We start from the raw sequence: 108,808 nt of genomic DNA on the forward strand, positions 1-108,808 counted from the left end.
GCCTTGCAGGGCCACGAGCCCGGAGCCCGTGTGCAACTGCAGGTCGAGCCCGAACAGGGCTTCGGCGACTTCAACGACCAGCTGCTCTTCCTGGAGCCGCGCTCGCTGTTTCCCGAGGGCACGGAAGAAGGCATGACCTTCGACGGCTCGGCGCTGCCCAAGGGTGTGAGCGACGCCATCCCCAAGGATGCGATCTACACCGTGGCCGAGGTCTATCCCGACCACCTGGTGCTCGACGGCAACCATCCGCTGGCCGGCATCGCGATCCGCCTGGACATCACCGTGCGCTCGGTGCGCGAGGCGACGGAAGAAGAAGTCGGCCGCGGCACGGCCGGTACGGCCTTCTTCAAGGTGCCGCCGATGGCCCCGGGCAACCAGATGCTGCACTGAGGACTGCAGACGTCAAAAAGCCGGGCGGTGCCCGGCTTTTTTGCTTGTGCCCGCAGGGGCAGCCTACATGCGCGAAATCTGGCCGTTGTCGATGCGCACGCGGTCGCCGATGCGCAGGTCGCCCGGGCTTTGCACGTCAAAGGCCCGGAAACCGCCGCGGTCGGTCTGCACCGACACGCGATAGCTTTCGTAGGCACGCGGCCCGTTCTGCTGCGCTTCGATGGTGTTGCCCAGCAGGGCACCGCCCACGATGCCCAGCGCGGTGGCCGCCGCGCGGCCGTTGCCGCGCCCGAACTGGTTGCCGACCACGCCGCCGATGACGCCACCTGCGACAGCACCGCCGCCGGAGGTGCCGGTGCCGGCCGTTTCGCTGCGCAGCACCTCGATGTTGGCCACGTGGCCGTACTCGACATAGGCGGCCTCGCGGTACTGGATGGCCTGCGGCGGTGCCTGGTACGGGTAGCGCGAGGTCTGGTAAATCGGCGCCGGTGCAACGCAGGCAGTGAGCGTGGCCAGGGCCAGCACGGAGGCGGTGACGGATACGAAGCGCATTGAGATCTTCATGTTGAGAGGCTCCTCGAATAAAACTGCGCGAGAAAAGTGCGCTGCCTGTGAATAACGCCACAGCTTTCGCCGCGATGACGCAAGACACATGCTGAAACTTTCGAGAACGCCATGTCAGCCGGGTTCCGCTCTTTACCCCTCGCTTACCTCGCGGTTACTCAGGTTCGCTTCAGCTTGGGCGCTCAGTGCTTGCCCGTGGAGCCGTAGCCGCCCTCGCCGCGCTGCGAGGCCTCGAACTCCGTGACCACCCGGAACTGGGCCTGCACGACCGGCACGATCACCAGTTGGGCGAGGCGCTCCATCGGCTGCAGCACGAAGGGCGTGTCGCTGCGGTTCCAGGCGCTGATCTTGAGCTCGCCCTGGTAATCGCTGTCGATCAGGCCGACCAGGTTGCCCAGCACGATGCCATGCTTGTGGCCCAGGCCCGAGCGCGGCAGGATCAACGCCGCGAACGCCGGGTCCGCCAAGTGGATCGCGATGCCGGTGCCCACCAGCTGCCAGCCATTGGGCTCCAGCGTGATCGGGGCGTCGAGGCAGGCCCGCAGGTCGAGGCCGGCGCTTCCGGGGGTGGCATACGCGGGCAATTGATCCACCATGCGCGGATCGAGGATACGAACGTCGACTTTCACTTGTTTACTTGCCTTGCTTTTGTTGCTGTTCTCTTTGCCTGCGGGCGGCCTCTTCGAGCACCTGCTGCCACTTGGCCACGCCCGGCGTCAGCTTCAGCCCCTTGAAGAAACTCTTGCCGAGCCAGAGCGCCGCGCCGACCGCCAGGACCAGCACGAAGAACGGCACGCCGGCCGCCCAGAGCACCAGGAACAGCAGCGCACCCACGCCGCCGAACACCTTGAGCATGGTGGGCCCGATCAGGGGCTTGGCCCCTTCGCCGTTCGACGACTCGCGCCGCTGGGCGGCCGTGGCCGCGGTGCCTTGGGCGCCGGGGCCTGGCGTCATGCCGACGTCCAGTCCGTGCTCGCCCGATTGCGCCACGCGCCCCGGCTGCGCGGCCCGTGCCGAGAGCTGCTCCACGTAGCGGGCAAAGTCGCCATTGGGCGGTGTGTTCGATTCGGTGTTCATCAGACGCTCCAGTCGGGAAGTCGCGCGGCGATCTCGGTCATCAGTTCACGCGCCAGCGTGAGCTTGGATGCGCGGGGAAGCTCGCGCACGCCCTGGGCGTCCACGAGCAGCAGTGCGTTGTCGTCCTGACCGAAGGTCAGCGGTCCGATGTTGCCGACCAGGAGCGGAATGCCCTTGCGCTCGCGCTTGGCCTTGGCGTGCTCGACGAGGTTCTCGCTCTCGGCCGCGAAGCCGACGCAGAACAGCTTCTTCGCCTGCGCCCGCTCGCTCTTGGCAACGGTGAGCAGGATGTCGGCGTTCTCGACGAAATCGAGCACCGGCGTCTTGCCGCTGCCGTCCTTCTTGATCTTCTGGTCGCTGTGCGTGGCCGGGCGCCAGTCGGCGACGGCGGCCGTCGCTACAAAAATGCTAGCGCTCTGCGCCGCACGGACGGTCGCCTCGAGCATGTCCTGTGCGGACAGCACATCGACGCGGGTCACGCCGCGCGGGGTGGCCAGGTGCACCGGGCCGGCCACCAGCGTGACCTCGGCGCCGGCTTCGCGCGCCGCCCGTGCGATGGCAAAGCCCATCTTCCCGGACGAGTGGTTGGTGATGCCGCGAATCGGATCGAGCGCCTCGAAGGTCGGCCCCGCGGTGACCAGCACCTTCTGCCCTGCCAGCAGCTTGGGCTGGAAGAAGGCGGTGATGTCCTCGAGCAGCTGCGCCGGCTCGAGCATGCGCCCGTCGCCGGTCTCGCCGCAGGCCTGCCAGCCGCTGCCCACGCCCAGCACGGTCGCGCCATCGGCCGAGACCTGCATCAGGTTGCGCTGGGTGGCCGGGTGGGCCCACATCTCGCGGTTCATGGCCGGGGCGATCAGGAGGGGAATGCGGTCCATGGGACGCGCGAGGCACATGAGGCTCAGCAGGTCGTCGGAGCGGCCCTGCACCAGCCGCGCGATGAAGTCGGCACTGCACGGCGCCAGCACGATCGCATCGGCCTCGCGGCTGAGGTTGATGTGCGGCATGTTGTTGGGCTCGCGCGTGTCCCACTGCGAGGTGTAGACGGTGCGGCCCGACAGCGCCTGCATCGTCACCGGCGTGATGAACTGCTCGGCCGCCTCGGTCATCACGACCTGGACCGTGGCGCCCGCCTTCACGAACAGCCGGCACAGCTCGGCCGACTTGTAGCAGGCGATGCCGCCCGTGAGGCCCAGGACGATGTGTTTTCCGGCGAGATCTTGCATGGGCCGTATTGTTGCTCATGGGCCGTCGAACCAATGCGAACAAGCCTATGGCGGCCGGTGTCGCAAAGGGCACACCTATAATCGGAATTTCCCACTGCCCGGATTGCAAAGTCCGGAACTGGCATGACCAAATTTGTCTTCGTCACCGGTGGTGTCGTATCTTCCCTTGGCAAGGGAATCGCCTCCGCCTCGCTCGCCGCGATCCTCGAATCGCGCGGCCTCCAAGTCACCCTCATCAAACTCGATCCGTACATCAATGTCGACCCCGGCACGATGTCGCCCTTCCAGCACGGCGAGGTGTTCGTCACCGATGACGGCGCGGAAACCGACCTCGACCTCGGCCACTACGAGCGCTTCATCAACACGCGCATGCGCAAGGCCAACAACTTCACGACCGGCCAGATCTACAAGACCGTGCTCGAGAAGGAACGCCGCGGCGACTACCTGGGCAAGACGGTGCAGGTGATCCCGCACATCACCAACGAGATCCAGGAATACATCAAGCGCGGCGCCGGCATCGGCACCTCGCACGAGGTCGACGTGGCCATCGTCGAGATCGGCGGCACCGTGGGCGACATCGAATCGCTGCCCTTCCTGGAGGCCGTGCGCCAGATGAGCCTGCGCAACGGCCCGAACAATTCGGCCTTCGTGCACCTCTCCTACGTGCCCTGGATCGCCGCCGCCGGCGAGCTCAAGACCAAGCCCACCCAGCACACCGCCAAGGAACTGCGCGCCATCGGCATCCAGGCCGATGTGCTCCTGTGCCGCGCCGACCGCCCGATTCCCGACGACGAGCGCGCGAAGATCTCGCTCTTCTCCAACGTGCCCGAATGGGGCGTCATCTCGATGTGGGACGTGGACACCATCTACAAGGTGCCCCGCATGCTGCACGAGCAGGGCCTGGATGGCCTCATCTGCGACAAGCTGCGCATCAACACCCCGCCCGCCAAGCTGCAGCGCTGGGACGACCTGGTCTACGAAGTCGAGCATCCGCAGCAGGAAGTCTCGATCGCCATGGTCGGCAAGTACGTGGACCTCTCGGACAGCTACAAGTCGCTCAACGAGGCGCTGCGCCACGCCGGCATGAAGAACCATGCGCGCGTGAAGATCGACTACATCGACTCGGAAACCATCTCCGCGCAGGACGTCTCGCGCCTGGCGAAGTACGACGCCATCCTCGTGCCCGGCGGCTTCGGCCAGCGCGGCGTGGAGGGCAAGATCTCCGCCGCCCGCTTCGCCCGCGAAGGCAAGGTGCCCTACCTGGGCATCTGCCTCGGGATGCAGGTGGCCACCATCGAATATGCGCGCCACGTGGCGGGCCTGAAGAACGCCAACAGCACCGAGTTCGACCCCGAGACGCCCACCCCCGTGATCGCGCTGATCACCGAGTGGAAGGACAGCGACGGCACCGTGAAGACGCGCGACGCGAAGTCCGACCTCGGCGGCACCATGCGCCTGGGCGCGCAGAGCTCCGACGTCTCGCCCGGAACGCTGGCCCACAGCATCTACGGCGACGTGGTCACCGAGCGCCACCGCCACCGCTACGAAGCCAACGTCAACTACCTCGATGAGCTGCGCGCCGCCGGCCTCGTGATCTCGGCGCTCACGCAGCGCGAGCACCTGACCGAAATCGTCGAGCTGCCGCAGGACGTGCACCCCTGGTTCATGGGCGTGCAGTTCCACCCCGAGTTCAAGTCGACGCCGTGGGGCGGCCACCCGCTCTTCAACGCGTTCATCAAGGCGGCGCTGGATCACAAGGCCCAGAGCGCGGGCGGCGCGAAAAGCCTGAAGGCCGTGGCATGAAACTCTGCGGATTCGACATTGGCCTGGACCAGCCCTTCTTCCTGATCGCAGGCCCCTGCGTGGTCGAATCCGAACAGCTGCAGATGGACACCGCCGGCACGCTGAAGGAAATCACCTCGGCGCTGGGTATTCCGTTCATCTTCAAGAGCAGCTTCGACAAGGCCAACCGCTCCTCGGGCACGAGCTTTCGCGGCCCGGGCCGCGACAAGGGCCTGGAGATCCTGGCCAAGGTCAAGCGCGAACTCGGCCTGCCGGTGCTCACCGACGTGCACACCACCGAAGACATCGCCGAGGCCGCCAAGGTGGTCGACGTGCTGCAGACGCCCGCGTTCCTCTGCCGCCAGACCGACTTCATCCACGCCGCGGCGCAGTCGGGCAAGCCGGTCAACATCAAGAAGGGCCAGTTCCTCGCGCCGCACGACATGAAGAACGTGATCGACAAGGCGCGCGCGGCGGCCAAGGAAGCGGGCCTGGACGAAGACAGCTTCATGGCGTGCGAGCGCGGCGCGAGCTTCGGCTACAACAACCTCGTCTCGGACATGCGCTCGCTCGCGATCATGCGCGAGACGAAGGCGCCCGTGGTGTTCGACGCCACCCACTCGGTGCAGCTGCCCGGCGGCCAGGGCACGACCTCGGGCGGCCAGCGCGAGATGGTGCCCGTGCTCTCGCGCGCGGCCGTGGCCGTGGGCGTGGCGGGTCTCTTCATGGAGACGCACCCCGATCCGGCCAAGGCCCTGAGCGACGGCCCCAACGCCGTGCCGCTCAAGCACATGAAGGCCCTGCTCGAGACGCTCCTGGCGCTCGACCGGGTCACCAAGAAAAACGCTTTCCTCGAGGACATCTTTCAGCAATGAGCAGCGCCTACATCATCGCCAACATCGAAGTGACCAACCCCGCGCAGTACGAGGACTACAAGAAGTGGTCCACCGAAGCCATGAAGGCGCACGGCGCCGAGGTGTGCGTGCGCGGCGGCAAGATCGAAGTGCTCGAAGGCGACTGGGAACCCCAGCGCATCGTTGTCCTCAAGTTCCCGAGCGTGGAAGCCGCCAAAAAATTCAATGAATCGCCCGAATACGGCAAGGCGCGCGCCTCGCGCCAGGGCGCCGCGATCATGCGCATGATCGTTGTCGAAGGTCTGTGATCCGTTTTATTTGAGAAAGACAAAAGATGAGTGCAATCGTTGACATCGTCGGCCGCGAAATTCTCGACAGCCGAGGCAACCCCACCGTCGAGTGCGACGTGCTGCTCGAGTCGGGCACCATGGGCCGCGCGGCCGTGCCCTCGGGCGCATCGACCGGTTCGCGCGAAGCCATCGAGCTGCGCGACGGCGACAAGAGCCGCTATCTGGGCAAGGGCGTGCTCAAGGCGGTAGAGAACATCAACACCGAGATCTCCGAAGCCGTGCTCGGCCTGGACGCCAGCGAACAGGCCTTCCTCGATCGCACGATGATCGACCTGGACGGCACCGACAACAAGGCCCGCCTGGGCGCCAACGCCACCCTGGCCGTCTCGATGGCCGTGGCCCGCGCCGCGGCCGAAGAGTCGGGCCTGCCGCTGTACCGCTACTTCGGCGGCATGGGCGGCATGCAACTGCCGGTGCCGATGATGAACGTCATCAACGGCGGCGCGCACGCCAACAACAGCCTGGACCTGCAGGAATTCATGATCATCCCCGTGGGCGCCAAGAGCTTCCGCGAGGCCGTGCGCTACGGCGCCGAAGTGTTCCATGCCCTGAAGAAGATCCTGGGAGACCGCGGCATCAGCACGGCGGTGGGCGACGAAGGCGGCTTCGCTCCCAGCGTCGAGAGCCATGAAGCAGCCATCCAGCTGATCCTGGAAGCGATCGACAAGGCCGGCTACACCGCGGGCGAGCAGATCGCCCTGGGCCTGGACTGCGCGGCGAGCGAGTTCTACAAGGACGGCAACTACGTGCTGTCGGGCGAGAACCTCACGCTGTCGGCCGGCAACTGGGCCGACATGCTGGCCACCTGGGTCGACAAGTACCCGATCATCAGCATCGAGGACGGCATGCACGAAGGCGACTGGGACGGCTGGAAGCTGCTCACCGACCGCCTGGGCAAGCGCGTGCAGCTGGTGGGCGACGACCTGTTCGTCACCAACACCAAGATCCTGCAAGAGGGCATCGACAAGGGCATCGCCAACTCGATCCTGATCAAGATCAACCAGATCGGCACGCTCACCGAGACCTTCGCCGCCATCGAGATGGCCAAGCGCGCGGGCTACACCGCCGTCATTTCGCACCGCTCGGGCGAAACCGAGGACAGCACCATCGCCGACATCGCCGTGGGCACCAACGCCGGCCAGATCAAGACCGGCTCGCTCTCGCGTTCGGACCGCATCGCCAAGTACAACCAGCTGCTGCGCATCGAAGAAGACCTCGGCGACATCGCCAGCTACCCGGGCCGCGGCGCGTTCTACAACCTCAAGTGATGCCAGCCACCCGGCTCGCCAGGCCGCGCACTTCGCCGCTCCTTCCGGAACGGCAGCGCGGCGGCTTCGGCGTGCGGGTGGCGTAGAGACAGACGCCCATGCGCGCGCGCTTCGTTCCCCCCATCGTCCTGCTGCTGCTGCTGGCCGTTCTTCAATGGCAGTTGTGGAACGGGCGCGGCAGCGTGCGCGACGTCACGCAACTGCAGACCAAGCTGACCGACCAGAAGGAAGCGAACGCCAAGGCCACGATCACCAACGAGCGCCTGGCCTCCGAGGTCAACGACCTCAAGGACGGGCTCGAAATGGTCGAAGAACGCGCCCGCGCGGAACTCGGCATGGTCAAGCCGAACGAAGTGTTCGTGCAGATCGCGCACTGACCTTCCACCATCCCGCCCGCTGATGTCCGAGCTTCTCTCGGCCCCCGCTTTTGCGCTCTGGGGCTCTCCTGTCAGCTGGCTCGAACTGGTGGCCGCCGTCCTCGCGCTCGCGATGGTCGGCTGCAACATGCGCGAGATCCATTGGGGCTGGCCGCTGGCCATCGCCAGTTCGCTGCTCTACGTCGTGGTCTTCGCCAAGGCGCGCATCTACGGCGATGCGTCGCTGCAGGTGTTCTTCGCCTTCGTGGCGCTCTGGGGCTGGTCCCAGTGGCTGCGCGGCCATCGCAGCGATGGCAGCGCGCTGCACGTGAGCCGGCTCTCGCAGCGCGGCATCACGCTCACCATTGCGGCTTGCGCCATTGCGTGGCCCGCGATCGCCCTCTTCCTTCACCGTTTCACCGACACCGACGTGCCGTGGTGGGACGGTTTCTCCACGGGCCTGAGCCTCGTCGGCCAGTTCCTGCTCGGGCGCAAGTTCATCGAGAACTGGCTCGTCTGGCTGGCCGTGAACGTCGTGAGCGTGGGCCTGTTCATCCACAAGGGCCTGTGGCTCACCGTCGGCCTGTACGCGGTGTTCGCGGTGCTCAGCGTGGCCGGCTACCTGGCGTGGCGCCAGCGCCTGCCCGCGGCGGAGCGCGCATGACACCGGTGCTGCCCAGCGGCTGCGTCATCGCCGTGCTCGGCGCCGAGAGCACGGGCAAGACCGAGCTGGCGCGCGCCATCGCGCAGCGCCTGCAGGAGCGCGGCATTCCGGCGACGCTGGTGGACGAGTACCTGCGCGAATGGTGCGACCGCGAAGGCCGCACGCCGCGCCCCGAGGAGCAACAGGCCATCGCCGACGAACAGACGCGCCGCATCGACGCCGCCGCCGCGGCAGGCGTGGTGATCGCCGACACCACCGCGCTCATGACCGCGGTCTACAGCGAGCAGCTCTTCGACGACCGTTCGCTCTACGCCGATGCCCTCGCGGCCCAGCGGCGCTGCGCCATCACGCTGCTCACCGCGCTCGACATCCCCTGGGTCGGCGACCACCTGCGCGACGGCCCCCATGCGCGCCAGCCGACCGACACGCTCGTGCGCGCCGCGCTGACGGGCGCGAAGCTCTCGTTCACCGTCGTGCACGGCACCGGCGGCGAGCGCCTGGCCAACGCATGGAACGCCATCAACTCGATCGCCAGCGGCGAAGACCGCGAACGCCGCACACGCGCGCGCGGCAAGGCCGACGCAAAGCCCGCCGCGTGGACATGGCCTTGCGAGAAATGCTCCGACCCGGAATGCGAACATCGCCTTTTCACAGACCTGATCGGGCGGCGCGAATAAGCAAGCCGCCGTTCTTCACGGAGATTCACGGAGACCTGATGCCCCTGCACTTAACCCCGCGCACCGCCTCCCTCCTGCCCCTCTTGCCTCTCTTCGTCGCCGCGCTGCTGTCGGCTGGCCCGGCCCTCGCGGCCCCCGTCGCCGCCACCGTCGAGAACGGCACCACGACCACCGCCTGCGCCGAGGAGGACAACGTCTCCATGGTGCTGCGCGGCGAGGGCATCCGCCACCTGCGCATCGAGGCGCTGCAGCCCGACTACCTCGACAAGATCGGCAACGACGTCACCGCGCCCGATTTTTCGGGCTGCAATTTCGACGGCGGCGCGCACCCCACCGACCCGGCACACCGCTTCAAGAAGCGCACGGTGGTGCTGCTGGACAACGCCGATTGGCGCATCGTCGGCATGACGCTGCCGACCTTCTGGCGGCCGCAGCGCGTGCCGGTGCAGGTGGGTGCGCGCAGCGACCGCGGCTTTCACCTGCTGCAGGTGTTCAAGAAGGAAAACGGCAAGGCGCTCGAGGCCATCGTGCTGTACCCCTCCGACGGCTACTGGCGCCTGAAGCCGCTGCCCGAGGCGCGCTTCGGCGATGGTGTGTACGGCTCGTCGTTCCTGCTCGGCCCGGTCGAGCAGGCCGGGCGGCCGGTGGTGAACATCGCGTCGATCCGCGTGGTGCCCAAGCCGCTCGCGATCCACCTGCGCTTCACGAACGGCGGCAGCGCCGTCGCGCGCGTGGACGAAATCAGCCGCAAGCGCACGGCGCTGGACGTCACCCTGTCCAAGCCCACCGCGAGCGCGCAACCGTTCGCGGTGCTGCGCTCGATGTACGTCGCGGCCGACAACGCCGACATGAGCGAAGTGCGCTGGCAGGCATCGCCGGAGGCCACACCGCAAGCCATGCCCTTGCCCGAGGTGAAGTCGCTCGACGCCACGCAGGTGCGCTTCGGCCGCAGCCTGCCCTCGAAGCACAACACAAGCGCGCCCGACATCGAATTCAGCGGCTTCGACGACGAAGCCCGCTAGGCGCGGCGCGCCTTACTGGACGATCGGGCTGCCCGGAATCTGGTCCGTCGGCGGCCTGAAGATCTGCGCCGCATCGATCGCGTCGAAGCGGTACTGCTTGCCGCAGAAGTCGCAGCCCACCTCGATGTCGCCGCGCTCGGCGAGGATCTCTTCGGCCTCTTCGACGCCCAATCCGCGGATCATCTGCGCCACGCGCTCGCGGCCGCAGGTGCACGCGAAATGCGGGCCGAGCAAGCCCGCCTGCGGCTCGAAGCGCAGCAGCTTTTCTTCCCAGAAGAGGCGCCGAAGAATGGTCTCGATGTCCAGCGTGAGCAGCTCGTCGCGCGTGAGGCTCGAGGCCAGGATCGAGATGCGGTTGTAGTCCTCGTTGCGGCCGATCTGGTCTTCGTTGGCCTGGTCGCGATCCTTGTCGGATGTGCCTTCGAGGTTGCCCTCGCCCTTCACCGGCAGGCGCTGGATCAGCAGGCCCGCCGCCACCTTGTCGTCGGCCGCGAGCACCAGCGTGGTGTCGAGTTGCTCGCTCTGCAGCATGTAGTGCTGCAGCACGTCGCTCAACTTGCCCAGCTTCTCGCCGTCGTCGCCGAAGAGCGGCACGACGCCCTGGTACGGCGTGGCGCCCGGGAGCTTGTCCTTCGGGTCGAGCGTGATCGCGCAGCGGCCCTTGTTGCTCACGTTGACCATGTCGGGCAGGCGCGCATCGGCCGGCAGGTCGCCGATCACCTTGGCGGTGGCACGCAGGCTCAGGTCGGGCTTGGCCTCGGCCACGGCCACCTTCACGGGGCCGTCGCCGAAGATCTGCAGGATCAGCGCGCCGTTGAACTTGATGTTGGCCTGCATCAGCGTGGCCGCAGCGGTCATCTCGCCGAGCAGCTCGGCAACGGGCGGCGGGTAGGCGCCGGTGGCGGTGTTGGAGGCGCGCCGCGCGAGGATCTCCTGCCACGCATCTGTCAGGCGCACGATCATGCCGCGCACCGGCAGGCCATCGAACAGGAATTTGTGCAGCTCGCTCAAAACGGATTCTTCTTTCGCTGTGTTGGGCCTGCGCGGGGTCAGGCGATTTTCTTCAGGCCCTTCGCGTAGCGAACGGCATTTTCGACGTAGTGGTCGGAACCATGACGCAGGCGCGCAGCGTCTTCGTCGCTGATCGTGCGCATCACCTTGGCGGGCGAGCCGAAGATGAGGGAGTTGTCGGGAAACTCCTTGCCCTCGGTCACCACGCTGCCGGCACCAACGATCGAATTGCGGCCGATCTTCGCGTTATTCAAGACCACCGCCTGGATGCCGATGAGCGAGTTGTCGCCGATGGTGCAGCCGTGCAGCATGACCTGGTGGCCGATGGTGACGTTTTCGCCCACGGTGAGCGGGCTGCCGGGGTCCGAATGGAGCATCGACATGTCCTGCACGTTGCTGTTGCGGCCGATGGTCATCGTCTCGTTGTCGCCGCGCAGCACGGCGCCGAACCAGATGCTCGCGTTCTCGCCCAGCTTCACGTTGCCGATCACCTCGGCGCTGTCGGCCACCCAGGCGCCGGGGGCGAGTTGCGGCGCAATGCCGTCGAGTTCGTAGAGGGCCATCGCAGGAGTCTCCGGGGCAAAAACTAGAATTGTAGGGATGCACCCCCGATTGAGCGCGCTGGCCGCGCTGCGACTGACCGATCCTGAACAAAAGGTGGCGGCAACGCACGCCACCGCGGCGCTGGCCGCTACCGATTCCATAGCAACCGACCCGATCCGCACCGAAGGCGACGACCAGGGCGTGCCCGGCCGGCCCGAGCGGCCGGTGCGCGTCTCGGCCACCGCGGTGCAAAAGCGCTCGCCTTTCACGCCTGAGGGGCGCGCCTCGCTGATCCATTCGATCTGCCACATCGAGTTCAACGCGATCAACCTCGCGCTCGATGCGGTCTGGCGCTACGACGGCATGCCCGAGGCCTACTACCGCGACTGGCTGCGCGTGGCCGACGAGGAGGCGCTGCACTTCACGCTGCTGCACGCGCACCTGCAGGACATGGGCTGGCACTACGGCGATTTCCCCGGCCACAATGGCCTCTGGAACATGTGCGAGAAAACGAAAGACGACGTGCTCGCCCGCATGGCGCTGGTGCCCCGCACGCTGGAGGCGCGCGGCCTGGACGCCACGCCGCTGATCCAGGCCAAGCTCAGGCGCGTCAACACGCCCGATGCGCTGCGCGCGGTGGAAATCCTGGACATCATCCTGCGCGACGAGGTGGGCCACGTCGCCATCGGCAACCACTGGTACCGCTGGCTTTGCGAGCGCGCGGGGCTCGACGCCAAAGCGAACTACCCGGCGCTCGTGGCGCGCTACGACGCGCCGCGCATCCGGCCGCCCTTCAACATCGAGGCCCGCCAACGCGCCGGCTTCACCGCCGAAGAACTGCGCATGCTGGCGGCCGGCTCCGACACACCGACATGACCCCCACCGCCTTCGTGATTTCCGACCAGACCTGGTCCCGCGCCGACCTGCTCGCCTGCCTGCAAGAGCGCGACGCTCCCGTGCATTTCGAGCGCTGCAATTTCGACGAAGCGGACCTCTCCCGGCTCGACCTGCGCGGCGCGCAGTTCACGCTGTGCCAGTTCGCCGAAGCCTCGTTCGAACGGGCGCTGCTGTCGGACACCCGCTGGGCCGGATGCCGGGCACGCCAAGCCGACTTCGGCCTCGCCGACCTCACGAATGCGCGCTTCCAGGACTGCGACCTCAACAACACCCAGTGGACGCGCGCCAAGCTGGCCTCCGCACACTTCGCGGGCGTGAAGCTCACGGGCGCGCACTTCGCCGAAGTCTCGGCGCTGGGCATCGTCTTCAAGGACTCGCTGCTGGTCGATGCGCACCTGCGCAGCCTGTCGTTCCGGAAGCAAACGCTCGCGCAGCTGGACTTTTCCGAAGCCGACCTCTCGGGCTGCGATTTCCGCGAGGCCGTGTTCGAAGGCGGGAGCCTGCACAACGCGCACCTGAAGCTCGCGCGCTTCGAGGGCGCGGACCTGCGCGATGCCGACCTGGGCGGCCTGCGCCTGGCGAACGCCGCGCAGTTCAAGGGCGCGACCATCTCGCACCGGCAGGCCGCGTCGCTGGTCGAGGAGCTGGGCCTGCGCGTGGTCTGAGGTTCAGGCCCCGGGACCCTGGCGATCAGCCCGGCACGGACCGGCTGTGCACCACCAGCTTCGGCGTGAAGTACTGGACCACCTCGCCACGCTGGTTGCGCGTCTGGCAGCGCATGGTCACCATCGCGCGGCCGGGCTTGGAGCGCGAGGGCGTGATGTCGAGCACCTCGCTCACCACATGCAGCACGTCGCCGGGGCGCGTGGGCTTGGGCCACTGCAGCTCGCCGCCCGAGCCGATGATGCCGTCGGCCAACGGCACGCCGCTTTCCACCAGCAGCTTCATCGTGAGGGCGGCCGTGTGCCAGCCGCTCGCCGCGAGGCCGCCGAAGAAGGTGTTCTTCGCGGCCTCTTCGTCGGTGTGAAATGGCTGCGGATCGAACTGCAGCGCGAAGGCCTTGATCTGCGCCACGTCCAGCGTGTGCTCGCCGCTCTGGAAGCGGTCGCCGACCGACAGGTCTTCGAGGTACAGCGCGCGCCTGGCGCCGGTGTCAGTGGGTGCGGTCATGGGGTCTCCTTGTGGTGGGTTCGCGCATGAGCGCATTCTCGAACTTTGCTTGGGTCAGACGCGCTCCAGGATGGTCGCGATGCCCTGCCCGCCGCCGATGCACTGCGTGGCCAGTGCGTAGCGGCCCTTCTCGCGCACCAGCAGCGACGCCGCCTTGCCCGTGATGCGCGCGCCGGTCGCGCCCAGCGGATGGCCGATCGAAAGACCGCCGCCGTCCAGGTTGATCTTCGCCGGGTCGAGCCCCAGGTCGCGGATGCACGCGAGCGCCTGCGACGAGAAGGCTTCGTTGATCTCGATCACGTCGAGGTCCGCCGCGGTCAGCCCGGCACGTGCCAGCGCCTTGCGCGTCGCGGGAATCGGCCCGATGCCCATGATGGCCGGGTCCACGCCCACGGTCGCGAACGACTTGATGCGCGCGAGCATCTGCAGGCCGTGCTTCGCAGCGAAAGCGTCGCTGGTCACGAGCACCACGGCCGCGCCATCGGTGAGCGGCGACGAGGTGCCGGCCGTCACCACGCCATCGGGGCGGAACGCGGGCTTGAGGTTGGCCAGCGCTTCGGCCGAGGTGCTCGGGCGGATGCAGCCGTCCGCATCGACGATGTCGCCCGAGGCCAGGCGCACCGGCACGATCTCGCCCGCCAGGCGCCCTTCCGCGCGCGCAGCCGCGGCCTTGCGGTGCGAATCGACCGCAAACGCCTCCTGGTCGGCGCGGCTCACGTTCCAGCGCTGCGCGACGTTCTCGGCCGTCTCGCCCATCGAGATATAGGCATCCGTGTTCGCCAGCAGCTCGGGGCTGGGCGAGAAGTTGAAGCCGCCCTGCGGCACCATCGTCATCGACTCCACGCCCACGCAGAGGAACGCATCGCCCATGCCCGCCTCGATCTGCGCCGCGGCGATGTGCACCGCCTGCATCGACGAGCCGCAGAAGCGGTTCACCGTCATGCCGCCCACCTCGTGCGGCAGGCCTGCCAGCAGGCCGACGATGCGCGCGACGTTGTTGCCCTGCGAGGCCTCGGGGTAGGCACAGCCGAGGATGATGTCTTCGAGCAGCGCGGGGTCCAGGTCGGTGCGCTGCAGCAGGCCTTTCACCACGCCGGCGGCCAGCGTGTCGGGGCGCACTTCGGCGAGCGCGCCCTTCTTGGCGAAGTGGAACGGTGAGCGGGCGTAGGCGGAAATGACGGCTTTCATGAGATGCTCCTTGAGGCAAAACCTACCATCCAATCGGTAGGCTATCGGGTCGAAAAATAAGCACGCCGATGCGTGCCTGCGATGCCGCCCGGCCGTCAGCCGGGCAATGAACTCCTGAGTTGCGCGATGGCTTCGTCGAAGTCTTCCACGCGCCCCGTCATGCGCGAGGCGAGCAGTGCACCCTGGCACACCGAGAACACGTAGCTGGCCTGCGAGGCAACCGATGCGCCCTTCTTGCGCGCGCCCACAGGCGACAGCGCGCCCAGCACGCCGGTGAGCCACAGCACCTGCGTGTGGCGCAGCTCCTGCACGGCCTGGCGCAACTCGTCGTTGATGCAATCCCAGCCCGGCGCCAGCGAGCCCGCGGGGCACATGCCCGAGCCGGCCCTCAGCGTGTTGCGGTACATGCGGAAATACGAGTCGAGCGCGTCCTTGGGCTTGCGCTCGCGGGCCGCATCCCAGTCCTTGAAATACTGGGTGGCCCGCCGGATCACCGCGATGCCCAGCGCTTCCTTGGTCGGAAAGTGGTGGTACAGGCTCGCCTTGCGGATGCCGACCGCGTCGGCCACATCCTGGAAGCTGAAGCCCAGGTACGAGCGCGTTTCGATCAGGCCGCGCGCCACCCCGAGGATCTGGTCCCGGGTGCTGCCGGCAGCGAGTGCGGCAGGGGTGGCGGTGGCGTTGGTCATCTACCTACTATAAGGTAGGGAAAATCGAACCGCAAGCCGAAGGGTCAATCATCAATCGGCCTTGATGTTCGCGGCCTTCACGATGCGCCCGTTGCTCTCGAACTCCGAGGCGATCTCCTTGGCGAAGGCCGCGGACGTGCCGCCCGTGGGCACGTTGTCGGTGGCCGTGAGCTTGGCGCGCAGCTCGGGGCTGGCCAGGGCCTTGTTGATCTCGGCGTTGTATTTCGCGACCAGCGCGGGCGGCGTGGCGGCCGGCGCGAACACGCCGAACAGCGAGTTGATGTTTGCCGCGTTGTAGCCCAGCTCGCCCAGCGTGGGCACCTGCGGCAGGCTCTCCAGCCGCGCCGGCGCGCCCACCGCGAGCGGACGCAACTTGCCCGACTGGATGTGCGAGGTGAGCGTCGGGCTCGCGTTGGTCGAGAGGATCTCGAACTGCCCGCCCAGCGCATCGTTGAGCTGCTGGCCGCCGCCCTTGTAGGGCACGTGCGTGATGTCCACGCCCGTCGCCGCCCTCACCTGCTCCAGCACGATGTGCCCGAGCGACGCCGGCCCCGAGGTGGCCCAGCGCACCGCACCGGGCTGCGCCTTGGCATCGGCCAGCAGCGCGCGGAAATCCTTCGCCTTGCTCGCCGGCGTGGCGATCAGCAGCACCGGCGAATACATCACGCTCGCGACCGGCGCGATGTCCTTCAGCGGATCGAACGGCAGCTTGCCCAGGTGCGGGCTCAGCACCAGCGGGCTGATGGCCGAGAAGCCCAGCGTCGCGCCGTCGGGCGCGGCCTTGGCCACGGCATCCATGCCGATGGCGCCGCTCGCGCCGGCGCGGTTGTCGACGACCACCGTCGCGCCCAGCTGCGCGGCGAGCCGGTCGCCGAGCGCGCGCGCGACGACGTCGCTCACGCCGCCGGCGGGGTACGCCACGATGAGGCGGATGGTCTTGGGAACGGGCTGTGCCTGCGCGCCGGCAGCGGCGCAGAGCGCAGCCGCGGCCGCAGCAGCAGCAGCGATGTGCCACGACGGCTTGAACTTGAAATGCATGTCTGTCATGAGAAAGGAATCGGTCGAGGATCAGTCCAGTTGCAGCTTGCGCTCGCGAATGAGCCTGGACCACTTCTCATTGTCGGCCTTCACGAAGGCCGCGAACTCGGCCGGCCCGAGCGGATGCACCTCGGCGCCCGCGGTCGCGAACTTGGCCTTGATGTCGGGCTGCGCGAGCGCGCGGGCCAGCTCGTTCGAGAGCCGGTCGACCACCTCCTTGGGCATGTTGGCCGGCCCCACCAGCCCCTGGAAACCGACCGATTCCATGCCCGCGAGGCCCAGCTCCTTCACCGTCGGCACGTCGGGCAGTTGCGGATCGCGCACCGGCCCGGTCACCGCCAGCGCCTTGAGCTTGCCGCCCTTGACCTGCGGCAGCAGCACGCTGCCCGCGTCGATGAGGATCTGCGTCTGCCCGCCCAGCAGGTCCTGCACCGCGGGCGCGCTGCCCTTGTAGGGCACATGGGTCATGTCCAGCCCCGTCACCTGGTTCATCAGTTCGCCGTTCAGGTGCGTGGAGGTGCCGTTGCCGCCCGAGGCGAAATTGACCTTGCCCGGCTGCCCCTTGGCCCAGGCGACGAACTCCTTGAGGTTCCTGGCCGGATGGTCGGGCCGCGTCACCGCGATGTAGCTGCCCTGGCTGATCTGCCCGATGTAGGTGAACTGCTTGATGGGGTCGTACGGCGGCTTGCTCTGCAGGTACGGCGCGATCGCGAAAGGCCCCGTGTTGGCCAGCAGCAGCGTGTAGCCGTCGGCCGGCTGGCGCGTGAGCTCGGTGGCCGCGATCATGCCGCTCGCGCCGGGCTTGTAGTCGACCACCAGTTGCTGCTTGAGCGCCTCCTGCAGCGGCACCTGCACCGTGCGCGCCGCGAAGTCGATGCCGCCGCCGGGCGGATAGCCGACGATCAGGCGGATCGGCTTGGCAGTGGGAAAGCCTTGCGCCGCGGCGAATCCCGCGGCGGTCGCCAGCGCAATGCCGGCACAGAGTCGGTGGAAGTTCATGGTGTTTGTCTCCTCGAATGAATCAGCGATTCTGAAGCAGCCGCGCCAGGGTCATCGCGTTGCCGACCGCCTCGCCGCCCGCCGTGTTGTCCAGGATGCACCAGCACGCGGCGCCCTCCTCGCGCGCCAGGTGCAGGCGCGATGCGAGCCGTGCGAGCAGCGCGTCGTCGTAGGCCGACCAGTAGCGGCGCGGCGACCCGTGCAATCGCAGATAGACGAGACCGGGCCACCCGCCGGGCGCCGCCGCTTCATCGAACAGCACCGGATCGGCCAGCACGCGCCCGACCTGGAAGCGCGACAGCAGCGATTCGGCCGCAGGCAAGAACCAGCTGCGATGCCTTGGTTCCAGTGCCACAGGACCGGCGTGCCTCTTGCGCACATCGGCGAGAAAACGCCGGACCACGGGCGCGTCGAAGGCAAGGCTCGGCGGCAATTGCACGACCAGGCACCCGAGCCTGTCGCCCAGCCCCGCCACCTGCGCAAGAAATTCATCGAAAGCCGGCATCGCAGCGACGAGCCGCAGTTCGTGCGTGACGGTCTTCGGCAGCTTGACCGCGAAGCGGAAGCCCTCGGGCGTGCTCGCGGCCCATCGCTCATAGGTCTCGCGCCGGTGCGGCCGGTAGAACGAGGTATCGATCTCGACCGCATCGAAGCGCTGCGCATAGCGCGCGAGGTGAGAGCCTTCGGCCGGAAACGCAGGCCACAAGGCACGCGGCAGGCTCCAGCCCGCGCACCCGATGCGCGGCATTGCGGGAATGATCGGCGTCATTCCCGCATCGTAAGCACTGCGTCGGGCTCAGCCCCAGGGCATCGTGAAGGTCTTGCCGTTGGTGAACGACTTGATGGCCTCCTGCACCCCTTCCTTGTAGCCCAGCCCCGAGTCCTTGATGCCGCCGAAGGGCGTGAGCTCGATGCGGTAGCCGGGCACCTCCCACACGTTGACCGTGCCCACCTTCAGCTCGTTGGCGAAGCGCGTGGCGTAGTCCATGCGATCGGTGCAGATGCCCGACGAGAGGCCGTAGGCCGTGCCGTTCGAGATGGCGATCGCCTCGTCGATGCTGCCGAAGCGGATGATCGGCGAGACGGGGCCGAAGGTCTCCTCGCGCACCACCGTCATCTCGGGGCGCACGTTGTCCAGCACGGTCGGCGAATAGAGCGCGCCTTCGCGCCGGTTGCCTGCGAGCAGGCGCGCGCCCTGCGCCACGGCCTCGTCCACCAGCAGTTCGAAGCGGCGCGCGGCGGCCTCGTCGATCACCGTGCCCATGTCGTTGTTCGCATCGGCCGGATCGCCGTGCTTCCAGCGCTTCGTCTTCTCGACCACGCGCTCGGTGAATTCGCTCGCCACGTCCTTGTGCACCAGCATGCGCTTGACCGCCGTGCAGCGCTGGCCCGAATTCTTGTACGAGCCCTGCACCGCGAGGTCGGAGGCGCGGTCCAGGTCGGCGTCTTCCATCACGATCAGCGGATCGTTGCCGCCCAGCTCCAGCACGATGCGCCGGTAGCCCGCCTTCGCGGCGATGTACTTGCCGATGGCCACGCCGCCGGTGAAGGTGACCAGGTCCACCTGCGCGTTCGTGATGAGCTCGTCGGCGATCTCGCGCGGGTCGCCCGTCAGCACCTGGAACATCTCGGGCGGCAGCCCCGCTTCGTAGAGGATGTCGGCCAGGTAGAAGGCCGAGAGCGGCACCTTCTCCGAGGGCTTGAGCACCATGCGGTTGTTGGTCGCGATGCTGGGCACCACCTTGTGCGCGACCTGGTTCATCGGGTGGTTGAACGGCGTGATTGCGGTGATCACGCCCAGCAGCGGCTCGCGCAGCGTGATGACCTTGCGCTTCTTGCCGTGCGCCGTGAGGTCGCACGAGAACACCTGCCCGTCGTCGCGCAGCGCCTCGGTCGCGCCGAAGGTCAGCACGTCGGCGACGCGGCCGATTTCATACAGCGCGTCTTTCTTGCACAGGCCCGATTCCATCGTGATGATCGCGGCGCCCTCCTCGGCGCGTGCGCGCAAGAGCGCGCAGGCCCGCTGCAGGATGCTCGCGCGCTCGTAGCGCGAGAGCGTCGAGTGGTACGCATGGCCGATGCGAAAGGCCTCGCGCACATCCTGAACCGAGGCGAGCGGCACCGTGCCCACGCGCTCGTTGCTGTACGGGTTGAACACGTCGAGCGTGCGCTCGCGCCGCACGCGCTCGCCGCCGATGCGAAGGGCTTCGGCGCGAAAGCCGGTGCTGTCGCGGTGGGGTGTCGAAACGTTCGTCATGCCTGGTTCTCCGCGAGGTCGTTGCCGATGAAGTTCTTGCCGCGCGCGCCGCCCTGCGCGTGCCGCAGCATCTCGCGGGCTTCGTCGTCGCCCACGCCGTAGTCGGCGAAGCGCGTCTTCACGCCCAGCGATTCGATGAAGGCCGCCAGTTGCTGCGGAGCCTCCGCGAGCGGCATGCCGAGCGCTTCGCGCAGCACCGCGTCGCGGTCGGCGCGCCGGCCGATGGCGCGCTCCAGCACCATCGGCAGCAGGAACGAACAGGCGATGCCGTGCGGCAGGCCGTAGCGCAACGTCATCTCATACGAGATGGAATGCGCGAGCGCCGTCTTGGTGTTGGAGAACGCCATGCCGGCCTTCAGCGCCGCAAGCGCCATGCGGCCCCGCAGCTCGACGTTGTCGAGCTGGCCCATCAACTGCGGCAGCACTTCGAGCGTGTCGCGCACGGCCGAGACGGCGAAGGTGTCCGAGAGCGGATTCGCATTGACGTTCCAGATCGCCTCCAGCGCATGCGAGAGCGCATCGAGCCCGCTCTGCAGCGTGACGGCCGCGGGCAGCGAGAGCATCAGCTCAGGGTCGACCACCGCGTAGCGCGGCCAGGTCTCGGGCAGGTGCAGCGAATACTTCTTCTGGCGCTCGCGGTCCCACACCGTGGCCCAGGGCGTGACCTCGCTGCCGGTGCCCGCGGTGGTGGGCACGGCGATCAGCATCTTGCTGCGCGTGGGCACGAAGGGCCGCTCGCCGGCAAGGCCCGCCACGAGGTCGGCAAAGCTCGCCGCATCGTTCGCCACCATGAGCGCCTTCGCGGTGTCGATGGCGCTGCCGCCGCCGACCGCGATGAGCACTTCCACATCCGCGTGCTCCTTCCAGAACCATTCGTAGAGGCCGGCCAGTTCGGCCACGTCGGGGTTGGGCCGCGTCTGGTCGATGGTGCAGGCCAGCGCGCCCTGCAGCACCGACTCCAGCCGGCCCAGCAGGCCGATGGCGCGGGCCTCCGGAAAGGTCACCAGACCAGCGCGGCGGCCGTCGAGCAGTTTCGGCAGGGACGACAGGGCCCCTGCCCCGTACACGCTCTGTACGGGGTTGTGATAGTTGGCGCTCATGGGTTTCTCGTCAGGTGGCGGCGGGTGCCGCAGGGACAGCGTGGTTCAGCGCCAGGTCGAAGATGTCGAAGTTGCGCAATCGCCGCTTCGGATCGACGCCCTGCAGCCGCCGGTTGAACAAGAGCGGCACCTTCTGCTCGGAGAGCCCGCCGTGCGAACGCAGCGGCACCGTGAGGCCGCTCAGGTCGTGCTCGGAGGCGCGCGTGCCGATCACGGCCAGGTGGTCGGACACCACCACGAGATCGCCGATGCGGTCGGGCGGCAGCTCGAAGCGCTTGGCCGCTTCTTCGCGCGTGAGCACCTCTTCGATGCCGTCGGTTTCCCGCAGCGCTTCGACCAGCGCGGGCACATCCACACCCGGCTGCAGGTACACGGTCGCGAACGAACCGAGCGCGCCGTGATGCACCACGTAAGGATCGGTGATCGGCAGGATCACCCGGCCGCGCTCCGCGCCCAGGCGCGCATCGAGCACTTCCTGCAGGAACACGATGCGCGGGTTGCCGGCCGCATCGGTCTTGGGGCTCATGCCGTGGTCGGCGGTGAGCGCGATGGTCGCGCCCAGCGCGTCGAGCTGCGCGAGGTAGCCGTCCATCATTGCGTAGAAGTCGTTGGCGCCGGCCGTGCCGGGCGCGCACTTGTGCTGCACGTAGTCGGTGGTCGAGAGGTACATCAGGTCGGGCCGCTGCGTCTCCATCAACTTGACGCCCGCGGCGAACACGAATTCGCTCAGATCCGCGCTGTAGACCGAGGGCACAGGCTTGCCGACCAGCGCCAGCACATCGTCGATGCCGCCGTTGGCGCGCGTCGCCTGGTCGGCCTTCTCGGCCGAGAAGCAGATGCCTTCCATGCGGTGGCCCAGCAGCGTGCGCAGCTTGTCCTTGGCAGTGACCACCGCGACCTTCGCGCCCGCCTTGGAGAACACCGCCAGCAGCGTCTCGGCGCGCAGGTAGGCGGGGTCGTTCATCATCACTTCCTTGCCTTGCGCGGTGTCCAGGAAGTAGTTGCCGCAGATGCCGTGCACCGAGGGCGGCGCGCCGGTCACGATCGAGAGGTTGTTCGGGTTCGTGAAGCTGGGCACCACGCAATCGCCCACCAGCGAGGTGCCCGAACTGCCCGCGGCCAGCATCTTCTTCATGAAGGGCGCGACACCGGCCTGGATCGCCTGCGTGATGTAGTCGGGCTCGCAGCCATCGACGCACACCACGACGACGGGCTGCGTGGGCGACCTGTAGGTGCGGCCGTTCACCGCGATGCCCGGGAGGGTCGGCTTGTCTGTCATTGATGCGCTCCTTGTTGAATCCATGCGCGCAACTTGGTCGACAGGTAGTCGGCCGTCATCACCATGACGACGATCACCAGGATGCAGGTCGCGGTGTCCTGGTACTGGAAGAGCTTCATGCTCCCCACCAGCTCGAAACCGATGCCGCCCGCCCCCACCATGCCCAGCACCGTGGCCTGGCGCAGGTTGGTCTCGAAGCGGTAGACGATGACGCCGATCCACGCGGTCACGACCTGCGGGATCACGCCGAAGATGATGGTCTGTATGGGCCCCGCGCCGGTGGCGCGCAATGCCTCGAGCGGGCCCTGGTCGATCTCCTCGATCGATTCGGCGAAGAACTTGCCGAGCATGCCCGCGCCGTGCAGCGCCAGGGCCAGCACGCCGGGGAATGGCCCCAGGCCCACGGCCGCCACGAAGATCAGCGCGAGGATGATCTCGTTGATGCCGCGCGTGATGTTCAGCACCTGCCGCATCGCATGGAACACCGCGAGGTTCGGCGAGATGTTGCGCGCCGCGAAGAAGCACAGCGGCACCGCGAGAATCACCGACAGCAGCGTGCCCCAGAGCGCGATCTGCACCGTCTCGATGGCGGGCTTCACGAGCCGCTGCATGAACTCCCAGTTGGGCGGCAGCATGCGGCCGAGGAAATCGGCGATCCATGGCATGCCCTTGACCAGTTCGCTGAAGCTGACCTGGCTGCCGATGGCGGCCCACCACATCACCGACAGCAGCGCCAGCGCGGCAAGCGCGTACTTCCACCAGCCCGGATTGCCGCCGCTCTTGGCGACCAGCAGGTTGTAGCGTCCGATGGCGATCATGATTGCTCCATGGCGAGTTGCTGGACGGGACGCACCGTGGCCGAGGGGACGGCGGCTTGCGATGCGACGGGTGCGGGCGCTTCGATCGGGCCGTCTTCCAGGCCGCCCGGGTAGATGCGTTGCAGCACCTCTTCGGTCAGCTCGTCGGGCCGGCCTTCGAACACCACGCGGCCGGCCGCGACGCCGATCACGCGCTGCGCGAATTCGCGCGCGTAGTCCACCTGGTGCAGGTTGCAGATGACGGTGATGCCCGCTTCGCTGCTGGCCTGCTTCAGGTAGTTGAGCACCTTGCGCGAGGTCTTCGGATCGAGGCTCGCGACGGGCTCGTCGGCCAGGATCACCTTGGGCTGCTGCGCGAGCGCACGGGCGATGCCCACGCGCTGCTTCTGGCCACCCGAGAGCGTGTCGGTGCGCAGGTCCGCCTTGTGGTCCAGCTCCACGCGGCGCAGGCACTCGCGGGCAATGGCGATGTCCTTGGCGGGAAAGACCTGGAACCACGAGGCGATCGCCGGCATCGAGCCCAGGCGCCCCGTCAGCACGTTCTTGAGCACCGACAGACGCGGCACCACGTTGTAGTGCTGGAAGATCATCGCCACGTCGCGGCGCACCTTGCGAAGGCCGCTGCGGTCGCCGCGCGAACGCTCGCCGTCCACATGGATCTCGCCCTCGCTCGGCTCGGCCAGGTGGTTGATGCAGCGAAGCAAGGTCGATTTGCCCGCACCCGATGCGCCCAGGATGACGACGAACTCGCCCTTGGCGACCGTGAGGTCCACGCGGTGCAGTGCGGTGAAGTCGCCGTAGCGCTTGCACAGGCCTCTGATTTCGATCATTTCATCTTCCTCAGGTCCAGGTTCAGCACCTTGGCCGTGTCGCGGATGATGTTGTAGGCCGCGTCGTTGGTCGGGTGGAAACCGTTGAGCTCGCCCTGGTCGGACCAGGGAATGTCCTTCACCTGCAGGAAGGCCGCCTGCACGCGCGTCTTCAGGTCCGCGGAGAGGTCCTTGCGCCACACGGTGGGCGACTCGGGAATCGGGTCCGACTTCCACACCTCGACCAGGTCTTCGCGCTTGACGAGCCCCTTGGCCACGGCGGCATCCAGGATGCGGTCGGCGACGGCCGCGGCGTCCACCTTCTTGTTCTGCACCGCGATCGCGCTGGAGTCGTGCGAGCCCGAGAAGATCACGCGGCCGAAGTCCTTGTCGGTGTTGAAGCCCAGCTTCATGAGCCCGGCCTTGGGGAACAGGTGGCCCGAGGTCGAGCTCGGATCGACGAACGCGAAGGTCTTGCCCTTCAGGTCGGCCACCGTCTTGATGCCGGTGTCCTTGTGCGTGACGATCTGGCTGTAATAGAAGGTGCGCCCGGCCTTCTTGGTCTCGGCGACCGCGAAGGCCTCGATGTCGGCCACCGTCGCGCCCAGCACGTACGAGAACGGTCCGAGGTAGGCCACGTCCAGCCGCTTGGAACGCAGCGCCTCGATCACGCCGTTGTAGTCGGCCGCCACGAAGGGCTTGACCGCGAATCCGAGGGCCTTGGACAGCATGTCCATCATGGCCTGGCTGTTGGCGATCATGGCGCGCGAATCCTCGGAAGGAATCAGCCCGACAGTGAGAACCTGCTGTGCCCGTGCCATCGGCACGAAGGCGGACGCTGTGACGGCGGCAGTGCCGAGCAGCAACTTTCTGCGCTTCATCATGGTTGTCTCCAGTGGTCTGTGTTGCATGAATTCTTCGGTGCCGCCCAGGGTCGCGGCGGCTGGAAGATTCGGGACGTCCGGCGTTTTCTGTCGCTGCCTGGTCCGTCTTGAAGCGAAGTAAATCATTGCGCCAGGTATCGAACAAATTCAATTTTTTTCGATAATCTATATGCTGAACCTATAGATTCAAAGGGTCTTCCCTATGCGCCTCACACAGCTGCGATCCTTTTATGCCGTGGCCCGCGAGGGCAGCTTCACCAAGGCTGCCGAGCACCTGCACGTGAGCCAGCCCACCATCACCACGCAGGTGCGGTTTCTCGAAGAGGCGTACCAGGTGGAGCTCTTCCACCGGCGCGGCCGGCGCGTGCAGCTCACCGAAATCGGCGAGCAGCTGATGCAGCTCGCGCAGCAGATCTTCAGCCTCGAAGGCGATGCGGTTGCGCTGCTCGGCGATGCCGGCACGCTGCGCACCGGCCACCTGCGCGTGGCGGCCGTGGGCCCGTACCACGTGACCAAGATGCTGGTCGATTTCAGCCTGCGCTACCCCGGCGTGAAAGTGACGGTGAGCACCGGCAATTCGCAGGACGTGCTCGACAGCCTGTTGGACTACAGCGCCGACGTCGGCGTGCTCGCACAGATAGTGCGCGACGATCGCTTTCTCTCGGTGCCGTTCAGCCAGCACCCGGTCGTGATGTTCGTGCCATCGACGCACCGCTTCGCGCGGCGGCGCAACATCCGCCTGGCGGAGCTGCAGGGCGAGCGGCTCATCATGCGAGAAGAGGGATCGACCACGCGCAAGGCGCTCGAACTCGCGCTCGCCAGGGCGAAGGTCGAGGTCGATGTGGTGATGGAGATCAGCAGCCGCGAGGTGATCCGCGAAGCCGTGGCGCAGGGCCTGGGCATCGCGGCGGTGTCGAGCGTGGAGTTCGTGCCGAGCCCCGACTTGCGCACGGTCGGCTTCAGCGACACCGAGATCTTCACGTACGCGCACGTCTTGTGCCTGGCCGAGCGGCGCGAGATGCGCATGGTCAGCGCCTTCTTCGACACGCTGGTGCCGGCCATCGAGGCGCGCAAGCGCAAGGGCTGATCGACGGCAGCTCGGCCGCGAGGTCAGCCGCGCGGATGGTGCGCCGCGTGCAGCTGCTTCAGCCGCTCGCGCGCCACGTGCGTGTAGATGGTGGTCGTCGAAATGTCGGCATGGCCCAGCAGCAACTGCACCGCACGCAGGTCCACGCCGTGGTTCAACAGGTGCGTGGCGAAGGCATGGCGCAGCGTGTGCGGCGACAGCGGCACGTGGATGCCGGCCGCTGCGGCCTGCTTCTTCACGATGATCCAGAACATCACGCGCGTCATGCCCGCGCCGCGCGCGGTCACGAAGAGGTCGGGCGTCTGCTGGCCGTCGAGGATCGCGGGGCGCGACTCATCGAGGTAGCGCTCGATCCATCGCCGCGCCTCGCCGCCGAACGGCACGAGCCGCTCCTTGTTGCCCTTGCCCAGCACGCGCAGCACGCCGTCGTTCAGGCTCATGTCGATGACCTTGAGCGCCACCAGCTCGCTCACGCGCAGGCCGCTGGCATACATCACCTCGAGCATCGCGCGGTCGCGCAGGCCCAGCGGCGATTCGACGTCGGGTGCGGCCAGGAGGTCGTCCACCTGCTTTTCCGAGAGCGTCTTGATGGCGCGCGGCATCTGCCTTGCGGGCGCGAGCCGGATCGTCGGATCGGCCGTGATGCGGCGCTCGCGCAGCGCCCAGCGGTAGTAGCGCTTGAACACCGTGAGCCGCCGGTTGGCCGAGGTGGCCTTGCCCTTGGTCGAGAGGCGCACGCCCATGTAGGCCTGCACGTCGGACTCCTGTGCGCTGTCGAGCGCGACGCCGCTGCGCTGTTTTCCGAGCCACTGCGAGAACAGCGCGAGGTCGCGGCGGTAGGCGGCCAGCGTGTTCTTCGAGAGGCCGTCCTCGAGCCAGAGGGCGTCGATGAACTCGTCGATTTCGGGGGTGGGTGCGGCGGCGGCCTCGGTCATGCGGTGCAAGATAACAAAAAGAAAAAGCCGCCCGGGGTGCGGGCGGCTTTCGGGGGATGGAGGCGGATCAGTCCAGCTTCAGGTTCTGCTTCTTCACGACCTGCTTGTAGACCTCGTACTCGGCCTTGATCTGCGCTGCGAACTGCTCGGGCGTGTTGGCCACGATCAGCGAGCCGGTGTCTTCGATGCGCTTCTTGACGGCCGGATCTTCCACCGCCTTCTTCACGCCGGCCGCGACCTTGTCGACCACGTCCTTGGGCAGGCCCTTGGGGCCGAGGATGCCGTAGTAGGCCATGCGGTTGACCGGCTCCAGGCCCACTTCCTTGAACGTCGGCACGTTGGGCAGCGCCGCCAGGCGCTGGGGCGCCGACACCACGATCGGGATCAGCCGGCCGCTGGTGATGAAGGGCATGGCCGAGGGGATGTTGTCGAACATGATCGGCACCTGGCCGGCCACCACGTCGTTCAGGGCCGGGCCCGCGCCGCGGTAGGGGATGTGCGTGACGAAGGTGTTGGTCAGGCTCTTGTAGAGCTCCATCAGGAGGTGGCCGATGCCGCCCGTGCCCGACGAGGCGTACGAGTACTTGCCGGGGTTCTTCTTCAGCTCGGCGACGAACTCGGCGTAGTTCTTGGCCGGGAAGCTCGGGTTCACCGCGATGATGTTCGGCGTGGCCGCGATGTTGGTGATCGGCGTGAAGTCGTTGATCGGGTCGTACGGCGTCTTCGGGTTGATGGCCGGGTTGGCCGCCGTGCTCGATACGGTGGCCACACCGAGCTTGTAGCCGTCGGGCGTGGCGCGTGCGGTTTCGGCCGCGCCGACGATGCCACCGCCACCGGCGCGGTTGATCACCACCACCGGCTGGCCCAGGATCTTGCCCAGCGGATCGGAGATCACGCGCGCCACGATGTCCGTCGTGCCGCCCGGAGCGAACGGCACGCTCAGTTCGACCGGCTTGGTGGGATAGCCCTGTGCAAAGCTCTGGCCCGCGACTGCGGCCAGCGCGACTGCCCCCATCAGGGCGCTCCATTGACGACGTTGCATCGAATAACTCCTTGATTGGATGGACTCCGCCCGGCGGATGTCGAAAAAAAGCGAAGCCCGGATGCTAGCGGCTCCGGCCGCCGCCCCATGCTCTGGATTACCCATGGTCCGTGCGGTTTATGCTCGAAACGGTGAACTACGCGCAGCTGCTCTTCCCCGACTTCTCCCTCATCGCCATCGGCTGGCTCCTGTGCCGCTACACCGCGCTCGACCGCCGCGTGTGGGACCAGGTCGAGAGCCTGGTCTACTACTTTCTCTTTCCGGTGCTGCTGTTCCATTCGATCGTGCGCAGCCCGCTCGATTTCGGTGCCACCTCCAGCCTGCTGACCGCGGGCGTGGGCATCGGCCTGTGCGGCATCGCGCTGGCCTACGCCCTGCCCTATGTGCCGGGCATCGGCCCGCACATCGACCGGCGCGACCATGCCGCGAGCGCGCAGGTCGCGTTCCGCTTCAACTCCTTCATCTGTCTCGCGCTGGCCGACCGGCTCGCGGGGCCCGAGGGCCTCCTGCTCATCGCGGTGCTGATCGGCGTGTGCGTGCCGATGTTCAACATCGCGGCCGTGTGGCCGATGACGCGCCATGCGCAGACCGGCTTCGTGCGGCAGCTGGTGCGCAACCCGCTGATCGTGGCCACGGTGGCCGGGCTGCTGGCGAACGTGCTCGGCCTCACGGTGCCGAACTGGCTCACGCCCACGCTCACGCGCATCGGCGCCGCCTCGCTCGCGCTGGGCCTCCTGGCCGCGGGCGCGGGCATGCAGTTCGCGACGCTCGGGCGAGGCAAGGTGCTGGCGGCATCGGTGCTGGCGATACGGCACCTGATCCTTCCGCTGGTTGCATGGGGGCTGGCGCGCGCGCTGCGCCTGGACGGCGTGCAGGCGTCGGTGCTGATGGCGTTCTCGGCGGTGCCGACGGCCTCGAGCGCCTATGTGCTCGCGGCGCGCATGGGCTACAACGGGCCGTATGTGGCGGGGCTGGTGACGCTGTCGACCGTGCTGGGGGTGGCGAGCCTGCCGTTCGCGCTGGCGTTGCCGCGATAGCCTGACGGGGCGGCGGCGCCCCTCGCCCTGATCTGCAAACTACTTCGCACTCTTGCCGGCTTTGTCCGGCCAAGGGCGCCGTGCGACCATTGTTTGCAATGGTGCTGGGCACGCAGGCCTCAGACTTTTTGGAAGGTCATTCCTCAAGGTCCATCGCGTGTCTTTTTCTTCCCTCTTCAGCGCCTCGCGCACCGTCCGCGTCGACAGCCCCGACATGCCCAGCCTGCTGGGCAGCCCCGCACTGGAATTCAAGTCGCTCGAGGGCACCGAGGCGCTGGGCGAACTCTTCGAATACACCGTCCGCCTGCAGACCCCCGACAGCCCGATGCTCACCGGGTACGTCACGGCCAACGTGCCGGTCAAGCAGCTCGTGGGCAAGGAGTTCGGCATCCGCATCGAACTCGACGGCAAGGGCTTCGGCCCCACGGCGCGCACGGGCGCCGGCACCCGCGAGATCAACGGCCTGGTCACCAGCGCGCGCTTCGTGCAGCACGAGAACCGCCGGGGCCTCTACGAGATCGTGCTGCGGCCCTGGCTGATCCTTGCGACCCGCACCAGCGACCACCGGATCTTCCAGAACAGGACCCCGCTGGAGATCATCGAAGAGGTGCTCGCCGACTACAGCTTTCCGACGGAAAAGCGCGTCACCCACCGCTACCCCCAGCGCGTGTTCCAGGTCCAGTACGGCGAGACCGACTTCGAATTCATCACGCGGCTGATGCAGGAGTTCGGCATCTACTACTTCTTCGAGCACAAGGACGGCGCTCACCGGCTGGTGCTGGTGGACGACGCGGGGGCCCACCGCAAGTTCGAGAGCCAGGCGTACCACGCCATCAGCTACTACCCGCCGGGCCACAGGATCGACGAGGAGCACTGCAGCCATTTCCAGAGCATCGAGAACCTGGAGTCGGGCCGATGGGTCACCGACGATTTCGACTTCACGAAGCCCCGCGCCAGGCTCCGGCAGACGGCCAGCATGCCGCGCAACACCGGCCACAACACGCAGGAGATGTACCAGTGGCCGGGCGACTACAGCGACCCCGACGAAGGCCGCGACCTGGCGCGCACCCGCATGGAAGCCGTCGGCGCACCCGGCAGCCGCGGCCGGGGCAGCGGCAACCTGCGCGCGGTGGTGACGGGCTGCACCTTCTCGCTGGTCAACTACCCGCAGGACGCGGCGAACCTCGAATACCTCGTCATCGCCAGCACGCTGCGGCTGCACGAGAGCGGTCAAGCGAGTGGCCAGGCCAGTGGCGAGGAAGACTACGCGTGCCACACCGACTTCGAGGTCCAGCCCGCCAGCAAGATCTTTCGCTCGCCGCAGACCCAACCCAAGCCCCGCACCACCGGACCGCAGACGGCGATCGTCACGGGCCCTGCCAATCAGGAAATCTGGACCGACGAATATGGCCGCATCAAGGTCAGCTTCCACTGGAACCGGTACTGCACGAAGGACGAGAACGCCTCCTGCTGGATTCGCGTGGCCTCGCCGTGGGCTGGCTCGCAGTTCGGCGGCATGCAGGTGCCGCGCATCGGCCAGGAGGTGATCGTCGACTTCGAGAGCGGCGACCCCGACCGGCCGATCGTCACCGGCCGCGTCTACAACCGGCTGAACATGCCGCCGCGGCAACTGCCCGGGCAGAGGAATCTGTCGGGCTTTCGCAGCAGGGAGCTGAGCGCGGATGGCAGCGGGCTCGGGGCGCGCGGCAACCATCTCGAACTGGACGACCACCCCGGCAAGATCCAGGCGCAGCTCAAGAGCGACCACCTGAGCAGCAGCTTGAGCCTCGGGCACATCGGACGCATCGAGGACACGGCGGGCCGTAAGGACGACCGCGGCCAGGGCGTGGAGTTGCGCACCGACGGGCATGGCGCTGTCCGCGCGGCCAAGGGTTTGCTGGTCACCACCGAGGGCCGGCCCAATGCGCAGGCGCACATCACCGACCTGGGAGAGACCGTCGCGCGGCTGACAGCCGCGCGCGATTTGCATGAACGGCTGAGCCAGACCGCGCAGGAGGCGAAGGCGCATGAAGCGGGCGACCAGGATGCCGTCACGAGCGACCTCAAGGCGCAGAACGATGCCATCAAGGGCAAGCGCGGCGCCGGGCAAACCGGCGGATTTCCGGAACTCGAGGAACCGCACCTGGTGATCGCCAGCGCGGCGGGCATTCACAGCACCGCCGCCGCCTCCACGCACATCGCGAGCATCGCGCACAACGCGCTCAGCAGCGGCGGGCACGCCAGCATCAGCGCGGGCAAGAGCTTCCTGGTCAGCGTCAAGGAAGCCGTGCGCATGTTCGCCTACAAGGCCATTCGCCTGACGGCTGCGACCGCGGGGATCGACATCGTCGCGCTGCAGGACAGCATCAACCTCATGGCCAAGCTCGACATCAAGCTGGAGGCCAACCGGATCAGCATCACCGCCAAGGAAGAGATCGTCGTCAACGGCGGGAGCAGCTACACGCGATGGAATGCAGCGGGGATCGAGCATGGGACCAACGGTGTGTGGCGCGAGCATGCGGCCTCACATTCGCTGGTCGGGCCGATGAACATGGACAAGCTGCTCCGGATGAAGGGCGTGAGCCACGACGACAAATACAGCGTGCGCTTCGCGCCGCTCGGCAGCGACGACGTCTTCAAGCACACGGGAATGGCCGGGCAGCCCTACAGGATTCTGGACGAGCGGCAGGCCGTCAAGGCCGAGGGCGTCATACCGGCAAGCGGACGACTTCCAAGAATCACGTTCGAGACGCCCGATGAAGCGACGCTGATCGTGGGCGAGGAGGCCTGGGCCTGGCATTCGGTGCCGACCACCCGGGAAGCCCATCGCTCCCCAGATGCCCTCGCAACAGGATTCGAAGACATCGGGGACGAAGCGCCGGACGACAGCTCGGCGGTCATCGAGAACTCGAAATACGCCCCATCGGCGAGTGGATTCGGAGCGAATCACTTTCTTTCGGAGTCCTCGGTGAAAAACTATCTTGACGGGCTGATTTGACTGCGAAATAGAAAATGCCAAAACTGATATCTGCCACCTACCATCCCAACATCGAAGTCGCGGAATTCATCTGCGACGACGGGCGGCATCTGCTCCGGCACGGAGGAACACTGCCATGGCGAATCAATAACCCAGGAGATTTGACGGCCCTGCTGGTGGATGGAGCACCTGCTCCGAAGAAAGCCAAAGGCTATATTGGCTTTGCCAGCACCCGATCGGGAAGAATATTTCTTATTTTCCCGGATGAAGACGCGGGACGTGCGGAATTGAAAGCCAATTTGAAACGCAGACACGGGGAAAAAACCATTCCCGGGGCCATCCCGAGCTACGCGCCAAGCCGCGAGAACGATACAGAAAAATATATCGCCGATCTGCTCAGAACAAGCGGCGTGCCGGCCGATAAAAAAATCAATGAGTGCAGTGATGCCGAAATTGAAAAGATCATTGACAGCATTTCGGAAATCGAGGGATATCACGCGAACCCGGAAACCCGCAAGGAAACGTGGGCGGTGGTAAGCACCATCAAAGCCACCAATGGCAGCCAACCCCTGCCCGATACAGAAATCATTCTGCAAACCGGGAGCAAAGAAGAGAAGATCAAATCCGATGCGACCGGGCGTTTTCCGCCAGTGATTCATCCTGCGGATAGAACAGCCGTGCAGATCAAGGTAATGAATCCGAAAACTAAAAAGTCTGAACGAATCGCGACAATTCAAGGAGAAAGTGGCAAGGATTTCAATTTGCTGGCGAAATTCAGAAAATGGAAAGGGATTGCCGGCTCGGAGAAAATGAATAGTTCTACGCCGGGGCAAACAAGTTCGACAAACTATGTGGTTCAACCAGGAGATAGCTTGGGAAAGATCGCAAAGCTATATCACACCAGTGTTGCTCTTATAAAAAATAACAATGGCTTGAGCAACGACAACATCTATCCCGGCGAAGTATTGCTGATCCATGGTGAGAAAAAAGAAAAAGCCAGCAATGCGCCAGCGGTCAAGGCAATTGAGCTGCCCAAAAGCACTTCGTCGGAAATATCGATGGCATCCCGGAAAAAACGGCAACGGGTCGTCACCGTGCCCGTGCCTCCAATTCCCTCGAGCACGCAATCATCGGATTCGGAGCGATCCAAGGAAGGAACGGGAAAAGTCCTGGCGCTGATCAATCTCCTGCCTGGCCGGGCCCCGTGGATGCCTATCGCTATCGCTGAGGCCAAGCTCAGGGGCGGGGAGGTCGAACTCACTCTGCAAGACAAGATCAACTATCACGTCGAGATCGACGACGGCATGAAATCGCTGTATGGAACGAATAACGCGTGGTGTGCCGCGTTCGTCAATTGGTGTCTTCTGCAGGCAAAATATCCAATTGAAAATATGGGATACCCTGGTCACAAAGTTGCAAAAACCCGTGCGCATGGTTTTTACGAAGTCAGCGGCCCGAAGGAAAAATCGGAAACATCGACTCCTACGGTCAGAAATCCGTTATTTGTCGAATTGGACAAACCCATCTATGGCGCCATTGCGATGGTCACATCAAAATCCAATCATGGCCACCATGTTGGATTCGTCTATGCAAAGAGTGGATCAGAGGATCTGATTTTGCTTGGCGGCAACCAGAACCAGAGAATTAACTTCTCCCCATTCGGTACATCTATTTATCGAGCATATTCAGAAAAAGACAAATCCGGAAAAGTCATCAGGCACGAAGGAAGTTCTGATAAATTGAAGTTCTTCATCCCCACTGCCTATTATGAGCAGGCGAAAAAGGATCTGGCAGATCCCGGACTTGAAGAAATGAATGCGGACGAGTTGAACAAGTGCATGGGAATAAAAAACGAGAAGCCGAAGAAAAATGCACCAATTTCGCTGCGCTGATTTTTTCGTTTTCGATTTTCTTTTCGCATTCAATAGCGACGCGAGCAAATACCTCCTATATATTTTTATTTCATTTTTCAGCGCCTCGACATTTGCTGGATCAGTCAGTGGCCCGAACGTTGTTTGGGTGAATCTGGATTCATCCGTCGAAGGAAAAAAGGTCGATCGAATCGTTGAAAACTTCATTGATAAAAGATCGACGCGGTGTCACGGCAGCTGGTTTCCAGGCACTTCCCTGCTGTATATGAAAAAGCGTCCACCGCAAATCAACGACGTTTTGATAAAAGACGTTTTCTTGAATAAAAAGCGCAAGCAAAAGCTCACCCTCGATCTTGCCTTGAAAAATTACAAAGACGATGATGCATATGATGGCTTCGATGGAATCATCGTTTATGCAAATTCGCCCCATCCGCGAATGATGCGATTAACGACCGGTCAACAGAATATGGAGACTTTCATTCTGTCGATAAACGGCAAAATGCCGAAGCAACAGGACATCGAAGCCGCGTTTTGCGTTCTTCTTCCACCTATTACGCGTTCTCCATGAAATTCGCGCTTAATTCCGTCGATCCTCTTGGGTGAATATCTTTGAACTGAGCCGGAACGGATCAATTCACAGCTCGAAAAATTGCAGCGGAAACCCGATCTCAACCTCACCGCAGCAACGCCGGCACCGCCGCCCCCAACATCGCCACCCCCGACAACGTCAACAACCCCAACACGAGCTTGCGAAACGCCACCTCGCTGATCCCGATATAAAGCCGCGCTCCCAGCAACACCGGCACTGCGACAGCCACCGCCACGAGCCCCAGCAGCGGCACCATCGACATCGCGACGCTCCCGCTGAACAGGTGGATCGCGAACGCCACCATCAGCATCGAGAGATTGAAGTTCTGGATCACCGCGCGTTGCGTGTCGCGCTGGAAGCCGCGCAATGTGCACCAGAGCGTCGGGATGGTGCCGGAGAAGCCGCCGATGCCCGCCATCGCCCCGCCGATGGCGCCGACGATGCCGTCCGCCGCGCGGCCGCCGAAAGTGATTCGGGGCAGGTGCTGCGACATCAGCATCGCCGGGCACCACAGCACCAGCAGCGCGCCCAGGCACAGCTTGAAGACCACGAGGTCCAGGTGCGGCAGCAGCCAGACGCCGAACGGCACGCCGACCAGACCGCCGAGCACGAAGGGCCAGAGCAGGGATTTGTCGAAGGCGCGGCGCACCGTGACGGCCGCGATCACCTGCCCCGTCAGCGCGCCGAACAGCGCGAGCACGGCGGCCAGTTGCGGCTCCAGGGTCCAGGCCCAGACCGACATCGCGACCAGTCCGAACGCAAAGCCCGACAGGCCTTGCACGAAACCCGCCAGCACGGCACCGACGATCACATAGACATACAAGGCTTGCATGCGGCCGATGATAGGAGCCGCTGCAGCGCGCCCGCCCGCCTCGACGGACGGCGTTGGAGAGAAGGGATCAGGCCGAGGCCGGCACCAGCGCCGTGCGGCGCACGCGCGTGACGTTGAACGCGCTCGCGATCAGCACGCCCTGCACCAGCGCCAGGCCGACGATCACGCTCGTGTACTGGCCGTGGTCCATCAGGCGGCCAAACACCAGCGGCGCGAGCGCCTGGCCGATATCGAGGCCCGCGTACACCACGCCGTAAACGCGGCCGGTGGCGTTCGGCGGGGTCGAGCGCTTGACCAGCAGGTCGCGCGACGGCCCGGCCACGCCCGAGACGAAACCCATCGCGCCGAACAGCACCGGCACGAGGACCGGCGGGAACTGCGCGAAGGCCAGCACCAGCGCCAGCGCGGCCGCGATGCCGAAGCCCGCGCCCACAATGCGCTCGCAGCGCGACGGGTCGGAGGCCAGGAAGCCGCCCACCACCATGCCGGCCGCGCTCGCGACCATGTAGACCGTAAGGCACACCGCCACCAGCGCCACGGGCACCGCGTGCAGATGGCCCGCGGCGACCGGCGCGAAGGTCTGCACCACGCTGATCACCGCGGCGTAGAAGAAGAAGAAACCGAAGCACATCCACACGGCCGGAATGCGCAGGAAGTCGAACTCGCCGCCGATCGGCGCGGGCTCGCCCTGCCCCGTGGCCTTGTGCACGGCCGCCACGTCGAGCGACAGCACGCTGCGGTAGATCCAGAGCACCAGCAGCACGACGATGGCCAGCACGCCGGCCGAAGCCAGCGCCACGCGCCACGAGAACGCGATGGCGATCGGCACCACGAAGGCCGGCGCGAGCGCCCAGCCGAGGCTGCCTGTGATGCCGTGCACGCTGTAGGCGTGGCCCAGGCGCGTGGGCGCGACCTTGCGGTTGAAGAGCGTGTAGTCGACCGGGTGGAACACGCCGTTGCCGATGCCGCCGACCACGGCGCACGCGAGGAGCATCCAGTAGCTCTGCGCCATCGCGTAGCCGAAGGCGGCGAGGCCGAGCGCGCCGAGGCCCACGAACAGCACCGGCCGCGGGCCCAGCTTGTCGACGATGAAGCCCGAGGCCGCCTGCACGATGCACGAGACCACGAAGAACACCGTGAGCACCGCGCCCAGCTCGGTGTAGCTCACGTTGAACGCGTCCTTGAGCCAGGGGAACAGGGGCGCCAGGATGAGCTGGCTGAAGTGGCTGATCGCGTGGGCCAGACCGACGAGGCCGATGAGTTTCGCGTCGGAACCCAAGGAGTGCGCGGGGGACGTGGAAGGTGGGGTGGTCGCGTGGGAGGACATGGATTGCTACAAAAAACCGGGGCAGGCTCCGATGCTATGCCCCCGGGGCGCGGCAGAATGGCGATACGGCGACAACATTTGTCGAAACCATGCCACGCGCCTCCTCCACCGTTTTCCACCCCTCGCCGGTCACCAGCGTCGCCTCGCTCACGCCGCACCTGTACGCGCCCGATGCGGTGCGCCCGCTGCGCGCCAAGGAGCACTTCCTGAGCGCGGACACCTTCGTCGAGCTGCACCAGCATCCGTGGCCGCAGCTCACGTTCTCCACGCGCGGCGTGATCCGCCTGAGCACCGAGGACGGCAGCTACATCGTGCCGCCCTCGCGCGCGCTCTGGGTGCCGGCGAACATGCCGCACAGCATCATGCTCATCGAGGACGCCGAGCTGCGCACCATCTACCTGCACGCCTGGCTCGCGCCCGCGTGGGAGAAATGCGAGGTGCTGGAGATCAGCCCGCTGATGCGCGCGCTGATGCTCGCCCTGGACACCACGCCCGACGGCCTGCCGCCCACCGATCCGCAGGCGCCGCAGCGCGAGCGCATGATCGCGCCGCTGCTCGTGGACGAGATCGAGCGCGCCACGCAGATCCGCATCGACGTGCCGCTGCCCACCGACAAGCGGCTGCGCCAGCTGTGCGAGGCGCTGCTGCGCAACCCCGCCGACCGCTCCACGCTGGCCGAGCGCGCGGCCACCATCGGCGCGAGCGAGCGCACGGTGGCGCGGCTTTTTCGGGACCAGCTGGGCATGAGCTGGCAGCAGTGGCGCCAGCAGGCGGTGATGGCGCATGCGCTGCCGCTGCTCGCGCGCGGCATGGCGGTGAGCCAGGTGGCCGCCGCCAGCGGCTATGCCACCGACAGCGCGTTCTGCGCGATGTTCAAGGCGGCGACGGGGCGCTCGCCGACCTCGTTCCAGCACAAGAAGCGCTCGGCCGTGCCTGCATGAACCGCCGCCCGAATCGCCACCCGAGCCGCCACTTCAACCGCCACTTGAACCATTGAACGCGCGGGGCCTTCACGACGCTCTGGCAAGATCGGCGGGCCCGAAAAACCACGGACCTTCCATCGACCAGCCCATGGCATCGCCTCCCCGACCGCAGACCTGGACCGCCGACATCGGCCTGCGCATTCGCCGCCATTTCCTGCTGAAGGCGGTCGGGACCACGGTCTTCACCTGGCTGTTCTTCATCGGCTACTTCCACCTGCTGCGCAACCCCGCCTATCCGGTCGCGGTGATGCCGCTCACGGCACTGGACCACCTGATTCCGTTCCAGCCCTACACGCTGGGCGCGTACCTCTCGCTCTGGGTCTACGTGGGCATCGCGCCCGGGCTGCAGCTCACCTTCCGCGAGCTGGTGGTCTACGGGTTGTGGATCTGCGGGCTGTGCCTCACAGGGCTGGCGCTCTTCTATTTCTGGCCGACGCAGATACCGCCGCTGCCCATCGACGCCTCGGGCTATCCTGGCTTCGCGATGCTGCAGGGCGTGGACGCGGCGGGCAACGCCTGCCCGTCGATGCACGTGGCCGTGGCCATCTTCACGGCCCTCTGGGTCGAGCACCTGCTGCGGCAGGCGGGCGCGCCCCTGGTGTTGCGCATCGTCAACGGGGCCTGGTTCCTGGCCATCGCCTATTCGACGCTGGCCGTGAAGCAGCACGTGGTGCTGGACGTGGTGGCCGGCGCGCTGCTGGGCATGGCGTTCGCGATCCCCTCGCTGCGCTGGCGGCCGGGCAAGCGTTTGCGAGGGGATTCCCCTCCGGTCGGAGCGGATATCATTGGCCATCACTGACCAACACAGGCCGAGCGAGGAAGGGATCGACCCCATGGCACACCCCGAAAGGGTTGCCGTCGATCAACGGCGGCACAAGACGACAGGCATCGCACGATGAGTTCGCTGAAGGAATTGCAGGACCTGATTCACGAGAAGTACGGCATCGAACCGTCCAAGCTCGACCCCAACGCCTCCATGCGCGAAACCGGCGGTCTCGATTCGCTGGCGCTGGCCGAATTCCTCTTTGCCATCGAAGACCACTTCGGCATCACCATGCCCGACGAGGACGCGAGCATCGACACCCTGGCCGAGCTCGCGCTGCTGGTGGACAAGGTCCGGGCCGCGAAGGTCGCGTGAACCGCCACGAGGTTGCCGTCACCGGGCTGGGCGTCATGGCGCCCCACGGCGACGAGCCCGGCGCGCTGTTCGAGGCGCTGCTGCAGGCCCGATCGGCCATCCAGCCCGTCTTTCCCGAACTGCCCAAGCCGGCCGCCGCGGCCACCGTGGCATTCGACGAGACGCGCTGGTTCACCAAGCTGCAGCTGGCCGGCGTCGACCGCGTGAGCCAGCTCGCGGTGGCCGCGGCCGACCTCGCGCTGCGCGATGCGAACCAGCCGCTGGCCGATGCCGACCTCGAACGCGTCGGCGTGTATGCCGGCTGCGGCATGGGCGGCGCGGCCGCGCTGGAGGCGGCCTACCGCGGCAACGGGCGCGTGTCGCCCCTCACCATTCCGGCCTTCATGCCCAACGCGCCCGCGGCCCACGTGGCGATGCGCAACGGCGTGCTCGGCCCGGTGCTCACCTATTCCGTGGCCTGCGCCTCGTCGTCGGTCGCCATCGCCGAAGCGGCCAAGGCGATCGAGCGCGGCGAAGTGGACATCGCCATTGCCGGCGGCAGCGAAGCGCTGATCGTGCCCGGCGTGGTGCTGGCCTGGCAGGCGATGCAGACGCTGGCCACCTTCCAGCCCGGCGAAGCGGCCGGCGCGGTGCGGCCGTTCGCGAGCGACCGCAGCGGTTTCGCGCTCGGCGAAGGCGCGGCCTTCCTGGTGCTCGAATCGGCCGAGCGCGCGCGCCGCCGCGGCGCGCGCAGCCATGCCACGCTGGCCGGCTGGGGCCTCTCCAGCGATGCCACCCATCTCACCAAGCCCGACGCACCCGGCCAGGCGCGCGCCTTGCGCCAGGCGCTGCGGCAGGCCGGCCTGCAGCCGCGCGACGTGGGCTACTGCAACGCGCACGGCACGGCCACGCGCATCGGCGACGTGGTCGAGCGCAATGCGCTGGCCGAGGTGTGGGGCGACGATTTCGACAAGCTCCGCGTGAGCTCCACCAAGGCGCTGCACGGCCACATGCTCGGCGCGGCGGGCGCCATCGAGGCGCTGATCACGGTGCTCGCACTGCAGCGCCGGCAGCTGCCGCCCAACGCGAACTGCCGCGAGATCGATCCGGCCTGCCAGATGAACCTCGTCGCGCAGGACGACAGCGCCGCACCGGCGCTCCAGGCGGCGATGAGCAATTCCTTCGCCTTCGGCGGCACGAACTCGGTGCTGCTTTTCCGCCGCGCCGACTAAGCCGCGCCCCGCTGTTGCGACGCGGCGCCCGCGTCGCACAGCCACTCGACGAAAGCCTCCGCCAGCGGATCGGCCGTGCGGTTCGGCGCCATGAACACGCTGTAGCCGCGGCTCGATGGCGCCCGGTGCGCGCACGCGAGCCGCAGCTCGCCTGAACGCAGCTCGCGCTCGACGTAGTACGCCGGCACCAGCCCCACGCCGAGATCGGCGCGCACCGCCGCGACCAGCGACGAGAACAGATCGAAGCGATGCCCCGCCACGAGGTTCTCGGGCGGCTGCGCGTGCGGCGTCTGCGCGAACCACTCTTCCCACGCACCCATGCGCGTGCGCAACTGCAGCAGCGGCGCGGCGCGAAAGTCGCCGCGCGCCATCGCGGTCCGGCCCTTCGCGCGCGGGGCGCACACCGCCACGCAGAACTCGCCCATCAGCGGCCGCGCATCGGCGCCGGGCCACACCGCATCGTCGTACTGCACGCCCACATCGAACGGCATGTCGGCCATGTAGAGGTCGGTCGGAAACACCTGCAGGTGCAGGCTGCAGCCCGGGTTGCGCGCGATGAACTGCGGCAGCAGCGGCGTGAGCCAGCCCTCGGCCAGCACGGGCACCGCGCCGACGATGAGGCGCAGGCCATCGACGCGCTGCGCCATCGCTTCGAGCGTGTGGTTCTGCAGCCGCATGAGGTCGCCCGCGATCTGGCCGTGGTAGCGGCGCCCGGCATCGGTGAGCTCGGTGCCGCGCGCGGTGCGCTGCACGAGCCGCACGCCGATCTGCGACTCGAGAAGCCGCAGCTGCTGGCTCACGGCGCTGTGCGTGAGGCACAGCTCCTCGGCCGCCTTGCCGACGCCATGGTGGCGCGCGACCGCATCGAAGATCAGCAGCGCTCGGGTGCTCGGAATGTGGCGGCGCATGGCGGGGTTCGTAAGAAAAACTGACAAGGCCAAAGATTAAACCAGAGCGGCCGGCTCACTTGCCCCCAAGAATTGCTGACGGCGCCGCGCCGGCTGCGCCCTTTCGTGCGCCCTTTCGCCGCGTCTTCACCTTCAAGGACAACCCACCGCCATGCCTCGCTCCGCGTCATTCCGCCTTGCCCCGATCGTCATCGCCCTGGCCTGCGCCGCCGGGCTCGCCCAGGCCCAGAACGCCGCCGTCGCGGCCACGCCCGCGCAGGTGCGGCCCGAGATCGACAAGGCCTACACGCAGCTGATGGCGGCGCCCGCAGTCCAGAAACTGCTCGATGCGGTCAAGGCCGATCACGAGCGCTCGGTCGAAGATTTGAAGATGCTCACCGAGATCGAAGCGCCTCCGTTCAAGGAACAGAAACGCGCCGAAGCCTTCCTCGCACGCATGAAGGCGTTGGGCCTGGCCGACGCGAAGATCGACGCCGAAGGCAACGTCGTGGGTCTGCGCAAAGGCACGGGCAACGGCCCCAAGTTGCTGATCTCCGCGCACCTCGATACGGTGTTCCCCGCCGGCACCGACGTGAAGGTGAAGGAGCGCGACGGCAAGCTCTACGCGCCCGGCATCTCCGACGACACGCGCGGCCTCTCGGTGCTGCTGTCGTGGATCAAGGTGCTCAACGACAACAAGATCCAGACCGTGGGCGACCTCCTGATCGTCGGCAACGTCGGCGAAGAAGAGCTGGGCAACCTGCGCGGCATCAAGGCGATCTTTCGCGACCACCTGGACATCGACGGCATGGTGGGCCTGGAGCCGGCGCCCGATGGCACGGTGCTGATGCTGGGCACGGGCAGCCACCGCTACGAGGTCACCTTCAAGGGGCCGGGCGGCCACAGCTTCGGCGCGTTCGGCCAGGTGCCCAGCGCCATCCACGGCATGGGCCGCGCGATCGCGAAGATCGCCGAAGTGCGTACCCCGACTTTCCCGAAGACCACGTTCACCGTCGGCACCGTCGGTGGCGGCACCTCGGTCAACACCATCGCGCCGGACGCGCGCATGGCCATCGACATCCGCTCCGACGAAATGGCGCCGCTGCTGGAGACCGAGAAGAAGATCCTCGCGGCCATCGACGAAGCCGTCGAGGAAGAGAACAAGCGCTGGAACGTGACCACGCTGAGCGCGAGCCGCAAGCTGATCGGCGACCGGCCGGGCGGCCGCACGCAGTCGGACACGGTGATCGTGGAGGCGGCCACGCGCGCGAACAGCGCCTTCGGCCACAAGACCCTGCTGACGGGCGCGAGCACCGATGCCAACGTGCCGATGTCGCTGGGCATCCCGGCCATCATCGTCGGCGCGGGCGGCAAGACAGGGGGCTTTCATGCGCTGTCGGAGTGGATCGACGTGACCGACGGCTGGAAGGGTGCGCAGAACTCGCTGGTCACCGTGCTGGGCCTCGTGGGCGTGCAGGGCACGAGCGCACCGCTGCTGGAAAAGCGCGCGCCGCGCAAGAACTAGGGCGAACTCCGGGGGCCCTCGGGGGCATGCCCCCGGAAACGCCGGGGACTCTCCGGTATGCTGGCGGACGCTTCTCCCCTCATGCGTTCCCAAGGAGACCATCATGCATGCCCGCTCCACACTCATCGCCCTCGCCCTGCTCGCCGCAGGCGCCTCGGCACAGGCCAACGACCTGCTCGACCAACTGAAGGAAAAGGCCGGCGCGGCCGCCAGTTCGCAGAGCGGCAACCTCGGCTTCAAGATGCCCTCGATCGGCTCCAGCACCATCGGCAGCGCCGCCGGCGTGCTGCAGTACTGCGTGAAGAACAACTACCTCGGCGGCGATGCCGCTTCGGTGAAAGACAAGCTCCTGGCCAAGATCACCGGCCAGAAGCAGCAGGAGAAAAACTTCGAAAGCGGCGCGAAAGGTTTGTTGAAGGGCGGCGACGGCAAGACGCTCAACATGAAGATCCTGTCGTCGAAGGTGAAGGAAAAGGCCTGCGACTACGTGCTCAAGAACGCCACCTCGCTGATCTGACCTGACAGCGCCCCCGCATGGCCTCCGCGCGGCGCACCGCGCATGTGCTTGCCTGTTTCTCCCCCGTGCGCGCGTAACGACCCCATGACCCCAGCTGCCTCCCCCTCGTCCCTGCGCCAGCGCCTCGCGCGCTGGGTTCCCTGTCTTGCATGGCCCCGCCCTTCCGGGGCGCTGCTGCGCAGCGAGGCGATGGCCGGCATCACCGTCGCGCTGATGGTCATTCCGCAAGGCGTGGCGTATGCGGCGCTCGCGGGCATGCCGCTCGTGACCGGCGTGTACGCGGCGCTGTTCCCGGCGCTGATCGCGGTGATGTTCAGCTCGTCGCAGCGGCTGTCGGTCGGGCCGACGGCGCTCACCAGCCTCCTGGTCGGCGCCTCGCTCGCGCCGCTCGCGGTGGCCGGCAGCGCCGAGTGGGTGGCGATGGCGGTGTGGCTCACGCTGATGTCCGGTGCGATCCAGATCGTGCTGGGCGCGGGGCGCTTCGGCTGGCTGCTGCGGCTGGTGAATTCGCCGGTGCTGATCGGCTTCACGCAGGGCGCGGCGGTGCTGATCGCGATCTCGCAGTTGCCCTCGCTGCTGGGCTTCACCGGGCGCACGATTCCGCAGGTGCTGCAGGGCGGGCCGCTGCCCGACCTCGTGGCCATCGCATTCGGCCTCGGCAGCATCGCGGTGCTGTGGCTGGGCAAGCGGTTCGTGCCGCGCTTTCCGACCACCATGGCACTGGTGGCCGGCGCCGCGGCCATCAGCTGGGGCATCGACTACGCGCTGCGCGGCGGCGCCGTGGTCGGCAGCCTCCCCTCGGGACTGCCCTCCTTCTACTGGCCCGGCCTGCTCCCCCTGGGCACGTTCAGCGCACTGGTGCTGCCCGCGTTGATGATCACGCTGGTGAGCTTCCTGGAGACCGCCTCCAGCGCCAAGGTCGACAACGCGCGCGCCGGCACGCTGTGGAACGAAAACCAGGACCTCATCGGCCAGGGCCTGGCCAAGCTGGCCTCCGGCTTCACGGGCGCGTTCCCGACCAGCTCTTCGTTCTCGCGCTCGGCCATCACGCTGTATGCGGGCGCGCAGACCGGGTGGGCCACGCTCTTCAGCGTGGTGGTGGTGGCCGGCGCGCTGTTGTGGCTGATGCCGCTGCTCTATCACGTGCCGCAGGCGGTGCTGGCGGCGGTGGTGGTCACGGCCATCCTCGGGCTGGTGAAGCCCGCGAGCTTCACGGCGCTCTGGCGCATCTCGCGCATCGAGGCGGGCATCGCCTTCGGCACCTTCGTGCTGACCATCGCCACCGCGCCGAGCATCTACTGGGGCGTGCTGGGCGGCCTGCTCGCGAGCATGGCGCACTACATGTACCGCCACCTGCATCCGCGCATCATCGAGGTGGGCCTGCACCCCGACGGGAGCCTGCGCGACCGCAACCTCTGGAAGCTGCCGCCGCTCGCGCCGCAGCTCTATGCGCTGCGCATGGACGCGGAGCTCGACTTCGCCTCGGCCTCCACGCTGGAACGCGCGCTCACTGTCGCGCTGGCCGAGCGCCCCGAGCTCACCGACGTGTGCCTCTTCGCGCAGCCCATCAACCGCATCGACATCACCGGCGCCGAGGTGTTCGGCTCGATCCGCCGGATGATGGAATCCAGGGGCGTGCGCCTGCACCTGAGCGGCATGAAGCTGCCGGCCATGCAGGTGCTCGAGCGCGCGGGCCTCCTCGCGCCGGGGCCGATGCTTTTCAGCTACCGCACCGACGGCGAGGCGCTCGCGGCGCTGATGCCGCGCATCGACGTGCCCACAGAGGCCGAAACCGCCGGCTGAAGGCGCGAGCAGCGGCGCCATGAAAACCACCATCGAAGAACTCGTCGCGTTCCGCACGGTGGTGGACACCGGCTCGATCACCGCCGCGGCCGAGCAGCTCGGGCACACGGTCTCTGGCATCAGCCGCGCGCTCAGCCGCCTGGAGCAGAAGCTCGATACCACGCTCATGCGCCGCACCACGCGGCGCCTGGAAATCACCGAGGAAGGCGCGGCCTTTTTGCAGCGCACCCGCGCGATCCTCGATGCCATCGACGACGCCGAAGAGCAGATGGCCGCGCGCCGGGAGCAACCGGCCGGCCGTCTGCGCGTGAACGCGGCCTCGCCCTTCATGCTGCACGCCATCGTGCCGCTGGTGCCCGAGTTCCGCAGGCTCTACCCGCAGATCAGCCTGGAGCTGGACACCGACGACCTGCCCATCGACCTCCTGGAGCGGCGCACCGACATCGCGATCCGCATCGGCCCGCTGCGCGACTCCACGCTGCACGCGCGGCCTCTCGGCACGCACCGCCTGCGCGTGCTCGCGAGCCCGGCGTACCTGGAGGCGCACGGCAAGCCGCGCACCGCCGCCGAGCTGACCAGTCACGCGCTCCTGGGCTTCACGCAGCCCGAGTCGCTCAACCGCTGGCCGCTGCGCGCGGAGAACGGCATCCACGGCGACGAATGGCCCATCGCGCCCACGCTCGCCGCATCGAGCGGCGAGACGCTGCGCCAGCTCGCGCTGGCCGGCGCGGGCATCGTGTGCCTGGCCGATTTCATGACCGCCGCCGACCGCGCGAGCGGCGCGCTGGTGCAGGTGCTGGCGAAGGAAACGGTGGACGTGCGCCAGCCGGTGAACGCGGTGTACTACCGCAACACGCAGCTGTCGGCGCGGATCACTTCGTTCCTGGATTTCCTGACGCAGCGCATGACTTGAACGGTCGCGGTGGCTCAGTTCGGCTGCTTCGGCACGAAGCGCTCCACCGCCGCCGACTTGATCTCGTACCCGCTCACGCCCATGTCCACAGAGGCATAGCGCGCCGCCTTCAGGATGCCGCTGACCTTGACGGTGTCCATCGCGTGCAGGCCCTTGAAGGTCTCTGCGGCGATCACGTGCACGATCTGGTTGGCGGGGGGCGGCGGGGTGTGGATGCAGGCGCCGAAGTACGGCACGAGAAGGAATTCGCGGATGCCGTCCTGGGTGCTGTCCAGCGGCACGACGAAGCCCGAGAGCTTGGCCGCGGTGCCGTCGAGCGCCACGTTGACCGGGGCGTTGTCCCAGACGGCGCGCATCTCGTCGAGCATCTGGATCGCGCGCGGGTCGTTGTCGCGCAGGGCCTCCAGGCTGATGTTGCGGTAGCGCTTGGTGGGGTCCCAGCTCTTGGGGATGAGTTCGTCCCACTTGAGTTCGGGGGCCGCGGCCGCGCTCGCGCTCGTGGCGCTGGCCTCGGGACCGCAGCCGGCCAGCAGCGCAGCGGCCGGAACCAGGAGAAATGCGGGCAGCAGGATGCGCGAGATGAACCTTCTCATGACCACGATTTTGCTTGGGACATGTTTCATTCCCGTAAAGCAGGGCCTTTGGCACTCAAATCGTCGCAACTCACACAAATGGATGAGCACGCGCCAGAATGCCGCACCACGAACAACGAGGAGCGCCGCATGGCAGCGACCGGATGGCTGGGACTCACGTCCCTCGGGATCATTCACACCGCGATCAGCCTGATCGCCGTCTTCGCGGGGATCGTCGCCCTGCTGCGCTACAAGGAAATCACCCTGCGCACCGGATGGGGCCAGGTCTTCGTCTGGACCACGGTGCTCACCTGCCTGACGGGCTTCGGCATCTTCCAGCACGGCGGCTTCGGCAAGCCGCATGTGCTGGGCATCGTGACGCTGGTCGCGCTCGGCGCGGGCGCGCTGGCCGGGCGGGGCGGCCTCGGGAAGAACTCGCGCTACATCGAGGCCATCGCCTATTCGGCCAGTTTTCTCTTCCACTGGATACCGGCGTTCACCGAGACGCTGACGCGGCTTCCGCTGGGCGCGCCGCTGCTGGCGGATGCCGAGGCGCCCGCGCTGAAGGCGATCACCGGCGTGCTGTTCGTGCTGTACATCGTGGGCGTGGCGCTGCAGATCAGGCGGCTGCGCGGCGGCAGCCCGGTCAGTCCCGCACCGGTCCGCGCAAGTTCTTGATCTGCGCGCGCTGGCTCTTGCCCTCGAGCCGGCGCTGCTTGGACCCATAGGTCGGCTTGGTGGCGCGCCGCACGCGCGGCGGCGTGGCGACGGTGTCGACCACCGCCTGCAGCCGCGCGAGCGCGTCGGCGCGGTTCATCTCCTGCGTGCGGTGCTGCTGCGCCTTGAGCACGAAGACGCCCTCCTGCGTGATGCGGCTGTCGCGCAACGCGAGCAACCGCTCCTTCACGTCGGCGGGCAATGAGCTTGCGGGGATGTCGTAGCGCAGGTGGATCGCGCTGGAGACCTTGTTGACGTTCTGCCCACCCGCGCCCTGCGCCCGGATGGCGCTGATCTCGACTTCGTCGGGATCGATCAGGAGCGGTGGGCGGAGCATGAAGGCGAGTGTGCCTTCAAACGCGTGCGGCGACGGCGAAGGGCCAGGGTCGAGGTCAGCCGCGCGAGACCGATTTCGGCGCGACGTCGGTCACGTCGCTGGCATTGCCGCGGATGCGCTCGGCGCGCACCACCGATTCGCCGCGCGCCCGCGCGTTGGTGACGTCGGCGGCCGTCGGCTCGGCCGGATTTGCCGCATTGCGAAACCGGTCGAAGCCCGAGCGCGGGTTGAAGCGCCCGCCCATCGACGCCATCCAGGGCGTCACGGGCTTGCCCGTGAGGCGCCCCCAGGCGTAGCGCACGCCCCACACGGCCGCCAGCAGCATGACCGCGACGGCCAGGCTGGCCGCGAACACCAGCCCCAGGAGCAGAAGAATGACGCGAAGAATGAAGTTCATCATCCGACTTTAGGCCGAAGCCGCCACCGTTGGTTCCCCGCCCTTGGTGAACGAGAACTGGCCCGGCGACTGGATCGGGTCGGTGTTGACCTCGATCGTGTCCTTCGGCCCGAAGCTGCCATCGAGCAGCAGCCGCGAGAGCGGGTTCTCGATGCGCTGCTGGATCGCACGCTTCAACGGCCGCGCGCCGAACACCGGGTCGAAGCCGACCTTGGCGATTTCGGCCAGCGCCGCGGGCGACACCTCCAGGCCCAGGTCCATCTTCGCCAGGCGCGCCTTGAGCACCTTCAGCTGGATCGCGGCGATCGATTCGATGTTCTTCGCGTCGAGCGCGTGGAACACCACCGTCTCGTCGATGCGGTTCAGGAACTCGGGGCGGAAGTAGTTCTTCAGCTCGTCCCACACCGCTTCCTTGATCTCTTCGGAAGGCTTGCCCACCATGGCCTGGATGATCGGCGAGCCGATGTTGCTCGTCATCACGATTACCGTGTTCTTGAAGTCCACGGTGCGGCCCTGGCCATCGGTCAGGCGCCCATCGTCGAGCACCTGCAGCAGCACGTTGAAGACGTCGGGGTGCGCCTTCTCCACTTCGTCGAGCAGCACCACGCTGTAGGGCTTGCGGCGCACGGCCTCGGTGAGGTAGCCGCCCTCTTCGTAGCCCACGTAGCCCGGCGGCGCGCCGATCAGGCGCGCGACCGAATGCTTCTCCATGAACTCGCTCATGTCGATGCGGATGAGGTGGTCTTCGCTGTCGAAGAGGAAGCCCGCGAGCGCCTTGCACAGCTCGGTCTTCCCCACGCCCGTGGGGCCGAGGAACAGGAACGAGCCCGTGGGGCGGTTCGGATCGGACAGGCCCGAGCGCGAGCGGCGGATCGCATTGGCGACCGCACCGATGGCCTCGTTCTGGCCGACCACGCGCTCGTGCAGCTTGTCTTCCATCACGAGCAGCTTGTCGCGCTCGCCCTGCATGAGCTTGGCGACCGGGATGCCGGTGGCGCGCGCCACGACCTCGGCGATTTCTTCGGCGCCGACCTGCGTGCGCAAGAGCGTGGGCGCGCTGGACTTGCCCTTGCTCGCCTCGCTGGCCTCGGCCTCCTTCAGTCGCTTTTCGAGCGCGGGCAGCTGGCCGTATTGCAGCTCGGCAAGCTTGTTGAAGTCGCCCTTGCGCTCCCACTCCTTGATCTCGATCTTGAGCTTCTCGATTTCTTCACGGATGTGCGCGCTGCCCTGGGCCTGGGCCTTCTCGGCCTGCCAGATCTCGTCGTAGTCGGCGATTTCCTTCTGCAGCTTGGCGATCTCGTCCTCGATGAGGTTGAAGCGCTTCTGCGAGGCCTCGTCCTTCTCGCGGCGCACGGCTTCGCGCTCGATCTGCAGCTGGATGAGGCGGCGGTCGAGGCGGTCCATCACCTCGGGCTTGGAGTCCATCTCGATCTTGATCTTGGCCGCGGCCTCGTCGATCAGGTCGATGGCCTTGTCGGGCAGGAAGCGGTCGGTGATGTAGCGGTCGGAGAGCTCGGCCGCGGCCACGATGGCCGGGTCGGTGATCTGCACGCCGTGATGCACTTCGTATTTTTCCTGCAGGCCGCGCAGGATCGCGATGGTGGCCTCGACGCTGGGCTCGCCCACGATGATCTTCTGGAAGCGGCGCTCCAGCGCGGCATCCTTCTCGATGTACTTGCGGTATTCGTCCAGCGTGGTCGCGCCCACGCAGTGCAGTTCGCCGCGCGCGAGCGCGGGCTTGAGCATGTTGCCCGCGTCCATCGCGCCCTCGGCCTTGCCGGCGCCGACCATGGTGTGGAGTTCGTCGATGAAGACGATGGTCTGGCCTTCGTCCTTCGCGAGTTCGTTGAGCACGGTCTTCAGGCGCTCCTCGAATTCGCCGCGGAACTTCGCGCCGGCCAGGAGCGAAGCCATGTCGAGCGACAGCACCCGCTTGCCCTTGAGCGAATCGGGCACCTCGCCCGCGACGATGCGCTGCGCGAGGCCTTCGACGATGGCGGTCTTGCCGACGCCGGGTTCGCCGATGAGCACGGGGTTGTTCTTGGTGCGGCGTTGCAGCACCTGGATCGCACGGCGGATTTCCTCGTCGCGGCCGATGACCGGGTCGAGCTTGCCCAGGCGCGCGCGCTCGGTCAGGTCCATGGTGTATTTCTTGAGCGCCTCGCGCTGGCCTTCGGCGTCGGCGCTGTTCACGCCCTGCCCGCCGCGCACGGCGTCGATGGCCGATTCGAGCGACTTGCGGCTCAAGCCATTTTCTTTCGCGATCTTGCCGGTGTCGGACTTGCTGTCCGCCACGGCCAGCAGGAAGAGCTCGCCGGCGATGAACTGGTCATTGCGCTTGAGGGCTTCCTTCTCGGTGGCCTGCAGCAGCTTGCCCAGCTCCGGGCCGACCTGCACGATGTCGTGGCCCTGCACCTGGGGCAGCTTCTTGATGGCGGCTTCGGCCGCCTGCACGAGACCCGGCACATTGACGCCGGCACGCTCCAGGAGGGCGCGCGGGCCGTCGTCCTGGCGCAGCATCGCGACCAGCAGGTGGGCGGGCTCGATGTAGGCGTTGTCGTTGCCGAGCGCCAGCGTCTGCGCGTCGCTCAGCGCTTCCTGAAATTTGGTGGTGAGTTTGTCTTGTCGCATGGTGGTATTCCTGCATCCAAAATAGGGCCGTTCGGGCACGATTCAAGGTTGTGAATCGGGTTCGCGCCGCGGGCACGGGTATTGCACGGTGCACCGCATCTTTTTGCCGTAGGCATTTCTCTCTCTCGAATGGAGTCGATCATGGGTTTTTCAATGCAGCGCGCACAGCCGGTGCGTCGCGCGCTCAGCGTGGGTCTTTTTGCCGCCGCCATGGGCATGGCCGGGCTGGCGCAGGCCCAGAGCGGCACGCCGATCCGCATCCTGGTCGGCTTTCCCGCCGGCGCGGGCACCGATGCCATCGCGCGCACCCTGGGCGAAAAGCTCAAGGACGTGCTGGGCGTGCCGGTGGTGGTGGAGAACCGCGCCGGCGCGGGCGGGCAGATCGCCGCGACGGTGCTGAAATCGTCGCCCGCCGACGGCCACACGCTCTTCCTCTCGCACGACCACACCATCTCGATCCTGCCGCAGGTGGTGAAGAACCCGGGCTTCAACCCCGCCACCGACTTCGTGCCCGTGGCCGGCTTCGCCACCTTCGCCAATGTGCTGGCCGTCTCGGGCGGCACGCCGGCCAAGAGCATCGACGAGTACGTGAAGTGGGTCCGCACCGCCAGGGGCGGCAAGGAGACCATCGGCATCCCGGCGCCCGCGTCGATTCCCGAATTCCTCGTGAAGATGATCTCGGACAAGTACAAGATCGACGTCCAGCCCGCGCCCTACCGCGGCAGCGCGCCGATGACGGCCGACATGCTGGGCAACCAGATCACCGCGGGCATCGCCTCGGTGCCGGACTTCATCGAGAACCACAAGGCGGGCAAGGTGCGCATCGTGGCCTCCATCGGCGCCAAGCGCCAGGCGGTGATTCCGAACGTGCCGACCTTCACGGAGCTGGGCTTTTCGAACCTGGAAGACCTGCCCTACTACGGCATCTTCGCGCCGGTGGGCACGCCGCAGCCGATCATCGACAGGTACGGCGATGCGCTGCAGAAGGTGCTGGCGATGCCTGATGTGAAGCAGAAGCTCACGACGATGGGCCTCACGGTCGGCTACGAGCCGCAGGGGCAGTTCGCGGGTCGCGTGCGCACCTACACGCAGACGTGGGAACGGATCATCCAGGCCAGCGGGTTCAAGCCCCTTTAAGCGTTCGTGGCGCTGATGCCCCAGCGCGCCAGCGCCGCGTCGTCGGCGACGCGGGCATCGACCCAGCGGGCGCCTTCGGGCGTCTGTTCTTTTTTCCAGAACGGGGCCTGGGTCTTCAAGTAATCCATCAGGAACTCGCAGGCCTCGAAGCTCTGGCCGCGGTGGGCCGAGACCACCGCCACCATCATGATCTGGTCGAGCGGCTGCAGGAGGCCCACGCGGTGGATCACGCGCGCACCGAGAATGTCGAAGCGCTTGTGGGCCTCGTCGATCATGGCTTCGATGGCCTTCTCGGTCATGCCGGGGTAGTGCTCCAGCTCCATCGACGCGACGGTGCTGCCGTCGTTGCGATCCCTCACGGTGCCGATGAAGCTGCAGACCGCGCCCACGCGCTTGTCGCCCGCGCGCAACGTGGCGAGCTCGTGGCTCAAGTCGAAATCACCCGTCTGGATCGAAACACGCGCAACGCTCATGTCCGGATTGTGGCATCGGGATAGACTGCGTCCATGCCTTGCCTCGCCACGCTCTCCACGGTGCTTACGCACCCCGAGAGCCGTTGCGCGCGCCAGGGCAGCAAAGCCAAAAAACCAAAGCTCGTCTGACCGGAGCTGCGGTTCCGTCGTCGGATGAGCGACGGAACCTGCCCAAAGGCTTTGACCCCTGCATGGTTGTGCGCGCATCGGACGGTGGTTCTTTCCATCGGTTGATTCCTGAAAGGAAACCTGCGTGCCACAACAACAACCCGCCTCCCCTACCCGTGATTTTTCGGGCCTCTGGATTCCGCTCGTCACGCCATTTCGCGACGGTGCGGTCGATCATGCCGCGCTCTCCGCACTGACCCGGCGCCTTGCCGCCGACGGCGTGGCCGGCTTCGTGGTCTGCGGCTCGACCGGCGAAGCCGCAGCGCTCGACGAGGCGGAGCAACTCGCATCGCTCGACACGGTGCTGGCGGCCGCCAGCGGCCTGCCCGTCGTCATGGGCCTCTCGGGCTACCACCTGGGCAAGACGACGGCTTGGGTGCGCCAGCTTTCGGAACGCCCGCTCGCAGGCCTGCTGGTGCCCGCCCCGCACTACATCCGCCCGTCGCAGGCCGGCCTGCTCGAATGGTTCCGCGCGATCGCCGATGCGAGCGCGGTGCCGGTGCTGATCTACGACATCCCCTACCGCACCGGTGCCACCCTTTCGCGCGAGACGCTGCTGGCGCTGGCCGCGCACCCGCGCATCCAGGGCATCAAGGACTGCGGTGGCGACATGGCCAAGACGCGCGCGCTGATCGCCGATGGCCGGCTGCAGGTGCTGTCGGGCGAAGACCACCAGATCTTCTCCACCGTGGCAGAAGGCGGCGTGGGCGCCATCGCGGCGAGCGGGCATGTGCAGACGAAGCGCTTCGTGCAGGTGCTGCGCCTCCTGGCCGACAACCGCGTGGCCGAAGCGCGCGCCGAATGGCAGCCGCTGCAGCCGCTGATCGAGATGCTGTTCGCCGAGTCCAACCCGGGTCCATTGAAGGCGCTGCTGGCGCAGGGCGGTGCGATGCGCGACGAGTTGCGCTCGCCGATGACGCGCGCCTCCGACGACCTGCGCGAGCGCCTCGTGGCGCTGGACGCGCGGCTCAGCCGCCCGTAACCGGCGGGAAGAACGCGACCTCGCAGCCTTCGTGCAGGGCTGCGGCTTCGTCGCTCATGACCTGGTCGAGCGCCATGCGCACCGCCCTGCCGCGGGCGAGCGCGGTGGCGTGCGCCCCGCCGCGCGCGATGAGTTCGTCGCGCAATGCGGCGAGCGTTTCGGCGCGGGTGTCGACGCTTTCGTTGCTCGTGGAGAGCGCCTCGCGCACCGAGGCGAAATAACGGATCTGGACCTTCATGACGATGTCAGGCGAGCAGCGAGGCGAAGGGAATGAAGTTCACGGTGTCGCCCGACTTGATCGTCTGGCCCGAGGGGTTGTCGACCACGCCGTCGCCCCAGACCATCGAGGTCAGCACGCCCGAACTCTGGTTGGCGAACAGGTCGAGCCCGCCCGCGGCGTTTCGCCGTGCGCGCAGGAACTCGCGTCGCTTGTCGGCGCGGGGCCAATCGAAATCGGCGCGCATCTGAACGGCCTCGGGCGTCACGCGATCGGCACCCTGCAGCGTCAGCAGGAAAGGCCGAACGAGCATCAGGAAGGTGAGGAAGCTCGACACCGGGTTGCCGGGCAGCCCCGTCACGTGGCACACGCCCTGCCCGCTGCTGCGCGCGATGGAGCCATAGGCGAAGGGCTTGCCGGGCTTCATCGACAGCGACCACAGCTGCAGCTCGCCGAGCGTCTGCAGCGCGGCGCGGATGTGGTCTTCCTCGCCGACGGAGACGCCCCCGGTCGTGATGATGAGGTCGCTCGCCTCGGCCGCATCGCGCAGTGCCGCGATGGTGGTTTCGCGGTTGTCGGGCACGATGCCCAGGTCGTTCACTTCGCAGCCCAGCCGGTGCAGCAAGGCGCGCATGAAGAACCGGTTGGAGTTGTAGATCGCGCCGGGCTTCATCGCGTCGGGCGCGACCTCGCCGGGCATCACCAGCTCGTCGCCGGTGGAGAGCATGGCCACGCGCGGCTTGCGCGCGACCTGCAGCTTGTGGAAGCCGACGCTGGCCGCGAGGCCAAGCGCCGCGGGCGTGAGGCGTTCGCCTTTCTTCAGCACGACGTCGCCGGAGGCCACGTCTTCGCCTGCGCGGCGGACCCACTGGCCGGCCGCGGGAACGATCGCGATACGCACCGAGCCCAGACCGCCTTCCTGCGGCGTGGCGGTGGTGTCTTCCTGCATCACGACGGCGTCGGCGCCCTCGGGAATCTGCGCGCCGGTGAAGATGCGCGCCGCGGTGCCCGCTGCGAGCGGCGTGCCGACGGTGCCCGCGGGAATGCGCTGCGTCACCTCAAGCAGGGCGCCGGGCGCGGCGCAATCGGCCGCGCGCACCGCGTACCCGTCCATCGCGCTGTTGTCGCGCGGCGGCACGGTGAGGCCGGAGACGATGTCCTGCGCGAGCACGCGGCCGTCGGCGTCGAAGGTGACGACGCTCTCGGCGGGAAGCGTCGGCGCGGCCTTGGCCAGCAATTGCGCGATGGCCTCGTCCAGCGGCATCAGCGGGGGCCGCGCGTTGGACGCGGAGAACGGAACGGGTGTGTCAGCCATGGTGTTCCGGGTTGTACTCGAAGCGCTGGCCATTGGCGATGAGCCACTGCGCGATGGCCTCGGCGTCGTCGAGGTCGAACAGCGGCCGGGCCGTGGGCTCCGGCAGGCTGCCGGGCGCATCGGTGGCGATGGCGGTGACGAAGGGGTCGTCCGGATAGAGCACCGGCCGCAACGTCTCGCCTGCCTCGGGCTGGCGCCAGACCTCGATTTTGTGCACGTTGCTGTGGCGAAAGCCCTCGACCAGCACCCAGTCGGCGGCCGGGTGCAACTCGGCCAGCAGCTGGTGCACGCTGAGCTCGACCGGGACCTCGAATTCGCGCATCACCGCCAGGCGCTTGTCGGAGGCGACGACCACCTCGAACGCGCCGGCCTCGCGGTGGCGGTACGTGTCCTTGCCCGGATGGTCGATGTCGAACTTGTGGTGCGCATGCTTGACCACCGAGACACGCTGGCCGAGCCGCTTGAGCACGGGGATCAGCTTCTCCACCAAAGTGGTCTTGCCCGCGCCTGAGTAGCCGGCGAAGCCGACGACTTTCATGCCGATTCCCTGTGTCGGTCAATCACAGTTCTGGGCGATGTAGGCCTTCACGGCCTCGGCGTCCGCCGGCAGCTTGACCACGCGCTTGGGCAGCGCCTCGATGCCCTCGAACTTCGCGGGCCGGTCGGGTTCGTGGCCCAGGGCTTCGACGATCGTGGCGGCGAACTTGATCGGCAGCGCCGTCTCGAGCACCACCATCGGCACGCCCGGCACGAGGAATTCGCGCGCGGCCTTCAGGCCGTCGGCCGTGTGCGGATCGACCAGCGTGGCAAAGCGCTTTTCGGTATCGCGGATGGTGGCCAGGCGATCGGCATGCGTGCTGCGGCTGCTCACGAAGCCGAAGCGCCCGGCCGCGTCCTTGAACGCCGCATCGGCGCTCAGGTCGAAGCGGCCTTCCAGGCCCAGGTCTTCCACGAAGAGCTTGCGCAGCTTGCCAGCGTCGCGACCCACGAGATCGAACACGAAGCGCTCGAAATTGCTGGCCTTGCTGATGTCCATCGAGGGGCTGGAGGTCTCGTGCGTGTCGGCCGCGCCGCGCACGCGATAGATGCCGGTGCGGAAGAACTCGTCGAGCACGTCGTTCTCGTTGGTGGCGACCACCAGCGTCTGGACCGGCAGGCCCATCATGCGCGCCACGTGGCCCGCGCAGACGTTGCCGAAGTTGCCCGAGGGCACGGTGAAGCTCACCGGCTTGTCGTTGCTCGCCGTCGCCTGGAAGTAGCCCGCGAAGTAGTAGACGACCTGCGCCAGCAGCCGCGCCCAGTTGATCGAGTTGACCGTGCCGATGCGGTACTTGCGCTTGAAGCCCAGGTCGTTGGAGACCGCCTTCACGATGTCCTGGCAGTCGTCGAACACGCCGGTGATGGCGATGTTGTGGATGTTCTCGTCCTGCAGGCTGAACATCTGCGCCTGCTGGAACGGGCTCATGCGGCCGTCCGGCGAGGTCATGAAGACGCGCACGCCCTTCTTGCCGCGCATGGCGTATTCGGCGGCGCTGCCGGTGTCGCCGCTGGTGGCGCCCAGGATGTTGAGCTCCGAGCCGCGGCGGGTCAGTTCGTACTCGAACAGGTTGCCCAGGAGCTGCATCGCCATGTCCTTGAAGGCCAGCGTGGGGCCGTTGGACAGGGCTTCGATGTACACGCCGTCCTCGAGCTCGCGCAGCGGCACGATCTCGTCGGTGCCGAACACCTCGGTGGTGTAGGTCTTCGCGCAGATGGCCTTCAGGTCGGCCGGCGCGATGTCGTCGATGTAGAGCGAGAGGATCTCGAAGGCCAGTTCGGCGTACGGCAGCTCGCGCCATTTGGCGAGCGTGGCGGTGTCGATCTGCGGGTAGGTTTCCGGCAGGTACAGGCCGCCATCGGGCGCGAGGCCCTCGAGGAGGATTTCGCAGAAGCGCTTGCGGTCGGGGTGACCGCGGGTGCTCAGGTAGTTCACAAGATATTCCTAGAGACCGATTCCATAGTGGCGGATGTCAAGCCAGAAGCGTGAGCCGATCAGCGCCAGCATGCCGAAGAAAAGAACGATGTAGTGCAGCGGCCGGTACTCGACATTGTCCGTCGCATCTAGCGCGCCGAAGTACGCCCAGGCGGCCAGGAAGCTGCCCGCGCCGTTGAGCACGAGCTGCCACCACCCGAGGCTGGCGAACAGCGCCAGCGTGACCAGCACCGCGAACCAGAACGCCAGGTGCCAGCGCGGAAGCTCCACATGCGCGAAGCGCAGCAACCCGACCAGCGCAAAGGTGGCGATCAGCGTGGGCACTGCGGCGCTCCATGGCGATCAGGACAGCTCTTCCTTGCGGATGCGCACGATCGGCTCCAGCACGGTGGGCAGCGCCTGCAGCTCGGCCAGCACGTCGTTGACGGTGCCTTCGCGCGCGTCGTGCGTGAGGATGATGAGGTCGGTTTGGGTGGAGCCCTCGCCGCCCACTTCGTCGGCTTCGCGCTGCAGCACCGCGTCGATGCTGATGCCGGCGGTGGCCAGGAGGCCCGTCACCTTGGCGAGCACGCCGGCCTGGTCGGCCACGCGCAGGCGCAGGTAGTAGCTGGTGACCACCTCGGCCATCGGGAGCACCTTCAGGTCGCTCATCGCATCGGGGTGGAAGGCCAGGTGCGGCACGCGATGCGCGGCGTCGGCGGTGTGCAGGCGGGTGATGTCGACCAGGTCGGCGATCACCGCGCTGGCGGTCGGCTCGCTGCCCGCGCCCTTGCCGTAGTAGAGCGTGGTGCCGACGGCGTCGCCGTGCACGACCACCGCGTTCATCGCGCCCTCGACGTTCGCGAGCAGGCGCTTGGACGGCACGAGCGACGGGTGCACGCGCAGCTCGATGCCCTTGGCCGTGCGCTTGGTGATGCCCAGGAGCTTGATGCGGTAGCCCAGCTGTTCGGCGTACTTGATGTCCTGCGCGGCGAGCTTGGTGATGCCCTCGATGTGGGCCTTGTCGAACTGCACCGGGATGCCGAACGCGATGGCGCTCATCAGCGTGACCTTGTGGCCGGCGTCCACACCTTCGATGTCGAAGGTCGGGTCGGCTTCGGCGTAGCCCAGGCGCTGGGCTTCCTTCAGCACGGTGGCGAAGTCCAGGCCCTTGTCGCGCATCTCGGACAGGATGAAGTTGGTCGTGCCGTTGATGATGCCGGCCAGCCACTGGATGCTGTTGGCCGTGAGGCCTTCGCGCAGCGCCTTGATGATCGGAATGCCACCGGCGACTGCCGCCTCGAAGGCCACCATCACGCCCTTGGCATGCGCGGCCGCGAAGATCTCGGTGCCGTGCACCGCGAGCAGCGCCTTGTTGGCCGTGACCACGTGCTTGCCGGCGGCGATGGCTTCGAGCACCAGTTGTTTCGCGACGCCGTAGCCGCCGATCAGCTCGATGACGATGTCGATGTCGGGGTTGGCGATGATCTCGCGTGCATCGGCCACCACCTTGACGCCTTCGCCGGCCACTTCCCGGGCGCGGGCGGTTTCCAGGTCGGCCACCATCGTGATCTCGATGCCGCGGCCGGCGCGGCGCTTGATTTCTTCCTGGTTGCGCTGGAGCACCTTGAAGGTGCCGCTGCCGACCGTGCCTGCGCCGAGAAGGCCTACTTGGATGGGTTTCATTGGGAGAGTCGCGCTCATGGCGTGGATGGTTTGGATGGGGCGGGCTTCAGGCATCGCCGGGGCGGGGGTTCAGGCATCGCCGGCGCGGCCACGGCGCATGCCATGGCCAGCGGTTTTCATGACGCCGTCTTGCGGCGCAGGCGGTACTGCTCCAGGAACTTCGCGATGCGGTTGATGGCCTCGCGCAGGTCGTCTTCGTGGGGCAGGAACACGATGCGGAAGTGGTCCGGCGTGGCCCAGTTGAAACCGGTGCCCTGCACCAGCATCACGCGGGTTTCCTTGAGCAGTTCGAGGAAGAACTGGCGGTCGTCGGCGATCGGATAGACCTCGGGGTCGAGCCTGGGGAACATGTAGAGCGCGGCGCTGGGCTTGACGCAGGTCACGCCCGGGATGGCGGTGATCAGCTCGTAGGCCAGGTCGCGCTGGCGGCGCAGGCGCCCGCCGTCGCAGACCAGGTCGTTGATGCTCTGGTAGCCGCCCAGCGCCGTCTGGATGGCCCACTGGCCCGGCACATTGGCGCACAGGCGCATGTTCGAGAGCATGTTCAGGCCCTCGATGTAGTCCTGCGCGGCGCGCTTGTCGCCCGAGACCACGACCCAGCCGGCACGGTAGCCGCACGAGCGGTAGCTCTTGGAGAGCGAGTTGAAGGTGAGCGTGAGCACGTCGGTCGAGAGGCTCGCGATGGCGGTGTGCTTGACGCCGTCGTACAGCACCTTGTCATAGACCTCGTCGGCGAAGATCACGAGGCCGTGTTCGCGCGCGATGGCCACGATGCTCTTGAGCAGATCGTCGGAATAGAGCGCGCCGGTCGGGTTGTTCGGGTTGATGACCACGATGCCCTTGGTGCGGGGCGTGATCTTGGCGCGGATGTCGTCCAGGTTCGGCATCCAGCCATTGGCCTCGTCGCACAGGTAGTGCACCGGGGTGCCGCCCGAGAGGCTCGTGGAGGCGGTCCACAGCGGGTAGTCGGGGGCGGGCAGGAGGAGCTCGTCGCCGTCATCGAGCAGCGCGTTCGTGGACATGGCGATCAGCTCGCTGGCGCCATTGCCCAGGTAGATGTCGTCCAGCGTGACGCCGGCAATGCCCTGCTTCTGGGTCTCGTGCATCACCGCCTTGCGCGCGGCGAAGACGCCCTTGCTGTCCGAATAGCCTGCCGAATTGGGCAGGTTGCGGATCATGTCCTGCTGGATTTCCTCGGGCGCATCGAAGCCGAACACGGCCAGATTGCCGATATTGAGCTTGATGATCTTCTGGCCGTCCTCTTCCATCTGCTTGGCGGCGTCCATGATGGGACCGCGGATGTCGTAGAGAACGTTGGCCAGCTTGGCCGATTTCTTGAGCTGCTTCAAAGGGCCCTCCCGGGCGTGTCGACTCGAGGGTCAAAGGCCCCTGGAGGCCTCGTGTCACTGGGGAAAACCTATAATTTGACCACAGTTCCCAGTGACCAGATGAAGCTCCAGCCCGACAAATCCGACGCCCAGTCCCTCACCGCCCACGGCCCCGGCTGGGTCGCGATCAACAACGAAAAGGTCGAGGGCAGCGTGGTGGTCGGCTCCCGCGGCGAGCGTTTCGAGTGGAATTGCAGCCGGTTCGACGAAATCGGCCCCGAGCATTTCGCGCAATTGGCGCAATTGGGGGCGGAATTGATCATTTTCGGCAGCGGGAGCCGCATCCGCTTTCCGCAGCCTGCCTGGCTCCAGCCCCTGATGGCGCAGCGCACCGGCGTCGAGACCATGGACACCCCGGCGGCCTGCCGGACCTACAACATCCTGGCCGGCGAAGGCCGGCATGTGATCGCCGCCCTGCTGGTCGAGCGCCCGTCGGCTGACTGAGAGGGGTATTTTCGGGGTAAAATAGCGGGTTGCGAACAGGCCAGCTACCCCAAAGTTAGCAACGACCAATCCTCCGCGCATCGAGTCTGCCCCGAAGAACTCGATCCACGGAATCTAACGGAGAAAACAAGTTTCATGGCGATCGTTGTCAACAAACCCATTCCTGAATTCGACGCCAACGCCACGGGCGGCCTCAAGGTCTCGAATACCTCGCATCTCGGCCACGTGCTGGTCATGTATTTCTACCCGAAAGATAACACCCCGGGTTGCACGACCGAAGCGATGCAATTCCGTGATCGCTACAAGGATTTCGAAAAGGCCGGTGCCACCGTTTTCGGCGTTTCGCGTGACAACATGAAGTCGCACGACGAGTTCAAGGCCAAGCTCGAGCTGCCCTTCGAACTGATCGCCGACACCGAAGAAAAAATGTGCCACATGTTCGGCGTGGTCAAGAACAAGATCATGTACGGCAAGAAGGTCAAGGGCATCGAGCGCAGCACCTTCCTGATCGGCGCCGACGGCATCCTGAAGGCCGAATGGCGCGGGCTGAAGGTTCCGGGTCACGTCGACGACGTGCTCAAGGCAGTCAAGGCGCTCAAGAAGGCCGCCTGACCGCAGCGAGAAGCGCCAGCCGGCGCTTTTGCGTGATTTGCGTGGGGAATGCCCAACGTGACACGTAAAAGCGGCAAAGAGCCCCTGGCGCGTCATCTGCGGTGTGCATAATGGCCTCATGCCGTTGAGCTCCACGACCGCATCCTCCGAACAAAGCCGCCTAGGTCTTCAGGCGGCTTTTTCGTTTTCTGGTTTCCACTTTCCTGCGAGCGACCTCCCACATGCCATTGCCTCCCGCCCCCACGAAACGCGCCGCATTGCTCTCACCGGACGCGATCGACGCGCCCGCCCGGTCCTCGCACAGGGGGTCGCGCCGCTCCGGCGACCAGCGCGCTGACGAAACGGCCTCGAACGGACCGCAGCCGCTGGAGTTGTTCGACAACCTGAACTCCGATGCCGCAGGCGGCGGCGAAACCGCGCGCCCGTCGCGCCGGGCCAAATCCCGGCAGGCGCCTGCGCCCGCACCCGCTCCGCAGCAACAGCCCGCCGCCATCCAGGTCGAGACCCGGGTCCCTACGGCGCCCGCCCCGGCCTATGCCCCGGCGCCCGCAGCGGCCGCGCCCCAGGCTCCGGCTCGCCCCAAGCGCAGCAAATCGACCGGCCCGGCCAAGCTGTTCGTGCTCGACACGAACGTGCTGCTGCACGATCCGATGTGCCTGTTCCGCTTCGAGGAGCACGACATCTTCCTGCCGATGATCGTGCTGGAAGAGCTCGACGGCCACAAGAAAGGCACCACCGAAGTCGCCCGCAACGGCCGCCAGACCAGCCGTACGCTCGATGCGCTGGCCGGCGCGCAGGACGCGGACATCGACAAGGGCCTGAAGCTGGACACCACCGGCCACCGTGAAGCCGGCGGCCGTCTGTTCTTCCAGACCGCTCCGCTCGATTACTCGCTGCCGATCAGCCTGCCCCAGGGCAAGGCCGACAACCAGATCCTGGGCGTCGTGCATGCGCTGCGCGACGAGTACGCCAAGGACCGCCCGGGCAAGCCGAAGCAGGAAGTGGTGCTGGTGTCCAAGGACATCAACATGCGCGTCAAGGCGCGCGCCCTGGGCCTGGCCGCCGACGATTACCAGAACGACAAGACGCTGGAAGACGGCGACCTGCTCTACGCCGGCTCGCTGGCGCTCCCGTCCGACTTCTGGACCCGCCAGAGCAAGACGGTCGAGAGCTGGCAGAGCGGCAGCAACACCTTCTACCGGATCAGCGGTCCGATCGTGCCCAACCTGTACATCAACCAGTTCGTCTTCTTCGAGGCACCCGGCGAGCCGAGCATGTACGCGCGCGTCACCGAGATTCGCGACAAGACCGCGGTGCTCAAGACGCTCAAGGACTACAGCTCGGGCAAGAACGCGGTGTGGGGCGTGAACACGCGCAACCGCGAGCAGAACTTCGCGATGAACCTGCTCATGGACCCGGAGATCGACTTCGTCACGCTGACCGGCACCGCCGGCACCGGCAAGACCCTGATGGCGCTGGCCTCGGGCCTCACGCAGGTGCTGGACGACCGCCGCTACACCGAGATCATCATGACCCGCGCGACCGTGAGCGTGGGCGAGGACATCGGCTTCCTGCCCGGCACCGAGGAAGAAAAGATGGGCCCCTGGATGGGCGCGCTGGACGACAACCTCGAGTTCCTGGCCAAGGGCGACGGCGGCGGCGCCGGCGAGTGGGGCCGCGCGGCCACCAACGAGCTGATCCGCAGCCGCATCAAGGTCAAGAGCATGAACTTCATGCGCGGGCGCACCTTCCTGAACAAGTACGTGATCATCGACGAGGCGCAGAACCTGACGCCCAAGCAGATGAAGACGCTGATCACCCGCGCGGGCCCGGGCACCAAGATCATCTGCATGGGCAACCTCGCGCAGATCGACACGCCGTACCTCACGGAAGGCTCCTCGGGCCTCACATTCGCGGTCGACAAGTTCAAGGGCTGGCCGCACGGCGGGCACATCACGCTGGCGCGCGGCGAGCGCTCGCGCCTGGCCGATTTCGCGAGCGACGTGCTCTAAAAAACCGATCCGCGGCCATCGAGCCCGCGCATGTCCTCCAGAGGGCATCGCGGGCTTTTTTTCGCCCGCCATGACAGGCTCCTGACAAGACGTTGTCAGGAGGCGGCTCGCACCATCGAGGCTCCTTCCAACGCAACGAAAGAGAGCTCTTCATGCAGAACGCGATCACCTGGTTCGAGATTCCGGTCAGCAACCTGGACCGTGCCCAGGCCTTCTACGAAACCGTGCTGGCGCGCAAGCTGCGCCGCGAAAGTCTCGGCGGCGAGGCGCTGGCCATTTTTCCGTATGACGCCCCGGGCGTCGGCGGCGCATTGCAGGCCGGCGCGAGTGCCGCTGGCCGCACAGGCAGCAGCACCCGCATCTACCTCGATTGCATGCCCAGCATCGATGCCGTGCTGTCGCGCGTCGAGGCGGCCGGCGGCCAGATCGTGGCGCCCAAGTCGGCGCTGCCGCCGGGCATGGGCTTCATCGCTCATCTGCGTGACACCGAAGGCAACGAAGTCGGCCTGCACGCCCTCGCCTGAAGCACCATGGCACAGCGCAACTGGATCGCCGTCGCGAGCGCCGACCATGCCCGGCGCGGGCGCGACCACAAGCCGGTCGGCTTCATGCAGGTCGGCCACGGCAAGCTGGGCCCGCTCAAGCGGATCGCCGCGGGCGACCGCGTGGCCTACTATTCGCCGGCGACGGTGTTCGGCGGCACGGACAAGCTGCAGAGCTTCGTGTCGATCGGCATCGTGCTGCCCGGCGACGCGTACGAATTCGACATGGGCGGCGGCTTCATTCCGTGGCGCCGCGACGTGAGCTATGCGGCGTCGCACGAGGCGCCGATCGCGCCGCTGATCGAGCGCCTCGCCTTCATCGAGACGCCCAAGCAGTGGGGCTACAAGTTCCGCTTCGGCATGTTCGACGTGACCGACGCCGACATCGCGTTGATCGCCCAGGCCATGAAGGCCGACCTGAAAACGCTCGCCCTTTGAGCAGCAACACCCGAACATCGCAGACAGAAGAAGGAGAAGAACCCATGGAACCCGCCCGCCAACACCACGCCGCCTTCCGGGTCGCCGGCCTCACGGTCCGCACGACCAACCGCGAAGAAAACGATCCCGCCACGGCCCGCATCGGCGCGCTGTGGGGCCGCTTCTTCGGCGAGCAGACCTACGAATCGACGCCGAACCGCACGAGCGACACGCGCATCTTCGGCGTCTACGCCGCCTACGCGTCCGACGCCCATGGCCCGTTCGACATCACCGTCGGCGTGGCCGTCTCGGAGGGCGCGGACAGCGTGGCCATCGAGGCCAGCGACTACCTCGTCTTCACCGGCCAGGGCGAGATGCCGCAGATGGTGATCGCCACCTGGCAGCGCATCTGGCAGTATTTCGAGGCGCACCCGGAAATCGCGCGCCGCTACCAGAGCGATTTCGAAGCCTACGAGGGGCCGGACAAGGTGGCGATCCATATCGGAGTTTCTGGAGTTTCCGCAGTCTCATGAGCACCAAGAAGAGCTGGCGCGACAGGCTCGCCAGCTACCCGCACCTGCCGACCGTCAAGGAGATCCCCCTGGCCATGCGCAAGCGCCACGGCGAGGGCACCATCGCCACGCCCTCCCCGCAGGAGGTCCAGGAGGCGATGCGCGGCGTGCCCGAGGGCCGGCTCGCGACCGTGCTGGGCATTGGCGAAGACATCGCGGTGCGCCACAGCGCCACCATCGGCTGCACCGTGACCACGGCGATCTTTGCGCACATGGTCGCGCACGCCACCGAAGAGAGCCAGGAGCGAACGCCCTACTGGCGCACCCTCAAGATCGGCGGCGAACTCAACCCCAAGTACCCCGGCGGCATCGAGGCGCAGATGGCCCGGCTCGAAGCCGAGGGCCACACGGTCGTGCAGCGCGGCAAGCGCTACTTCGTCGAGGACTTCGCCCGGAAGCTCTCCGGAACGCGCTGATGCGCCGCGCCGATCGCCTCTTCCAGCTCGTGCAGCTCATCCGCGGGCGCCGGCTCACCACGGCCGCGTTTCTCGCGCAGCGCCTGGAGGTGTCGGAGCGCACGGTGTACCGCGACGTGGCCGACCTGCAGCACCAAGGCGTGCCGATCGAGGGCGAAGCGGGCGTGGGCTACCGGCTGGGCGTGGGCTTCGAGCTGCCGCCGCTGATGTTCACGCAGGACGAGGCCTCCGCGCTCGTGGCCGCGGCGCGGCTCGCGCAGAGCTGGGTCGATCCGGCGCTCGCGCGCGACATCGAAGCGGGACTGGGCAAGATCCTCTCGGTGCTGCCACCGGCCGCGCGCGTCTCGGCGGAAGCGCTGGCGCTCTACGCGCCCGCGCTGGGACTGGACGACGTCATGGGTGCCCGATTGCAGGCCTTGCGCGAGGCCGTGCAGGCGCGCCAGAAGCTGCGCCTGAACTACCGCGACGTGTCGGGCGACGCCAGCGAGCGCACGGTTCGGCCGCTCGGATGCTTCTACTGGGGAAAGGTCTGGACGCTCTCGACCTGGTGCGAGCTGCGCAACGACTTCCGTGGGTTTCGCGTCGACCGCATGGACGCGGTCGAGGTGCTGCCCGAACGCTTTCGCGACGAGCCGGGCAAGACGCTCGCCGACCTGCTGCGCCAGGTAAAGGCCCGCCAGGTGGAAACGACGCCGCCGGAACCGCAGACATGGCCGTCGAAGGCGCAAGGTCCTTCGGCCGCTTGACCTCGCCGCGCTCGCGTCAGTACTGGTCGCTGTGGCTGTAGCCTTCCAGGTTCTCGAACTTGGTGATCGGTTTCAGGAAGGCCAGCTTGATGGTGCCCGTCGGCCCGTTGCGGTGCTTGCTGATGATCACCTCCGCCACGCCCGGCTCCTTGCTGTTCTTGTCGTAGTAGTCGTCGCGGTAGATGAACATGATGATGTCCGCGTCCTGCTCGATGGCGCCGGATTCGCGCAAGTCGCTCATCATGGGGCGCTTGTCGGTGCGGCTTTCCACGCCGCGGCTGAGCTGCGAGAGCGCGATCACCGGGCACTTGAGTTCCTTGGCCAGCATCTTCAGGCCGCGCGAGATTTCGCCCACGGCCGTGGCGCGGTTCTCGTCGCCGCTCGTGCTGGTGGACATGAGCTGCAGGTAGTCGACCACGATCAGGCCCAGGCGCCCGTACTGGCGCGCGAGCCGGCGCGCATTGGCGCGCAACTCGCTGGTCGAGAGGCCCGGCGTCTCGTCGATGTGCAGCGACACGGTGCGCAGCTTCTCGATGGCTTCGGTCAGGCGCGGCCACTCTTCGTCGCTGAGCTTGCCGGTGCGCAGGTGTCCCTGGTCGATGCGGCCGATCGAGCCGACGATACGCACCGCCAACTGGGAAGCGCCCATTTCCATCGAGAACACGGCAACAGGCAGTCCTTCGTTGAGCGCCACGTGCTCGGCGATGTTGATCGCCAGCGAGGTCTTGCCCATCGAGGGACGCGCGGCCAGCACGATCATGTCGCCCGGCTGCAGGCCCGAGGTCATCTTGTCGAAGTCGTGAAAGCCGGTGCGCACGCCCGTGATGTCGTTCGGGTTCTCGGCCATCTCGGTCACGCGGTCGAGCAGCTCGACCACCAGGGCGTCCATGCTCTGGAAGCCCTGCTTCATCCGCGAGCCTTCTTCGCCGATGTTGAAGATCTTCTGCTCGGCCTCGTCCAGGATCTTGTCGACCGGCTTGCCCTGCGGGTTGAAGGCGTTGGTCGCGATCTCGTCGCTGGCCGAGACGAGCTTTCGCAAAATCGAGCGCTCGCGCACGATCTCCGCATAGCGCCGGATATTGCTCGCGCTCGGCACGTACTGCGCGAGCGAATTCAGGTAGACCAGTCCGCCGATATCGTCGGCCTTGCCCAGGCTTTGCAACCGCTCGAAGACGGTGATGACGTCGGCCGCCTTGCTGGCATTGATCAGTCCGCCGATGGCGGCGTAGATCAGCTTGTGCTCGTGACGGTAGAAGTCGTCGTCGACCAGCAGGTCGCCCATGCGGTCCCAGGCGCCGTTGTCGAGCAGCAGGCCACCGAGCACGCTCGATTCGGCCTCGATGGAGTGCGGCGGAATGCGCAGTTGGGCGATCTGGCGGTCGGCCGACGAATTACCGTCGGAGTAGGAGAAAACGGCGGACATGGACTTCCCTTGCAACCCTGCATGCTAAGCCGCGCACGGCGTCGCGCTTGTGGACAAGGCTGTTGATAAACGGTGATCTTCCAGTGCAACGCACTGGACAACTCCAGTGGTACGGAGGCACCAAAAGAAAAGCCGCCCGAAGGCGGCTTTTGCGGGCAGCGCACGAGGCGCCGCGAACGATCAGGCGGTTTCGCCGTAGACCGTCACGGTGATCTCGACGACCACGTCGGTGTGCAGCGCAACGCTCACGGTGCTGTCGCCGACGACCTTGATCGGGCCGTTGGGCAGGCGCACTTGCGACTTGGCAACCTTGTAGCCTTGCTTGCCCAGCTCTTCGGCGATGTCGCCGTTGGTGACCGAGCCGAACAGGCGGCCGTCGACGCCGGCCTTTTGCGTGAGCTTGACGGTCGTGCCGCCGAGCTTTTCGCCTTGGGCTTGCATTTCAGCCAGCTTGGTGGCCGCAGCCTTTTCGAGTTCGACGCGCTTGGCTTCGAATTCGGCCTTGTTGGCAGCGGTGGCGCGGCGGGCGCGGCCCGACGGAATCAGGAAGTTGCGTGCGTAACCGTCCTTGACCTTGACGATTTCGCCCAGGGTGCCGAGGTTGACGACCTTGTCCAGAAGAATGACTTGCATGGTGTCGGCTCCTTAGACGCGGTGTTGGTCGCTGTACGGGACCATGGCCAGGAAGCGGGCGCGCTTGATGGCGGTGTTGAGCTGGCGCTGGTAGATCGCGCGCGTGCCGGTCAGGCGTGCGGGGATGATCTTGCCGTTTTCGCTGATGAAGTCACGCAGCGTGTCGATGTCCTTGTAGTCGATTTCTTCGACGCCAGCGACGGTGAAACGGCAGAAGCGCTTGCGCTTGAACAGCAGCGACTGGGTGTTGCGCTTCGGGCGCTTGTCTTTGTTGAATTTCTTGAACGTGGCCATTTGGGGACCTCTTGTCGAAAATTAATCTTGCTGAAAATCCTGGATGTGCAGGACCGGATGCTTGCCATTGCCCGGTGTCGCGAGAAAACCCTGAAAACGCCAGAGACTTCCCATCGACTGTCTTGCGAGCCGTTCGGCGATGGCGCCGAAGGCAACGGCCTTGAGGGCCGTCTTCACCTGCCGGGGTTTGCCTGCTTCATCGAGCGTGGACTCGTGTTCGAGTCTGAGGTCGATGGCGGGCAGGCCGGCGGGCGTGTATCGCAAGGCTCCGAGTTCGGCAACCGAGGCGGTCAGCAACAGCTGATTGACTCCGGTTGCCGCAGCGGCAGCAGTCACGCCATCAGTTGTTGTTGGCGGCGTATTCGGCCTGCTGGGCCTTGCGGGCTTCTTCGCGCTCGACCGTCTTCATCATCGACGAAGGACCGGTGTCGGCCTTCTTCTTCTGGACGGTGAGGTGACGCAGCACGGCATCGTTGAACTTGAACGCGTGTTCCAGTTCGCCCATCACGGTTTGCTCGGCTTCGATGTTGACGCACAGGTAGTGCGCCTTGTTGAGCTTGTTGATCTGGTAAGCCAGCTGGCGGCGGCCCCAGTCTTCAACGCGATGGACCTTGCCACCGCCGGCCGTGATCAGGCCCTTGTAGCGCTCCAGCATGGCCGGAACTTGCTCGCTCTGATCCGGGTGGATCAGCAAAATGATTTCGTAGTGACGCATGGCACTCCTTGTGGATTCTTCCGAGGAAGAGGAAAAGCCACCTGCAGCGTCGGGCGCAGTGTGGCAAGGCAAAGCCGGCGATTATAGCCCTGGAATCGCCGATCCGGCAAGGCACCTCAGTCGTTGAGGGCCTTGTCCAGGGCGGCTGCCTTCTCGGCGCCGACCGCGGCGCGGATCTTGGGCGCGAGTGCCAGCAGGTCTTCGTAGCTCGTCGTGCCCTCGACCTGCAGGTTGAGCCTGAAGCCCATCAGGCCCAGGCTCCCGGTGAGCTGGGTCGCGATGGGGTAGGCGTCCTTGTAGCGCTGCTGCCTGCTGCGGCCCGAAGAACCAGCCGCGGGTGCGGCCGGCGCGGCCGGTGCAGCCGGTTTGGGAACCTCCGCAGGTGCGGCGACCGGTGCCGGCGCAGCCGCACTGCCCGCAGCCGGCTCCAACAGTCCCAGCGCGACCATGTGGTCGATGTCCTCCCGGACGATGCCCATGCCGTTGGCCAGCACCTCGTCGACCGAACGCTTGCCATCGAACAGGATGAAAGCCGAGCGCTGGCGCGGCGTCAGCGGGACCGAACGGTCTTTGAGGGCCTGCTGGCCCGTTGGCGTCTTCACAAGAATCATGGTGGTCTTCCCTTCCGGGATGCGCCCGTGAATCTTGCAAGTCTGGCATCAAATACGCAATTTGTTTCCAGAACACCTACAGGTCGCGGGAATCCCCCCATGGGGATTTCCGCAATCCTGCGCGCGGGGCTTCAGCGCTTGGCCAGTTGCTGCCAGGTGTCGATCACGCTGTCGGGGTTCAGCGAGATCGACTCGATCCCCTCTTCCGCCAGCCAGAGCGCGAAGTCCGGATGGTCGCTGGGCCCCTGGCCGCAGATGCCCACGTACTTGCCTTCGGCCTTGCACGCCTTGATGACGCGGCTCAGCAGCGCCTTGATGGCCGGGTCGCGCTCATCGAAGTCGGCGGCCAGCAGCTCGAGGCCCGAGTCGCGATCCAGGCCCAGCGTGAGCTGGGTCAGGTCGTTCGAGCCGATCGAGAAACCGTCGAAGAACTTCAGGAACTCCTCCGGCAGGATCGCGTTGCTCGGCACCTCGCACATCATGATCAGCTTGAGATCGTTCTCGCCGCGCTTGAGGCCATGCTCGCCCAGCAGCGTGGTCACGCGCTCGGCCTGCCCCAGGGTGCGCACGAAGGGCACCATGATCTGCACGTTGGTAAGGCCCATGTCGTTGCGCACGCGCTTGAGCGCCTCGCACTCCATGGCGAAGGCTTCGCCGAAATCCGCGCTCAGGTAGCGCGCCGCGCCGCGGAAGCCCAGCATCGGGTTCTCTTCTTCCGGCTCGTAGCGGCTGCCGCCGATCAGCTTGCGGTACTCGTTCGACTTGAAGTCCGAGAGGCGCACGATCACCTGCTTGGGCCAGAAGGCCGCGGCGATGGTCGCGATGCCTTCGGCCACCTTGTCGACGTAGAACGCACGCGGCGACGCATGGCCGCGGGCCACCGACTCGACAGCCTTCTTCAGGTCGTTGTCGACGTTCGGATAGTCGAGGATCGCCTTCGGGTGCACGCCGATGTTGTTGTTGATGATGAATTCCAGCCGCGCCAGGCCCACGCCGTGGTTCGGCAGCTGCGCGAAGTCGAAGGCCAACTGCGGGTTGCCGACGTTCATCATCAGCTTGATGTCGATCTCGGGCATCACGCCGCGCTGCACTTCGGTCACTTCGGTCTCGAGCAGGCCGTCGTAGATGAAGCCGGTGTCGCCCTCGGCGCAGCTGACGGTGACCAGCGTGCCGTCCTTGAGCAGGTCGGTCGCGTCGCCGCAGCCGACCACGGCCGGAATGCCCAGCTCGCGCGCGATGATGGCCGCGTGGCAGGTGCGCCCGCCGCGGTTGGTGACGATGGCGGCGGCGCGCTTCATCACCGGTTCCCAGTTGGGGTCGGTCATGTCGGTGACGAGCACGTCGCCGGCCTGCACCTTGTCCATTTCGCTGATGTTGTGCACCAGGCGCACGGGGCCGGTGCCGATCTTCTGGCCGATGGCACGGCCTTCGGCGAGCACGGCGCCCTTACCCAAGAGCTTGTAGCGCTGCTCGGCCTTGCCCTGCTGCTGGCTCTTCACCGTCTCGGGGCGCGCCTGCAGGATGTAGAGGAGGCCGTCGGTGCCGTCCTTGCCCCACTCGATGTCCATCGGGCGGCCGTAGTGTTCTTCGATGACCAGCGCGTACCTGGCCAGTTGCTCGACGTCGGCGTCGCTCAGCGAGTAGCGGTTGCGCTGCTCGGCCTTGACGTCGGTGGTCTTCACCAGCTTGCCGCTCGCCTTTTTCTCTTCGGGCGTGGCGAACTCCATCTGGATCAGCTTGGAGCCGAGGTTGCGGCGAATGACGGCCTTCTTGCCGGCGCGCAGCGTGGGCTTGTGCACGTAGAACTCGTCCGGGTTCACCGCACCCTGCACCACCGTTTCGCCCAGGCCGTAGCTCGAGGTGATGAACACCACCTGGTCGAAGCCCGATTCGGTGTCGATGGTGAACATCACGCCCGCGGCGCCCAGGTCGGAGCGCACCATGCGCTGCACGCCGGCCGAGAGCGCGACCACGTCGTGCTCGAAGCCCTTGTGCACGCGGTAGCTGATGGCGCGGTCGTTGTAGAGGGAGGCGAACACCTCCTTCATCTTGTGCAGCACGTCGTCGATGCCGACCACGTTCAGGAAGGTTTCCTGCTGGCCCGCGAACGAGGCGTCGGGCAGGTCTTCGGCGGTGGCCGACGAACGCACGGCGAACGAGGCCTCCGGGTTACCGGCGCTCAGCGTGGCAAAGGCCTCGCCGATGGCTTTCTGCAGGTCGGCCGGGAAGGGCTGCGATTCGACCATGGCGCGGATCTCGGCGCCGGCTGTAGCCAGCGCGCGCACGTCTTCGGTGTCGAGCGCGGCGAGGCGCTTGCTGATCTTGTCGGCCAGGCCGTCGTGGGCCAGGAACTGGCGGAAGGCGTGGGCCGTGGTCGCGAAACCGGTGGGCACCCGCACCCCTTGGGGCAGCTGCGAGATCATTTCGCCGAGGCTGGCGTTCTTGCCGCCAACCGCCTCGACGTCGGTCATTCTCAGGTTTTCAAACGGTACGACCAGGGCGGTCGCGTCGAAAAGTGCAGACATGGGAAAGCTCCAGAAGTTGAAACCGGTGCTGCATGCAGGCGGCGCGGCACGATCGTTGTCGTTGCTTTGGGTGCGGGGGCGGCGTGCATGGAAAGAATGGGGGGCTGGGAAAGCGGATTCCCGATAATGGACCGGATTGTAGGCGTGGCAAGGTTGCCCGCGCCGCAGGACAAGGCCGCAAGAGCAACACCATGCATACACGCACTGTTTTCTTCATTTCCGACGGCACCGGCATCACCGCCGAGACTTTCGGCAACGCCGTGCTGGCCCAGTTCGAGATGAAGCCGCGCCACGTGCGCCTGCCCTTCACCGACACGGTGGACAAGGCGCACCAGGCGGTGCGGCAGATCAACCACACGGCCGAACTCGAGGGCGTGCGGCCCATCGTCTTCACCACGCTGGCCAACATGGACGTGCTGGAAGTGATCGAAACCGGCTGCAAGGGCATGCTGCTGGACATGTTCGGCACCTTCGTGCGGCCGCTGGAAATCGAGCTGGCGGTGAAGTCCAACCACCGCATCGGCCGCTTCAGCGATGTCAGCAAGAGCAAGGAATACAACGCCCGCATCGCCGCCATCGACTTCAGCCTGGCGCACGACGACGGCCAGAGCAACCGCGACCTGCAGGGCGCCGACGTGATCCTGGTGGGCGTGAGCCGCAGCGGCAAGACGCCCACCTCGCTCTACCTGGCGATGCAGCACGGCCTGAAGGCGGCCAACTACCCGCTGATCCCCGAGGACTTCGACCGCCGCCAGTTGCCGCCCGCGCTGATGCCGCACCGCAAGAAGATCTTCGGCCTCACGATCCAGCCCGAGCGCCTGAGCGAGATCCGCAACGAGCGCCGGCCCGATTCGCGCTATGCGAGCCTGGAGAACTGCCGCCACGAGGTGAGCGAGGCCGAGGCGATGATGCGGCGCGCCGGCATCCGCTGGCTCTCGACCACCACGAAATCGATCGAGGAAATCGCCACCACCATCCTGCAGGAACTGCGGCCGGAGCGGTTGACTTACTGAGCCCAAAAAAAGGGCCACCCGGATCGGGTGGCCCTTCTCATTCAGCGCTGGGCGCCCTAGCCCGAACCGCATTGACCTGTCGGGGTCAGGCAGCAGCCGGCGCCGAAGTGCGGATCAGGTGGTCGAACGCACCGAGCGCCGCCTTCGCGCCGTCGCCGGCCGCGATGATGATCTGCTTGAACGGCACCGTCGTCACGTCGCCCGCGGCGAACACGCCGGGCACCGAGGTCTGGCCGCGGGCATCGACGACGATCTCGCCGTGCTTCGTGAGCTCGACCACGCCCTTGAGCCAATCGGTGTTGGGCACGAGGCCGATCTGGATGAACACGCCTTCGAGCTCGACCTTCTTCAGCTCGCCCGATGCGCGGTCCTTGTAGACCAGGCCGTTGACCTTCTGGTCGCCGGTGATCTCGGTGGTCTGCGCGTTGGTGAACACGTCGACGTTCTTCAGGCTGTGCAGCTTGCGTTGCAGCACCGCGTCGGCGCGCAGCGCCGTGTCGAACTCGATCAGCGTGACGTGGCCCACGATGCCGGCCAGGTCGATTGCGGCTTCGACGCCCGAGTTGCCGCCGCCGATGACCGCGACGCGCTTGCCCTTGAACAGCGGCCCGTCGCAGTGCGGGCAGTAGGCCACGCCCTTGTTCTTGAACTCGTGCTCGCCGGGCACGTTGATGTTGCGCCAGCGCGCGCCGGTCGAGATGATGATCGACTTGCTCTTGAGCGAGGCGCCGCTTTCGAGCTGCACCTCGATCAGGTCGTTGCCCGGAACCAGCGCCTTGGCACGCTGCAGATTCATGATGTCGACGTCGTAGTCGCGCACGTGCTCTTCGAGCGCATGGGCGAACTTCGGGCCTTCGGTTTCCTTGATCGAGATGAAGTTCTCGATGCCCAGCGTGTCGAGCACCTGGCCGCCGAAGCGCTCCGAGGCCACGCCGGTGCGTATGCCCTTGCGCGCGGCGTACACGGCAGCTGCCGCGCCGGCCGGGCCGCCGCCGACGATCAGCACGTCGAACGGGTCCTTGGCGGCGATCTTCTTGGCTTCGCGTTCGACGCCGCTGGTGTCGATCTTGGCGAGGATTTCTTCCAGGCTCATGCGGCCCTGGCCGAACTCGGTGCCGTTCAGGAAGACGGTCGGCACGGCCATGATCTGGCGTTCCTTGACTTCGTCCTGGAAGGTGCCGCCTTCGATCATCGTGGTGCGGATGCGCGGGTTCTGGATCGCCATCAGGTTCAGCGCCTGGACGACGTCGGGGCAGTTGTGGCAAGTGAGCGAGACATAGATCTCGAACTCGAAGTCGCCATCGAGCGCCTTGATCTGGTTGAGCACGGCTTGCTCGACCTTGGGCGGGTAGCCGCCGATCTGCAGCAGCGCAAGGATCAGCGAGGTGAATTCATGGCCCATCGGCAGGCCGGCAAAACGCGGGCCGTGGTTCTCGCTCGGGCGGTTGACCGAGAACGAGGGCTTGCGGTGGCTGTCGTCGCGGCTTTCGGTCAGCTTGACCAGCGGCGAGGACTCTGCGACGTCCTTCAGCAGCGACAACATCTCGCCCGAGGCCTTGCTGTCGTCAAGCGACGCGACGATCTCGATCGGTTGCGTGGCGCGTTCGAGGTAACTCTTCAATTGGGCTTTGGTGCTGGCGTCGAGCATGACGGACTCACTTTCGATAACTGAAAACTATCAACTGGGAACAAAAAAGCCCGGGGCCTCGTGAGCGCCCGGGCTTTCGCACGGGAGCGCTTAGATCTTGCCGACGAGGTCGAACGAGGGGGCGATGGTCTTGTCGCCTTCGTTCCACTTGGCCGGGCAGACTTCGTTCGGGTGGGCGGCGGTGTAGACGGCTGCCTTGAGCTTGCGGAGAGTCTCCTTCACGTCGCGGGCGATTTCGTTGGAGTGCACTTCGGCCGTCTTGATGATGCCCTCGGGGTTGATCACGAAGGTGCCGCGCAGGGCCAGGCCTTCTTCAGGGATGTGCACGCCGAAAGCGTTGGTCAGCGTGTGGGTCGGGTCGCCCACCAGCGGGAACTTGGCCTTGCCGACGGCCGGCGAGGTGTCGTGCCAGACCTTGTGCGAGAAGTGCGTGTCGGTCGTCACGATGTAGACCTCGGCACCCAGCTTCTGGAACTCGGGGTAGTTGTCGGCCGCGTCTTCGACTTCGGTCGGGCAGTTGAAGGTAAATGCCGCCGGCATGAAGATCAGCACGGACCACTTGCCCTTGAGCGTCTCGTCGGACACATCGATGAACTTGCCGTTGAGGTAGGCCTGGGTCTTGAAGGGTTGGACTGGGGTGTTGATCAGGGACATTGGTGATTCCTAGGTGGCTGATGAAAAAGGCGAACCATGAGTATAGCTACCAATCTCATATTATCAATAGTCATGAGCTATTAAAAGTATTGGAGCTTGCTATGTTTGCGATGAGGCCGCCGCGGTTTTTTCGCACCCGAATACGAACGTGTATCACCATCACACGCATGCAGACCGGCGCAGCATGGGATTGCTTGCGCGCACGCATCCGCCCCTCTGACAATCACGCTTTCAGAACAAGGAAAAAACCATGAAGGGCGACCCCAAGGTCATCGAACATCTGCAGGCGCAGCTCAAGAACGAGCTCACTGCAATCAACCAGTATTTCCTGCACTACCGCATGCTCAAGCACTGGGGTCTGGACAAGCTGGCCAAGAAGGAATACGAGGAATCGATCGGCGAAATGAAGCACGCCGACAAGCTGATGGACCGCATCTTCATGCTCGACGGCCTGCCTAATCTGCAGGACCTGGGCAAGCTGAACATCGGCGAAGACGTGCCCGAACTGCTGCGTTGCGACCTCGGCGCCGAAACCGGCGCGCAAGCCACCATCAAGGATGGCATTGCGCATTGTGAATCGGTGCGCGACTATGTCTCGCGCGACCTGCTGCAGGAAATCCTGGACGATACGGAAGAGCACATCGACTTCCTTGAGACGCAGATCGACCTGATCGACCGCGTCGGCCTGCAAAACTACCTGCAATCGCAAATGGGCGAACTCGAATAAGCGCAGTCTTTCGACATCAATCAACGGGACTTCGGTCCCGTTTTTTATTGCTTTACGTAACTTAACGGCCTCCAAATAGCAGTCATTCTCATCTGCGCGAATAGAATCCGCGCCTTCGATGACTGCCACCCGCCCCGACAACCGCCGCCGTTCCTACTGGCTCAAGACCCTGCACGAATGGCATTGGGTGAGCTCCGCGATCTGCCTCATCGGCATGATCCTGTTCAGCGTCACGGGCTTCACCCTCAACCACGCGGGGCAGATCGAAGCCAAGCCGGCCATCACGAAGTTGAACGGCACGATCGACGAGCCCCTGCGCGCGCGGCTCGAGCGACAACTGCCCGCCGCCAAGGCGCAAAAAGGCAAGGCGCCCCTGCCCTCCGAACTGCAAGGCTGGGTCCAGAAGAACTGGGACGTCGGCACCGCCGGCCGCGAAGCCGAGTGGTCGGACGACGAAATCTATCTCTCGCTCCCCCGCCCCGGCGGCGACGCCTGGCTGCGCCTGAGCCTGGCCGACGGCGAAATCGAATACGAGCGCACCGATCGCGGCTGGCTCTCCTACCTCAACGACCTGCACAAGGGGCGCAACACCGGCGCCGCCTGGAGCTGGTTCATCGACATCTTCGCGGGCGCCGCGCTGGTCTTCTCGATCACCGGGCTGTTCATTCTCAAGATGCACGCGGGCAACCGACCGTTCACCTGGCCGATGGTGGGCATGGGGCTGGTCGTGCCGGTGCTGCTCGCGCTGTTGTTCATTCATTGATTGACCGATTGATTCAGGAAAAGAGGTTCTCCCGTGCACGTTCGCTATTCACTCGCGCCGATCGCCATGTCGGCGTTGCTCGCAACCCCGGCCTTCGCGGCGAGCCTGGCCGTCAACATCGAGATCCCGCGGCTGAACGCGTCGGAGTACCACCGCCCCTACGTGGCGACGTGGATCGAGCGCGCCGACAACACGGTCGCGGGCACGCTGGCCGTCTGGTACGACGTGCGCACCAAGACGAACAACCCCGAAGGCGAAGGCACCAAGTGGCTCAAGGACATGCGCCAGTGGTGGCGCCGCGGCGGCCGCGAACTCGCGGTGCCTGTCGATGGCGTGACCGGCGCTACCAAGCCCGCCGGCAAGCACCAGTTGAGCTTCACCGAAGGCACGGCACCGATGCCCAAGCTCGCGCCGGGCGCCTACAAGCTGGTGGTCGAAGCGGCGCGTGAAGTCGGCGGCCGCGAAGTCGTGAGCATTCCGTTCCAGTGGCCACCGACCGCGGCAGCGCAGCCGACCGCGGCCGGCAAGGAAGAGCTCGGCGAGATCAAGCTCGAACTCAAGCCTTGATCGACGACGGCCCCCTTCTCCGCAAGCTTCATCCCTCAAGGACTTCCCATGACCCGTTCTACCCTGCGCGCCACCGGCCTCGCCATCGCCCTGTCGGCCATCGCTTCCGTTTCGATGGCGCACAACGCCTGGCTGCTGCCCTCGTCCACCGTCTTCTCCAAGGCCGACACCGTGAGCATCGATGCCGCCGTGTCGAACGACCTGTTCGTCGCGAACCATGCGCCGCTGCGGCTCGATGGCCTGCAGATCACCGCGCCCGACGGCAGCACCGTCAAGCCCGAGAGCGAAGCCAAGCTCAAGCTGCGCAACGTGTTCGACGTGAGCGTCGCGCAGCCGGGCACGTACCGCATCGCCGTGATCAACGCGGGCGCCTTCGCGAGCTGGAAGGACAAGGCCACGGGCCAGAACAAGCGCGCACGCGGCACGGCCGAGACGATCGGCAAGGAAATCCCGGCCGACGCGCAGGACGTCACCATCACCCACTCGTCGGGCCGCATCGAAACCTTCGTGACGGTCGGCAAGCCATCGGCGCTCAAGCCGATCGGCCAGGGCCTGGAGCTGATCGTGGCGGGCAGCCCGACGGACTTGGTCAAGGGCGAGAAAGCCAGCTTCACGTTGAACCTCGACGGCCAGCCCGCGAAGAACCTCGAAGTGACGGTGACCGCCGGCAACACGCAGTACCGCGACAAGCTCGAGGAGATCAAGCTCAAGACCGACGACAAGGGCCAGTTCAGCGTGACTTGGCCGACCGCCGGCATGTACTGGCTCGACGCCAGCACCAAGGACACCAAGACCACCGTGCCGCAAGCCAAGGAACGCCGCCTGAGCTATGCGGCCACCCTTGAAGTGATGCCCTGACACGCGCGCGCTCCCTTGGGAATTTCCTTCAGCACCTGGCGCGCGGGCGGCTACGCCAACGCGGCCGTCCCGCGCCGCGCGGACCCCGCCACCCTGCAGCAACTGGGCGGTCAGACGATGGGCACGACTTGGTCGCTGCGCTTGGACAACCCGCGGATGCTTGCGCTGGAAAAGGTGCGAGAGACGGTCGAAGCGGCGCTTGCGCGCGTGATCGCGCAGATGAGTCACTGGGAGCTGGCGTCGGACATCAGCCGATTCAACCGCGCGCCCGCGGGCTCGCGTCATGTGTTGCCCAAGGAATTCGCCGAAGTGATGGCCTGCGCCTTTCACTGGGCGCGCGCCAGCGCAGGGGCTATCGATCCGACCGTGGGTCCGCTGGTCGCCTGCTGGGGATTCGGGCCTGACGCAGAGGAGAGCGGCCTGCCCTCGCCCGAAACACTCGCCGCGGCGCGTGCGCTCGCCGGCTGGCAGCAACTGGCGTTCGATGAAGCAAACGCCGCCCTGCTGCAACCGGGCGGCGTCATGCTCGATCTGTCGGGCATCGCCAAGGGCTTCGCTGTCGACCACGGCGTCGAGGCACTGCGTGAGTTGGGCCTTACCGAGCTGCTGTTCGAAATCGGCGGGGAGCTGCGGGGCATCGGGCGTCGTCCGGACGGCCAGCCGTGGCAGGTCCTTGTCGACGGCGAATCGGGGGCCATGCAGCGCGTTGCATTGGCCGACATGGCCATCGCCACCTCGGGCGACCGCTGGCATCGCCGCGCGCATGAGGGGCGCCGCTGGTCGCACACCATCGACCCGCGCACCGGCGAACCGGTCGCGCACGCGCTGGCGAGCGTCACTGTGCTGCATGCGCAGTGCATGCAGGCCGATGCGCTGGCCACGGTGCTGACGGTACTGGGGCCGGAGGATGGCCTGGCGTTTGCGGAGCGGCATGACGTCGCGGCCCTGTTCGTCGCCCATGGCGATCCGTCACCAATTCCGCAATCCACGCGCGCTTGGCGCGCGCAGACAGGCGCATGACAGAGGCGATGCTGCGCACGCTGGGAGCGGGCGCCACAGCGGCAACCTACGCGGCGCTTTGCTTCGCCATCTATGCGCGACAGCGACGGCTGCGCACCGCGGCTGCCCGAGAAGCGGCGGCGCTTTCAGCCGACGGCGATGCAGCTCCCACGCTCATCCTCTTCGCCAGCCAGACCGGCCAGGCAGAGACGATCGCCTGCCAGACGGCGCGGCAACTGCGCGCGGCAGGTGAGTCGGTGCGCGTGATGGAGCTCAACGCCCTGGACGCCGCCACGCTGGGTTCCGCAGGCCGCGCGCTCTTCGTGGCGAGCACGTACGGCGAGGGCGATGCACCCGACGGTGCCAGCGTGTTCGCCGAGCGCGTGATGGGTTCGCCCGTCACCCTGTCTTCGCTGCGCTATGGCGTGCTGGCATTGGGCGACCGGCAGTACAAGAACTTTTGCGGCTTCGGCCGCGCGCTCGATGCGTGGCTGCATGCGGCGGGCGCCAAGCGAGACTTCGAATGCATCGAGGTCGACAACAGTGATCCCGCCGCGTTGGCCGACTGGCAGGCCCGATGGGGCGACGCGGCCATTGACCCTGAAGATCCGGCTGGCGCATTCGCGCCATGGCGTCTCGCGAAGCGTGAGCTGCTCAACGCCGGCAGCGCCGGTGCACCGGTCTTCCAACTCGGCCTGGTGCCGCAATCGGGCGCGATGACACACTGGGCATCCGGCGATCTGGTGCAGATCGCCGTTGCGAGCGATCCGGCGCGACCGCGCGACTACTCGATCGCTTCACTGCCTACCGACGGCGAATTGCAGTTGCTGGTGCGACAGGAGCAGCATCCCGACGGCACCCTCGGCACGGCCTCGGGCTTGCTCACCTCGACGCTCACGGTCGGCGCGACCGTCGCCCTCCGCCTGCGGCCGCACCGCACCTTCCGCCTCGACGGCAACGAGGAGCGGCCGCTGATCCTCGTTGGCAACGGCACCGGGCTGGCGGGCCTGCGCGCCCATCTGCGCGCTCGCGCGACGGCCGGCCACAACACGAACTGGCTGGTGTACGGAGAACGGCAGAAGGCCCACGATTTCCTGTGCCGCGAGGAGATCGAAGGCTGGCAGGCCAACGGCGTGCTGCAACGGCTCGACATGGTCTTCTCGCGTGACCAATCCGAGCGTGTTTATGTGCAGCATCGGCTGCTGCAATTGGCCGATCCGCTGCGCGCCTGGCTCGAGAACGGCGCGGCCATCTACGTGTGCGGGAGCCTGCAGGGCATGGCGTCGGGCGTGGACGCCGCTTTGAGGCAGATCGTCGGCGATGCTTCCTGGCGCGAGCTGTCGGCAACCGGCCGCTATCGCCGCGACGTCTACTGACCTCGGCCGCCGCCAGCGTTGTCGACAGTTGCGCTCCGGCAACAAAGCAAAGGTACTTTCGGCTTAGCCAGCATTTTGGTGAGGTCAAAGGTATTGAGAAACATTATCATCTGCGTCAATTTGCAATCCTTTGCAAATTGACTCACCCAGCCAGTCCCCCCAGTTTTCTCTGCTGAAAGCGTGCGTGCGGACATCGCCAGTCGAGTCCTTCCGCTCGCCGCCTCTCTCGGAGATAACTTCATGGCCTACATCAAGAGCCGCAAACACGCCGTCGCGCGCGCCGTTCCACACCTCTCTGGCGCTGCCGCCGCGACGCTGATGGCCTTTGCGGCCCCCGCCGCGTTCGCCCAAGCCGGCGGCTCGCTGCCCGAAATTCGCGTGCAGGACACCCCCGCAGCCGACTACAAAGCCGACACCTCGGCCAACCCCAAGTTCACCGCGCCGCTGCTCAACACGCCGCAGACCGTCCAGGTGATCAAGGAACAGGTCATCCGCGAACAGGGCGCGACGACGTTGACAGAAGCGCTGCGCAACACGCCCGGCGTGGGCACCTTCTTCCTCGGCGAGAACGGCAACACGAACACCGGCGACGCCGTCTTCATGCGCGGTTTCGACAGCTCCAGCAGCATCTTCGTGGACGGCATTCGCGACCTCGGCTCGATCTCGCGCGACGTGTTCAACATCGAGCAGGTCGAAGTGGTGAAGGGCCCGTCGGGCACCGACGTCGGTCGCACCTCGCCCACCGGCTACATCAACCTGGTCACCAAGAAGCCGAAGCTGGACGACAGCTTCGTCGGCTCGATCGGGTTCGGCAGCGCCGACTACAAACGCGGCAGCATCGACTGGAACAAGTCGCTCAGCGGTGCCGACGGCATCGGCGCCGCATTCCGCCTGAACGCCGTGGTGGAAGACGCGGGCGTTGTGGGCCGCGACTTCGTCAAGAACAAGCACACAGCCATCGCACCGTCGATCGCGCTCGGCCTGAATTCGCCCACCCGCTTCTACTTCGACTACCTGCACGTCGACCAGGACAACGTCCCCGACGGCGGCGTGCCGACCATCGGCCTGCCCAGCTACTCGAACCCCGATCCGACGGCGCTCGGCGCACGCCGCCGCAGCTTCCTGAACTACGCCGCACCGGTCGATCCGAAGAACTTCTACGGCACGGCCTACGACTTCAACAAGGTGACGGCGGACATGTTCACCGCGCGCGTCGAGCATGACTTCACGCCCGACGTCACGCTGCGCAACACCACGCGCTACGCCAAGACGAAGCAGGACTACATGCTGACGTCGTTCATGCTCGGCGGCCTCACGGCGACCGGCGCGCGCCCAGCGACCGGCACGGCGTTTCTCGATACGCCGGTTCCCGGCCTGCCCTCCACCTGGTCGGTCACACGCAACTCGCCGACCAGCAAGAACCAGGAAAACACGATCTTCGTCAACCAGACGAACGTGACCGCCAAGTTCGACACCGGCAGCGTGAGCCACTCGCTGAGCGCGGGCGTTGAATTGATCCGCGAAGAACAGACCAACCTGGGCTACTTCGCCCCTGGCGCAACGTTCAACGGCCGGGTCGTGCAGAACGGCGCATGGCCTGCTGCCAACCTGTATGCGCCGAATCCGTACGTCAACGGCTACAGCCGCATCCAGAGCGGCGCCGACAGCAAGGGCGTGACCAACACCGTCGGCCTCTATGCCTTCGACACGGTCAAGCTCAACGAGCAATGGCAGATCACCGGCGGCCTGCGCTTCGACCACTACAGCACGTCTTTCCAGGGCGCAACGCTGTCGACCGCGACGACCAATCCGGGCCTGACGCTCGGCACGCTGGTGCCCTCGTCGCTCAAGCTCTCGGACAACCTGCTCACCGGCAAGCTCGGCGTGGTCTACAAGCCCGCGAAGAACGGCAGCATCTACGCGGCCTACGGCACCTCGGCGCAGCCGCCGGGCGGCGCGAACTTCTCGCTGTCGGCCGCCGGTTCGGGCAACAGCGCCGCGCGCACCGACTTCCTGCCGCAGAAGGCCAAGACCTTCGAAGTCGGCACGAAGTGGGACGTGATGAACGACAAGCTGTCGCTGACCGGTGCGATCTATCGCACGGACGTGAGCAACGAAGTGGTGCAGGACCCGACCAACACGGCGGCCTTCTACCAAAGCGGCAAGAAGCGCGTGCAGGGCATCGAGCTGGGTCTGGCGGGCAGCATCACCGAACGCTGGGGCGTGACGGCCGGCTTCACGACGATGGACACCAAGGTCCAGAGCGGCCCCAACGTGACCGCCGACGGCACCAACGTGCTGGTCTACACCCCGAAGAACGCCTTCACGGCCTGGACCACCTACCAGTTTCCGTTCGGTCTGACCATCGGCGGCGGCGCGCGCTACAACGGCAAGCTGCACCGCGGCACCGACGGCGCGGTGGGCACGCCGCTGTACATCGACGCGTACTGGGTGTTCGACGCCATGGCGTCCTACCGCATCAACAAGAACATCGACATCCAGCTGAACGTCTCCAACCTGTTCGACAAGCAGTACGCGGCCGCCATCAACAAGAGCGGCTACCGCTACACGCCGGGTACGCCCCGCTCGGCGAAGATCACCGCGAACTTCGCGTTCTGATCCTCGCCTGCCGGGTTCGCCCGGCACGGTGCGAAACTCGAGCCCCGGCCTGCGCCGGGGCTTGTCTCATTGCGGAGTGCCTGAAAAATGATGCTGCATGTGCCCGAGGTCCTGAGCTCGACCCAAGTGCGCGAAATGCGCGCGGTGCTGGATGCCACCAACTGGATCGACGGCCGCGAGACCGTTGGCGAACAGGGCGCGCAGGTCAAGCGCAACCGGCAACTGCCAGAGTCGTCACCCGTCGGCCGCGAACTCGCCAGCACGGTGCTGGCCGCGCTGGCGCGTCATTCGCTTTTCTTTTCGGCAGCGCTGCCCTCGCGGTTCGTTCCGCCGCTCTTCAACCGCTATGAAGGCGGCGCGCACTATGGGGTCCACGTCGACGGTGCGGTTCGCGCGCTGCCCGGAAGCGGTCAGCAATTGCGCACGGACCTGTCGTGCACGCTGTTCCTGTGCGATCCGGAGGACTACGACGGGGGGAACTCGAGGTGATCGACACCTACGGGTCGCACGAGGTCAAGCTGCCGGCGGGCGACCTCATTCTTTATCCGGCGAGCAGCCTGCATCGCGTTCACCCGGTGACTCGCGGGGCGCGTGTTTGCTCGTTCTTCTGGCTCCAGAGCATGGTGCGCAACGATCAGCAACGCAGCATGCTGTTCGAACTCGACCAGAACATCCAGAAATTGCGCGGCCGGCTCGGGGAGTGCGAAGAGACGGTGGCGCTCACGGGGCACTATCACAATCTTTTGCGACTCTGGGCGGAGGTGTAGCCGGTTGCCAAGGAGTCCTCGCAAAAGCCCGGTAACACCATAGTTATTGCAAATGCGATGGATTCTTATTTATAATCGGGCAACCAACAGCCAGCCAACTGCCGCTTTCACCGCCATGATCGTTTGCGTCTGCCGCCGAGTCTCCGACCGTGAAATCGCACGTCATGTGCGAGCCGGCATGACGTTCGACGAAGTCCAATTCGAGCTTGGCGTGGCCACCCAGTGTGGTCAGTGTGAAGGTTGTGCGCGCGATATCGTCGCGCAGTGCAGCGCTTCGCATCCGGTCGCCGCGCTGAACCGCGAATCGGGTCCGAGGGCGATCCAGCTTGCCAGCTCCATCACGGAAAGCAAGGCATGGAACTCGTCTCGGCACTCGGCGGCAGCCTGATTCTGGTTGCGGGCTCGGTCTGGTGGATTTTTCGCAAGTAACGTCGTAGCGGTTTTGCTGCAATCGGGGCACGTTTTGCCGTGTCCGCACTCGAATGGTTGATCGTGTCTGACCGCTTTGCCCCTCCCCCCTCGGTTTTTGGCCTCTCGCGCAATGTCGTCATTGCGAGCGGCGTCATCCTGTTTCACGCGGCTGCGCTCTGGGCACTGCAAAGCGGCCTGCTGCGGCGGGCCGCCGAAGTGGTGATTCCGGTGGAAATCATGAGCCAGTTCGTCGAGCCACCGAAACCCAAGGTGGACCCGCCGCCGCCTCCGCCCCCCCCGCCCAAGGTGACCAAGGCGCCGCCTCCTCCGCGACCGCAGGCCATTCGCGAGCCCAAGCCGACGCCGGCGCCTGCGGCCCCGGTCGGAACCACCGAACCGCCGCCGCCATCCGCGCCTCCGGCACCCGAACCCGCTCCCCCAGCGCCGCCGGCGCCGCCGCCCGCACCGCCCGCTGCGCCCAAGGTTGTCGAAGTCACCGCCGCGCAAGCGCAGTGGCTGCGCAAACCAGCCCCTCGGCGGCCTGCCCTGAGCGACCGGCTGGGCGAATACGGCACCGTGGTCATCGCGGTCTATTTCACCCGCAATGGCACCGTGAAACGTACCGAGATACAGAAGTCCAGCGGCTACGACCGGCTGGACAAGGCGGCCCGTGATGCAGTCGCACTGTCTTCGCTCACCGTCTCGCAATTTCCCAACGCCAACGAAGACACGCTTTTCATGCTTCCGGCGTCCATTATTTTTGATCAACCCAAGTAACAAGAAGGCACTTTATGGACTCCCAATTCGGCTTGATGAACGTCTGGAATCAGGGCGATTTCGTCACCAAGGCCGTCGCGGTGCTATTGATCGGCATGTCGCTCGCATCGTGGATCGTGATCGTCGTCAAGGCGCTCGACGTCATCAAGTACAAGCGCCTTGCCAAGCACTCGCAGGACTTCTGGCACAGCGAAGACTTCGCTACCGCGCTGAACAAGCTCGGCAAGGACGACAGCAACCCCTTCCGCGCGCTGGCGCTCGAAGGCCGCGAAGCGGCGGCACACCACCGCAACACCAAGGCTCACCTGCACGATGCACTCGACGTGAGCGACTGGATCACGCGCGCTCTGCGTAACGGTATCGACGCGTTCACCGCCCGCCTTCAAACCGGCCTTGCCATCCTGGCATCGGTGGGCTCCACGGCACCTTTCATCGGCCTGTTCGGCACGGTCTGGGGCATCTACCACGCACTGATGAGCATCGGCTCGGCCGGCCAGGCCACCATCGACAAGGTGGCGGGCCCGATCGGCGAGGCGCTGATCATGACGGCGCTCGGCCTGGCAGTGGCGATTCCCGCCGTGCTCGGCTACAACGCGCTGGTTCGCGGCAACAAGTTCGTGCTGACCAAGCTCAACAGCTTTGCGCACGACCTGCATGCCTACTTCGTCACCGGCGCCCGCGTGCAAAGCGGTAGCGGCGATGCCATCGTGGTCCCGCTCAAGAAGGGCTGAGCACCATGGCCTTCGGAACACAAGACGAACCCGATGAGGTGATGAACGAGATCAACATGACGCCGCTGGTCGACGTCATGCTGGTGCTCCTGATCATCTTCATCATCACCGTGCCGGTGATGAAGCACGCGGTCAATATCGATCTTCCTCGCGCCACCAGCGAGCCCGAGCAGCCCAAGCCGCAGAACATCCTGTTCAGCGTCACGGCCGACGGAAGCTACTACTGGAACGAAACGAAGATCGACGACAGCGAATTGCCCAGCCGCCTCGCCGCCGAAGCCGCCAAGGAACCGCAACCCGAGTTGCATATCCGCGGCGACAAGGCCGTGCGCTATGAACGCGTGGCCAAGGCCATGTCGGAAGCGCGGGAAGCCGGCGTGCGCAAGATCGGTTTCATCACCGAACCCGACGCGAAGTAATCTGGATTCGAAGCGTGTGAAAAAAAATCAATCTTCTCGATTGACTTCTATTTGAGAATCGTTATCATTCAGTCATCGCTTCGATCACGGAACTCCAAATGCCAGCCACACCGAACGCCTTCACTGTTCTGAACCATCCTTCGCTCGACCAATCGGGTGGCGGTCATGCGTCGATCCAGGCATCGCGTCCGGTGCCGATGGTCGAAAGCACGGAGCTTCTCAAGGGAAGCAAGACCGTGGGCATCATGCACAACGGTTCGCTCTACCGGCTCCAAGCCACCAAACTCGGCAAGCTGATCCTGACCAAATAAGTCGCTCAGCACGCCCTCCGCGCAAGTTTCATCGTGGGGCGACTCAAGGAGATTCATCTCCGAAGGGTCGTTTTTTGCTAGCCAACGGTTCGCCGACTAGCCAAGCTTTTTTTCACGCTGAACGCTCCAAAGAAAACGCCGACCTCGAAGTCGGCGTTTTGCTTTGTGAAGCGAGAAAGACTCAGAGGCCGATCGCCGCGATGCCCGCCTTGGCAATCTGTGCGTCTTCGTTCGACTTCACACCGCTCACGCCGACCGCGCCGATGACCTGGCCGTCCTTCACGATCGGCACGCCGCCTTCGAGCAGGCCCTGCACCGCGGGCGCCGTCAGGAACGCCGTGCGGCCCCCATTAATGATGTCCTCGTAGACCTTGCTCTCGCGCCGGCCCATGGCTGCCGTGTGCGCCTTGGCGGGAGCGATGTGCGACGACAGCGCCGCGGCGCCGTCCAGGCGTTGCAGCCAGAGCAGGTTGCCGGCATCGTCCGAGATGGCGATGGTCACGGCCCAGTTGTTCTTCAGGGCCTCGGCTTCGGCCGCTGCGGCGATGGCCTTGACGTCGGCGAGTTCGAGGAATGATTTGGTCTTCATGTTGAGCTCAGGTTGCGTAAAAACCCGACAGCATAACGGTCGCCCGCCTTGAAAAGCCCCAGCCGCTTAAGAACAACCCCGATACGGTCTTTCGAACGCCCGCCTCTTGCAGACACCTAGAATGCGCCCAACTGCGTAGCAGCAACCACAGGAGCTTCGGCCATGAACGACCGCGTCACCACCCTCGACACTTCCACCGGCTACGGCCAGGCGTTGCCGCAGGCGGAGCGCCAACGCGTCCTGCGCAACACCTACTGGCTGCTGGCACTGAGCATGGTGCCTACCGTGCTGGGCGCCTGGCTCGGCGTGAGCACCGGCCTCACGCGCTCGCTCACCGGCGGACTCGGCCTGATCGTCTTCCTCGGCGGCGCATTCGGCTTCATGTTCGCCATCGAGAAGACCAAGAACTCGGCGGCCGGCGTGCCAGTGCTGCTGGCGTTCACCTTCTTCATGGGCCTCATGCTCTCGCGCCTGATCGCGATGGTGCTCGGCTTCAAGAACGGCTCCGAGCTCGTCATGACGGCCTTCGGCGGCACGGCGGGCGTGTTCCTGGTGATGGCCACGCTGGCCACCTTCATCAAGCGCGACCTCTCGGGCATGGGCAAGTTCCTGTTCGTCGGCGCGCTGGTGCTGATGTTCGGCGCGATCATCAACGTGTTCGTCGGCTCGACCACCGGCATGCTGGTCATCTCGGTGGCCGCCATCGGCATCTTCTCGGCCTACATGCTCTATGACTTGAAGCAGATCATGGACGGCGGCGAAACCAACTACATCACCGCCACGCTGGCCCTGTACCTGGACCTGTTCAACGTGTTCCAGAGCTTGCTCGCCCTCTTGGGCATTTTCGGCGGCGAACGCGACTGATCGAGCGACACCGCGCAATGACAAAGGGCCCCGAGGGGCCCTTTTTTCATTCCAGGTCGAAGACCGCAATCGACTCGACGTGCGCCGTGTGCGGGAACATGTTGACCACGCCCGCGAACGTGCATCGGTACCCCGCCTGATGCACCAGCAGCCCCGCATCGCGCGCGAGCGTCGACGGGTTGCAGCTCACGTAGACGATGCGCTTGGGCGGCGTCCAGCCGTCGGTGCGCAGTTCAGGCTGCTGATGCAGGTCGGCCATCGCCTTGGCCAGTGCGAAGGCGCCTTCGCGCGGCGGATCGACCAGCCACTTGTCGGCGCTGCCATCGGCCACCAGCATGGCCGGCGTCATCTCGAACAGGTTGCGCGCGACGAACTGCGTGGCTGAAAGCGCGCGACGTGCGTCGGTTGCAGGCTGATTCTTCTTGAAGTTGTCGGTCGCACGCGCCACCAGCGTGTCGCTGCCCTCGATGCCCAGCACCTCGCGCGCCTGGCTCGCCAGCGGCAAGGTGAAGTTGCCGAGGCCGCAGAACCAGTCGATGACCCGTTCGTCGGACTGCACATCGAGCAGGCGAAGCGCCTTGCCCACCAGCGCGCGGTTGATGTGCGGATTGACCTGCGTGAAATCGGTCGGCTTGAACGGCATCGTCACGCCGAATTCGGGCAGGCGGTACGCGAGCGGCGTGCCGCCTTCTTCCAGCAGCTTCACCGTTTCCGGCCCCTTGGCCTGCAGCCACCACTGCACGCCTTCATTCTGCGCGGCAAACGCCTTCAGCCGGTCGATATCGGCGCCTGACAGGGGCTGCAGGTGCCGCAGCACCAAGGCGATGGCGCCGAGCGCCGTGGAGCCCGGCGCGTCGCCGCAGGCCAGTTCGATCTGCGGGCACGTCTCGCGCGCGTCCATGGAACCGATCAGCGCGCGCAGGGGCATCAGCATGTCGCTGACCTGTTTGGGCAGCACCGGGCACACCTGCATGTCGGCCAGGTAGCGGCTCTTGCGCTCGTGAAAGCCGATCAGCACCGTGCCCTTCTTGACCACGTGGCGCACCGACAGGCGCGCGCGATAGCGGTAGTGCCATGCCGGCCCTTCGAGCGGGCGCAGCACGTTGTCGGGGCGCACCTTGCCCAGGTGCCACAGGTTGTCCTCCATGGCGCGCTGCTTCACGGCCACTTGCGCGGCCGCGTCCAGATGCTGCATCTTGCAGCCGCCGCAGGCGCCCGTGTGCAGGCCGAAATGGGGGCAGCCGGGACGCACCCGCTGCGACGATTCGCGCCGGATGTGAGTGACCGTGCCCTGCTCCCAGTTGTTCTTGCGGCGATGGACGTTGAACTGCACTTCCTCGAACGGCAATGCGCCCTCGATGAACACGACCATGCCGTCGGCCTTGTGGGAAACGCCCTGCGCGTCGAGGTCGAGCGACTCGACGTTCAGCCATTCTTCGCCGGGATTCGTGGGGACTTTCTTTTCTTCGATGGATTCCGTCATCCCCCGATTGTCTCAGTGCGGCCGCCCCCGCTTTTTCGCCCCGCTAGAACAGCGCGTCCCTCCCGATGCCCGAGCGGGCCAGCTGGCGGCGCATCTTGGCGAGCGCCTCGTTCTGGATCTGCCTGACGCGCTCCCGCGTGAGGCCCAGGCGCACGCTCAGCACCTCGAGCGTTTCAGGCTCGCGGTCGTGCAGGCCGTAGCGGCCCTCCAGCACCTCGCGCTCTCGCGCGTCGAGCGCGTGGACCCACTGGTCGAGCAGGCGCTCCACCTCGTGCGCCTGCGCCACGCCGCTCGGATTGCCCTGCTCGTCGTCGGATGCGACGGTGTCGGCCAGCGTGAAGCCTTCGTCGCCGCGCGCATCGCCGGCATCGAGCGAACGCGGCGCTTCGGAGAGGGCCAGCAGGTCGGCCACCGCCTGCACGTCGCGGCCGAGCAGCGCGGCGATGTCTTCCACGCGCACGCCGTCGGGACGGCGCGCCACAAACTCCGCATCGCCTTCGAGCGTGCGGCGGGCTCGCAGCACCTGCTGCAGTTCGCGCACCACGTGCACCGGCAGGCGAATCGCGCGCGCCTGCGTCATGACCGCGCGTTCGACCGACTGGCGGATCCACCAGGTCGCATACGTGGAAAAACGGAAACCGCGCTCGGGCTCGAACTTGGTGATGGCATGCATCAGCCCGAGATTGCCCTCCTCGATGAGGTCCGACAGCGGCACGCCGCGGCCGAGGTACCCCTTGGCGATGTTGACCACGAGCCGCAGGTTGTGCTCGATCATCGATTGCCGCGCCGCGAAATCGCCGGACCGCGCGGCGCAGGCGGTCTTGAATTCCTCGTCGGGGGTGAACAGCTCGGTGCGCCGGACCTGACGCAGGTAGATGGTCAGCGCGTCTGCGCCTTCGCCGCCGATCAGTTGTTCGGTCACGGCACCGCGTGGCAGCGCCGCGTTGAGCGCCAGCGGGTCGGCTAAGAGCGCCTCGTCGGGCGAGGCGTCCTTGTCGCCAGAAGCCCGGCCGCCTCGGCCCGCCAGCCCGCGCACGGGCAGCGTGCGACGGGGGCGGGAGGCAGCCATGGCATCACCGGCCGGGCAGGTAGCGCGACGGGTCGACGGGCTTGCCCTGGCGGCGGATCTCGAAATGCAGCTTCACGCGATCGGCGTCGCTGTTGCCCATTTCGGCAATCTTCTGGCCCTTCTGAACCGACTGGTCTTCCTTCACGAGCAGCGTCTGGTTGTGCGCATATGCCGTGAGGTAGGTGTTGTTGTGCTTCAGGATGATCAGGTTGCCGTAGCCGCGCAGGCCTGCGCCGGCATACACCACGCGCCCGTCGGCCGCGGCCAGCACGGGGTCACCGGCCTTGCCGCTGATGTCGTAGCCCTTGTTCTTGGCTTCGTCGAAGCCGGCGATCAGCGAACCGCTCGCGGGCCAGATCCAGCCGAGGTCTTCGTCGCCCGAACTGCCGCTGCCGGGGCTTGCGGGAGAAGCCGTGACAGGTGCCACGGGCTTGACCGGCGCGCTGGCGCCGCTCGCCGGAACAGGCGCCACCACCGAAGGCGGCGTCACCGGCTTGGCGACCGCGCCTTCCGAACCCGAAGCTGCGGGAGCGGTTGCAACGGCCGTGCCCGAACCCGACGGCGGAATCACGCGCAGCACCTGGCCCACTTCGATCAGGTCGGGGTTGTCCAGGTTGTTCCAGCGGGCGATGTCCTGCCAGCGCTGTCCGGTCTCGCTGCCGATGCGGCGGATCGTGTCACCGGGGCGCACGGCGTAGTAGCCGGGCTTGCCGTAGTTCTCGATGCCCGCGAGCGGCTTGCCGTTGGCATCGACCGTGAGGGGAGAACCCCCTGGCGTGGCACCGGGCGCCCGCGTCATGGTGCCGCGGTCCTCGACGGGCGCCGGCCCGCGCGGTGCGGAGCAGCCCGCGATCACGAGCACAACGGCCAACGTGATGCCCGCGAACAAACTCCGATTGCCAAAACCCTGCATTTGTTATTCCTTCAAGCGATGCCCGATTTTAGGGGGACAAAGTGAACCGCCTCAAGAATGAGCCGCTCCAGCCCACGGGCAGTTTTATCGATGACGACAAGGGCCTGTCCGCCCTTGGCCGAATGGGTCGGCGCAACGATGCGCCCGCCGACCGCGAGTTGTTCGATCCAGGCCTGCGGAACGGCTTCGCCGCCAGCGGCCGCGATGATGCCGGCGTAGGGCGCGCCCTTGGCGTAGCCGATCATTCCGTCGCCCAGCATCAGGTGCACCGTGGCGAGCCGGAAGTGCCGCAGATTGGCCCGCGCGCGCTCGTGCAGGCCGCGCAGGCGCTCGATGCTGTAGACCTCGGTCGCCACATGGTTCAGCACCGCGGCCTGGTAGCCGCAGCCGGTGCCGATCTCGAGCACGCGCCCCAGGCGCTCCTGCGGCTTGCCGGCCAGCGCGGGCGCTGCGAGCAGCAGTTCGATCATGCGGGCCACGACGCTCGGCTTGGAAATGGTTTGCCCCAGGCCGATCGGCAGGCTCGTGTCTTCGTAGGCCTGGTTGACCAGCGCGCTGTCGACGAAGCGATGGCGCTCGACAGCGCTCATCGCGCGCAGCACGCGCGGATCGGAAATGCCCTGCGCCGCAAGCTTCTGCACCATGCGCGCGCGCACGGCGTCGGAAGCCATCGAGGGCGTGGACGGCACCATGGGCTTGACCGGCACGGCGGGCATGCGCCCGCGCGTGGCTGCCGAAGCGGTGGGTGTCAGGCGAACCGGGAAACTGGGCCGCTGCGTGGCCATGTCAATTGCCAAGACGGGCCACCGTCTCGCGCCATTGGCCCAGGTTGGCGTGGTCGGTCAGGTCGATCTGCAACGGCGTGAGCGCGATGTGGCCGGCGGCGGTGGCGTGGAAGTCGGTGCCCTCGCCGCTGTCCTTGGCGCCGCCCGCGCCCGCGATCCAGTACATCGTCTCGCCGCGCGGGCTGTCCTGCGTGATGACTTTCTCCGCCGCGTGCCGGCGGCCGAGGCGGCAGACCTTGACCGGCTTGAGCTCGTCGAACGGCCGGTTCGGCACGTTCACATTGAGCAGGAAAGCGGGGCCGCCGATCATCTTCTCGCGCTCGATCTGCTGCACCAGGCGGCGCGCGACCTGCGCGGCCGCCTCCACGTGCGCCCAGCCCTTTTCGATCTGCGAGAAGGCGATGGCCGGAATGCCGAAAAGGTAGGCCTCCATGGCCGCGCCGACGGTGCCCGAATAGATGGTGTCGTCGCCCATGTTGGCGCCGTTGTTGATGCCCGAGACCACCAGGTCGGGCCGGTAGTCGAGCAGGCCCTTGAGCGCGATGTGCACGCAATCGGCCGGCGTGCCCGTCACGTAGCGAAAACCGTTGTGCGCCTTGTGCACGTAGAGCGGGGCTGCCAGGGTGAGCGCGTTCGACTTGGCGCTGTTGTTGTGTTCGGGTGCGACCACCTCGACGTCGGCGATGTCCTTGAGCGCGTCGTGCAGTGCGACGATGCCGGGCGCCTGGAAGCCATCGTCATTGGAAATAAGTATCTTCATGGTGCTTTTGGATGCACCGGATTGTAGGCGTCGGGTGCGTCGCAGCAGGGACAAGGACGCCCTGCGGCGGCCCCTATCATGCCCGCAGTCATTGCCTCAACATTACCCATCCGAAGGAGACCCGAGCATGCACGCATGGCTTTGCGAAAACCCCGTTGGCGTCGACGCGCTCACCTGGAAAGAACTGCCGACGCCCACGCCGGGCGCGGGGCAGGTGCTGATCGAGATCAAGGCCGCGAGCCTGAATTTCCCCGACCTGCTGATCGTGCAGAACAAGTACCAGATGAAGCCGCCCCTGCCCTTCGTTCCCGGTTCGGAATACGCGGGCGTCATCCAGGCGGTCGGCGAAGGCGTCACGCATCTGAAGGTGGGCCAGAACGTGGCGTGCCTCTCGGGCACCGGCGGCTTCGGCACCCACACGATCGCCCCCGCCGCGCTGTGCATGCCGCTGCCCGAGGGCTTCGGCCATGTCGATGCGGCCGCGTTCATCATGATCTACGCCACCTCGTGGCACGCGCTGATGGACCGCGCACAACTCAAGGCCGGCGAAACCGTGCTGGTGCTCGGCGCGGCGGGCGGCGTGGGAACTGCAGCCATCCAGATCGCAAAGGCTGCCGGCGCCAAGGTGATTGCGGCGGCCTCCACCGACGAGAAATGCGAACTCTGCCGTTCCATTGGCGCCGACGCGACGATCAACTACACGACGCATGCGCTGCCCAATGGTTTTCGCGATGCGGTCAAAGCGGCAACCGACGGCAAGGGCCCCGATGTGATTTACGACCCAGTGGGCGGCGATTTCGCAGAGCCCGCTTTTCGCTCCATTGGCTGGCGCGGCCGCTATTTGGTGGTGGGTTTTGCATCGGGCCCCATTCCATCGCTGCCATTGAATCTGACGCTGTTGAAAGGCGCTTCGCTCGTGGGTGTGTTCTGGGGCGATTTCGCCCGCCGCGAACCCAAGGCCAATGCGCAGATGATGGCCGAATTGGCGCAGTGGTACGGCCAGGGAAAGATCAAGCCCGTGATCGACAGCACGATGCCGATGGCTGAATTGAAGGCCGCGTATGCGCACATGGGTTCGCGCGGCGTCAAAGGAAAACTCGTGATGGTGAACTGAGCGACACCCGTTTCAGCGCCCAATAAAAAAGCCCGCGCATGCGGGCTTTTTTATTGATAAAAGTTCGGCGATTCGCGGCGCTTACTTGATCTCGTAATCGGAAAGCGACTTGCCGGCAGCCAATGCTTCGGTCACCCAGCGGGGCTTGCGGCCACGGCCACCGGACCAGGTTTCACCCGTCGGGCCGCGGTATTTGGCGGCTGCCTTGGGTGCTGCGGTACCCGCAGTGCGCTTGGCGGCGGCGCCACGGCCGCCGAGTTTCAGGTCGGAAGCGGTCAAACCGAATTCCGCGATCTTCTTGCGCAACTCCTCGATCACGCCCGAGCGTTCCTGGTTGCGCAGGTCTTCGGCCTGCTTGCGCAATTGCGCAATCTGCTCGTCGTGCTTCTTGATCTGGGAATTGATATCGGCGAGTGTCGAAGCCATTGTTGGACTCCTGAAAATTGAAAACGGGTGGATTTTAATTCAATTTGCATTTGCCACAAGTGCATCGGCCGCAGAAAAAATGGACACCCAATGGATCAATGCAACAGCGCGCAACGGAAAGCGCACCGTTTTGGCGGCGTATATCGAGGGAGAACAGGGGGAAAAAGACTGAGGGCAACTGCTGCAGCGAGCAGTGCGCCGGAAATGACAACGCCGGGTAAACCCGGCGTTGGAATCCCTTGAATGCTATTGAGCAATAGCGGCAGGGAGATATTTTTTGGGGTGGCTGATGGGACTCGAACCCACGACGACCAGAATCACAATCTGGGACTCTACCAGCTGAGCTACAGCCACCGCAGAGCCAGCAATTGTAGCGTCAAAAATCGCCGTTTCGGCTTGACCGGGCTGCGCCGTGGTTTGAAATTCACATTCAGCCCGCCGCCAAAGGGCCGGAAGGGCCGGAAGCCGCGACGCCCTCTTCTATCTTGATAGAGCCATCGGATCGCTCGCACGTGCCGATCAAGAGGCCGCTGGCCATGGCGTGATCGCGCAATTCACCGAATACTTCGTCGCGGCCCGGCTCCTCGGAAAACACCGGAACATTGTCGAGCGCGAACAGCTGGAAGGCGTAGCGATGCACGCCATGGCCGGGCGGTGGGTCCGGTGGTAGCCAGGTCGCCTGCAGGCTCGAATTGCGCCCGACGTGCAAGCCGGCGCCTTCCTGGTCGCTGCTGGGAATGGCTGCCTCGACCAATCTGTCGTCTCCGGGGCCCAAGCCGACGACGATGGCATGCACCAGCGGATTCGGCGTGGGCGAGTCGGCGTCTTCGACGATCAGCACCAGCGATGCGACCCCAGAAGGCAGCCCCGTCCATTGCAAAGGCGGCGAGACGCCGTCCCCATCGGCCGTGTAGCGCGGCGGCATCGGTGCATGGTCGGCGAAGGCCACGCTGGTCAGCGCGATCGATGCCATGCCTTCGCGCAAACCGAGCGTGTTGAACACGATGTTGTCCAGGCCGGCGCGCACGCCGTGCAGCGCGCGGCCGACGGCTTCGGGTAGTTTTTCAAGCATGCATCCGGTATAGCCCCGCATGCCAGCGCGCGCTGTAGGACGCCGCAGCGCCCGCACCGCCGCGCTTGCCGCCGCCCTGCGGCAGAAATTCTCGTTTGCAGGCACCGATGCGAACTGCGGGTGCGACGGCTCGAATGGCTCCGCTATCATCGACGCGGCCCGCGCAGACGGGCGCGGCTTTTCGCCACTTCCACTTCACCACCAAAGGAATTTCTTCATGAGCATCGTCTGGACTATTCTGATCGGGTTCGTCGTGGGTCTGGTGGCACGCGCCGTCAAGCCGGGCGACGATTCCGCCGGCTTCATCGTCACCACCCTGATCGGCATCGCGGGCTCGCTGATCGTCACCTACGTCGGCCAGGCCATGGGCTGGTACACCGCGGGCCAGGGCGCCGGTTTCATCGCTTCGGTGCTCGGCGCGATCGTGCTGCTGATCCTCTACGGCCTGATCAAGCGCAAGAGCTGATTCCCCGCGCGGCCTTGCCGACGCGCGCGCAGCGCGGCGAGGTCGCGAATCCCATGCCCCGCAAGCCACGCGCCAGGCACCACGTCTATGTGGTCGAACTCGACGATCGCGTGTGGAACAGCAGCCGCTTCAGGCGCGCCAACCCCGACTACCAGCTCGGCAAGCCCTTCGTCTATGTCGGCATGACCGGCCTGGACCCTGACATCCGCTTCGACAAGCACAAGGCCGGCATCCAGGCCAACAGCTTCGTGCAGGAATTCGGCTTGCGCCTGCTGCCCGCGCTCTACGAGCGCTACAACCCGATGCCTTATGAGGACGCGCGACTGATGGAAGTCGACCTCGGCATCGCGCTACGCAAGGCCGGCTACGGCGTCTGGCAGGCCTGATGCGCCGCACGGCGCACCGGAAACATCACGAGTAGGTGACCCAGTCCTCGTACACCGGCCCGTCCAGATGCGGCAGCGTGTTGTACGTCGCGAGCATGTGCCGCTTCGGCGTGAAGGCGAACTCCGTCACCGAGGTGTTGCGGATGCGCAGGTTGAGCTCGATGGTCGTCTCCGCGCTCGTGCCCAGCACATGGCCGACCGCGGTGCTGATCGGCCCGCCGCTGGACACCACCAGCACCTTCGCGCCATGGTGCCGGTCGCGCACGTGGTCCAGCGCCGTCGTCACGCCGGCAAGAAAGTCGACATAGCTGGGCATGCCGACCGGCGCTGTCTTGCCCTGCATCCAGGCGCCCAGGCCTTCGCGCAGCAGGCGAAAGTGATGGCGGTACATCTCGGGCGAGTCGGGCTTCTCGAGCTTGCCTTCGTGGATCGTGGCGATGACCGCCTCGCTGTCGTACTCGTTGAGCCCGGGCCACGGCAGCACGTCGTCGCGCTCCAGGCCCAGGCCCTTGGCGATGCCCTCCCAGGTCTGGCGATGGCGCTTCAAGGTGCCGGTGATGACGGCATCGAACGCCATGCCGCGCTCGCGCCAGTATTCGCCCAGGCGCACGGCCTGCCGGTGTCCGAGCTCGCTCAGGTTGTCATAGTCGGCAGCGCCGAAACTGGCCTGTCCGTGGCGCACGAGGTAGAGGGTTCCCATGCGCCGGATTCTGGCAAGAAGCCGGAGCGGCGCTTGTCCCTCGTGCGACCAAAAAAAAGCCCGGGTCATCGACCCGGGCGTTCTCTTTGCGCAGTGCCTTGCGTCAGCGCGCGGAAGCGACAGGCAGCGTGTCCGCCGGCTTCGGCACGAGGATCTCGGCCTTGAAGCGTTCCTTCAGCAGGTTGTAGTAGGCGGCGGCTTCGGCGGCAGTTACCGACTGGCCGACCTGCGCGCTTTCCTGCTGTGCCTGCTCGGGTGGCGGCGGCGTGCGCGGGACCACCTTGGTCACGCGAACCACCGCATAGCCCTGCGTGCCCAGGTCCACACCCACCAGCGACGGCAGCTTGGCGGCATCGGCGCGCAGCGCGGCATCGATCACCGGAACGGGCTGCGATTGCGCATCGATGCGCGAGACCGTGACCGGCGCGCCGAAGGTCGCGCCGTCCGCCTTGGTGGTCCAGGCCGCGAGCTTGGCTTCGCCTTCGGTCTTGGCCAGCACCGCCGCACGCTCGGTGATGAGCTGCGCGCGGATCTTGTCCTTGACCTCGGCCAGCGGGATCGGGTGCGCGGGCGTGTACTGCGTCACGCGGCCCGAGGCGAGCTGGCTGGAGCCGACCTCGATCGCCTCGGTGTTCTGCTTGCGCTCGAGCGAATCGCTCGCGTACAGCGCGCTCAGGAAGTTGCGGCTGGCCAGCGGGCCCTTGGCGCCCGGCGCGGGGATGCGCGGGACATTGGTCGCGGTCTGGATCGTGAGCTTGAGCTTTTCCGCGGCGGGCTTGAGGCTGTCGGGCTGCTGGTACACGGCATCGGTGAAGGTCTCGGCGGCCTTCGCGAATTCCTGCGTGGCTTGCGCGGCGCGAACTTCGTTCTCGATGGTGGCGCGCACCTGCTCGAAGGGCGGCACCACGGCCGGCTTGATGTCGGTCAGATGGATGATGTGATAACCGAACTCGGTCTCCACGAGGCTGCTGATCTCGCCCTTCTTCAGCGCGAACATCGCGTCTTCGAACGGCTTGACCATCGCGCCCTTGGTGACGAAATCCAGGTCGCCGCCCTTCTCGGCCGAGCCCGGGTCCTGCGAGTTCTTGCGCGCCACGTCGGCGAAGGTGTTCGGTGCCTTCTTCACGTCGGCGAGCAGTTGCTCGGCCTTGGCCTTGGCCTTCTCGCGATCGCCGGCGGACATGCTGGCCGGCGCGGTGATCAGGATGTGGCTCGCGCGGCGCTCTTCCTTCGTGCCGAAGCGCTCCTTGTTCTGGTCGTAGTAGTTCTTGAGGTCGGCCTCGTTCACCGAGATGTTCTTCTTGGCCGCGTCCAGGTCGAGCACGAGGTATTCGATGCTGGCCTGCTCGGGCGCCTGGAACTGCGCGGTGTGGTCCTTGTAGTAGGCCTCGATGTCGGCGTCGCTCACGGTCACCTTCGAGGCGAAGCTCCCGGGCGCGAAGCGCGCGACCTGGATCTCGCGGCGGTCATAGAAGGCGTTGACCGTGGCAGCCACCAGCGCGGGCGGCGTGAGGGCCGTGCCCGAGACGCCCAGCAGCACCTGCTGCGTGGACATGTCGGCGCGCACCGAGGCTTCGTACTGCTCGGGCGTGCGGCCCGTCACGCGCAGGAAGGTCTCGCGGTCGAACTTGCCGTCGGGTGTGCGGAAGGACGCAAGGCCCTGGTCCTGCGCGAAGATCCGCGCGAGGCGGTCTTCGGAGACGGTCATGTTCGCCTTGGCGGCGGCTGCGGCCAGCACGCGGTCGCGCACCATGCGCTCCAGCGTGGCATAGCGCAGGGCGTCCGAATCGAGCACCGTCGGATCGACGTTGGGCGACTGCTGGCGGATGCGGTCCGTCTCGATGCGGTGCTGCTGATCCCACTCGGGCTTGGTGATGTCGCCGCCTTCGATGTGGGCCACCTTCTCGTCGCGGCCGGAGCCCTGATAACGCTCCACACCGAAGAGCACGAACGAGGGAATGATCAGCAAGAACAAGAAAATCATGACGATCTTGTTGTACTTGCGGAAGAAATCAAACATGCTTGAACACTCTTTTTCGACGGAAGTCGGACGGCAATAAAAAAGGCGAACTGGTGTTCGCCTTTGCATCTGGGTGGTGGTGGGTGCTGAGGGGCTCGAACCCCCGACCTACGCCTTGTAAGGGCGCCGCTCTACCAACTGAGCTAAGCACCCCACCGGAATACTCTCCGAGTCTACGTCCTAGTTGAGCGCGTCTTTCAGCGCCTTGCCCGGACGGAACTTCGGAATCTTGGCTGCCTTGATTTTAATCGCGTCGCCGGTGCGGGGATTCCGGCCGGTGCGGGCGGCCCGCTTGCCCACTGCGAAAGTGCCGAAACCGACGAGCGACACGGAGCCGCCCTTTTTGAGCGTGGTACGAATGGCGCCGATGGTGGATTCGAGCGCGCGGGTGGCAGCTGCTTTGGAAATATCGGCGTTCTTTGCGATGTGCTCAATCAGTTCGGTCTTGTTCACAAGGGCCCCTTGTAGAGAAAAAGTTGGTCGGCTTTCGTCAGCTGCGACCTGGCCGCGGGTGGGTGCGACTCAAGAGCTTGGCAGGCCTGACGCCTCGGCAGCGCACTGCCAGCGAGGATTACAACCACTGCCCTGCAGGGTGTCAATAAGACACGAGGCCATGCAGAACAGCGGAGCGCGCGATTTTAGGGGCGTTTCGTTGCGCACTTTCCGGGACGTTTCGTGAAGTACTTTTCAAAGCGCTTCAGCGATCGCCTTCCCGAGGTCGCTGGTACTTGCCGTGCCACCGATATCCGGCGTGCGCGGTGCTCCGCTTTGGGGCGCGAGCACCCGCTCGATGGTCGAGAGGATCGCGTCGTGCGCATCCTTGTGACCCAAAAATTCGAGCATCATCGCGCCGCACCAGATCTGCCCGATCGGGTTCGCGATGCCCTTGCCCGCGATGTCGGGCGCCGAGCCGTGCACCGGTTCGAACAGCGACGGCGTGGTGCGCTCGGGGTTCAGGTTGGCGCTCGGCGCGATGCCGATGGTGCCGGTGCAGGCCGGGCCGAGGTCCGACAAGATGTCGCCGAAGAGATTGCTCGCGACCACCACGTCGAAGAAATCGGGGCGCTGCACGAAGTGCGCGGTAAGGATGTCGATGTGGAACTTGTCCAGCTTCACGCCCGTGTAGTTCTTCGCCATCTCGGCCACGCGCTCGTCCCAGTAGGGCATGGTGATCGAGATGCCGTTCGACTTGGTGGCGCTCGTCAGGTGCTTTTTCGGCCGCGACTGCGCAAGCTCGAACGCGAACTTGAGCACGCGGTCCACGCCGATGCGCGACATCACGGTTTCCTGCACCACGATCTCCCGCGGCGTGCCTTCGTACATGCGCCCGCCGATGCTGGAGTATTCGCCTTCGGTGTTCTCGCGCACGATGTACATGTCGATCTCGCCGGGCTGGCGCGGCGTGCCGTCGCGGCGCACCACGGGCGCGACGATGCCGGGCATGAGGCGCGCGGGGCGCAGGTTGATGTACTGGTCGAACTCGCGGCGGAACAAAAGGAGCGAGCCCCAGAGCGACACGTGGTCGGGAATCTTCTCGGGCCAGCCGACCGCGCCGAAGAAGATCGCATCGTGGCCGCCGATCTGGTCTTTCCAGTTGTCGGGCAGCATCTTGCCGTGCTTCTCGCAGTAGTCCCAGCTGGAGAAATCGAAGTGGTCGAACTTCAGGTCGATGCCGAACTTGCGCGCCGCCGCGTCGACCACGCGCAGGCCCTCTGGCATGGTTTCCTTGCCGATGCCGTCGCCGGCGATGACTGCGATTCTGTGGGTGCTCATGGAATGGCTCCTGCTTGTTGAATGGGAGAAAAGAATGCGAGCGCCTCGGCGAGCAATTCGCCCGGGGCTTCTTCGGGAACATAGTGACCGCACGGCAGCGCGCGGCCCGACACGTCATCGGCGCATGCGCGCCAAAGCGCCAGCACGTCGAAGCACTTGCCCACCGCGCCGTGCTCGCCCCACAGCACGCGCAGCGGTTGCGCGAGCTTGCGGCCGGCGGCGATGTCCGCGCGGTCGTGCACGAGGTCGATGGTGGCGGAGGCCCGGTAGTCCTCGCAGATGGATTCGGCCGTGCCCGGGATGCGCGCGCAGCGCTCGTACTCGGCCAGCACCTCGGGCGCGAAAGGCGCGAGGCCCGCATGCCGCCCACCCATCACGCTGCGCACGTAGCGCACCGGATCGGAGGCGATCAGCGCCTCGGGCAACGGCGGCGGCTGGATCAGGAAGAACCAGTGCCAGTAGGCCTTGGCGAAGGCCTCGGAGGTGTTCTCGTACATCGCGAGCGTGGGCGCGATGTCCAGCAGCAGCATGCGCTCGACCGCCGAAGGATGGTCCGCGGCGAGCCGGTGCGCCACGCGCGCGCCGCGGTCGTGCGCCAGCACGCCGAAGCGCTCGAAGCCGTGATGCCGCATGGCGGCGAGCGCATCGAGCGCCATCTCGCGCTTGCTGTAGACCGCATGCTCGGCATCGGCCGCGGGCCGGCCCGAGTCGCCGTAGCCGCGCAGGTCCACCGCGACCACGGTGAAGCGCTCGGCCAGTTGCGGTGCCACGCGATGCCAGATCGCATGCGTCTGCGGATGGCCGTGCAGCAGGAGCAACGGCGCACCCTTGCCGCCGATGCGGCCATGGATGCGCACGCCGTTGCGCTCGATGTCAAAGGAGGGAAAGCTGAGGAAGGGGGCAGTCACGGAACGATTGTGCGTTGCGCCCCGGCGATCATCAAGCAACAATCGGCCAATTCATACTTTCCGGATTGGCATGAATCCCTCCTCGCTGGAACGCAGCGATCTCGAACTGGTGCTCGCGATTCGCGACCAGGGCAGCCTCGCCGGCGCGGCCGCCACGCTCGATGTCGTGCCCTCGGTCATCACCAAGCGGCTCGGTGCGCTCGAGGGGCGCCTCGGGCAGCGGCTGTTCGACCGCACCACGCGCCGGCTCAGCGTCACGGCCGAGGGCGAGGCGGTGTGCCTGCATGCGCGCGCACTGCTCGAAGGCTTCGCGGCGCTCGAAAGCGAGCTGGGCGAGCGGCAGAACGAACTGGTCGGCACGATCCGCCTTGCCGCCACCTTCGGCTTCGGCAGGCGCTGGCTCGGTCCGGCGCTGGCGGCCTTCCAGGCCCGGCACCCTGCCCTGCAGATCGAACTGCTGCTGACCGAGCACCTGCCCGATCTGGGCGCCGAGGGCTACGACGGCGCGCTCTGGCTGTGGGCCGTGCAGCAGCACCGCGCGGCCGACTGGGTCACGCGGCGCATCGCGCGCAACCAGCGCGTGCTGGCGGCGGCGCCCTCGTACATCGCGCAGCACGGCATTCCGGCCACGGTCGATGCGCTCACCGCGCACGCGTGCCTCGTCGCGCGCGAGAACGGCGAAGTCAACCAGCGCCAGTTCGCGCTCTGGACATTGCGCCATGCGCGCGACAGCAGCACCGCGCGCGTTCGCGTGCAAGGGCCGCTCGCGAGCAATTCGGGAGAGATGGTGCGCGACTGGTGCATGGCGGGCCAAGGCATCATGCTGCGCAGCCTCTGGGACATCGCGCCGCAACTGGCGAGCGGCGAGTTGGTGCGCGTGCTGCCGCAGTACGCGATGCCCGATGCCGACATCCACTGGGTCGCGCCGTGGCGGCCGAAGACGCCGCGCCGCGTGCGCCTCTTGCTCGATCACCTCGCGGAGCAGTTTCGCGGCGAGCCGTGGAAGCCGGCAAAGACCGGCGCGCGCTGAAGTTCAGCGCTCGCTGCGCACCACCAGGCTCACGCCGATCGCGGTGAGCCCGATGCCCAGCAGCGTCGTGAGCGTGATCGGCTCGGCGAACAGCAGCCACGCCATCACCGCGGTGCAGGGCGGCACCAGATAAAGCAGGCTCGTGACCGCCGTGGCCGTGCCGCGCTGGATCAGCATGTAGAGCAGCGAGCTCCCGCCGAGCGACAGCGCCAGCACCGACCAGGCCATCGCGCCCGTCGAGTGCGCGTTCCATTCGATGCCCTGCGATTCCATTGCAGCGAAGGGCAGAGTCACCAGCAGCGCCGCGGCCATCTGCACCGCGCTCGCGCTGCGCACGTCGCAGGGCGCGACGAAGCGCTTCTGGTACAGCGTGCCCGCCGTGATCGAAAAGAGCGCGAAGACTGCGAGCCCCAACGTCAGCGCATTGACCTCGGCGCCCTGCCCGAACTTGCGCGAGACCACGAGCACGAGGCCCGCGAAACCCAGGACGAGGCCAGCCCACTGCCGCTTCGAAATGCGCCCGCCGTTGAACGACAGCCAGATCGCGGTGAGCACCGGCTGGATGCCGACCAGCAACGCCACGAGCCCCGCGCCCATGCCCGCATGCACCGCCGCCCAGACGCCGCCCAGATACCCCGCCTGCATCAACACGCCCGTGATGGCGAGGTGCCCCCACTGCGCGCGCTCCTTCGGCCACGCGACCCGCGCGAGCGCGACCCACGCGCCGAAGCACACGAGCGAGAGCGCATAGCGCACCGCGAGGAACTTGAGGGGCGGCGCATACGGCATGCCGTAGCGCGCAACGATGAAGCCCGTGCTCCAGATCAGCACGAAGACTGCCGGCATGGCCCGGATCCAGCCCGAGCCACGTGCCGCGGCGGCCACCGTCATTTGGAGTGAGCCCGGATCTCGGGAATGGCCTTCTGTAGGTAATACACCATCGACCAGACGGTGAGCACCGCCGAGATCCAGATCAGCCACTGGCCCCAGAGGCCCGTGTCGATCACCTTGAAGAGGTGCCCGTCATAGAGCAGGAAGGGAATCGCGACCATCTGCACGGTCGTCTTGACCTTGCCGATCATGTGGACCGCCACGCTCTTGCCGGCGCCGATGCGCGCCATCCATTCGCGCAGCGCCGAGATGGCGATCTCGCGGCCGATGATGATGAGCGCCACGAACACATCGGCGCGCTGCAGGTGCACCAGCACCAGCAGCGCGGCGCACACGAGGAACTTGTCGGCCACCGGATCGAGGAAGGCGCCGAAGGAAGAGGTCTGGTTGAGCTTGCGCGCCAGGTAGCCGTCGAGCCAGTCGGTGGCGGCAAAGACGATGAACATGACCGTGGCGATCAGGTTGCGCATCGGCTCGGCGATCGGCAGATAGAACACCCCGACGATCAATGGGATCGCGACGATGCGCGTCCAGGTCATGATGGTCGGTAGGGTCCAGAACATCGCTTGATTGTGTCATGGCGGGATGACCCCGCAGGCTGCTTCGTCTCTCGGTGTTTGCCTCAGTGCAGCGCCTTGTAGATCTCCTCGGCCAGTTCGGCGGCGATGCCCTCGACCGAGGCGATGTCCTCCATGCTCGCCGCAGCCACGCCGCGGATGCCGCCGAAGCGTTGCAGCAGGCGTGCCCGGCGCTTCGGCCCGATGCCCGGAATGTCTTCCAGTTGGCTGCCGCCCACGCGCACCTTCGCGCGCTTGGCCCGCATGCCGGTGATGGCGAAGCGGTGCGCCTCGTCGCGGATCTGCGCCACCAGCATCAGCGCCGCCGAGTCCTTGCCGAGATAGACCTTCTCGCGGCCATCGGCGAACACGAGCTCTTCAAGGCCGACCTTGCGGCCCTCGCCCTTCTCGACGCCGACGATCAGCGAGAGCGGCAGGCCCAGTTCGCTGAAGACCTCGCGCGCCATCGACACCTGCCCCTTGCCGCCGTCGACCAGCACCAGTTCGGGCATGCGCGCGGTCCGCGTCCTGGGCGATGCTTCGCCGGGCTCGACACCTTCGACGGGCTCGACGTTTTCGCTCTCGGCGTCGCCGGGCGGCAGCGCCTCGGTCTCGGCCGCCATCGCCTCGGCCAGCTTGCCGTAGCGGCGGTGCAGCACCTGGCGCATCGCGGCGTAGTCGTCCCCCGGCGTGATGCCCTCGATGTTGTAGCGGCGGTATTCCTTGTTCTGCATCGTGTGGTGCTCGAACACCACGCACGAGGCCTGCGTGGCTTCGCCCGCGGTGTGCGAGATGTCGAAGCATTCGACGCGGAAGTTGTCCAGGTCGTCGCACGCGAGCTCCAGCGCCTCGACCAGCGCGCGGGTGCGCGCCTGCTGCGAGCCTTCTTCGGCCAGGAGGCGGGCCAGCTGCAGGCCGGCATTGGTCTCGGCCATCTCGAGCCAGTGGCGGCGTTGCTCCCGCGGCTGGAACACGGCCGTCACGCGCCCGCCGGCCTGCAGCGAGATCGCCTCGATCAGCTCGCGGCTCACCAGGTGGCTGAGCACCAGCGTGGCCGGCACCGGCACGTCGATGTAGTGCTGGGCGATGAAGGCTTCGAGCACCTGCACCTCGATGGGATCGGCCGCGACCGGCGCGGCGCCCTCTTCCGCATCCTCGTCCATCTCGCCGTGGTGGATCTGCGCCGCGTCTTCCACGTGCACCGGAAAGTAGGGCCGGTCGCCCAGGTGCCGCCCGCCGCGCACCATCGCGAGGTTGACGCAGGCCTTGCCGCCCTGCACCTTGACCGCGAGGATGTCGACGTCCTTGTCCGAGGCGATTTCGATCGACTGCTGGTGCAGCACCCGCGAGATCGCCGACATCTGGTTGCGCAGCTCCGCCGCCTGCTCGAACTCGAGCTTCTCGGCGTGCGTGGTCATGCGCTGCTCGAGCCGGGAGAGCACGAGCTGCGTGTCTCCCATCAAGAAGGCCTCGGCGCTGGCCACGTCCTGTGCGTAGGCCTCGGGCGTGATGTAGTCCACGCAGGGGCCGGTGCAGCGCTTGATCTGGTACAGGAGACACGGCCGCGTGCGGTTGGCGTACACGGTGTCCTCACAGGTGCGCAGCTTGAACACCTTCTGCAGCAGCTGGATCGATTCCTTCACCGCCCAGGCGCTCGGGTACGGCCCGAAGTAGCGGTGCTTCTTGTCGACCGAGCCGCGGTAGTAGGCCAGCCGCGGAAATGCGTGCGACGCGATCTTCAGATAGGGGTAGCTCTTGTCGTCGCGAAACAGGATGTTGTAGCGCGGCTTGAGCGTCTTGATGAGGTTGTTCTCGAGCAAGAGCGCTTCGGCCTCGGAGCGCACCACGGTGGTCTCCATGCGCGCGATCTTCGAGATCATGTGGCCGATGCGGGTGCCGCCGTGGCTCTTCTGGAAATAGTTGGCGACCCGCTTCTTCAGGTTGCGCGCCTTGCCCACGTAGAGCACCGCGCCGGCGGCGTCGAAGTAGCGGTACACGCCCGGCAGTTGCGGCAGCGCCGCGACTTCGCTGAGCAGTTGATCGGAATGCACGTCTGACATGGCGGCTATTGTGGCGTCACGCGGAACCCGCGTCGCAGGCCTGCGCGCAAACCCCGAGGTGGCTGGAATGAAATGTGCTGATGATGAAGACGGGCGCGAGGAGCGCCCGTGTCATTTCACCAAAACTACTCGGGAAGATTTCCATGACGAAGAAGATCCAGGCGCGCGCCTGGCGGGCGCTCCCGCCCCTGGCGCTTGCATTGAGCGTGGCCGGCTGCGGCGGCGGCGGTGGTGGCGGGCAGGACAACGCGGCGCTCATCGCCGCGATCGCCGCCATCAACGCGGCCAACAACCAGCCGCCCGCCCCGCCCCCGGCCGACAAGGGTTGCCTGATCGGCGACAGCGGCACGCCGGTCGTGGTGGGTTCCGGCGATCCGGGCGACCCCGCCGCGCCCGAGCCCGCCTCGGGCTACGTGCTCGGCCACAAGCTGGTCTACGCGAAGAACTACATGGTGGTGGCCAACCATCCGCTGGCCACGCGCGCGGGCTGCGACGTGCTCAAGGCCGGCGGCAGCGCGGTCGATGCGGCGGTGGCTGTCCAGGCCGTGCTCGGCCTGGTCGAGCCGCAGTCCAGCGGCCTGGGCGGCGGTGCGTTCATGCTGCACTACGACGCGAAGACGAAGAAGGTGCAGGCCTACGACGGACGCGAGATGGCGCCGGCCGCCGCCACGGAGAACTACCTGCGCTACATCGACGATGTGAGCGACAAGACCGTGCCCAAGCCCTCGCCGCTGCGCGCGAGCGGCCGCTCCATCGGCACGCCGGGCGCGGTGCGCATGCTCGACATCGCCTACAAGGACCACGGCAAGCTGCCGTGGAAGGACCTCTTCGGCTACGGCATCACGCTCGCATCGGACGGCTTCTCGATCGGCGGGCGCATGGCCGCCGCGATCTCCTCCTCCGAAGCCAACCTGAAGCGCGACGCCGAGGCGACGGCCTACTTCTTCAACGCCGACGGCACGCCCAAGGCCCTGGGCACGAAGCTCAAGAACCCGGCCTACGCCCAGACGCTGACCACCCTCGCCACCGAGGGCGCCAATGCCTTCTACACCGGCCCGATCGCGCAGGCCATCGTCGACAAGATCGCCGTCACGGCGGCCGTCGACGGCTCCGTCATCACTCCGGGCAAGACGACCATGGCCGACATGGCCAACTACGTGGCCAAGCGCCGCGATCCGGTCTGCGGCACCTACCGCGACTACTACGTGTGCAGCATGTCGCCGCCGTCCTCGGGCGGCATCGCGGTGGTGCAGGCGCTGGGCATCCTGGAGACCTTCAACCTGGGCCTGTACAAGCCCACCGCCATCGACATCGAGGGCGGCAAGCCGACGGTGATGGGCGTGCACCTGGTGAGCGAGGCCGAGCGCCTGGCGTATGCCGACCGCGACAAGTACGTGGCCGACACCGACTTCATCCCGCTGCCGGGCGGCTCGGTCGACACGCTGCTCAACAAGCCTTACCTGCAGCAGCGCGCGAGCCTCATCAGCCTGTCCAAGAGCATGGGCACGGCAACGGCTGGCAACCTGGGCAACGTGCCGCTGGGCATCGACAAGACCGAGGAGCACGGCACCACGCACTTCACCATCGTCGACAAGGACGGCAACGTCGTGACGATGACCACCACCGTCGAAAGCACGCTCGGCTCGTTCCACATGACGCGGGGCTTCATGCTGAACAACCAGCTGACCGATTTCTCGGCCGACCCGAACGACACCAAGGACCCGAGCATCAAGGTCGCCAACCGCGTCGCGCCGGGCAAGCGCCCGCGCAGCACGATGGCGCCCACGATGGTGTTCAGGAAGAACGGCGACGGCAGCATGGGCGAGTTCGTGATGGGCACCGGCTCGCCGGGCGGCGGCACGATCATCCAGTACGTGGTCAAGACCGTGGTCGGCGCGCTCGACTGGGGGCTCGACGCGCAGCAGGCGACCTCGCTGGTGGACTTCGGCGCGACCAACAGCCCGAGCACCAACGTGGGCGGCGAGCACCCGGCGATCGACACCTCGAACACGGGCAACAACGACCCGCTGATCGCGGGCCTGCGCGCGCTCGGCCACACGGTGAGCTTCGGGCCGCAGTCCAGCGGCATCAGCACCATCATCCGCACGACCGTGGGCGGCAAACCGGTGCTCACCGGCGGCGCGGACCCGCGGCGCGAAGGCATCGTGCTGGGCGATACCTTCACGCCCTGACGACAAAAGGGGCAGGCGCGATGCCTGCCCCTTTTGCTTGATTACTTCGCGACTTCCGAAACGAGCCGGTACAGGAACTCGCGCCCGTCGTACAGGCGCTGGATCTCGATGCGCTCGTCCAGTCCGTGCGCGCGCGCATCGGCCGGCTCCAGGAACATGCCGGTCACGCCGTACATCGGGATGCCGGCATTGCGCATGAAGCGGCTGTCGGTGGCGCCGGTGCTCATCGCGGGCACCACGGGCACGCCGGGCCACATCTGCTGCGTGAGCGATTCCACCGTCTTCACCAGGTCGCCGTTCAGCGGCGAGGCCGGGCTGCGCAGCGGCTTGCCCATGTTGCGCACCACGATCTTGTCGTTGCCCACGGCCTGGGTCAGCAGGCGCTCGACCTCGTCGGGGTCGTCGTGCGGCAGGATGCGGCAGTTGACCGTGGCCTTGGCCGATTGCGGCAGCGCGTTCTCGGCATGGCCGGCCTGCACCATCGTCGCCACGCAGGTGGTGCGCAGCTGCGCGTTGTAGGCCGGGTTGGCCGTCATGCGCTCGAGCACGCCGGCATCGGGGTTGCCGGTGCCGATGGCGCGCATGTCGTCGGCC

The 108,808-nt window shown here is 66.4% G+C and carries 115 protein-coding genes, 2 tRNA genes and 1 pseudogene (2 of these 118 running past the window's edge); 55 read left to right on the forward strand and 63 right to left on the reverse strand.

Going from position 1 to position 108,808, the window contains the following annotated elements; translation table 11 throughout:
* Window positions 1-390, forward strand: the 3' portion of a protein-coding gene (locus tag ACZYRS_RS22625; protein ID WP_198789484.1) for an FKBP-type peptidyl-prolyl cis-trans isomerase. Its footprint begins 135 nt before the window's first position; the window shows 390 of its 525 coding nt (coding positions 136-525); the start codon falls outside the window, past its left edge; it ends in the stop codon at window positions 388-390.
* A gap of 63 nt (window positions 391-453) precedes the next feature.
* On the opposite strand, the gene ACZYRS_RS22630 is transcribed toward ACZYRS_RS22625, so the two are convergent.
* The 4 genes from ACZYRS_RS22630 to coaBC form a co-directional block, all read right to left on the reverse strand.
* The gene (locus ACZYRS_RS22630) at window positions 454-954 is read right to left on the reverse strand and encodes a glycine zipper 2TM domain-containing protein (RefSeq protein ID WP_198789483.1); all 501 of its coding nucleotides are present in this window, start codon (window positions 952-954) and stop codon (window positions 454-456) included.
* 182 nt (window positions 955-1,136) lie between these two features.
* Entirely contained in the window at window positions 1,137-1,583 is a 447-nt protein-coding gene (dut, locus tag ACZYRS_RS22635; RefSeq protein WP_306877456.1) for a dUTP diphosphatase, read from the reverse strand.
* Window positions 1,584-1,587: 4 nt separating this feature from the next.
* On the reverse strand, window positions 1,588-2,031 hold the full coding sequence (locus ACZYRS_RS22640; RefSeq protein ID WP_198789481.1) for a hypothetical protein: 444 nt from the start codon (window positions 2,029-2,031) through the stop codon (window positions 1,588-1,590).
* Complete coding sequence (gene coaBC, locus ACZYRS_RS22645; protein WP_463421061.1) at window positions 2,031-3,254, reverse strand: bifunctional phosphopantothenoylcysteine decarboxylase/phosphopantothenate--cysteine ligase CoaBC; 1,224 nt, start codon at window positions 3,252-3,254, stop codon at window positions 2,031-2,033. The genes ACZYRS_RS22640 and coaBC overlap by 1 nt, the downstream gene beginning before the upstream one ends.
* 123 nt (window positions 3,255-3,377) lie before the next feature.
* Between coaBC and ACZYRS_RS22650 the strand changes: the two genes are divergently transcribed.
* The 8 genes from ACZYRS_RS22650 (at window position 3,378) to ACZYRS_RS22685 (ending at window position 10,227) form a co-directional block, all read left to right on the forward strand.
* Window positions 3,378-5,057, forward strand: a complete 1,680-nt coding sequence (locus ACZYRS_RS22650) for a CTP synthase (protein ID WP_198789479.1) — start codon at window positions 3,378-3,380, stop codon at window positions 5,055-5,057.
* On the forward strand, window positions 5,054-5,911 hold the full coding sequence (gene kdsA, locus ACZYRS_RS22655; RefSeq protein WP_463421062.1) for a 3-deoxy-8-phosphooctulonate synthase: 858 nt from the start codon (window positions 5,054-5,056) through the stop codon (window positions 5,909-5,911). The genes ACZYRS_RS22650 and kdsA overlap by 4 nt, the downstream gene beginning before the upstream one ends.
* On the forward strand, window positions 5,908-6,198 hold the full coding sequence (locus ACZYRS_RS22660) for a DUF1330 domain-containing protein (protein ID WP_463421063.1): 291 nt from the start codon (window positions 5,908-5,910) through the stop codon (window positions 6,196-6,198). The genes kdsA and ACZYRS_RS22660 overlap by 4 nt, the downstream gene beginning before the upstream one ends.
* Window positions 6,199-6,224: 26 nt before the next feature.
* Window positions 6,225-7,508, forward strand: coding sequence for a phosphopyruvate hydratase (gene eno, locus ACZYRS_RS22665; protein ID WP_198789476.1), 1,284 nt, complete (start codon window positions 6,225-6,227; stop codon window positions 7,506-7,508).
* 98 nt (window positions 7,509-7,606) lie between these two features.
* Complete coding sequence (gene ftsB, locus ACZYRS_RS22670; RefSeq protein WP_198789475.1) at window positions 7,607-7,885, forward strand: cell division protein FtsB; 279 nt, start codon at window positions 7,607-7,609, stop codon at window positions 7,883-7,885.
* A 22-nt stretch (window positions 7,886-7,907) separates the two neighbouring features.
* The gene (pnuC, locus tag ACZYRS_RS22675; protein ID WP_463421064.1) at window positions 7,908-8,528 is read left to right on the forward strand and encodes a nicotinamide riboside transporter PnuC; all 621 of its coding nucleotides are present in this window, start codon (window positions 7,908-7,910) and stop codon (window positions 8,526-8,528) included.
* Window positions 8,525-9,205: an AAA family ATPase gene (locus ACZYRS_RS22680; RefSeq protein ID WP_463421065.1), complete on the forward strand. Its 681-nt coding sequence runs from the start codon at window positions 8,525-8,527 to the stop codon at window positions 9,203-9,205. The genes pnuC and ACZYRS_RS22680 overlap by 4 nt, the downstream gene beginning before the upstream one ends.
* Window positions 9,206-9,243: 38 nt before the next feature.
* Window positions 9,244-10,227 carry a hypothetical protein gene (locus ACZYRS_RS22685; protein WP_463421066.1) on the forward strand — a complete coding sequence of 328 codons (984 nt, stop codon included), beginning with the start codon at window positions 9,244-9,246 and terminating at the stop codon, window positions 10,225-10,227.
* Between the two features lie 12 nt (window positions 10,228-10,239).
* On the opposite strand, the gene hslO is transcribed toward ACZYRS_RS22685, so the two are convergent.
* Together hslO and ACZYRS_RS22695 are read right to left on the reverse strand one after the other, a co-directional pair.
* Window positions 10,240-11,238, reverse strand: a complete 999-nt coding sequence (gene hslO / locus ACZYRS_RS22690; RefSeq protein WP_463421067.1) for an Hsp33 family molecular chaperone HslO — start codon at window positions 11,236-11,238, stop codon at window positions 10,240-10,242.
* Between the two features lie 38 nt (window positions 11,239-11,276).
* A complete protein-coding gene (locus ACZYRS_RS22695; protein WP_463421068.1) occupies window positions 11,277-11,801 on the reverse strand; it encodes a gamma carbonic anhydrase family protein in 525 nt (174 codons plus the stop codon).
* Between the two features lie 37 nt (window positions 11,802-11,838).
* On the opposite strand from ACZYRS_RS22695, the gene ACZYRS_RS22700 reads away from it, so the two are divergent.
* Both ACZYRS_RS22700 and ACZYRS_RS22705 read left to right on the forward strand, forming a co-directional pair.
* Complete coding sequence (locus ACZYRS_RS22700) at window positions 11,839-12,657, forward strand: ferritin-like domain-containing protein (protein ID WP_463421069.1); 819 nt, start codon at window positions 11,839-11,841, stop codon at window positions 12,655-12,657.
* A complete protein-coding gene (locus ACZYRS_RS22705; RefSeq protein WP_463421070.1) occupies window positions 12,654-13,343 on the forward strand; it encodes a pentapeptide repeat-containing protein in 690 nt (229 codons plus the stop codon). The genes ACZYRS_RS22700 and ACZYRS_RS22705 overlap by 4 nt, the downstream gene beginning before the upstream one ends.
* A 25-nt stretch (window positions 13,344-13,368) precedes the next feature.
* Here the strand turns inward: ACZYRS_RS22705 and ACZYRS_RS22710 are convergent, their stop codons facing one another.
* The 12 genes from ACZYRS_RS22710 to phnD all read right to left on the reverse strand — a co-directional run bounded on the left by ACZYRS_RS22710 (window position 13,369) and on the right by phnD (window position 24,906).
* On the reverse strand, window positions 13,369-13,848 hold the full coding sequence (locus ACZYRS_RS22710) for a MaoC family dehydratase (RefSeq protein WP_463421071.1): 480 nt from the start codon (window positions 13,846-13,848) through the stop codon (window positions 13,369-13,371).
* A gap of 54 nt (window positions 13,849-13,902) precedes the next feature.
* Window positions 13,903-15,036, reverse strand: a complete 1,134-nt coding sequence (locus ACZYRS_RS22715) for a thiolase family protein (RefSeq protein WP_463421072.1) — start codon at window positions 15,034-15,036, stop codon at window positions 13,903-13,905.
* 95 nt (window positions 15,037-15,131) lie between these two features.
* The gene (locus ACZYRS_RS22720) at window positions 15,132-15,725 is read right to left on the reverse strand and encodes a TetR/AcrR family transcriptional regulator (protein ID WP_463421073.1); all 594 of its coding nucleotides are present in this window, start codon (window positions 15,723-15,725) and stop codon (window positions 15,132-15,134) included.
* Window positions 15,726-15,776: 51 nt separating this feature from the next.
* Entirely contained in the window at window positions 15,777-16,772 is a 996-nt protein-coding gene (locus tag ACZYRS_RS22725) for a Bug family tripartite tricarboxylate transporter substrate binding protein (protein ID WP_463421074.1), read from the reverse strand.
* A 21-nt stretch (window positions 16,773-16,793) separates the two neighbouring features.
* Window positions 16,794-17,762: a Bug family tripartite tricarboxylate transporter substrate binding protein gene (locus tag ACZYRS_RS22730; protein ID WP_463421075.1), complete on the reverse strand. Its 969-nt coding sequence runs from the start codon at window positions 17,760-17,762 to the stop codon at window positions 16,794-16,796.
* 22 nt (window positions 17,763-17,784) lie between these two features.
* The gene (locus tag ACZYRS_RS22735) at window positions 17,785-18,531 is read right to left on the reverse strand and encodes a DUF72 domain-containing protein (protein ID WP_463421076.1); all 747 of its coding nucleotides are present in this window, start codon (window positions 18,529-18,531) and stop codon (window positions 17,785-17,787) included.
* Between the two features lie 27 nt (window positions 18,532-18,558).
* The gene (phnY, locus tag ACZYRS_RS22740; protein ID WP_463421077.1) at window positions 18,559-20,019 is read right to left on the reverse strand and encodes a phosphonoacetaldehyde dehydrogenase; all 1,461 of its coding nucleotides are present in this window, start codon (window positions 20,017-20,019) and stop codon (window positions 18,559-18,561) included.
* Window positions 20,016-21,119 carry an iron-containing alcohol dehydrogenase PsrA gene (gene psrA / locus ACZYRS_RS22745; RefSeq protein ID WP_463421078.1) on the reverse strand — a complete coding sequence of 368 codons (1,104 nt, stop codon included), beginning with the start codon at window positions 21,117-21,119 and terminating at the stop codon, window positions 20,016-20,018. The genes phnY and psrA overlap by 4 nt, the downstream gene beginning before the upstream one ends.
* 10 nt (window positions 21,120-21,129) lie before the next feature.
* Window positions 21,130-22,398: a phosphonoacetate hydrolase gene (gene phnA, locus ACZYRS_RS22750; RefSeq protein WP_463421079.1), complete on the reverse strand. Its 1,269-nt coding sequence runs from the start codon at window positions 22,396-22,398 to the stop codon at window positions 21,130-21,132.
* Entirely contained in the window at window positions 22,395-23,216 is an 822-nt protein-coding gene (gene phnE, locus ACZYRS_RS22755) for a phosphonate ABC transporter, permease protein PhnE (protein WP_198789460.1), read from the reverse strand. The genes phnA and phnE overlap by 4 nt, the downstream gene beginning before the upstream one ends.
* On the reverse strand, window positions 23,213-24,046 hold the full coding sequence (gene phnC, locus ACZYRS_RS22760) for a phosphonate ABC transporter ATP-binding protein (RefSeq protein WP_463421080.1): 834 nt from the start codon (window positions 24,044-24,046) through the stop codon (window positions 23,213-23,215). Before phnC ends, phnE begins: the two co-directional genes overlap by 4 nt.
* Window positions 24,043-24,906, reverse strand: a complete 864-nt coding sequence (gene phnD, locus ACZYRS_RS22765; RefSeq protein ID WP_463422523.1) for a phosphonate ABC transporter substrate-binding protein — start codon at window positions 24,904-24,906, stop codon at window positions 24,043-24,045. The genes phnC and phnD overlap by 4 nt, the downstream gene beginning before the upstream one ends.
* Window positions 24,907-25,111: 205 nt before the next feature.
* Here phnD and ACZYRS_RS22770 point away from each other — a divergent pair, with 205 nt between their 5' ends.
* Window positions 25,112-25,996: a LysR substrate-binding domain-containing protein gene (locus ACZYRS_RS22770; protein ID WP_463421081.1), complete on the forward strand. Its 885-nt coding sequence runs from the start codon at window positions 25,112-25,114 to the stop codon at window positions 25,994-25,996.
* Between the two features lie 23 nt (window positions 25,997-26,019).
* Here ACZYRS_RS22770 and xerD read toward each other — a convergent pair whose 3' ends face one another.
* Together xerD and ACZYRS_RS22780 are read right to left on the reverse strand one after the other, a co-directional pair.
* Complete coding sequence (gene xerD, locus ACZYRS_RS22775) at window positions 26,020-26,931, reverse strand: site-specific tyrosine recombinase XerD (protein ID WP_198789456.1); 912 nt, start codon at window positions 26,929-26,931, stop codon at window positions 26,020-26,022.
* A gap of 67 nt (window positions 26,932-26,998) precedes the next feature.
* Complete coding sequence (locus ACZYRS_RS22780; RefSeq protein WP_198789455.1) at window positions 26,999-27,973, reverse strand: tripartite tricarboxylate transporter substrate binding protein BugE; 975 nt, start codon at window positions 27,971-27,973, stop codon at window positions 26,999-27,001.
* Window positions 27,974-28,092: 119 nt separating this feature from the next.
* Here ACZYRS_RS22780 and ACZYRS_RS22785 point away from each other — a divergent pair, with 119 nt between their 5' ends.
* The 4 genes from ACZYRS_RS22785 to ACZYRS_RS22800 all read left to right on the forward strand — a co-directional run bounded on the left by ACZYRS_RS22785 (window position 28,093) and on the right by ACZYRS_RS22800 (window position 34,426).
* Complete coding sequence (locus ACZYRS_RS22785; protein WP_463422524.1) at window positions 28,093-29,010, forward strand: AEC family transporter; 918 nt, start codon at window positions 28,093-28,095, stop codon at window positions 29,008-29,010.
* 157 nt (window positions 29,011-29,167) lie between these two features.
* A complete protein-coding gene (locus ACZYRS_RS22790; RefSeq protein ID WP_463421082.1) occupies window positions 29,168-32,008 on the forward strand; it encodes a type VI secretion system Vgr family protein in 2,841 nt (946 codons plus the stop codon).
* Window positions 32,009-32,022: 14 nt separating this feature from the next.
* Complete coding sequence (locus ACZYRS_RS22795; protein WP_463421083.1) at window positions 32,023-33,879, forward strand: LysM peptidoglycan-binding domain-containing protein; 1,857 nt, start codon at window positions 32,023-32,025, stop codon at window positions 33,877-33,879.
* On the forward strand, window positions 33,857-34,426 hold the full coding sequence (locus ACZYRS_RS22800) for a hypothetical protein (protein ID WP_463421084.1): 570 nt from the start codon (window positions 33,857-33,859) through the stop codon (window positions 34,424-34,426). The genes ACZYRS_RS22795 and ACZYRS_RS22800 overlap by 23 nt, the downstream gene beginning before the upstream one ends.
* A 106-nt stretch (window positions 34,427-34,532) precedes the next feature.
* Here ACZYRS_RS22800 and ACZYRS_RS22805 read toward each other — a convergent pair whose 3' ends face one another.
* Together ACZYRS_RS22805 and ACZYRS_RS22810 are read right to left on the reverse strand one after the other, a co-directional pair.
* Entirely contained in the window at window positions 34,533-35,279 is a 747-nt protein-coding gene (locus ACZYRS_RS22805; RefSeq protein WP_463421085.1) for a sulfite exporter TauE/SafE family protein, read from the reverse strand.
* Window positions 35,280-35,346: 67 nt separating this feature from the next.
* The gene (locus tag ACZYRS_RS22810; protein ID WP_463421086.1) at window positions 35,347-36,606 is read right to left on the reverse strand and encodes an MFS transporter; all 1,260 of its coding nucleotides are present in this window, start codon (window positions 36,604-36,606) and stop codon (window positions 35,347-35,349) included.
* Between the two features lie 89 nt (window positions 36,607-36,695).
* Here ACZYRS_RS22810 and ACZYRS_RS22815 point away from each other — a divergent pair, with 89 nt between their 5' ends.
* The 4 genes from ACZYRS_RS22815 to ACZYRS_RS22830 all read left to right on the forward strand — a co-directional run bounded on the left by ACZYRS_RS22815 (window position 36,696) and on the right by ACZYRS_RS22830 (window position 39,938).
* Window positions 36,696-37,547, forward strand: a complete 852-nt coding sequence (locus ACZYRS_RS22815) for an AraC family transcriptional regulator (protein ID WP_198787723.1) — start codon at window positions 36,696-36,698, stop codon at window positions 37,545-37,547.
* Window positions 37,548-37,677: 130 nt separating this feature from the next.
* Window positions 37,678-38,388, forward strand: coding sequence for a phosphatase PAP2 family protein (locus ACZYRS_RS22820; protein ID WP_463421087.1), 711 nt, complete (start codon window positions 37,678-37,680; stop codon window positions 38,386-38,388).
* Between the two features lie 96 nt (window positions 38,389-38,484).
* A complete protein-coding gene (locus ACZYRS_RS22825; RefSeq protein WP_198787721.1) occupies window positions 38,485-38,727 on the forward strand; it encodes an acyl carrier protein in 243 nt (80 codons plus the stop codon).
* Window positions 38,724-39,938: a beta-ketoacyl-[acyl-carrier-protein] synthase family protein gene (locus ACZYRS_RS22830; RefSeq protein ID WP_463421088.1), complete on the forward strand. Its 1,215-nt coding sequence runs from the start codon at window positions 38,724-38,726 to the stop codon at window positions 39,936-39,938. The genes ACZYRS_RS22825 and ACZYRS_RS22830 overlap by 4 nt, the downstream gene beginning before the upstream one ends.
* Here ACZYRS_RS22830 and ACZYRS_RS22835 read toward each other — a convergent pair.
* Window positions 39,935-40,846, reverse strand: coding sequence for a LysR substrate-binding domain-containing protein (locus tag ACZYRS_RS22835; RefSeq protein ID WP_463421089.1), 912 nt, complete (start codon window positions 40,844-40,846; stop codon window positions 39,935-39,937). The genes ACZYRS_RS22830 and ACZYRS_RS22835 overlap by 4 nt on opposite strands.
* A 151-nt stretch (window positions 40,847-40,997) precedes the next feature.
* Between ACZYRS_RS22835 and ACZYRS_RS22840 the strand changes: the two genes are divergently transcribed.
* The 4 genes from ACZYRS_RS22840 (at window position 40,998) to ACZYRS_RS22855 (ending at window position 45,583) form a co-directional block, all read left to right on the forward strand.
* On the forward strand, window positions 40,998-42,350 hold the full coding sequence (locus ACZYRS_RS22840) for a M20/M25/M40 family metallo-hydrolase (protein ID WP_463421090.1): 1,353 nt from the start codon (window positions 40,998-41,000) through the stop codon (window positions 42,348-42,350).
* A 103-nt stretch (window positions 42,351-42,453) separates the two neighbouring features.
* Complete coding sequence (locus tag ACZYRS_RS22845) at window positions 42,454-42,867, forward strand: DUF2501 domain-containing protein (RefSeq protein WP_198787717.1); 414 nt, start codon at window positions 42,454-42,456, stop codon at window positions 42,865-42,867.
* Between the two features lie 84 nt (window positions 42,868-42,951).
* Window positions 42,952-44,670, forward strand: a complete 1,719-nt coding sequence (locus ACZYRS_RS22850; RefSeq protein WP_463421091.1) for a SulP family inorganic anion transporter — start codon at window positions 42,952-42,954, stop codon at window positions 44,668-44,670.
* Window positions 44,671-44,689: 19 nt separating this feature from the next.
* Window positions 44,690-45,583, forward strand: a complete 894-nt coding sequence (locus ACZYRS_RS22855) for a LysR substrate-binding domain-containing protein (protein WP_463421092.1) — start codon at window positions 44,690-44,692, stop codon at window positions 45,581-45,583.
* Between the two features lie 14 nt (window positions 45,584-45,597).
* Here the strand turns inward: ACZYRS_RS22855 and ACZYRS_RS22860 are convergent, their stop codons facing one another.
* Window positions 45,598-46,176, reverse strand: coding sequence for a DUF3299 domain-containing protein (locus tag ACZYRS_RS22860; RefSeq protein WP_463421093.1), 579 nt, complete (start codon window positions 46,174-46,176; stop codon window positions 45,598-45,600).
* Between the two features lie 129 nt (window positions 46,177-46,305).
* On the opposite strand from ACZYRS_RS22860, the gene ACZYRS_RS22865 reads away from it, so the two are divergent.
* Window positions 46,306-46,833, forward strand: coding sequence for a hypothetical protein (locus ACZYRS_RS22865; RefSeq protein WP_463421094.1), 528 nt, complete (start codon window positions 46,306-46,308; stop codon window positions 46,831-46,833).
* Here the strand turns inward: ACZYRS_RS22865 and arfB are convergent.
* From arfB to clpB, 3 genes are read right to left on the reverse strand one after another with little or no spacing between them, the layout of a single operon-like run.
* Entirely contained in the window at window positions 46,802-47,209 is a 408-nt protein-coding gene (arfB, locus tag ACZYRS_RS22870; RefSeq protein WP_463421095.1) for an alternative ribosome rescue aminoacyl-tRNA hydrolase ArfB, read from the reverse strand. The genes ACZYRS_RS22865 and arfB overlap by 32 nt on opposite strands.
* Before the next feature lie 55 nt (window positions 47,210-47,264).
* Window positions 47,265-47,606 carry a hypothetical protein gene (locus ACZYRS_RS22875; protein WP_233101946.1) on the reverse strand — a complete coding sequence of 114 codons (342 nt, stop codon included), beginning with the start codon at window positions 47,604-47,606 and terminating at the stop codon, window positions 47,265-47,267.
* A gap of 9 nt (window positions 47,607-47,615) precedes the next feature.
* On the reverse strand, window positions 47,616-50,237 hold the full coding sequence (clpB, locus tag ACZYRS_RS22880; RefSeq protein ID WP_463421096.1) for an ATP-dependent chaperone ClpB: 2,622 nt from the start codon (window positions 50,235-50,237) through the stop codon (window positions 47,616-47,618).
* A gap of 141 nt (window positions 50,238-50,378) precedes the next feature.
* Here clpB and ACZYRS_RS22885 point away from each other — a divergent pair, with 141 nt between their 5' ends.
* Entirely contained in the window at window positions 50,379-51,374 is a 996-nt protein-coding gene (locus ACZYRS_RS22885; RefSeq protein ID WP_463421097.1) for a Bug family tripartite tricarboxylate transporter substrate binding protein, read from the forward strand.
* Here ACZYRS_RS22885 and ACZYRS_RS22890 read toward each other — a convergent pair.
* A complete protein-coding gene (locus ACZYRS_RS22890) occupies window positions 51,371-51,847 on the reverse strand; it encodes a molybdenum cofactor biosynthesis protein MoaE (RefSeq protein ID WP_463421098.1) in 477 nt (158 codons plus the stop codon). The two genes, ACZYRS_RS22885 and ACZYRS_RS22890, sit on opposite strands and share 4 nt — an antisense overlap.
* A 253-nt stretch (window positions 51,848-52,100) precedes the next feature.
* On the opposite strand from ACZYRS_RS22890, the gene dapA reads away from it, so the two are divergent.
* Window positions 52,101-52,997, forward strand: a complete 897-nt coding sequence (gene dapA / locus ACZYRS_RS22895; RefSeq protein ID WP_463421099.1) for a 4-hydroxy-tetrahydrodipicolinate synthase — start codon at window positions 52,101-52,103, stop codon at window positions 52,995-52,997.
* On the opposite strand, the gene moaD is transcribed toward dapA, so the two are convergent.
* The 7 genes from moaD to ACZYRS_RS22930 all read right to left on the reverse strand — a co-directional run bounded on the left by moaD (window position 52,984) and on the right by ACZYRS_RS22930 (window position 59,515).
* Window positions 52,984-53,235: a molybdopterin converting factor subunit 1 gene (gene moaD, locus ACZYRS_RS22900; RefSeq protein WP_463421100.1), complete on the reverse strand. Its 252-nt coding sequence runs from the start codon at window positions 53,233-53,235 to the stop codon at window positions 52,984-52,986. The two genes, dapA and moaD, sit on opposite strands and share 14 nt — an antisense overlap.
* A gap of 7 nt (window positions 53,236-53,242) precedes the next feature.
* Window positions 53,243-54,529, reverse strand: coding sequence for a molybdopterin molybdotransferase MoeA (locus tag ACZYRS_RS22905; protein WP_463421101.1), 1,287 nt, complete (start codon window positions 54,527-54,529; stop codon window positions 53,243-53,245).
* Window positions 54,522-55,067 (reverse strand): molybdopterin-guanine dinucleotide biosynthesis protein B, encoded by a 546-nt coding sequence (gene mobB / locus ACZYRS_RS22910; RefSeq protein ID WP_463421102.1) that lies wholly within the window; start codon window positions 55,065-55,067, stop codon window positions 54,522-54,524. The genes ACZYRS_RS22905 and mobB overlap by 8 nt, the downstream gene beginning before the upstream one ends.
* An 18-nt stretch (window positions 55,068-55,085) precedes the next feature.
* On the reverse strand, window positions 55,086-56,501 hold the full coding sequence (gene thrC, locus ACZYRS_RS22915) for a threonine synthase (RefSeq protein ID WP_463421103.1): 1,416 nt from the start codon (window positions 56,499-56,501) through the stop codon (window positions 55,086-55,088).
* Window positions 56,502-56,510: 9 nt separating this feature from the next.
* Window positions 56,511-56,825, reverse strand: a complete 315-nt coding sequence (locus ACZYRS_RS22920) for a response regulator (protein ID WP_463421104.1) — start codon at window positions 56,823-56,825, stop codon at window positions 56,511-56,513.
* A gap of 18 nt (window positions 56,826-56,843) precedes the next feature.
* A complete protein-coding gene (locus ACZYRS_RS22925) occupies window positions 56,844-58,166 on the reverse strand; it encodes a homoserine dehydrogenase (RefSeq protein WP_463421105.1) in 1,323 nt (440 codons plus the stop codon).
* Window positions 58,167-58,282: 116 nt separating this feature from the next.
* Window positions 58,283-59,515, reverse strand: coding sequence for a pyridoxal phosphate-dependent aminotransferase (locus ACZYRS_RS22930; RefSeq protein WP_198787700.1), 1,233 nt, complete (start codon window positions 59,513-59,515; stop codon window positions 58,283-58,285).
* 99 nt (window positions 59,516-59,614) lie between these two features.
* Here ACZYRS_RS22930 and ACZYRS_RS22935 point away from each other — a divergent pair, with 99 nt between their 5' ends.
* The 8 genes from ACZYRS_RS22935 (at window position 59,615) to ACZYRS_RS22970 (ending at window position 65,315) form a co-directional block, all read left to right on the forward strand.
* Complete coding sequence (locus ACZYRS_RS22935; protein ID WP_463421106.1) at window positions 59,615-59,998, forward strand: Mth938-like domain-containing protein; 384 nt, start codon at window positions 59,615-59,617, stop codon at window positions 59,996-59,998.
* 135 nt (window positions 59,999-60,133) lie between these two features.
* Entirely contained in the window at window positions 60,134-60,610 is a 477-nt protein-coding gene (locus tag ACZYRS_RS22940; protein ID WP_007830801.1) for a peroxiredoxin, read from the forward strand.
* Between the two features lie 221 nt (window positions 60,611-60,831).
* The gene (locus tag ACZYRS_RS22945; protein ID WP_198787698.1) at window positions 60,832-62,622 is read left to right on the forward strand and encodes a PhoH family protein; all 1,791 of its coding nucleotides are present in this window, start codon (window positions 60,832-60,834) and stop codon (window positions 62,620-62,622) included.
* 152 nt (window positions 62,623-62,774) lie between these two features.
* Entirely contained in the window at window positions 62,775-63,146 is a 372-nt protein-coding gene (locus ACZYRS_RS22950; protein ID WP_198787697.1) for a VOC family protein, read from the forward strand.
* Window positions 63,147-63,152: 6 nt separating this feature from the next.
* The gene (locus tag ACZYRS_RS22955; RefSeq protein ID WP_463421107.1) at window positions 63,153-63,602 is read left to right on the forward strand and encodes an EVE domain-containing protein; all 450 of its coding nucleotides are present in this window, start codon (window positions 63,153-63,155) and stop codon (window positions 63,600-63,602) included.
* Between the two features lie 44 nt (window positions 63,603-63,646).
* The gene (locus ACZYRS_RS22960) at window positions 63,647-64,114 is read left to right on the forward strand and encodes a GyrI-like domain-containing protein (protein ID WP_463421108.1); all 468 of its coding nucleotides are present in this window, start codon (window positions 63,647-63,649) and stop codon (window positions 64,112-64,114) included.
* Window positions 64,111-64,569: an MGMT family protein gene (locus ACZYRS_RS22965; RefSeq protein ID WP_463421109.1), complete on the forward strand. Its 459-nt coding sequence runs from the start codon at window positions 64,111-64,113 to the stop codon at window positions 64,567-64,569. The genes ACZYRS_RS22960 and ACZYRS_RS22965 overlap by 4 nt, the downstream gene beginning before the upstream one ends.
* Window positions 64,569-65,315 carry a helix-turn-helix transcriptional regulator gene (locus ACZYRS_RS22970; protein WP_463421110.1) on the forward strand — a complete coding sequence of 249 codons (747 nt, stop codon included), beginning with the start codon at window positions 64,569-64,571 and terminating at the stop codon, window positions 65,313-65,315. The genes ACZYRS_RS22965 and ACZYRS_RS22970 overlap by 1 nt, the downstream gene beginning before the upstream one ends.
* Window positions 65,316-65,331: 16 nt before the next feature.
* Here the strand turns inward: ACZYRS_RS22970 and dnaB are convergent, their stop codons facing one another.
* The 7 genes from dnaB to ppsA form a co-directional block, all read right to left on the reverse strand.
* Window positions 65,332-66,738 (reverse strand): replicative DNA helicase, encoded by a 1,407-nt coding sequence (dnaB, locus tag ACZYRS_RS22975; protein ID WP_198787693.1) that lies wholly within the window; start codon window positions 66,736-66,738, stop codon window positions 65,332-65,334.
* A gap of 180 nt (window positions 66,739-66,918) precedes the next feature.
* A complete protein-coding gene (gene rplI, locus ACZYRS_RS22980) occupies window positions 66,919-67,371 on the reverse strand; it encodes a 50S ribosomal protein L9 (protein ID WP_198787692.1) in 453 nt (150 codons plus the stop codon).
* Between the two features lie 12 nt (window positions 67,372-67,383).
* Window positions 67,384-67,665, reverse strand: a complete 282-nt coding sequence (rpsR, locus tag ACZYRS_RS22985) for a 30S ribosomal protein S18 (RefSeq protein WP_007830781.1) — start codon at window positions 67,663-67,665, stop codon at window positions 67,384-67,386.
* A gap of 21 nt (window positions 67,666-67,686) precedes the next feature.
* Window positions 67,687-68,001: a primosomal replication protein N gene (gene priB, locus ACZYRS_RS22990; protein ID WP_042579539.1), complete on the reverse strand. Its 315-nt coding sequence runs from the start codon at window positions 67,999-68,001 to the stop codon at window positions 67,687-67,689.
* A gap of 4 nt (window positions 68,002-68,005) precedes the next feature.
* On the reverse strand, window positions 68,006-68,380 hold the full coding sequence (gene rpsF, locus ACZYRS_RS22995; protein WP_198787691.1) for a 30S ribosomal protein S6: 375 nt from the start codon (window positions 68,378-68,380) through the stop codon (window positions 68,006-68,008).
* Between the two features lie 116 nt (window positions 68,381-68,496).
* A complete protein-coding gene (locus ACZYRS_RS23000; RefSeq protein WP_198787690.1) occupies window positions 68,497-68,991 on the reverse strand; it encodes a hypothetical protein in 495 nt (164 codons plus the stop codon).
* 131 nt (window positions 68,992-69,122) lie between these two features.
* The gene (gene ppsA / locus ACZYRS_RS23005; protein WP_463421111.1) at window positions 69,123-71,516 is read right to left on the reverse strand and encodes a phosphoenolpyruvate synthase; all 2,394 of its coding nucleotides are present in this window, start codon (window positions 71,514-71,516) and stop codon (window positions 69,123-69,125) included.
* Window positions 71,517-71,707: 191 nt separating this feature from the next.
* Between ppsA and ppsR the strand changes: the two genes are divergently transcribed.
* Entirely contained in the window at window positions 71,708-72,529 is an 822-nt protein-coding gene (gene ppsR, locus ACZYRS_RS23010) for a posphoenolpyruvate synthetase regulatory kinase/phosphorylase PpsR (RefSeq protein WP_042579541.1), read from the forward strand.
* 85 nt (window positions 72,530-72,614) lie between these two features.
* Here the strand turns inward: ppsR and ahpF are convergent, their stop codons facing one another.
* Window positions 72,615-74,177 (reverse strand): alkyl hydroperoxide reductase subunit F, encoded by a 1,563-nt coding sequence (gene ahpF / locus ACZYRS_RS23015; RefSeq protein ID WP_463421112.1) that lies wholly within the window; start codon window positions 74,175-74,177, stop codon window positions 72,615-72,617.
* Window positions 74,178-74,267: 90 nt separating this feature from the next.
* The gene (ahpC, locus tag ACZYRS_RS23020) at window positions 74,268-74,831 is read right to left on the reverse strand and encodes an alkyl hydroperoxide reductase subunit C (protein ID WP_463421113.1); all 564 of its coding nucleotides are present in this window, start codon (window positions 74,829-74,831) and stop codon (window positions 74,268-74,270) included.
* Between the two features lie 250 nt (window positions 74,832-75,081).
* Here ahpC and bfr point away from each other — a divergent pair, with 250 nt between their 5' ends.
* The 13 genes and pseudogenes from bfr to hemP all read left to right on the forward strand — a co-directional run bounded on the left by bfr (window position 75,082) and on the right by hemP (window position 86,156).
* The gene (gene bfr / locus ACZYRS_RS23025; protein WP_056583098.1) at window positions 75,082-75,558 is read left to right on the forward strand and encodes a bacterioferritin; all 477 of its coding nucleotides are present in this window, start codon (window positions 75,082-75,084) and stop codon (window positions 75,556-75,558) included.
* A gap of 118 nt (window positions 75,559-75,676) precedes the next feature.
* Window positions 75,677-76,321 (forward strand): PepSY-associated TM helix domain-containing protein, encoded by a 645-nt coding sequence (locus ACZYRS_RS23030; RefSeq protein ID WP_463421114.1) that lies wholly within the window; start codon window positions 75,677-75,679, stop codon window positions 76,319-76,321.
* A gap of 66 nt (window positions 76,322-76,387) precedes the next feature.
* Window positions 76,388-76,888, forward strand: coding sequence for a DUF2271 domain-containing protein (locus tag ACZYRS_RS23035; RefSeq protein ID WP_463422525.1), 501 nt, complete (start codon window positions 76,388-76,390; stop codon window positions 76,886-76,888).
* Between the two features lie 48 nt (window positions 76,889-76,936).
* Complete coding sequence (locus ACZYRS_RS23040) at window positions 76,937-77,746, forward strand: DUF4198 domain-containing protein (protein WP_463421115.1); 810 nt, start codon at window positions 76,937-76,939, stop codon at window positions 77,744-77,746.
* 15 nt (window positions 77,747-77,761) lie between these two features.
* Window positions 77,762-78,766: an FAD:protein FMN transferase gene (locus ACZYRS_RS23045; RefSeq protein ID WP_463421116.1), complete on the forward strand. Its 1,005-nt coding sequence runs from the start codon at window positions 77,762-77,764 to the stop codon at window positions 78,764-78,766.
* Window positions 78,767-78,774: 8 nt separating this feature from the next.
* Window positions 78,775-80,121: a sulfite reductase subunit alpha gene (locus ACZYRS_RS23050; protein WP_463421117.1), complete on the forward strand. Its 1,347-nt coding sequence runs from the start codon at window positions 78,775-78,777 to the stop codon at window positions 80,119-80,121.
* A gap of 240 nt (window positions 80,122-80,361) precedes the next feature.
* Window positions 80,362-82,740 carry a catecholate siderophore receptor Fiu gene (locus ACZYRS_RS23055; RefSeq protein WP_463421118.1) on the forward strand — a complete coding sequence of 793 codons (2,379 nt, stop codon included), beginning with the start codon at window positions 80,362-80,364 and terminating at the stop codon, window positions 82,738-82,740.
* 87 nt (window positions 82,741-82,827) lie between these two features.
* A pseudogene (locus ACZYRS_RS23060) lies at window positions 82,828-83,507 on the forward strand (Fe2+-dependent dioxygenase).
* Window positions 83,508-83,622: 115 nt separating this feature from the next.
* Window positions 83,623-83,895: a (2Fe-2S)-binding protein gene (locus ACZYRS_RS23065; RefSeq protein ID WP_093434223.1), complete on the forward strand. Its 273-nt coding sequence runs from the start codon at window positions 83,623-83,625 to the stop codon at window positions 83,893-83,895.
* Window positions 83,896-83,975: 80 nt separating this feature from the next.
* Window positions 83,976-84,695 carry a TonB family protein gene (locus ACZYRS_RS23070; RefSeq protein WP_463421119.1) on the forward strand — a complete coding sequence of 240 codons (720 nt, stop codon included), beginning with the start codon at window positions 83,976-83,978 and terminating at the stop codon, window positions 84,693-84,695.
* A gap of 14 nt (window positions 84,696-84,709) precedes the next feature.
* On the forward strand, window positions 84,710-85,426 hold the full coding sequence (locus ACZYRS_RS23075) for a MotA/TolQ/ExbB proton channel family protein (RefSeq protein WP_042578501.1): 717 nt from the start codon (window positions 84,710-84,712) through the stop codon (window positions 85,424-85,426).
* 5 nt (window positions 85,427-85,431) lie between these two features.
* Window positions 85,432-85,845: an ExbD/TolR family protein gene (locus ACZYRS_RS23080; RefSeq protein ID WP_198787680.1), complete on the forward strand. Its 414-nt coding sequence runs from the start codon at window positions 85,432-85,434 to the stop codon at window positions 85,843-85,845.
* A 98-nt stretch (window positions 85,846-85,943) separates the two neighbouring features.
* On the forward strand, window positions 85,944-86,156 hold the full coding sequence (gene hemP / locus ACZYRS_RS23085; RefSeq protein WP_013540500.1) for a hemin uptake protein HemP: 213 nt from the start codon (window positions 85,944-85,946) through the stop codon (window positions 86,154-86,156).
* A gap of 181 nt (window positions 86,157-86,337) precedes the next feature.
* Here hemP and ACZYRS_RS23090 read toward each other — a convergent pair whose 3' ends face one another.
* Window positions 86,338-86,745, reverse strand: coding sequence for a GlcG/HbpS family heme-binding protein (locus tag ACZYRS_RS23090; RefSeq protein WP_013540499.1), 408 nt, complete (start codon window positions 86,743-86,745; stop codon window positions 86,338-86,340).
* Window positions 86,746-86,907: 162 nt separating this feature from the next.
* Between ACZYRS_RS23090 and ACZYRS_RS23095 the strand changes: the two genes are divergently transcribed.
* Window positions 86,908-87,609 carry a Bax inhibitor-1/YccA family protein gene (locus ACZYRS_RS23095; RefSeq protein WP_463421120.1) on the forward strand — a complete coding sequence of 234 codons (702 nt, stop codon included), beginning with the start codon at window positions 86,908-86,910 and terminating at the stop codon, window positions 87,607-87,609.
* Between the two features lie 46 nt (window positions 87,610-87,655).
* Here the strand turns inward: ACZYRS_RS23095 and rlmD are convergent, their stop codons facing one another.
* From rlmD to surE, 5 genes are read right to left on the reverse strand one after another with little or no spacing between them, the layout of a single operon-like run.
* Window positions 87,656-89,092, reverse strand: a complete 1,437-nt coding sequence (gene rlmD, locus ACZYRS_RS23100) for a 23S rRNA (uracil(1939)-C(5))-methyltransferase RlmD (protein WP_463421121.1) — start codon at window positions 89,090-89,092, stop codon at window positions 87,656-87,658.
* A gap of 43 nt (window positions 89,093-89,135) precedes the next feature.
* Window positions 89,136-90,161 (reverse strand): sigma-70 family RNA polymerase sigma factor, encoded by a 1,026-nt coding sequence (locus tag ACZYRS_RS23105; protein ID WP_463421122.1) that lies wholly within the window; start codon window positions 90,159-90,161, stop codon window positions 89,136-89,138.
* 4 nt (window positions 90,162-90,165) lie between these two features.
* Window positions 90,166-91,074: a peptidoglycan DD-metalloendopeptidase family protein gene (locus tag ACZYRS_RS23110; RefSeq protein ID WP_198787676.1), complete on the reverse strand. Its 909-nt coding sequence runs from the start codon at window positions 91,072-91,074 to the stop codon at window positions 90,166-90,168.
* 11 nt (window positions 91,075-91,085) lie between these two features.
* Complete coding sequence (locus ACZYRS_RS23115; RefSeq protein ID WP_198787675.1) at window positions 91,086-91,859, reverse strand: protein-L-isoaspartate(D-aspartate) O-methyltransferase; 774 nt, start codon at window positions 91,857-91,859, stop codon at window positions 91,086-91,088.
* Between the two features lies 1 nt (window position 91,860).
* Window positions 91,861-92,619: a 5'/3'-nucleotidase SurE gene (surE, locus tag ACZYRS_RS23120; RefSeq protein WP_463421123.1), complete on the reverse strand. Its 759-nt coding sequence runs from the start codon at window positions 92,617-92,619 to the stop codon at window positions 91,861-91,863.
* Between the two features lie 127 nt (window positions 92,620-92,746).
* Here surE and ACZYRS_RS23125 point away from each other — a divergent pair, with 127 nt between their 5' ends.
* On the forward strand, window positions 92,747-93,733 hold the full coding sequence (locus ACZYRS_RS23125; RefSeq protein WP_463422526.1) for an NADPH:quinone oxidoreductase family protein: 987 nt from the start codon (window positions 92,747-92,749) through the stop codon (window positions 93,731-93,733).
* A gap of 81 nt (window positions 93,734-93,814) precedes the next feature.
* Here ACZYRS_RS23125 and ACZYRS_RS23130 read toward each other — a convergent pair whose 3' ends face one another.
* From ACZYRS_RS23130 to ACZYRS_RS23140, 3 genes are all read right to left on the reverse strand, one after another.
* Window positions 93,815-94,159: an H-NS histone family protein gene (locus ACZYRS_RS23130; protein ID WP_198787673.1), complete on the reverse strand. Its 345-nt coding sequence runs from the start codon at window positions 94,157-94,159 to the stop codon at window positions 93,815-93,817.
* A 278-nt stretch (window positions 94,160-94,437) separates the two neighbouring features.
* Window positions 94,438-94,513: transfer RNA gene (locus tag ACZYRS_RS23135), tRNA-His, on the reverse strand.
* Window positions 94,514-94,589: 76 nt separating this feature from the next.
* Window positions 94,590-95,252 (reverse strand): YbhB/YbcL family Raf kinase inhibitor-like protein, encoded by a 663-nt coding sequence (locus ACZYRS_RS23140; RefSeq protein ID WP_463421124.1) that lies wholly within the window; start codon window positions 95,250-95,252, stop codon window positions 94,590-94,592.
* Window positions 95,253-95,448: 196 nt separating this feature from the next.
* Here ACZYRS_RS23140 and ACZYRS_RS23145 point away from each other — a divergent pair, with 196 nt between their 5' ends.
* Together ACZYRS_RS23145 and ACZYRS_RS23150 are read left to right on the forward strand one after the other, a co-directional pair.
* Entirely contained in the window at window positions 95,449-95,697 is a 249-nt protein-coding gene (locus ACZYRS_RS23145; protein ID WP_013540415.1) for a GlsB/YeaQ/YmgE family stress response membrane protein, read from the forward strand.
* A gap of 53 nt (window positions 95,698-95,750) precedes the next feature.
* Window positions 95,751-96,083 (forward strand): hypothetical protein, encoded by a 333-nt coding sequence (locus ACZYRS_RS23150; RefSeq protein ID WP_463421125.1) that lies wholly within the window; start codon window positions 95,751-95,753, stop codon window positions 96,081-96,083.
* Between the two features lie 25 nt (window positions 96,084-96,108).
* Here the strand turns inward: ACZYRS_RS23150 and ACZYRS_RS23155 are convergent, their stop codons facing one another.
* From ACZYRS_RS23155 to ACZYRS_RS23180, 6 genes are all read right to left on the reverse strand, one after another.
* Window positions 96,109-96,783: a histidine phosphatase family protein gene (locus ACZYRS_RS23155; protein ID WP_463421126.1), complete on the reverse strand. Its 675-nt coding sequence runs from the start codon at window positions 96,781-96,783 to the stop codon at window positions 96,109-96,111.
* A gap of 103 nt (window positions 96,784-96,886) precedes the next feature.
* On the reverse strand, window positions 96,887-98,803 hold the full coding sequence (locus ACZYRS_RS23160; RefSeq protein WP_463421127.1) for a peptidyl-prolyl cis-trans isomerase: 1,917 nt from the start codon (window positions 98,801-98,803) through the stop codon (window positions 96,887-96,889).
* A gap of 77 nt (window positions 98,804-98,880) precedes the next feature.
* Window positions 98,881-98,956 (reverse strand) — tRNA-Val (locus tag ACZYRS_RS23165).
* Window positions 98,957-98,983: 27 nt separating this feature from the next.
* Complete coding sequence (locus tag ACZYRS_RS23170) at window positions 98,984-99,256, reverse strand: HU family DNA-binding protein (protein WP_007830705.1); 273 nt, start codon at window positions 99,254-99,256, stop codon at window positions 98,984-98,986.
* Window positions 99,257-99,490: 234 nt separating this feature from the next.
* Window positions 99,491-100,576, reverse strand: coding sequence for a tartrate dehydrogenase (locus ACZYRS_RS23175; protein WP_198787670.1), 1,086 nt, complete (start codon window positions 100,574-100,576; stop codon window positions 99,491-99,493).
* On the reverse strand, window positions 100,573-101,484 hold the full coding sequence (locus ACZYRS_RS23180) for an alpha/beta fold hydrolase (protein WP_463421128.1): 912 nt from the start codon (window positions 101,482-101,484) through the stop codon (window positions 100,573-100,575). Before ACZYRS_RS23180 ends, ACZYRS_RS23175 begins: the two co-directional genes overlap by 4 nt.
* A gap of 70 nt (window positions 101,485-101,554) precedes the next feature.
* Here ACZYRS_RS23180 and ACZYRS_RS23185 point away from each other — a divergent pair, with 70 nt between their 5' ends.
* Window positions 101,555-102,514, forward strand: coding sequence for a LysR substrate-binding domain-containing protein (locus tag ACZYRS_RS23185; protein WP_463421129.1), 960 nt, complete (start codon window positions 101,555-101,557; stop codon window positions 102,512-102,514).
* A 3-nt stretch (window positions 102,515-102,517) separates the two neighbouring features.
* Here the strand turns inward: ACZYRS_RS23185 and ACZYRS_RS23190 are convergent, their stop codons facing one another.
* Genes ACZYRS_RS23190 through uvrC form a run of 3 tightly spaced genes read right to left on the reverse strand, consistent with a single transcriptional unit; the run spans window position 102,518 to window position 106,022 of the window.
* Window positions 102,518-103,405: a DMT family transporter gene (locus ACZYRS_RS23190; RefSeq protein WP_463421130.1), complete on the reverse strand. Its 888-nt coding sequence runs from the start codon at window positions 103,403-103,405 to the stop codon at window positions 102,518-102,520.
* Window positions 103,402-103,968 (reverse strand): CDP-diacylglycerol--glycerol-3-phosphate 3-phosphatidyltransferase, encoded by a 567-nt coding sequence (gene pgsA, locus ACZYRS_RS23195; RefSeq protein WP_198787666.1) that lies wholly within the window; start codon window positions 103,966-103,968, stop codon window positions 103,402-103,404. Before pgsA ends, ACZYRS_RS23190 begins: the two co-directional genes overlap by 4 nt.
* Window positions 103,969-104,027: 59 nt before the next feature.
* A complete protein-coding gene (uvrC, locus tag ACZYRS_RS23200) occupies window positions 104,028-106,022 on the reverse strand; it encodes an excinuclease ABC subunit UvrC (RefSeq protein ID WP_463421131.1) in 1,995 nt (664 codons plus the stop codon).
* Between the two features lie 143 nt (window positions 106,023-106,165).
* Between uvrC and ggt the strand changes: the two genes are divergently transcribed.
* Window positions 106,166-108,214 (forward strand): gamma-glutamyltransferase, encoded by a 2,049-nt coding sequence (gene ggt / locus ACZYRS_RS23205; RefSeq protein ID WP_463421132.1) that lies wholly within the window; start codon window positions 106,166-106,168, stop codon window positions 108,212-108,214.
* A 41-nt stretch (window positions 108,215-108,255) separates the two neighbouring features.
* On the opposite strand, the gene ACZYRS_RS23210 is transcribed toward ggt, so the two are convergent.
* Window positions 108,256-108,808, reverse strand: the final stretch of a protein-coding gene (locus ACZYRS_RS23210) for a M20/M25/M40 family metallo-hydrolase (RefSeq protein ID WP_233101944.1). It continues 899 nt past the right edge of the window; the window shows 553 of its 1,452 coding nt (coding positions 900-1,452); its start codon lies off the right edge, out of view; its stop codon occupies window positions 108,256-108,258.

The organism is Variovorax sp. AC194, from assembly GCF_979257995.1.

What these genes read in the sequence shown, in the direction of transcription:
- ACZYRS_RS23095 (WP_463421120.1), top strand. Translation starts at nt 86,908, where the DNA reads ATGAACGACCGCGTCACCACCCTCGACACTTCCACCGGCTACGGCCAG.
- ACZYRS_RS23105 (WP_463421122.1), bottom strand. Translation starts at nt 90,161, where the DNA reads ATGGCTGCCTCCCGCCCCCGTCGCACGCTGCCCGTGCGCGGGCTGGCG.
- bfr (WP_056583098.1), top strand. Translation starts at nt 75,082, where the DNA reads ATGAAGGGCGACCCCAAGGTCATCGAACATCTGCAGGCGCAGCTCAAG.
- ACZYRS_RS23190 (WP_463421130.1), bottom strand. Translation starts at nt 103,405, where the DNA reads ATGACGGTGGCCGCCGCGGCACGTGGCTCGGGCTGGATCCGGGCCATG.
- ftsB (WP_198789475.1), top strand. Translation starts at nt 7,607, where the DNA reads ATGCGCGCGCGCTTCGTTCCCCCCATCGTCCTGCTGCTGCTGCTGGCC.
- ACZYRS_RS23075 (WP_042578501.1), top strand. Translation starts at nt 84,710, where the DNA reads ATGGACTCCCAATTCGGCTTGATGAACGTCTGGAATCAGGGCGATTTC.
- ACZYRS_RS23090 (WP_013540499.1), bottom strand. Translation starts at nt 86,745, where the DNA reads ATGAAGACCAAATCATTCCTCGAACTCGCCGACGTCAAGGCCATCGCC.
- kdsA (WP_463421062.1), top strand. Translation starts at nt 5,054, where the DNA reads ATGAAACTCTGCGGATTCGACATTGGCCTGGACCAGCCCTTCTTCCTG.
- eno (WP_198789476.1), top strand. Translation starts at nt 6,225, where the DNA reads ATGAGTGCAATCGTTGACATCGTCGGCCGCGAAATTCTCGACAGCCGA.
- ACZYRS_RS22865 (WP_463421094.1), top strand. Translation starts at nt 46,306, where the DNA reads ATGGCAGCGACCGGATGGCTGGGACTCACGTCCCTCGGGATCATTCAC.
- ACZYRS_RS22795 (WP_463421083.1), top strand. Translation starts at nt 32,023, where the DNA reads ATGCCAAAACTGATATCTGCCACCTACCATCCCAACATCGAAGTCGCG.
- ACZYRS_RS23115 (WP_198787675.1), bottom strand. Translation starts at nt 91,859, where the DNA reads ATGGCCACGCAGCGGCCCAGTTTCCCGGTTCGCCTGACACCCACCGCT.
- ahpC (WP_463421113.1), bottom strand. Translation starts at nt 74,831, where the DNA reads ATGTCCCTGATCAACACCCCAGTCCAACCCTTCAAGACCCAGGCCTAC.
- clpB (WP_463421096.1), bottom strand. Translation starts at nt 50,237, where the DNA reads ATGCGACAAGACAAACTCACCACCAAATTTCAGGAAGCGCTGAGCGAC.
- pnuC (WP_463421064.1), top strand. Translation starts at nt 7,908, where the DNA reads ATGTCCGAGCTTCTCTCGGCCCCCGCTTTTGCGCTCTGGGGCTCTCCT.
- ACZYRS_RS22820 (WP_463421087.1), top strand. Translation starts at nt 37,678, where the DNA reads ATGGCATCGCCTCCCCGACCGCAGACCTGGACCGCCGACATCGGCCTG.
- ACZYRS_RS22705 (WP_463421070.1), top strand. Translation starts at nt 12,654, where the DNA reads ATGACCCCCACCGCCTTCGTGATTTCCGACCAGACCTGGTCCCGCGCC.
- ACZYRS_RS23000 (WP_198787690.1), bottom strand. Translation starts at nt 68,991, where the DNA reads ATGATTCTTGTGAAGACGCCAACGGGCCAGCAGGCCCTCAAAGACCGT.
- ahpF (WP_463421112.1), bottom strand. Translation starts at nt 74,177, where the DNA reads ATGCTCGACGCCAGCACCAAAGCCCAATTGAAGAGTTACCTCGAACGC.
- uvrC (WP_463421131.1), bottom strand. Translation starts at nt 106,022, where the DNA reads ATGTCAGACGTGCATTCCGATCAACTGCTCAGCGAAGTCGCGGCGCTG.
- ACZYRS_RS23035 (WP_463422525.1), top strand. Translation starts at nt 76,388, where the DNA reads ATGTCGGCGTTGCTCGCAACCCCGGCCTTCGCGGCGAGCCTGGCCGTC.
- surE (WP_463421123.1), bottom strand. Translation starts at nt 92,619, where the DNA reads ATGAAGATACTTATTTCCAATGACGATGGCTTCCAGGCGCCCGGCATC.
- arfB (WP_463421095.1), bottom strand. Translation starts at nt 47,209, where the DNA reads ATGCTCCGCCCACCGCTCCTGATCGATCCCGACGAAGTCGAGATCAGC.
- ACZYRS_RS22955 (WP_463421107.1), top strand. Translation starts at nt 63,153, where the DNA reads ATGGCACAGCGCAACTGGATCGCCGTCGCGAGCGCCGACCATGCCCGG.
- ACZYRS_RS22695 (WP_463421068.1), bottom strand. Translation starts at nt 11,801, where the DNA reads ATGGCCCTCTACGAACTCGACGGCATTGCGCCGCAACTCGCCCCCGGC.
- ACZYRS_RS22860 (WP_463421093.1), bottom strand. Translation starts at nt 46,176, where the DNA reads ATGAGAAGGTTCATCTCGCGCATCCTGCTGCCCGCATTTCTCCTGGTT.
- ACZYRS_RS22720 (WP_463421073.1), bottom strand. Translation starts at nt 15,725, where the DNA reads ATGACCAACGCCACCGCCACCCCTGCCGCACTCGCTGCCGGCAGCACC.
- ACZYRS_RS22875 (WP_233101946.1), bottom strand. Translation starts at nt 47,606, where the DNA reads ATGAACTTCATTCTTCGCGTCATTCTTCTGCTCCTGGGGCTGGTGTTC.
- psrA (WP_463421078.1), bottom strand. Translation starts at nt 21,119, where the DNA reads ATGAGCGCCAACTATCACAACCCCGTACAGAGCGTGTACGGGGCAGGG.
- ACZYRS_RS23185 (WP_463421129.1), top strand. Translation starts at nt 101,555, where the DNA reads ATGAATCCCTCCTCGCTGGAACGCAGCGATCTCGAACTGGTGCTCGCG.
- ACZYRS_RS22735 (WP_463421076.1), bottom strand. Translation starts at nt 18,531, where the DNA reads ATGACGCCGATCATTCCCGCAATGCCGCGCATCGGGTGCGCGGGCTGG.
- ACZYRS_RS22680 (WP_463421065.1), top strand. Translation starts at nt 8,525, where the DNA reads ATGACACCGGTGCTGCCCAGCGGCTGCGTCATCGCCGTGCTCGGCGCC.
- ACZYRS_RS22715 (WP_463421072.1), bottom strand. Translation starts at nt 15,036, where the DNA reads ATGAAAGCCGTCATTTCCGCCTACGCCCGCTCACCGTTCCACTTCGCC.
- ACZYRS_RS22965 (WP_463421109.1), top strand. Translation starts at nt 64,111, where the DNA reads ATGAGCACCAAGAAGAGCTGGCGCGACAGGCTCGCCAGCTACCCGCAC.
- coaBC (WP_463421061.1), bottom strand. Translation starts at nt 3,254, where the DNA reads ATGCAAGATCTCGCCGGAAAACACATCGTCCTGGGCCTCACGGGCGGC.
- ACZYRS_RS23065 (WP_093434223.1), top strand. Translation starts at nt 83,623, where the DNA reads ATGATCGTTTGCGTCTGCCGCCGAGTCTCCGACCGTGAAATCGCACGT.
- ACZYRS_RS22710 (WP_463421071.1), bottom strand. Translation starts at nt 13,848, where the DNA reads ATGACCGCACCCACTGACACCGGCGCCAGGCGCGCGCTGTACCTCGAA.
- rpsR (WP_007830781.1), bottom strand. Translation starts at nt 67,665, where the DNA reads ATGGCCACGTTCAAGAAATTCAACAAAGACAAGCGCCCGAAGCGCAAC.
- xerD (WP_198789456.1), bottom strand. Translation starts at nt 26,931, where the DNA reads ATGACCGAGGCCGCCGCCGCACCCACCCCCGAAATCGACGAGTTCATC.
- ACZYRS_RS23080 (WP_198787680.1), top strand. Translation starts at nt 85,432, where the DNA reads ATGGCCTTCGGAACACAAGACGAACCCGATGAGGTGATGAACGAGATC.
- ACZYRS_RS23050 (WP_463421117.1), top strand. Translation starts at nt 78,775, where the DNA reads ATGCTGCGCACGCTGGGAGCGGGCGCCACAGCGGCAACCTACGCGGCG.
- ACZYRS_RS22950 (WP_198787697.1), top strand. Translation starts at nt 62,775, where the DNA reads ATGCAGAACGCGATCACCTGGTTCGAGATTCCGGTCAGCAACCTGGAC.
- ACZYRS_RS22960 (WP_463421108.1), top strand. Translation starts at nt 63,647, where the DNA reads ATGGAACCCGCCCGCCAACACCACGCCGCCTTCCGGGTCGCCGGCCTC.
- ACZYRS_RS22935 (WP_463421106.1), top strand. Translation starts at nt 59,615, where the DNA reads ATGAAGCTCCAGCCCGACAAATCCGACGCCCAGTCCCTCACCGCCCAC.
- ACZYRS_RS22905 (WP_463421101.1), bottom strand. Translation starts at nt 54,529, where the DNA reads ATGGCTGACACACCCGTTCCGTTCTCCGCGTCCAACGCGCGGCCCCCG.
- ACZYRS_RS23150 (WP_463421125.1), top strand. Translation starts at nt 95,751, where the DNA reads ATGCCCCGCAAGCCACGCGCCAGGCACCACGTCTATGTGGTCGAACTC.
- ACZYRS_RS23130 (WP_198787673.1), bottom strand. Translation starts at nt 94,159, where the DNA reads ATGGCTTCGACACTCGCCGATATCAATTCCCAGATCAAGAAGCACGAC.
- ACZYRS_RS23125 (WP_463422526.1), top strand. Translation starts at nt 92,747, where the DNA reads ATGCACGCATGGCTTTGCGAAAACCCCGTTGGCGTCGACGCGCTCACC.
- ACZYRS_RS22730 (WP_463421075.1), bottom strand. Translation starts at nt 17,762, where the DNA reads ATGAACTTCCACCGACTCTGTGCCGGCATTGCGCTGGCGACCGCCGCG.
- ACZYRS_RS23155 (WP_463421126.1), bottom strand. Translation starts at nt 96,783, where the DNA reads ATGGGAACCCTCTACCTCGTGCGCCACGGACAGGCCAGTTTCGGCGCT.
- ACZYRS_RS23040 (WP_463421115.1), top strand. Translation starts at nt 76,937, where the DNA reads ATGACCCGTTCTACCCTGCGCGCCACCGGCCTCGCCATCGCCCTGTCG.
- ACZYRS_RS22805 (WP_463421085.1), bottom strand. Translation starts at nt 35,279, where the DNA reads ATGCAAGCCTTGTATGTCTATGTGATCGTCGGTGCCGTGCTGGCGGGT.
- hemP (WP_013540500.1), top strand. Translation starts at nt 85,944, where the DNA reads ATGCCAGCCACACCGAACGCCTTCACTGTTCTGAACCATCCTTCGCTC.
- ACZYRS_RS22815 (WP_198787723.1), top strand. Translation starts at nt 36,696, where the DNA reads ATGCCACGCGCCTCCTCCACCGTTTTCCACCCCTCGCCGGTCACCAGC.
- pgsA (WP_198787666.1), bottom strand. Translation starts at nt 103,968, where the DNA reads ATGTTCTGGACCCTACCGACCATCATGACCTGGACGCGCATCGTCGCG.
- ACZYRS_RS22630 (WP_198789483.1), bottom strand. Translation starts at nt 954, where the DNA reads ATGAAGATCTCAATGCGCTTCGTATCCGTCACCGCCTCCGTGCTGGCC.
- phnD (WP_463422523.1), bottom strand. Translation starts at nt 24,906, where the DNA reads ATGAAGCGCAGAAAGTTGCTGCTCGGCACTGCCGCCGTCACAGCGTCC.
- ggt (WP_463421132.1), top strand. Translation starts at nt 106,166, where the DNA reads ATGACGAAGAAGATCCAGGCGCGCGCCTGGCGGGCGCTCCCGCCCCTG.
- ACZYRS_RS22660 (WP_463421063.1), top strand. Translation starts at nt 5,908, where the DNA reads ATGAGCAGCGCCTACATCATCGCCAACATCGAAGTGACCAACCCCGCG.
- ACZYRS_RS22940 (WP_007830801.1), top strand. Translation starts at nt 60,134, where the DNA reads ATGGCGATCGTTGTCAACAAACCCATTCCTGAATTCGACGCCAACGCC.
- ACZYRS_RS23030 (WP_463421114.1), top strand. Translation starts at nt 75,677, where the DNA reads ATGACTGCCACCCGCCCCGACAACCGCCGCCGTTCCTACTGGCTCAAG.
- phnY (WP_463421077.1), bottom strand. Translation starts at nt 20,019, where the DNA reads ATGACGAACGTTTCGACACCCCACCGCGACAGCACCGGCTTTCGCGCC.
- ACZYRS_RS23175 (WP_198787670.1), bottom strand. Translation starts at nt 100,576, where the DNA reads ATGAGCACCCACAGAATCGCAGTCATCGCCGGCGACGGCATCGGCAAG.
- ACZYRS_RS22855 (WP_463421092.1), top strand. Translation starts at nt 44,690, where the DNA reads ATGAAAACCACCATCGAAGAACTCGTCGCGTTCCGCACGGTGGTGGAC.
- rpsF (WP_198787691.1), bottom strand. Translation starts at nt 68,380, where the DNA reads ATGCGTCACTACGAAATCATTTTGCTGATCCACCCGGATCAGAGCGAG.
- mobB (WP_463421102.1), bottom strand. Translation starts at nt 55,067, where the DNA reads ATGAAAGTCGTCGGCTTCGCCGGCTACTCAGGCGCGGGCAAGACCACT.
- ACZYRS_RS23140 (WP_463421124.1), bottom strand. Translation starts at nt 95,252, where the DNA reads ATGCGGGGCTATACCGGATGCATGCTTGAAAAACTACCCGAAGCCGTC.
- ACZYRS_RS22925 (WP_463421105.1), bottom strand. Translation starts at nt 58,166, where the DNA reads ATGAAACCCATCCAAGTAGGCCTTCTCGGCGCAGGCACGGTCGGCAGC.
- phnC (WP_463421080.1), bottom strand. Translation starts at nt 24,046, where the DNA reads ATGATCGAAATCAGAGGCCTGTGCAAGCGCTACGGCGACTTCACCGCA.
- ACZYRS_RS22640 (WP_198789481.1), bottom strand. Translation starts at nt 2,031, where the DNA reads ATGAACACCGAATCGAACACACCGCCCAATGGCGACTTTGCCCGCTAC.
- ACZYRS_RS23110 (WP_198787676.1), bottom strand. Translation starts at nt 91,074, where the DNA reads ATGCAGGGTTTTGGCAATCGGAGTTTGTTCGCGGGCATCACGTTGGCC.
- ACZYRS_RS22845 (WP_198787717.1), top strand. Translation starts at nt 42,454, where the DNA reads ATGCATGCCCGCTCCACACTCATCGCCCTCGCCCTGCTCGCCGCAGGC.
- ACZYRS_RS22685 (WP_463421066.1), top strand. Translation starts at nt 9,244, where the DNA reads ATGCCCCTGCACTTAACCCCGCGCACCGCCTCCCTCCTGCCCCTCTTG.
- ACZYRS_RS22850 (WP_463421091.1), top strand. Translation starts at nt 42,952, where the DNA reads ATGACCCCAGCTGCCTCCCCCTCGTCCCTGCGCCAGCGCCTCGCGCGC.
- ACZYRS_RS22810 (WP_463421086.1), bottom strand. Translation starts at nt 36,606, where the DNA reads ATGTCCTCCCACGCGACCACCCCACCTTCCACGTCCCCCGCGCACTCC.
- ACZYRS_RS22840 (WP_463421090.1), top strand. Translation starts at nt 40,998, where the DNA reads ATGCCTCGCTCCGCGTCATTCCGCCTTGCCCCGATCGTCATCGCCCTG.
- ppsR (WP_042579541.1), top strand. Translation starts at nt 71,708, where the DNA reads ATGCATACACGCACTGTTTTCTTCATTTCCGACGGCACCGGCATCACC.
- ACZYRS_RS22825 (WP_198787721.1), top strand. Translation starts at nt 38,485, where the DNA reads ATGAGTTCGCTGAAGGAATTGCAGGACCTGATTCACGAGAAGTACGGC.
- rplI (WP_198787692.1), bottom strand. Translation starts at nt 67,371, where the DNA reads ATGCAAGTCATTCTTCTGGACAAGGTCGTCAACCTCGGCACCCTGGGC.
- ACZYRS_RS22785 (WP_463422524.1), top strand. Translation starts at nt 28,093, where the DNA reads ATGCTCGAAACGGTGAACTACGCGCAGCTGCTCTTCCCCGACTTCTCC.
- ACZYRS_RS22725 (WP_463421074.1), bottom strand. Translation starts at nt 16,772, where the DNA reads ATGACAGACATGCATTTCAAGTTCAAGCCGTCGTGGCACATCGCTGCT.
- ACZYRS_RS22970 (WP_463421110.1), top strand. Translation starts at nt 64,569, where the DNA reads ATGCGCCGCGCCGATCGCCTCTTCCAGCTCGTGCAGCTCATCCGCGGG.
- phnE (WP_198789460.1), bottom strand. Translation starts at nt 23,216, where the DNA reads ATGATCGCCATCGGACGCTACAACCTGCTGGTCGCCAAGAGCGGCGGC.
- ACZYRS_RS22650 (WP_198789479.1), top strand. Translation starts at nt 3,378, where the DNA reads ATGACCAAATTTGTCTTCGTCACCGGTGGTGTCGTATCTTCCCTTGGC.
- ACZYRS_RS22700 (WP_463421069.1), top strand. Translation starts at nt 11,839, where the DNA reads ATGCACCCCCGATTGAGCGCGCTGGCCGCGCTGCGACTGACCGATCCT.
- moaD (WP_463421100.1), bottom strand. Translation starts at nt 53,235, where the DNA reads ATGAAGGTCCAGATCCGTTATTTCGCCTCGGTGCGCGAGGCGCTCTCC.
- ACZYRS_RS23145 (WP_013540415.1), top strand. Translation starts at nt 95,449, where the DNA reads ATGAGCATCGTCTGGACTATTCTGATCGGGTTCGTCGTGGGTCTGGTG.
- dnaB (WP_198787693.1), bottom strand. Translation starts at nt 66,738, where the DNA reads ATGTCCGCCGTTTTCTCCTACTCCGACGGTAATTCGTCGGCCGACCGC.
- ACZYRS_RS22780 (WP_198789455.1), bottom strand. Translation starts at nt 27,973, where the DNA reads ATGCAACGTCGTCAATGGAGCGCCCTGATGGGGGCAGTCGCGCTGGCC.
- ACZYRS_RS23160 (WP_463421127.1), bottom strand. Translation starts at nt 98,803, where the DNA reads ATGTTTGATTTCTTCCGCAAGTACAACAAGATCGTCATGATTTTCTTG.
- ACZYRS_RS22770 (WP_463421081.1), top strand. Translation starts at nt 25,112, where the DNA reads ATGCGCCTCACACAGCTGCGATCCTTTTATGCCGTGGCCCGCGAGGGC.
- ACZYRS_RS22885 (WP_463421097.1), top strand. Translation starts at nt 50,379, where the DNA reads ATGGGTTTTTCAATGCAGCGCGCACAGCCGGTGCGTCGCGCGCTCAGC.
- ACZYRS_RS22890 (WP_463421098.1), bottom strand. Translation starts at nt 51,847, where the DNA reads ATGAGCGTTGCGCGTGTTTCGATCCAGACGGGTGATTTCGACTTGAGC.
- ppsA (WP_463421111.1), bottom strand. Translation starts at nt 71,516, where the DNA reads ATGTCTGCACTTTTCGACGCGACCGCCCTGGTCGTACCGTTTGAAAAC.
- phnA (WP_463421079.1), bottom strand. Translation starts at nt 22,398, where the DNA reads ATGACAGACAAGCCGACCCTCCCGGGCATCGCGGTGAACGGCCGCACC.
- rlmD (WP_463421121.1), bottom strand. Translation starts at nt 89,092, where the DNA reads ATGACGGAATCCATCGAAGAAAAGAAAGTCCCCACGAATCCCGGCGAA.
- ACZYRS_RS23055 (WP_463421118.1), top strand. Translation starts at nt 80,362, where the DNA reads ATGGCCTACATCAAGAGCCGCAAACACGCCGTCGCGCGCGCCGTTCCA.
- ACZYRS_RS22835 (WP_463421089.1), bottom strand. Translation starts at nt 40,846, where the DNA reads ATGCGCCGCCACATTCCGAGCACCCGAGCGCTGCTGATCTTCGATGCG.
- ACZYRS_RS22945 (WP_198787698.1), top strand. Translation starts at nt 60,832, where the DNA reads ATGCCATTGCCTCCCGCCCCCACGAAACGCGCCGCATTGCTCTCACCG.
- ACZYRS_RS22800 (WP_463421084.1), top strand. Translation starts at nt 33,857, where the DNA reads ATGCACCAATTTCGCTGCGCTGATTTTTTCGTTTTCGATTTTCTTTTC.